83 protein-coding genes (2 of these 83 running past the window's edge) are annotated in these 115,343 nt (G+C 40.0%); 37 read left to right on the top strand and 46 right to left on the bottom strand.

Annotation, left to right across the window (positions count from 1 at the left end; translation table 11 throughout):
* Together pyrD and pepN are read right to left on the bottom strand one after the other, a co-directional pair.
* A protein-coding gene (pyrD, locus tag PR800_RS00945) for a quinone-dependent dihydroorotate dehydrogenase (RefSeq protein ID WP_102138501.1) crosses the window boundary here: on the bottom strand, positions 1–934 show its 5' portion. Its footprint begins 77 nt before the window's first position; 934 of the gene's 1,011 nt are visible here — the first part of the coding sequence; it begins with the start codon at positions 932–934; its stop codon lies off the left edge, out of view.
* A 325-nt stretch (positions 935–1,259) separates the two neighbouring features.
* Positions 1,260–3,878 carry an aminopeptidase N gene (gene pepN, locus PR800_RS00940; RefSeq protein ID WP_239978481.1) on the bottom strand — a complete coding sequence of 873 codons (2,619 nt, stop codon included), beginning with the start codon at positions 3,876–3,878 and terminating at the stop codon, positions 1,260–1,262.
* Between the two features lie 570 nt (positions 3,879–4,448).
* Here pepN and pncB point away from each other — a divergent pair.
* The 4 genes from pncB to PR800_RS00920 all read left to right on the top strand — a co-directional run bounded on the left by pncB (position 4,449) and on the right by PR800_RS00920 (position 10,938).
* Complete coding sequence (pncB, locus tag PR800_RS00935; protein ID WP_272529971.1) at positions 4,449–5,663, top strand: nicotinate phosphoribosyltransferase; 1,215 nt, start codon at positions 4,449–4,451, stop codon at positions 5,661–5,663.
* A gap of 488 nt (positions 5,664–6,151) precedes the next feature.
* Complete coding sequence (gene asnS, locus PR800_RS00930) at positions 6,152–7,552, top strand: asparagine--tRNA ligase (protein WP_102138497.1); 1,401 nt, start codon at positions 6,152–6,154, stop codon at positions 7,550–7,552.
* 672 nt (positions 7,553–8,224) lie between these two features.
* Complete coding sequence (locus PR800_RS00925) at positions 8,225–9,340, top strand: porin (protein WP_272529969.1); 1,116 nt, start codon at positions 8,225–8,227, stop codon at positions 9,338–9,340.
* A gap of 407 nt (positions 9,341–9,747) precedes the next feature.
* Positions 9,748–10,938: an amino acid aminotransferase gene (locus tag PR800_RS00920; RefSeq protein WP_102138495.1), complete on the top strand. Its 1,191-nt coding sequence runs from the start codon at positions 9,748–9,750 to the stop codon at positions 10,936–10,938.
* Positions 10,939–11,040: 102 nt separating this feature from the next.
* Here the strand turns inward: PR800_RS00920 and PR800_RS00915 are convergent, their stop codons facing one another.
* The 8 genes from PR800_RS00915 to cmoM all read right to left on the bottom strand — a co-directional run bounded on the left by PR800_RS00915 (position 11,041) and on the right by cmoM (position 29,462).
* Complete coding sequence (locus tag PR800_RS00915) at positions 11,041–18,279, bottom strand: anthrax toxin-like adenylyl cyclase domain-containing protein (protein ID WP_272529967.1); 7,239 nt, start codon at positions 18,277–18,279, stop codon at positions 11,041–11,043.
* 229 nt (positions 18,280–18,508) lie between these two features.
* Positions 18,509–19,156 carry an MBL fold metallo-hydrolase gene (locus PR800_RS00910; RefSeq protein WP_102138493.1) on the bottom strand — a complete coding sequence of 216 codons (648 nt, stop codon included), beginning with the start codon at positions 19,154–19,156 and terminating at the stop codon, positions 18,509–18,511.
* 39 nt (positions 19,157–19,195) lie between these two features.
* Entirely contained in the window at positions 19,196–19,744 is a 549-nt protein-coding gene (locus tag PR800_RS00905; RefSeq protein WP_102138492.1) for a YcbK family protein, read from the bottom strand.
* A 389-nt stretch (positions 19,745–20,133) separates the two neighbouring features.
* The gene (gene ldtD, locus PR800_RS00900; RefSeq protein ID WP_239978483.1) at positions 20,134–21,885 is read right to left on the bottom strand and encodes a L,D-transpeptidase; all 1,752 of its coding nucleotides are present in this window, start codon (positions 21,883–21,885) and stop codon (positions 20,134–20,136) included.
* A 318-nt stretch (positions 21,886–22,203) separates the two neighbouring features.
* The gene (gene mukB, locus PR800_RS00895; RefSeq protein ID WP_239978484.1) at positions 22,204–26,646 is read right to left on the bottom strand and encodes a chromosome partition protein MukB; all 4,443 of its coding nucleotides are present in this window, start codon (positions 26,644–26,646) and stop codon (positions 22,204–22,206) included.
* Complete coding sequence (gene mukE / locus PR800_RS00890) at positions 26,646–27,371, bottom strand: chromosome partition protein MukE (protein WP_102138489.1); 726 nt, start codon at positions 27,369–27,371, stop codon at positions 26,646–26,648. The genes mukB and mukE overlap by 1 nt, the downstream gene beginning before the upstream one ends.
* On the bottom strand, positions 27,352–28,677 hold the full coding sequence (gene mukF, locus PR800_RS00885; RefSeq protein WP_102138488.1) for a chromosome partition protein MukF: 1,326 nt from the start codon (positions 28,675–28,677) through the stop codon (positions 27,352–27,354). The genes mukE and mukF overlap by 20 nt, the downstream gene beginning before the upstream one ends.
* Positions 28,674–29,462, bottom strand: a complete 789-nt coding sequence (gene cmoM, locus PR800_RS00880; protein ID WP_102138487.1) for a tRNA uridine 5-oxyacetic acid(34) methyltransferase CmoM — start codon at positions 29,460–29,462, stop codon at positions 28,674–28,676. The genes mukF and cmoM overlap by 4 nt, the downstream gene beginning before the upstream one ends.
* A 355-nt stretch (positions 29,463–29,817) precedes the next feature.
* Between cmoM and elyC the strand changes: the two genes are divergently transcribed.
* Positions 29,818–30,645, top strand: a complete 828-nt coding sequence (gene elyC, locus PR800_RS00875; protein WP_102138486.1) for an envelope biogenesis factor ElyC — start codon at positions 29,818–29,820, stop codon at positions 30,643–30,645.
* A gap of 87 nt (positions 30,646–30,732) precedes the next feature.
* Here elyC and kdsB read toward each other — a convergent pair whose 3' ends face one another.
* From kdsB to seqA, 13 genes are all read right to left on the bottom strand, one after another.
* A complete protein-coding gene (gene kdsB, locus PR800_RS00870) occupies positions 30,733–31,479 on the bottom strand; it encodes a 3-deoxy-manno-octulosonate cytidylyltransferase (RefSeq protein WP_102138485.1) in 747 nt (248 codons plus the stop codon).
* A 5-nt stretch (positions 31,480–31,484) separates the two neighbouring features.
* Complete coding sequence (locus PR800_RS00865) at positions 31,485–31,664, bottom strand: Trm112 family protein (RefSeq protein ID WP_004256203.1); 180 nt, start codon at positions 31,662–31,664, stop codon at positions 31,485–31,487.
* A 139-nt stretch (positions 31,665–31,803) separates the two neighbouring features.
* On the bottom strand, positions 31,804–32,019 hold the full coding sequence (locus PR800_RS00860; RefSeq protein ID WP_102138484.1) for a cold-shock protein: 216 nt from the start codon (positions 32,017–32,019) through the stop codon (positions 31,804–31,806).
* Positions 32,020–32,419: 400 nt separating this feature from the next.
* A complete protein-coding gene (gene lpxK, locus PR800_RS00855) occupies positions 32,420–33,418 on the bottom strand; it encodes a tetraacyldisaccharide 4'-kinase (RefSeq protein WP_272529964.1) in 999 nt (332 codons plus the stop codon).
* Positions 33,415–35,160 carry a lipid A ABC transporter ATP-binding protein/permease MsbA gene (gene msbA / locus PR800_RS00850; protein ID WP_166268065.1) on the bottom strand — a complete coding sequence of 582 codons (1,746 nt, stop codon included), beginning with the start codon at positions 35,158–35,160 and terminating at the stop codon, positions 33,415–33,417. Before msbA ends, lpxK begins: the two co-directional genes overlap by 4 nt.
* A 36-nt stretch (positions 35,161–35,196) precedes the next feature.
* Positions 35,197–37,599: a DNA internalization-related competence protein ComEC/Rec2 gene (locus PR800_RS00845; protein ID WP_272529963.1), complete on the bottom strand. Its 2,403-nt coding sequence runs from the start codon at positions 37,597–37,599 to the stop codon at positions 35,197–35,199.
* A 389-nt stretch (positions 37,600–37,988) separates the two neighbouring features.
* Positions 37,989–38,276, bottom strand: a complete 288-nt coding sequence (ihfB, locus tag PR800_RS00840) for an integration host factor subunit beta (protein WP_004256221.1) — start codon at positions 38,274–38,276, stop codon at positions 37,989–37,991.
* A gap of 56 nt (positions 38,277–38,332) precedes the next feature.
* Positions 38,333–40,006 (bottom strand): 30S ribosomal protein S1, encoded by a 1,674-nt coding sequence (rpsA, locus tag PR800_RS00835; RefSeq protein WP_004909559.1) that lies wholly within the window; start codon positions 40,004–40,006, stop codon positions 38,333–38,335.
* Positions 40,007–40,179: 173 nt separating this feature from the next.
* A complete protein-coding gene (gene cmk / locus PR800_RS00830) occupies positions 40,180–40,863 on the bottom strand; it encodes a (d)CMP kinase (protein WP_102138480.1) in 684 nt (227 codons plus the stop codon).
* A gap of 188 nt (positions 40,864–41,051) precedes the next feature.
* On the bottom strand, positions 41,052–42,329 hold the full coding sequence (aroA, locus tag PR800_RS00825) for a 3-phosphoshikimate 1-carboxyvinyltransferase (RefSeq protein ID WP_102138479.1): 1,278 nt from the start codon (positions 42,327–42,329) through the stop codon (positions 41,052–41,054).
* 121 nt (positions 42,330–42,450) lie between these two features.
* Entirely contained in the window at positions 42,451–43,542 is a 1,092-nt protein-coding gene (gene serC, locus PR800_RS00820; protein WP_102138478.1) for a 3-phosphoserine/phosphohydroxythreonine transaminase, read from the bottom strand.
* Between the two features lie 288 nt (positions 43,543–43,830).
* On the bottom strand, positions 43,831–45,465 hold the full coding sequence (gene pgm / locus PR800_RS00815) for a phosphoglucomutase (alpha-D-glucose-1,6-bisphosphate-dependent) (protein WP_272529961.1): 1,635 nt from the start codon (positions 45,463–45,465) through the stop codon (positions 43,831–43,833).
* A gap of 56 nt (positions 45,466–45,521) precedes the next feature.
* The gene (gene seqA / locus PR800_RS00810; protein ID WP_102138476.1) at positions 45,522–46,067 is read right to left on the bottom strand and encodes a replication initiation negative regulator SeqA; all 546 of its coding nucleotides are present in this window, start codon (positions 46,065–46,067) and stop codon (positions 45,522–45,524) included.
* 325 nt (positions 46,068–46,392) lie between these two features.
* Here seqA and ybfF point away from each other — a divergent pair, with 325 nt between their 5' ends.
* The 8 genes from ybfF to PR800_RS00770 all read left to right on the top strand — a co-directional run bounded on the left by ybfF (position 46,393) and on the right by PR800_RS00770 (position 55,977).
* Positions 46,393–47,169 (top strand): esterase, encoded by a 777-nt coding sequence (gene ybfF, locus PR800_RS00805; protein WP_102138475.1) that lies wholly within the window; start codon positions 46,393–46,395, stop codon positions 47,167–47,169.
* 242 nt (positions 47,170–47,411) lie between these two features.
* A complete protein-coding gene (locus PR800_RS00800) occupies positions 47,412–49,517 on the top strand; it encodes a peptidase domain-containing ABC transporter (RefSeq protein ID WP_272529960.1) in 2,106 nt (701 codons plus the stop codon).
* On the top strand, positions 49,514–50,842 hold the full coding sequence (locus PR800_RS00795) for an HlyD family type I secretion periplasmic adaptor subunit (RefSeq protein ID WP_231068403.1): 1,329 nt from the start codon (positions 49,514–49,516) through the stop codon (positions 50,840–50,842). Before PR800_RS00800 ends, PR800_RS00795 begins: the two co-directional genes overlap by 4 nt.
* A 3-nt stretch (positions 50,843–50,845) precedes the next feature.
* A complete protein-coding gene (locus PR800_RS00790; protein ID WP_272529959.1) occupies positions 50,846–52,945 on the top strand; it encodes a type I secretion system permease/ATPase in 2,100 nt (699 codons plus the stop codon).
* Between the two features lie 169 nt (positions 52,946–53,114).
* Positions 53,115–53,408, top strand: a complete 294-nt coding sequence (gene ybfE / locus PR800_RS00785; protein ID WP_102138471.1) for a LexA regulated protein — start codon at positions 53,115–53,117, stop codon at positions 53,406–53,408.
* A gap of 154 nt (positions 53,409–53,562) precedes the next feature.
* Positions 53,563–54,090: a flavodoxin FldA gene (gene fldA / locus PR800_RS00780; RefSeq protein ID WP_004256261.1), complete on the top strand. Its 528-nt coding sequence runs from the start codon at positions 53,563–53,565 to the stop codon at positions 54,088–54,090.
* Positions 54,091–54,359: 269 nt separating this feature from the next.
* Positions 54,360–54,809, top strand: coding sequence for a ferric iron uptake transcriptional regulator (fur, locus tag PR800_RS00775; RefSeq protein WP_004256285.1), 450 nt, complete (start codon positions 54,360–54,362; stop codon positions 54,807–54,809).
* 634 nt (positions 54,810–55,443) lie between these two features.
* Positions 55,444–55,977: a bactofilin family protein gene (locus tag PR800_RS00770; protein ID WP_231068406.1), complete on the top strand. Its 534-nt coding sequence runs from the start codon at positions 55,444–55,446 to the stop codon at positions 55,975–55,977.
* Between the two features lie 166 nt (positions 55,978–56,143).
* On the opposite strand, the gene chiP is transcribed toward PR800_RS00770, so the two are convergent.
* Together chiP and ansB are read right to left on the bottom strand one after the other, a co-directional pair.
* The gene (gene chiP / locus PR800_RS00765) at positions 56,144–57,541 is read right to left on the bottom strand and encodes a chitoporin ChiP (protein ID WP_102138469.1); all 1,398 of its coding nucleotides are present in this window, start codon (positions 57,539–57,541) and stop codon (positions 56,144–56,146) included.
* A 535-nt stretch (positions 57,542–58,076) separates the two neighbouring features.
* On the bottom strand, positions 58,077–59,120 hold the full coding sequence (gene ansB / locus PR800_RS00760) for an L-asparaginase 2 (RefSeq protein ID WP_166184639.1): 1,044 nt from the start codon (positions 59,118–59,120) through the stop codon (positions 58,077–58,079).
* A gap of 194 nt (positions 59,121–59,314) precedes the next feature.
* Here ansB and ycaO point away from each other — a divergent pair, with 194 nt between their 5' ends.
* Entirely contained in the window at positions 59,315–61,069 is a 1,755-nt protein-coding gene (ycaO, locus tag PR800_RS00755; RefSeq protein WP_166266527.1) for a 30S ribosomal protein S12 methylthiotransferase accessory factor YcaO, read from the top strand.
* 67 nt (positions 61,070–61,136) lie between these two features.
* On the opposite strand, the gene PR800_RS00750 is transcribed toward ycaO, so the two are convergent.
* From PR800_RS00750 to PR800_RS00740, 3 genes are read right to left on the bottom strand one after another with little or no spacing between them, the layout of a single operon-like run.
* Positions 61,137–62,732: a UxaA family hydrolase gene (locus PR800_RS00750; RefSeq protein WP_210843639.1), complete on the bottom strand. Its 1,596-nt coding sequence runs from the start codon at positions 62,730–62,732 to the stop codon at positions 61,137–61,139.
* A 25-nt stretch (positions 62,733–62,757) separates the two neighbouring features.
* Entirely contained in the window at positions 62,758–64,071 is a 1,314-nt protein-coding gene (locus PR800_RS00745) for an MFS transporter (RefSeq protein WP_272529955.1), read from the bottom strand.
* A 51-nt stretch (positions 64,072–64,122) separates the two neighbouring features.
* On the bottom strand, positions 64,123–65,016 hold the full coding sequence (locus tag PR800_RS00740; protein WP_166184650.1) for a dihydrodipicolinate synthase family protein: 894 nt from the start codon (positions 65,014–65,016) through the stop codon (positions 64,123–64,125).
* Between the two features lie 346 nt (positions 65,017–65,362).
* On the opposite strand from PR800_RS00740, the gene PR800_RS00735 reads away from it, so the two are divergent.
* From PR800_RS00735 to pflA, 4 genes are all read left to right on the top strand, one after another.
* The gene (locus PR800_RS00735) at positions 65,363–66,136 is read left to right on the top strand and encodes an IclR family transcriptional regulator (RefSeq protein WP_102138463.1); all 774 of its coding nucleotides are present in this window, start codon (positions 65,363–65,365) and stop codon (positions 66,134–66,136) included.
* Between the two features lie 462 nt (positions 66,137–66,598).
* Entirely contained in the window at positions 66,599–67,456 is an 858-nt protein-coding gene (gene focA / locus PR800_RS00730; RefSeq protein ID WP_166184656.1) for a formate transporter FocA, read from the top strand.
* A 70-nt stretch (positions 67,457–67,526) separates the two neighbouring features.
* A complete protein-coding gene (gene pflB / locus PR800_RS00725) occupies positions 67,527–69,809 on the top strand; it encodes a formate C-acetyltransferase (RefSeq protein WP_102138461.1) in 2,283 nt (760 codons plus the stop codon).
* A 121-nt stretch (positions 69,810–69,930) separates the two neighbouring features.
* Positions 69,931–70,728, top strand: coding sequence for a pyruvate formate lyase 1-activating protein (pflA, locus tag PR800_RS00720; protein WP_229597552.1), 798 nt, complete (start codon positions 69,931–69,933; stop codon positions 70,726–70,728).
* Between the two features lie 47 nt (positions 70,729–70,775).
* On the opposite strand, the gene PR800_RS00715 is transcribed toward pflA, so the two are convergent.
* Positions 70,776–71,198, bottom strand: coding sequence for a DUF2000 domain-containing protein (locus PR800_RS00715; RefSeq protein ID WP_272529953.1), 423 nt, complete (start codon positions 71,196–71,198; stop codon positions 70,776–70,778).
* 149 nt (positions 71,199–71,347) lie between these two features.
* Here PR800_RS00715 and PR800_RS00710 point away from each other — a divergent pair, with 149 nt between their 5' ends.
* From PR800_RS00710 to PR800_RS00700, 3 genes are all read left to right on the top strand, one after another.
* Positions 71,348–71,815 (top strand): Lrp/AsnC family transcriptional regulator, encoded by a 468-nt coding sequence (locus PR800_RS00710; RefSeq protein WP_166184659.1) that lies wholly within the window; start codon positions 71,348–71,350, stop codon positions 71,813–71,815.
* Positions 71,816–72,160: 345 nt separating this feature from the next.
* Complete coding sequence (locus PR800_RS00705; protein ID WP_102138458.1) at positions 72,161–72,967, top strand: BPSS1780 family membrane protein; 807 nt, start codon at positions 72,161–72,163, stop codon at positions 72,965–72,967.
* A gap of 151 nt (positions 72,968–73,118) precedes the next feature.
* Complete coding sequence (locus PR800_RS00700) at positions 73,119–74,012, top strand: LysR substrate-binding domain-containing protein (protein WP_166184662.1); 894 nt, start codon at positions 73,119–73,121, stop codon at positions 74,010–74,012.
* Here PR800_RS00700 and PR800_RS00695 read toward each other — a convergent pair.
* The 6 genes from PR800_RS00695 to lrp form a co-directional block, all read right to left on the bottom strand.
* Positions 73,998–74,726: a sulfite exporter TauE/SafE family protein gene (locus PR800_RS00695; protein ID WP_102138456.1), complete on the bottom strand. Its 729-nt coding sequence runs from the start codon at positions 74,724–74,726 to the stop codon at positions 73,998–74,000. The two genes, PR800_RS00700 and PR800_RS00695, sit on opposite strands and share 15 nt — an antisense overlap.
* A 184-nt stretch (positions 74,727–74,910) precedes the next feature.
* Positions 74,911–76,203, bottom strand: a complete 1,293-nt coding sequence (gene serS / locus PR800_RS00690) for a serine--tRNA ligase (RefSeq protein WP_004256329.1) — start codon at positions 76,201–76,203, stop codon at positions 74,911–74,913.
* 108 nt (positions 76,204–76,311) lie between these two features.
* Complete coding sequence (locus PR800_RS00685) at positions 76,312–77,655, bottom strand: replication-associated recombination protein A (protein WP_102138455.1); 1,344 nt, start codon at positions 77,653–77,655, stop codon at positions 76,312–76,314.
* 86 nt (positions 77,656–77,741) lie between these two features.
* Positions 77,742–78,362: an outer membrane lipoprotein chaperone LolA gene (gene lolA, locus PR800_RS00680; protein ID WP_102138454.1), complete on the bottom strand. Its 621-nt coding sequence runs from the start codon at positions 78,360–78,362 to the stop codon at positions 77,742–77,744.
* 88 nt (positions 78,363–78,450) lie between these two features.
* On the bottom strand, positions 78,451–82,104 hold the full coding sequence (locus PR800_RS00675; protein WP_272529950.1) for a DNA translocase FtsK 4TM domain-containing protein: 3,654 nt from the start codon (positions 82,102–82,104) through the stop codon (positions 78,451–78,453).
* 424 nt (positions 82,105–82,528) lie between these two features.
* On the bottom strand, positions 82,529–83,023 hold the full coding sequence (gene lrp, locus PR800_RS00670; RefSeq protein WP_004256338.1) for a leucine-responsive transcriptional regulator Lrp: 495 nt from the start codon (positions 83,021–83,023) through the stop codon (positions 82,529–82,531).
* 536 nt (positions 83,024–83,559) lie between these two features.
* Here lrp and trxB point away from each other — a divergent pair.
* From trxB to infA, 6 genes are all read left to right on the top strand, one after another.
* Complete coding sequence (trxB, locus tag PR800_RS00665; protein ID WP_272529949.1) at positions 83,560–84,519, top strand: thioredoxin-disulfide reductase; 960 nt, start codon at positions 83,560–83,562, stop codon at positions 84,517–84,519.
* A gap of 182 nt (positions 84,520–84,701) precedes the next feature.
* The gene (locus tag PR800_RS00660; protein ID WP_272529947.1) at positions 84,702–86,381 is read left to right on the top strand and encodes a DUF7057 domain-containing protein; all 1,680 of its coding nucleotides are present in this window, start codon (positions 84,702–84,704) and stop codon (positions 86,379–86,381) included.
* Between the two features lie 414 nt (positions 86,382–86,795).
* Positions 86,796–88,562: a heme ABC transporter permease/ATP-binding protein CydD gene (cydD, locus tag PR800_RS00655; RefSeq protein ID WP_272529945.1), complete on the top strand. Its 1,767-nt coding sequence runs from the start codon at positions 86,796–86,798 to the stop codon at positions 88,560–88,562.
* A gap of 2 nt (positions 88,563–88,564) precedes the next feature.
* Positions 88,565–90,307: a heme ABC transporter ATP-binding protein/permease CydC gene (gene cydC, locus PR800_RS00650; protein ID WP_210843630.1), complete on the top strand. Its 1,743-nt coding sequence runs from the start codon at positions 88,565–88,567 to the stop codon at positions 90,305–90,307.
* A 7-nt stretch (positions 90,308–90,314) separates the two neighbouring features.
* Positions 90,315–91,016, top strand: coding sequence for a leucyl/phenylalanyl-tRNA--protein transferase (gene aat, locus PR800_RS00645; protein ID WP_195698392.1), 702 nt, complete (start codon positions 90,315–90,317; stop codon positions 91,014–91,016).
* A gap of 140 nt (positions 91,017–91,156) precedes the next feature.
* Positions 91,157–91,375 (top strand): translation initiation factor IF-1, encoded by a 219-nt coding sequence (infA, locus tag PR800_RS00640; protein WP_004244560.1) that lies wholly within the window; start codon positions 91,157–91,159, stop codon positions 91,373–91,375.
* A 60-nt stretch (positions 91,376–91,435) separates the two neighbouring features.
* Here infA and clpA read toward each other — a convergent pair whose 3' ends face one another.
* Complete coding sequence (gene clpA, locus PR800_RS00635) at positions 91,436–93,718, bottom strand: ATP-dependent Clp protease ATP-binding subunit ClpA (protein ID WP_102138448.1); 2,283 nt, start codon at positions 93,716–93,718, stop codon at positions 91,436–91,438.
* A 31-nt stretch (positions 93,719–93,749) separates the two neighbouring features.
* A complete protein-coding gene (clpS, locus tag PR800_RS00630; RefSeq protein WP_102138447.1) occupies positions 93,750–94,070 on the bottom strand; it encodes an ATP-dependent Clp protease adapter ClpS in 321 nt (106 codons plus the stop codon).
* 393 nt (positions 94,071–94,463) lie between these two features.
* Here clpS and cspD point away from each other — a divergent pair, with 393 nt between their 5' ends.
* Positions 94,464–94,706, top strand: a complete 243-nt coding sequence (cspD, locus tag PR800_RS00625; RefSeq protein WP_102138446.1) for a cold shock domain-containing protein CspD — start codon at positions 94,464–94,466, stop codon at positions 94,704–94,706.
* A gap of 82 nt (positions 94,707–94,788) precedes the next feature.
* On the opposite strand, the gene PR800_RS00620 is transcribed toward cspD, so the two are convergent.
* The 5 genes from PR800_RS00620 to PR800_RS00600 form a co-directional block, all read right to left on the bottom strand.
* Positions 94,789–95,727: a DUF1177 domain-containing protein gene (locus tag PR800_RS00620; protein ID WP_210848360.1), complete on the bottom strand. Its 939-nt coding sequence runs from the start codon at positions 95,725–95,727 to the stop codon at positions 94,789–94,791.
* A 236-nt stretch (positions 95,728–95,963) separates the two neighbouring features.
* The gene (locus PR800_RS00615; protein ID WP_272529942.1) at positions 95,964–96,722 is read right to left on the bottom strand and encodes an IclR family transcriptional regulator; all 759 of its coding nucleotides are present in this window, start codon (positions 96,720–96,722) and stop codon (positions 95,964–95,966) included.
* Positions 96,719–97,552, bottom strand: coding sequence for a nitrilase-related carbon-nitrogen hydrolase (locus tag PR800_RS00610; protein ID WP_102138443.1), 834 nt, complete (start codon positions 97,550–97,552; stop codon positions 96,719–96,721). The genes PR800_RS00615 and PR800_RS00610 overlap by 4 nt, the downstream gene beginning before the upstream one ends.
* A 10-nt stretch (positions 97,553–97,562) precedes the next feature.
* Positions 97,563–98,909, bottom strand: coding sequence for a purine-cytosine permease family protein (locus PR800_RS00605; RefSeq protein ID WP_102138442.1), 1,347 nt, complete (start codon positions 98,907–98,909; stop codon positions 97,563–97,565).
* A 434-nt stretch (positions 98,910–99,343) separates the two neighbouring features.
* Positions 99,344–100,039, bottom strand: a complete 696-nt coding sequence (locus PR800_RS00600) for a FadR/GntR family transcriptional regulator (RefSeq protein ID WP_166266506.1) — start codon at positions 100,037–100,039, stop codon at positions 99,344–99,346.
* A gap of 199 nt (positions 100,040–100,238) precedes the next feature.
* Here PR800_RS00600 and PR800_RS00595 point away from each other — a divergent pair, with 199 nt between their 5' ends.
* From PR800_RS00595 to PR800_RS00585, 3 genes are all read left to right on the top strand, one after another.
* A complete protein-coding gene (locus tag PR800_RS00595; RefSeq protein WP_239979190.1) occupies positions 100,239–100,922 on the top strand; it encodes an RraA family protein in 684 nt (227 codons plus the stop codon).
* A gap of 67 nt (positions 100,923–100,989) precedes the next feature.
* Complete coding sequence (locus tag PR800_RS00590; RefSeq protein ID WP_166266502.1) at positions 100,990–102,252, top strand: MFS transporter; 1,263 nt, start codon at positions 100,990–100,992, stop codon at positions 102,250–102,252.
* A 29-nt stretch (positions 102,253–102,281) separates the two neighbouring features.
* Positions 102,282–103,346, top strand: coding sequence for a mannonate dehydratase (locus PR800_RS00585; RefSeq protein WP_195698390.1), 1,065 nt, complete (start codon positions 102,282–102,284; stop codon positions 103,344–103,346).
* A gap of 63 nt (positions 103,347–103,409) precedes the next feature.
* On the opposite strand, the gene macB is transcribed toward PR800_RS00585, so the two are convergent.
* The 3 genes from macB to PR800_RS00570 all read right to left on the bottom strand — a co-directional run bounded on the left by macB (position 103,410) and on the right by PR800_RS00570 (position 108,330).
* On the bottom strand, positions 103,410–105,353 hold the full coding sequence (gene macB, locus PR800_RS00580) for a macrolide ABC transporter ATP-binding protein/permease MacB (protein ID WP_272529941.1): 1,944 nt from the start codon (positions 105,351–105,353) through the stop codon (positions 103,410–103,412).
* Positions 105,354–105,355: 2 nt separating this feature from the next.
* A complete protein-coding gene (gene macA, locus PR800_RS00575) occupies positions 105,356–106,462 on the bottom strand; it encodes a macrolide transporter subunit MacA (protein WP_272529940.1) in 1,107 nt (368 codons plus the stop codon).
* A gap of 203 nt (positions 106,463–106,665) precedes the next feature.
* Positions 106,666–108,330: an ATP-dependent nuclease gene (locus PR800_RS00570; RefSeq protein ID WP_166266494.1), complete on the bottom strand. Its 1,665-nt coding sequence runs from the start codon at positions 108,328–108,330 to the stop codon at positions 106,666–106,668.
* Between the two features lie 405 nt (positions 108,331–108,735).
* Here PR800_RS00570 and PR800_RS00565 point away from each other — a divergent pair, with 405 nt between their 5' ends.
* From PR800_RS00565 to artM, 6 genes are all read left to right on the top strand, one after another.
* On the top strand, positions 108,736–109,635 hold the full coding sequence (locus tag PR800_RS00565) for a lysine exporter LysO family protein (protein ID WP_102138438.1): 900 nt from the start codon (positions 108,736–108,738) through the stop codon (positions 109,633–109,635).
* A 51-nt stretch (positions 109,636–109,686) separates the two neighbouring features.
* Positions 109,687–111,168 (top strand): DUF2867 domain-containing protein, encoded by a 1,482-nt coding sequence (locus tag PR800_RS00560; RefSeq protein ID WP_102138437.1) that lies wholly within the window; start codon positions 109,687–109,689, stop codon positions 111,166–111,168.
* Between the two features lie 98 nt (positions 111,169–111,266).
* Complete coding sequence (gene artP, locus PR800_RS00555; RefSeq protein ID WP_102138436.1) at positions 111,267–111,995, top strand: arginine ABC transporter ATP-binding protein ArtP; 729 nt, start codon at positions 111,267–111,269, stop codon at positions 111,993–111,995.
* 18 nt (positions 111,996–112,013) lie between these two features.
* Positions 112,014–112,757 (top strand): arginine ABC transporter substrate-binding protein, encoded by a 744-nt coding sequence (artJ, locus tag PR800_RS00550; RefSeq protein WP_102138435.1) that lies wholly within the window; start codon positions 112,014–112,016, stop codon positions 112,755–112,757.
* Positions 112,758–112,769: 12 nt separating this feature from the next.
* Positions 112,770–113,510: an arginine ABC transporter permease ArtQ gene (artQ, locus tag PR800_RS00545; RefSeq protein ID WP_102138434.1), complete on the top strand. Its 741-nt coding sequence runs from the start codon at positions 112,770–112,772 to the stop codon at positions 113,508–113,510.
* Positions 113,507–114,175 (top strand): arginine ABC transporter permease ArtM, encoded by a 669-nt coding sequence (gene artM, locus PR800_RS00540; protein ID WP_210843622.1) that lies wholly within the window; start codon positions 113,507–113,509, stop codon positions 114,173–114,175. The genes artQ and artM overlap by 4 nt, the downstream gene beginning before the upstream one ends.
* Positions 114,176–114,246: 71 nt before the next feature.
* On the opposite strand, the gene rlmC is transcribed toward artM, so the two are convergent.
* Positions 114,247–115,343 carry the 3' portion of a 23S rRNA (uracil(747)-C(5))-methyltransferase RlmC gene (gene rlmC, locus PR800_RS00535; RefSeq protein WP_272529938.1) on the bottom strand. It continues 37 nt past the right edge of the window, so only the last 1,097 of its 1,134 coding nucleotides appear in the window; its start codon lies off the right edge, out of view; the stop codon is at positions 114,247–114,249.

Raw genomic sequence — 115,343 nt, 5'->3', positions numbered from 1 at the left:
CACCCGCTTCCATTTTTTCACGTGCCGCGGTAAGCGAATCAATTCCACCGACTCCAATTATTGGCAGTTTTCCATTTAACTCACGTGAAATAAGTTTAATAACTTGCGTACTTTTTAATTGCACAGGACGACCACTTAACCCACCCGCTTCATTACAATGATTAATCCCTTGAACCAAAGAGCGGTCTAACGTGGTATTCGTTGCAATAACGCCATCGATATTATGTCTAACTAGGCTATCTGAAACTTGGATAATTTCCTCTTCAGATAAATCAGGCGCAACTTTGACAGCAACTGGCACATATTTTTGGTGCTGTAATTGTAATTCAAGTTGTTTTGCTTTTATGCTACTTAATAAATCATCCAGTGCTTCGCCATATTGTAATGTTCGCAACCCTGGTGTATTTGGCGAAGAAATATTAATAGCAATATAACCGGCATGTGCATAGACCTTATCCATGCAAATTAAATAGTCATCTTTACCTTGTTCGACAGGCGTATCTTTATTTTTACCAATATTGATACCAATGATCCCACCGTAATTCGATTTTTTAACATTCTCGACAAGGTTATCGACACCTTTATTATTAAACCCCATCCGGTTAATTAAACCTTCAGCTTCTACAAGTCGAAATAACCGCGGTTTGTCATTACCAGACTGAGGACGAGGAGTTACCGTACCAATTTCGATAAACCCAAACCCCATGGCACCGAATGCATCAATACACTCACCATCTTTATCTAAACCCGCTGCGAGCCCTAGTGGGTTTTTGAAGGAAAGTCCCATGCATTGAACGGGCTTAGTGGCAACAGATTGGCGAATAAGGCATTGAAAAGGAGAATGATTTAAACGTTGAAGCTGGCGAAAAGTCAATTCATGAGCTTTTTCAGGGTCGAACTGGAATAGTGCCTTGCGGGCAAGGTGATATAGCATATCCAATAACCTATTTTTACTAGTACGTTTCAATAGAGTAGACATCATGTCGCATGCTAAAACCCCGCCAAATACGATTTGCCGAGCTGCTATTCATACATGCGATTTTTTTCGTCGGATAAAACGCGCTATAGATTACCCTATCTCACTGCCCTTTTACCATGAAAAAATCAATAAAAATTCATTTGCCTAGTTTTTTGGGGGAAACAGCCACTTTATGATCGTTATCTCTCATTTAATATTCCATTCTTGCCATAAACAAATAAGCCGCTAAATTAAATTTTAGCGGCTTATTAAAACCAATAATTGGTTAGCTATATATAAATCAGCTTTCTAACGCTTTGGTAATTTTTTCAAATAGATCGCCAGAAAGGTTATCGAGCGCTTTTAATTGCTCAAGCACTTTGCGCATCTGCGCTTGACGCTTTTCATCATAACGTTTTAAACGGATCAACGGTTCAATCAGTCTTGAAGCCACTTGTGGGTTGCGCGTATTTAGATCAACTAAAATTTCATACAGGAATTGATAACCACTGCTATCTTCCGCATGGAAATTAACAGGATTCCCCGCTGTGAAAGCCCCAACAAGTGAGCGAACACGGTTAGGGTTACTCATGCTAAATGAGCGGTGCCCCAATAATTCACGTACATTAGCAAGGGCTTCTTTCGCAGGGTTCGCCCCTTGTAGGGTAAACCACTTATCCATAACTAACCCGTCATGGTGCCAACGCTCATCAAAGTCTGCCATTAACTGTGCTTTACAAGGTAACAGTGATTCGTTAGCTGCGGTCAATGCGGCCAATGAATCCGTCATGTTATCGGCAGATTGGTATTGTTCCAACACTAATTTGTTCGCCAGCTCGCTATCATCACCCGCGGCTAAGTATTGCAGGCAAATGTTACGCAATGAGCGTTTAGCGATATCTTGGTGATCAACACGATAGCCATCAATATTAATAGAGCGATAAACCGAGAGAAGTTCATCATGCATTTCTACCGCTAAATGATGATGAATAAAGTTTACAACTTCGTGGATCGCAACAGGGTCGATAACCGTAAATAATTCTGCCAGCTCATTTTCGGAAGGTAACGTTAAGATCAATGCGACTAATGCAGGATCAATCGAATCACTTAATAATACACCGCGAAAAGCATCTACCACTGGCTCAGGTAAAACTAATGTTTCACCTTTTTGATAATGAGCTACATTAATTTTTACATAATTATTAATGAGTTGCTGAGCCGCATCCCAACGAGCAAATTCATTACTTGCATGCTGCATCAAGAAAGCTAGTTGCTCATCTGTATAGTTGTAATCTAATTTTACAGGGGCTGAAAACTCACGCAATAAGGATGGAACTGGGCGGCTTGTCACCTCATCAAAAACAAACGTTTGAGTTTCTTGCGTAATGTTTAGCACCGAATTTACCACGCTACCCTCACGTTTTAGCGTGATAATTTCACCTTGTTCATCATAGAGCTCAATATCCAATGGGATATGCAATGGTTGCTTTTCAGCTTGATCTGCCGTAGGTGGCGTCATTTGGCTAACATGTAGCGTATATTGCTGTTTTTCTGGTGCATATTCATCACGAACAGTTAAAACTGGTGTCCCTGATTGGCTATACCAACGACGAAATAATGATAAATCAACATTTGACGCATCTTCCATCGCCTGCACAAAATCGTCACAGGTTGCCGCACTGCCATCATGGCGATGAACATAAAGTTGTATACCTGCTTGGAACATCTCCTCACCCAGCAGAGTGTGGATCATGCGAATGACTTCCGATCCTTTTTCATATACCGTCAAAGTATAAAAGTTGTTCATTTCAATAACTTTGTCTGGGCGAATTGGGTGCGCCATTGGGCTTGCATCCTCAGCAAACTGAGCCGAACGCATTACTTTGACATTGTTGATACGGTTAACAGAGCGAGAGCCTAAATCTGAACTAAATTCTTGGTCGCGAAAAACGGTTAGCCCTTCTTTAAGGCTCAATTGGAACCAATCACGACAAGTAATGCGGTTTCCTGTCCAATTATGGAAATACTCGTGGCCAATTACGGATTCGATATTCAGATAGTCTTTATCCGTCGCTGTCTCGCTTTTAGCTAAAACATATTTAGAGTTAAAGACATTCAACCCTTTATTTTCCATTGCTCCCATGTTGAAAAAATCAACGGCAACAATCATATAGATATCAAGGTCATACTCTAAACCAAAGCGCTCTTCATCCCATTTCATGGCATTTTTCAGGGACTGCATTGCCCAAGGTGCGCGGTCTAAATTACCTTTATCAACAAAGAGCTCTAACGCAACTTCACGACCACTGCGAGTGACAAAGGTGTCTTTTAAAACGTCAAAATCACCTGCAACTAAGGCAAATAAATAACTTGGTTTTGGGAATGGGTCTTCCCACTTCACCCAATGACGCCCATCATTCAGTTCGCCTTCTGCAATACGGTTACCATTTGAAAGTAAATAAGGATAACGTGATTTATCAGCTGTAATTGTGGTGGTATAGCGCGCTAATACATCTGGTCGGTCTTGGTAATAGGTAATATGGCGGAAACCTTCCGCTTCACATTGTGTGCATAACGCCTCACCTGAAACATATAACCCTTCTAGGGCGGTATTTTTCTCAGGGCTAATTTCATTCACAATCCGTAGTGTGAAAGATTCAGGTAATGACTCAATAATCAATTTACCTTCAGATTCTTTATAGTTTTGCCACGCTTTACCATCGACTTCGATGCTGACTAACGATAAATCTTCGCCATTGAGCTCAAGCGTTGATGATTGTGGATTAAGGCGTTTTACCTTACTTACTGCGGTAACAATCGTTTTCACTGGGTCAAGATTAAAATCGAGGTCAATCTCTGTAATTGTGTAATCAGGTGCTTGATAATCCTGACGATATTTCGCTTGTCTTAACTGGGTCATAAGTAACCTTTTAATTCGTTATATTCAATATCGTACTGCTTTATTACTTATACAATACTATAAGCCACAATAATGTGAATGGATTTGAGAAACATTTTCATCAAAAAATGTTATCTATTTTTATGGTTATGTTAATTTTATATGGCTCACCGTACTTAATTTTGTTAAAAACTCGTTTGCTTGTTGGTGCTATAGCACTATTAAATATTCTATGGCGTGTTAGTATCTTTTGGTGATTAATGCTTTTGTCTGTTTCTATGGGACACAATTTATGAGACACAATACGAATGAAGCGTATTTATTTGATTTCATAGTAATACAGAAAATAGTTATACAGAAAAGCAATGCGCGAATTTAGATTGCCGTGCTCCTTGAAAGCAAGAGGTGGAATAACACTTCTATCTTTTGCTAAAGTGGGTATACTTTTGCAACTTTAACGATTTAGCTAACAACTATTGCCGCTTTTATCTCATTGTGACTTTTGAAAATCAAACAGGTTTCAAGGGAAACAAGAGTAAAAATTAACAGCATTAGTGGTAAAGATAAGCTCCGCGAGGATGTCTGCGTGCCATGAATTTAGACGCTACACCAATTATTACATCACTGCTTGATACCGATGCTTACAAGCTTCATATGCAGCAGGCCGTTTTCCACCGTTACTATCAGGTACCGGTTGTCGCTGAATTCCGCTGTCGTAGCAGTGAGATCTTAGGTGCTTACGCCAATGAAATCAGGCAACAAATTCAGTTGATGGCTAAGTTATCACTTTCTGATGATGAACTGAATTTTCTCCGCTGTTTACCTTTCTTCCAAGAAGACTATCTTATGTGGTTAAAGTCATTTCGCTTTAACCCAGAACAAGTTGCTGTCAGTGTCACAGACCAAGGCCAATTAGCGATCCGCATAAGCGGGCCTTGGCGTGAAGTCATCATGTGGGAAGTCTCTCTCCTTGCTTTAGTCAGTGAAATTGTGCAAAAAGACCGGCACCCAGATATCACTGCTGATGATGCCGTTCAACAACTTAGAAAGCTATTGAATGTATTCTACCGACAAGCCGATGAGCACCAACTCGATTTGTCTAAGTTTAAGCTGATGGACTTCGGGACACGCCGCCGTTTTTCCTACGATGTGCAATCCGCCATCGTTTCGATGCTTAAACAAGAATTTCCTCATCTTGTAGGAACAAGCAACTACAAACTTGCTCACGAGTTAGACTTAGCCCCTGTTGGCACACAAGCCCATGAGTGGTTCCAAGCCCACCAGCAAATCAGCCCGGAGTTAGCAAATAGCCAACGCGAGGCATTACAGAGTTGGCTAGATGAATATCCTAATCACTTGGGTGTCGCATTAACTGACTGTATCACCATGGATGCCTTTTTGCGTGATTTTGATGCTAACTTTGCGAACCGCTACCAAGGATTGCGTCATGATTCGGGGGACCCGATCGAATGGGGAGAAAAAGCCATTGCTCACTATCAAAAATTGGGTATTGACCCTATGAGCAAAACGCTGGTGTTCTCAGACAGTTTAGACTTGCAGAAAGCACTTGAATTATATCGTTATTTTCATCAACGAGTTAACCTTGTTTTTGGTATCGGCACGCGTCTAACCTGCAATATACCAAATGTAACCCCGTTGAATATTGTGATTAAGCTAGTGGAGTGCAATGGTAAGCCTGTCGCTAAGCTATCTGATAGCCCAGGAAAAACTATTTGTGAAGATGATGAGTTCGTCAATCAACTCAGAAAAGCGTTTGACCTGCCTAAAATGGAAAAAGCCAGTTAATTAAGTCGCTTTTCCCCAGCTCTGGGTAAGAATTTGCACTTTTCTTGCCCAGAGCTTCAAAACCCTCTTTTTCTTTTATTCACTTACTATTACTATAGCTTTTAAGCTCAATAACCACGCTTCGCTTCAACAGAAATGTTTTATCGCGATTTTTTACTTGTTTCCTAATAAATGGCAAGTAACATAGAGCTTTGGCCCCTGAAAAATGGGATTAGTATTGAAGAAGCCTTATTAATCTGCTTCATCCGCCAATTGCATAATAACCAGATTGTTATGCCTTTGAACTCGGTGTTGAATATTCCTATTACGAAAGTTGGAATACACCCTAAATAATTCGAGTTGTAGGAAGGCGGCTAGCAAACTGAGCCCTAGGAGCATACATAAGTATGTGACTAGGGTCAGTTTGTGAAGCCAACACACCTACAGCTCGAAGTATGACGGGTTGCAGATGCATAAGATTAACCATTATATAGAAGAGAGTGAATTATATGATAGTAGCGCCTGTAGTCGACGTACTGCAAGGCCGAGTGGCGGTAGGCACAGAAGTCACCGTTCAAGGCTGGGTACGTACAAGGAGAGATTCAAATGCTGGTTTTTCTTTCCTCGCCGTTTATGACGGTTCTTGCTTTAATCCGTTACAGGCTATCATTAATAATAATTTACCTAATTATAATGACGAAGTCCTGCACCTCACAACTGGCTGTTCCGTTGAAGTTACGGGTACCGTAAAAGAATCCCCAGGCCAAGGCCAATCATTTGAACTTGAAGCCACTGCTGTAAAAGTCGTTGGTTGGGTTGAAGACCCTGACACCTACCCAATGGCAGCAAAACGCCACAGTGTTGAGTTTTTACGTGAAGCAGCGCACTTGCGCCCGCGCACTAACTTAATTGGTGCTGTTGCACGTGTGCGCCACACTTTAGCGCAAGCAATCCACCGTTTCTTTGATGAACAAGGCTACTTCTGGGTTTCTACGCCAATCATTACCGCTTCCGATACCGAAGGCGCAGGTGAAATGTTCCGTGTCTCCACACTGGACTACAACAACTTGCCACGTAATGACAAAGGCGAAGTAGATTTCAGCGAAGATTTCTTTGGCCGCGAAGCTTTCTTAACCGTTTCAGGCCAACTGAATGGTGAAGCTTACGCAACCGCAATTAGCAAAGTCTATACTTTCGGCCCAACTTTCCGTGCTGAAAACTCAAATACCAGCCGCCACTTGGCTGAGTTCTGGATGGTTGAACCTGAAGTTGCGTTTGCAAACTTAGATGATGTCGCAGGTCTGGCAGAAAAAATGCTGAAATTCGCATTCAAAGCTGCTCTTGAAGAACGCCGCGACGACTTAGAGTTCTTTACTCAGCGTGTTGATAAAGACGTTATCAACCGCTTAGAAAGCTTTGTGAATTCAGACTTTGCACAAGTTGATTACACAGACGCCATTAAAATCCTTGAAACTTGTGGTCAAAAATTCGAAAACCCAGTTTATTGGGGCGTCGATATGTCGTCTGAACATGAGCGCTACTTAGCAGAACAACATTTTAAAGCACCTGTTGTTGTGAAAAACTACCCGAAAGACATCAAAGCTTTCTATATGCGTCTCAATGAAGATGGTAAAACGGTTGCCGCGATGGACGTATTAGCACCGGGTATTGGTGAAATCATCGGTGGCTCACAGCGTGAAGAACGTCTTGATATGCTAGATGCACGCCTTGAAGAAATGGGTATGAATAAAGAAGATTACTGGTGGTACCGTGATCTGCGTCGTTATGGCACCGTTCCTCACTCAGGTTTCGGCCTTGGTTTTGAGCGTTTAGTGGCTTATGTCACTGGTGTGGGTAACGTGCGTGAAGTTATTCCATTCCCGCGTACCCCACGTAATGCGGCATTCTAAGTGCATTCCTTACACTCTAAATAATTCGAGTGGCATGTAGGCGACAAGTGAAGATAGCCGATGAGCATACACAAGTATGTGATTCGGCAAGCTGAACACAGTCAACACCCATGCGGCTTGAAGTATGACGAGTATCGGGCCAATCTTGTATTGGCCCGTTATTTTTTCACTCTAATATATTTTTAACTGCAGACTATTTCAGTCCATTACATAAAATTGCAGCCGCATGATAATTCGATCACAATTTTTACGTTATCACCTTATAATTCACCCCAAAATGGCACCAATCTGCTACCACTAAGAATAATCTGCTTTTTTATGTCACAATTCTCTTTTTGCGAGTGGTAGATAACCGCTTTACATTCGCTAAACTGCTCAAAAAAAACTCAATTTGTCTTTTGAAAAAGTTCCCTAATTTTTGTAATATTTTTTAAACTGGTACGATGAGTGGTTATTTATTGGTCTATTTTTTACATTTTGAAACACCTTGTTACCATTTGTTTCAGAAACTTTGATTTTGTAGCACTTTGAGGGTAGATAATTTTATTTAGCAATGGAACACTGGTCGCCGACATAGACGACACTAATCTCTCACAAATAGTTCCAATTATTTTTTGCGAATTATTTTTGGCAGTGGCAGGTGTCCGAATAACACCAATGAGGGTAATAATAATGATGAAACGCAATATTCTTGCAATGGTTATCCCAGCTCTGTTAGCTGCTGGTGCAGCAAACGCAGCTGAAGTATACAACAAAGACGGCAACAAATTAGACGTTTACGGTAAAGTTGACGTTCGTCACTACTTTGCTGACAACAAAAAAGCGACCGCCACCGATCGTGCAAAAAGTCAAGATGGTGATGATTCACGTGTTCGTTTAGGTCTGAAAGGTGATACTCAAATCACTGATCAACTGACTGGTTTTGGTCGTTTCGAGTGGGAAACTAAGACTAACAAAACTGAAGGCAATAACGACAATAAAAACCGTTTAGCTTACGCTGGTCTGAAATTTGCTGATTTCGGTTCAATCGATTATGGCCGTAACTACGGTGTTATCTATGACACGAACGCATGGACCGACGTTATGCCTTTATGGGGCGGTGACACTATGGCTCAGTCTGACACATTCATGACTAGCCGTAACCGTAACCTGTTAACTTACCGTAACAACAACGCATTTGGTTATGTTGATGGCCTGAGCTTCGCTCTGCAATATCAAGGTAAAAATGGCGACCAGAATAAATCTGGCGGTAAAGAAGCTTGGGAAAACAATGGCGATGGCTATGGTTTATCTTTAGCTTATGACTTAGGTTGGGGCGTAACACTGGGTGGTGGTTATTCAAACTCAGCTCGTACAGCATCACAAAAAGTTTCTGAAGCAGACGGTAAACGTGCACAAGCTTGGAACGTTGGCGGTAAATTCGACGCTAATAACGTATACTTAGCGGCAATGTACGGTCAAACTCTAAACACTACACATTATGGTGTTGATGATGAAATTGCTAACAAAACTGAAAACGTTGAGTTAGTAGCGCAATACTTGTTCGACTTCGGTCTGAAACCATCTTTAGGTTATAACCAATCTAAAGGTAAATCATTACGTAATGGTAATGCTGGTAATCAAGATCTGGTTAAATATATCTCTGTAGGTTCTTACTACTACTTCAACAAAAATATGTCTGCAGTTGTTGATTATAAAATCAACCTGTTAGATAAAAACGACTTTACTAAATCAGCAGGTATCAGCACTGATAACGTAGTTGGTTTAGGTCTGATCTACCAATTCTAATTATCAGTTAACTGATAAGTTAGAAAACGGTAACATGTTTTTGTAAGCAGCGCTTCGGCGCTGCTTTTTTATTTTTTCCCCCTCCCTCAGCTGCCCACCTAAAAACACCTAAATTATCGGTAAGACAGACTGATTCACCACCTTTATAGATATTTATGGTTAGATTACATGCAATTCCTACCTAGCTCACAAGATCTCGCCAATTTTTGGTAAAACGGTTGGCAAAAAGCCTTTATCACGTTAACCTGAGAACTCGACTCGTTCGACTAAACCCGTTTTCAGCTATATCCATCAATTTCAGTTGTATGGGCTGTTTACAAGCAAGGATAGCCAAAAGCATTCTCACTTACGCCTTCATACACTGTAAATTGTCTTGGGTACCACTACAGAGCTTTGGAATCGACAACATGTTTGAAAAAATTACTTCTGCCCCTGCTGACCCAATCTTAGGTCTTGCTGATAGTTTCCGTGCTGATCCCCGCGATAATAAAATCAACTTAGGTATTGGCGTCTATAAAGACGAATCAGGGAAAACCCCTGTGCTTGATACCGTTAAAAAAGCAGAAAAATTCCTGCTGGATAACGAAAACACCAAAAACTATCTTGCGATTAGCGGAATGCCAGAATTTGGCCGTGTAACACAAGAACTGTTATTCGGTGCACAACATGAAATTGTCACCTCAAAACGTGCACGTACAGCGCAAGCACCGGGTGGTACTGGTGCACTGCGTATCGCTGCAGATTTTATTGCTAAACAAACCAACGCAAAGCGTGTTTGGATCAGCAACCCAACTTGGCCTAACCACAAAAATATCTTTGAAGCAGCTGGTTTAGAAGTTTTAACTTACAACTACTATGACGCTGCCAAACATGGTATGGATTTCGACGGTATGCTTAACAGCCTGTCATCTGCTGTGGCTGGTGATGTGATTGTTCTACACGGCTGCTGCCATAACCCAACGGGTATTGACCCAACGGCTGAGCAATGGACAAAACTAGCTGCATTATGTGCAGAAAAAGGTTTATTAGCAGTTTTTGACTTTGCCTACCAAGGTTTCGCAAAAGGCTTAGATGAAGATGCCGAAGGCCTGCGCATTTTCACCAAAAATAACCCTGAAATGATTGTTGCAAGCTCGTTCTCTAAAAACTTCGGTTTATACAATGAACGTGTTGGTGCTTGTACCATCATTGCCAAAGACAGTGATAACGCAGAGCGTGCATTTAGCCAAGCTAAAGCGGTTATTCGCGCCAACTACTCAAACCCACCAGCACACGGAGCGGCAGTGGTGACAACTATCCTTTCTGATGAAGTGTTAAAAGCGGAATGGATCCAAGAATTAACCGCAATGCGTGAGCGTATTAAACGCATGCGCCAACTGTTAGTGAAAACATTGGAAGAAAAAGGCGCTAAACAGGACTTCAGCTTCATTATCAACCAAAATGGGATGTTCTCCTTCAGTGGCTTAACAAAAGAGCAGGTAGAGCGTCTACGTAGCGAATTTGGTATCTATGCTGTTAGCTCTGGCCGTATTAACGTGGCAGGCTTAACCTTAGAGAACATGGTTCCTCTGTGTGATGCTATCGTTAAAGTGCTATAATCATTCAAATTTGTTGATACTTAACCTTTTGAAAAGAATAAAACAGCATCTTTAATATCATGCCAGTCAGTAGCATTACTGACTGGCTATTTTTATCAACAACTATTTAAGGTGGCTAAGGAAGCGCTCAGTTATGTGTACCGCCCCCCAATTCTTTCTATAATTACTGTTATTTATACTAAGGTCGAGATTACTTTCATAATCAATTCGCTCCTCAACAAGCAACTGAATCAAACGGTCGATGGTTTGCTCTATATGTTGTTTTGATAATTGCTGGTAACTATTGAGATGACGCACCTGCATGACACTATTCATTGACCCAATATGGTTGTTATGGGATAGCGTCACCTGCCTGCCGCTCTTTGAGCGATATGTTGTTTCAGCAACCTTATCTGACAATTGTTCATAATTGACTTCATCAGTATCAAAATCAATTAGTACCACCTGATTACGCCCCTCAAAATCAGTGATCTTCACATCTCCTTTACCATGACCACTGACAATATAGAGGTCGTCCCCTTGAGCTGCCCCTAATTGGTCTTTTCCATCTAAAGAGATGAGCACATCTCGATGCATACCTTGAGCCAATAAAATATCATTACCTTGCCCACCATATAGCACATTTTCACCACCAAGGGTTATCAACTTATCGTTACCACTCTCGCCTTTGATAATTCGCCCATGTTGAGTCATATCCATAACGTTATCATTGCCAGCTAACGTATCAATAAGCCAATTATTTCTAGAGTTTTCCTGATGTAATACAATACCATCATCTCTCAATGTTAGGTTTAAAGGTCTAGCTTCACCCTTATTGACTACCACGCCATTTAATGTGCTTGCAAGCTCATCAACCGGTTTCCAAGTCGTGAATTCCCCTGATTGTTTTGCTTTATAGAGTTTTTCAGATAAATAATTAGTGAGAGTCGTCATCCCGTCAGCGGTAGAGGAGTTAAATTTTTCGTCCAGCCTTTCATAGTGATGAATGTTAAAGTTCCCTTCATCATCATGAGATACCTTAATTTTTACCAATTTACCGGCTGCTGAAACATAAAGTTGATATTTTGAATCACCACCTTCAATTTGTTCGCGTTTAAAATTGACCAAGTGAATATGGTTATTTCCAATCTGGTCTTCAATATAAACAACACCAGGCTGATGACCATCAATTAAGTAGTGGTCATCACCTGCACCACCCATTAACGTATCGTTTCCTCGACTGGATAACAGTAAATCATCCCCCGAGCCACCACTAATAAAGTTGTCCCCAGCACCACCATATAATAGGTTATTTCCACCGTTGGCTTTAATATTATCATCACCATCTCCTCCCAGCAGGACATAGCTTTCTGAGCCCTTATTGATAATAGTGTCATCACCATTTTGAGCATCAATGATATGCTTTTCGGAGTGATAGCCCATTGGCAATATAATTTGATCGTCACCCGCACTACTTTCTTTAACTGGGTTTACTGGTGATAGGCTATTTTCCTGTAAATTGGCTTTAAATAAGTTGCTATGCTTATCTTGAACTAAGACAACATCAGAGAGATTATTGCCCACATTAGTAAACTTGATAGTCAATTTTTTTTGCCCAAATTTATCTAAGCTGTATAGCTGTCCATCATCCATATTCAGCGAATAACCATTTACAGTAGGCAATAATAGGCACAAGCTGTCCTTATCCGTATAGCTGTTATTAACTTTAGAAAAATCGAACTCAACCTCACCGTACTCATCTTTATTTTGTACAATTTGATAGGTATCTATTCCATGGCTAACTTCAATATAACTACCTAATTTTATTAGTAGTAATACATTGTTTTGGCTATTTCCACGGTAGGTTAAGTGTTCAGCATGACCTATTGGAATAAACCGCCCCCATTTAGGCGCTTTATAATGGCGAGATTGATCTATCGTTATGGTACCTGTTGACTCATCTATTTTGACAGACTTTTCGTCTTTAGATGCTAATTGATCCCCTTCTTGTATATAGCTTAAATTGAAATACTGGTTAGGATGTTTTTCATCTATTACCGTTGTCATCATCCAACCATCAAGGGTTTGTAACCGATATACATGGTGGGGCGTCTTCGAATTAGCATCTTTCACATTTTCGAGAACAATAATGACTTCACTTTCCACATTTTGAAAAAAGTGGCCATCAATACTATTTTTGGGTTGTTTAACTGTTAAAACCAAGTTGTTGCCGTCTAGCTGAACTTGCTTTATTTCATTAAAAAAATACTCTAAAGAGACTCGACTTTGTTGGCAATTAGCTTCTTTTATAACCACTTTCGCCTGAAAATTATGGCGACTTTGTGTATAAATAGGGTTTAGCTGTTTTCGCGTTTTAACTGCTTTTTCTTTTCCATCAAAATAGCGCTCTGTAAGATACAAGTTGTCAGCATGGTCAAGCCACTCATAACGGCGAATATGGTAACTATCATTTCCCTCACCACCAACAGCAATACCTTGAGTTAAAATGAGTTTATCATCTCCTCCTTTCCCCTCTAATCTGTCGTTTCCTAACCCACCATCTAATATGTTTGCCGTATCATTTCCCTGTAAACAATCATTACTATTCCCTCTTACCATCAGGTTTTCCATGCTTTGTAAATGGGCAACGGGAGTATAGGGATGATTTCCTTGTCGCTGATAGTGCAATATATTTCTGTTGAGATCTGCATACACACGATAGCCATCTGGTAGGCTATCAATAATGACAGTATCCTGTCCTCCTTGGCCATCTAGGTACTTAGTCGGCTTCTTTCCCCCTCGAGAGGTTAACGATGCTAAACAGCTATCTCGAATAAAAAATAGATCGTTTTTATCTCCCCCTGCAAAATACTTCTCACCTGATAGTACTTGAAAAGCATTTTTCTGTGTTTTTTTACCAATTACAACGTCATTACCATTAGCCGTATTCCAGCTAGTCCCTTTACTACTGGCATTTTCAATATATAAGGCTGTTCGTTGAATGTTATTCACTAAATGCTCACTGAAAATACGTTCGTTTTCTCTGAATATCTGTTGCCCTAATACTCCAAATTCGGTTTTTTTCGAATAAAAACTAATTTGTTCTGGATTGGAATTTATTAACTGACCTTGAAAAGGTATTGATAATTCATCATTTAAAATTTGGTGTCGTACTTTAAATTCATCTAATAACAAGTTTTTATAAGTAGAATTTAAAGAATAACGCTCATGAGTAGCTATACTACCGGTATTTTTAAGATCAAAAACCTCTTTCTCTTTTGATTTAATAAAAAAATCATGGTGAATAGACAGCCCTATATCTTCATAAAGATGCCCTAAACTTCTAAACCACGCAGTTGTTCTGACAATTTCATTTTGTAAAATGAACTCAATTTCTTCAGCAGTAAATGAAGGCGCTTCTTTGCGTAAAAACCGCACTGTCGTATTTCCTGCCTCTACATATAAATTCCCCAACTTGCCATAGAAATAGTTATCATTATTATCAACCAGATAATATCGAAGCTCATTTTCATAGGTAGGTTTTTCAATAATACTGAGATGGTGATCAAACCCGGCTTGCGCAATATTATTTTCAAATAAAGCCAGATCCATATTCCAATCTTGCTCTTTGAAAGCATTAATATAATGTTGTGTATTTATTTCTTGCTGAGTACGTATGGTTGGGTCTAAACCTAAAGCACCACGGATCCCCTCCTCTAATTCACGATCCCAGTCAATATCAATAACTCCTTTGATGTTTTCAACCGCACGAACACCGTTATAAACCCAGCCCCCCACCAGCAATATACCTCCAATAACTAACCCAGCGACAGGAATAACAGAAGAACCCACTAAAATACCAATAATGGTAACCCCATTGACCACTGCGCTAGCAATAGAGAAAGATGCGTTTACGATAAGATCTTGGCGTTGTTTCGGGTCTGTGACACTGTCTAATTTAGATAAACTATCGTAGGCTTGGTAAACATCAATTCCCATCCCGACCAAATTGAAAATCACGACTGTTCCCGAGGCAATCCTCGCACGAACCAACGAAGTTGCTCCCTTACTGGAGGCAATATTTAATAGCATCGGTCGCACTATCATATCGCCATAATTAAACAAGGCAGATGCTGCAAGTAAATAAAACTGTTTTTCTAACTCTTTAATTTCCTCATCACTAATATCGGGGTTATCTAATTTATCCAAAATTGCATACGCGCTAATCAAACTTTGAATAGCTCCGGCTGTCCCCATTATTTGCCCTGAACGATTTGTCAAGCGTCGAAGTTGAGAAAGCCTCTTACCTTCTTGACGAACCTTAAATAAAACAGAAGAAGAGATAGCATCTTGCTGAATATCAATGTTATTCGCTAAGTATTCAAACTGTTTTCTTAATACACCCGACTCAGTAAAGTTAGTTTGGCGCTCAATTAATTGGTGGATATCCGCAGATTTTAATTGCTCATGGAACACTTTAATAAAAGAGAGATCTTCTTTCCCACCTTCCATTAATGTGAAATACATCGCTAGCTTATCTGGGGAAAAACGAATTTTATGATGTAGATCAGGGCTATTGATATCACTTAAGGAAATCGTTTTTCCATCAATAGTGGCACCTAATTGTTGTAATTTGGCAAACGCAATTTTTTCACCATTAATAGTGACCCAGCAGTTTTTTGGTAATGTAAATTCAGGTTGTTCAATAATTGATTGTCGTTGGTTACGTAAAGAAGATAATGCGCTTTTAAAATCCGTAGAGTCTAAATCAATAAACTGGAGATCTGCTCTAAACTCACCATCAGAAAATTCGACATTTTCATTAAAATAATGCTTAATTCGCTGTTTGAATTGTTGTTGAGCTTGCCAAGAAGTCTTATTTTTTACACTAAGCTGGAGTCCTTGGGGATCAAACAAGCTAATTTCGTAACCGCCATAACGTTGCACATGAGTTACTGTGTAAGTGACCGATTTACCCTTTAAGAATATTATTACGTTATTGGTATCCTTAACTGTTGAAAATAAATTTCTTATCGGTTGATCCGCTATTGATATTCCATTTTTATTAATCTCAGTATTAATATCTTGGCTGTACTGTGCCATCTTCATCAACAGAGATTTTTCTGAAGATGTCGATACCTTTTTCACTGTGACTCTCTCTATTTGTGCTTTGCGTTCTATAAAATTTCGAGCTGAGTCACTCCCCGCTAAATACAACTCAACCGCGTATACTCCCCCCAAAATTTGGTCCATCACTCGACTTTGAGGGCCTGAACGAATAACCCCATGGTCCACTAATTCAACTTTACTACCATTAATTAATTGTTGGTTAAACTGAGCCAATCGCTGTTCTTGGTTATCTTCATAAATACTAAATGCCTCTGCAAAAGAATATTGTTTTAACGACGCATTTTCTCCAATAAAATTGGTTGGAGATAATTTACTAAACTCCATCAATTTATTATTAAATAGAATAAATTTATGATCATCTGCAACTATCGCTAAAATTTTTCCTTTATCGACCCCACTACCTGCAGGAAATAGCTTCATTAATAACGTCTGTGAACGCTCACTTAAGTGATTTAATATCGATATGTCATCTCTTATCGCGGATAATAATGTCTGAATGTCAACCGCTTGTTGTTGATAACGACTTGATAGTTTAAGTTCAAATAATGACTCTAGTGATAGTATATTATCTTCAAATTCTAGACTTAGAAATTCATTTAATTTTCGGTTAACTAATGGATCTGACACCACGATTTTTAATTTTTTAACATCAATATTTCCATTTTCATCGGAAAAGTACTTCAATAAATGAGCGTGTTCAGTCTTATTGATTTCTTGAAGCGAAATTTCTTTTAGTGCTATTTTTTCTAATGTATTAATAATCGAATGATGTGAATTTTCAACTATTTCCAGTCCATTTGTTTTTTTGTTTTTATTCAAATGGTTATCAAAGAGATCTGCATTCTTGATTTCTGTTCCGTGCTCTTCTGCAAGAGTAGGTTTACGCTTATTGTCATCTAGATGGATATCTTTGAATTCATCATCAATATCTGTAATAAATTTATCATTGGATTTTTTATTACTTTCTTTACTTTCAGCATTATCATTAATGCTTTTTTTTCGGTTAATTAATGCTAACCCTTTTAAATAACTATCTGATATTTTCCTTTTTGGTTCAAATAATTTCCCATTATCACCTTCGCTCCATCTTTTATTTAATGGGGCACGATATCCCTGATTAATTAACAATTGTTGAAAATTAGATAATTGTTCTACATTATCAATAATAATAGAGCCATTAGAATTCATTGGAAAATAAGTCTCAATTGATTCAGTTGTCCCTTTAAGTTTATTTTTTCCTTTCAAATTTTCAGGTAAGAAAAAAGTTATCGGAAAATTTTCACTCATAACGCTGGCTGGGTTAGCATCATCAGCACCGTGATGGACTAATTCAAATCCACTCTTTCGGCCTAGCTGGTGATTCATCTTATCCTTGAGCTGTTTTATTTTCTTATTACTAAAGCCGTTATCCTGTCCCTCATAGCGATCATATTCAGCTTTATTATTAAATAATTTTTTTTCCTTTACTGATAATTCATCATAATTGACACTAGCCTTCCATTTTTCCCAAGATGGCATTTCTCTCACATTGATATAATGCTCTAAATCTGATATTGGAAATATAATGCTAAATAAATCATAATCTGCCGTGATTGGCCTACCCGTTTTAGTATCACCAATAACAAAGAACTCAGTAAACTGTTCGTTTTCCAGATAGTAAACTTTCCAGCTATCTGATGTTTTATCCGCATTTTTTTTCAAGAAAAAAACTTTTTCGATGCCATCAACAATGGATGTAGTACGATAATAACCCTCATCATTGATGAGTTCTAATGGTGAGACAGCACTAAGTTGACATAATTCATTTATTCGCTGAGTGCTAATCTCTAAATGGACACTAATTACCTTACCGGATTGAATTAGCCCTTGAAGCTGGCGATTAAGTTCGTCACTGTTAGCTCGGCCTGATTTTTTAGCAAACTCCTGTTGTACTGGGATAAAACCACTATGAGGCCCCCAATCTGCACTTTTACCTTTGATAGCCAATCCCTTACTACTGTACTCCCCCGACTCAATTAAATTCGTTGATTTAGCATCTATCGGCCGTATACCAATAATAATATTTTCTTCACTCGCTATTTTCGTAAAAATGTGTTGATGACTAACTGGAATGCCCGTTTTGACTTGCGGGGTTGTTTCTGCCAACGGTTTAAGTTGTAAATTGATACTCGAATAGTCTCGTCCTGTTTTGCCATTACCTTGAGTTGCAGCGTTAACATCCTTATCATCCATGCTCTTATTTCCCTGAAGATTGTAATTTCACTAATTATTTCAATTAATTATTTGTTTATTATTAAAACAAACAATTATTTGTTCGATAAGAAAATAGCAAAATTCCAGGCATTCCCAAACTAAGTTGGGAACAATTAGGACATAGTGTTAGTGATTATTTTTTATGAGATGATTAATAGTAAGTTATAAAAACCCCCTGTAATTAAGGGGGTTAAGTCAGATTAGATAATTACCAAACGGGTAACTCATCTTGCAAGAAAGGGTTTGTTTTACGCTCAAAACCTAAATTTGACATGGGGCCATGTCCTGGAATGAACTGAAAATCATCACCTAGAGGTAATACTTTGTTTTTTATAGAGGAAATTAAGTCTTGATGGTTACCGCGTGGAAAATCACTTCGGCCGACGCCCCCTTTAAAAAGGACATCACCCATTGAAATTAATTTATCGGTGTGATTCACAAAAATAATGTGGCCGGGTGTATGACCAGGACAATGCAGTACATCAAATGTAATATTGCCGCAAGTCACTTTGTCCCCTTCTTCTAACCAGTAATCCGGCGTAAAGTCAGGGCATTCACCAATATAAAACATCGCATTTTGTTCCGCGAGGTTTTCAATCCAAAAGGCGTCTTCTTTTTGTGGGCCATAAATAGGCACTGAAAAATGCTTAGAAAGGATAGCTGATGCGCCGATATGATCAGAATGGCCATGCGTTAACAGAATTTTAGTTAACTTCAGCCCAAGGTTTTCAATAGCAGAAATTAATTTTTCAGCTTCTCCGCCGGGGTCAACAACGACTGCATCTAACGTATTTTCATCCCAAATAACGTGGCAATTTTGCATAAATGGTGTTACTGGGATAATAGTATATTTCATCGAGCAATTACTCCGTAATCTGTGTCACCTATGCACAGATTACCACGTTCTTGCAGGTCCTGTATCAATATGTATAAAATTGCTTCGAGGATAATAACCAACGCCACCCGCTTTCATTTTTAGCGCAGCTTTGCGGATATTACTCAGTTGTAGCCCTTCGATATGGAAATCCATCGCTTGCCCACGGGTATGGTAACTTTTCTTTGCCACGCCAGAGCTTTTACTACGCAATTTATTGTTAGTCTCTAAAGAACGATAACCAGAGATCAGTTGGACAGGTTTGTTTGTTCCCATCATCATTTGTAATAAATAGATTTGGTCAAACAGTTTTGGGTCAATAGTTTTTACTTTGTCGCAACGGTAGTCACGGAAAAAATGATTTAAACGCGCTAATTCAGACTTATTATAACGGCGTCCGTCAAAAAACTCGGTTTTTAGCGATTCGCCTGTATTAATGTTTTGAAAACGCAAAATACGTGGTCGAGGGGTCGTCATCGCAGCAAATACATGGCTTGGTAATAAACTAAGGCCAACTGTTGCGGCCCCAATACCTAACCACTTTCTGCGGGATTGATCAATTATATCCATAGGTGATAGCTCAGACTCTAATATTTTCAGTATTAATCAATAAAATTTTGGCAACCTATTGAGTCTAGCAAATCATGCTTATCTTTAATGTATAATTATGTAAAGATATGCATACTTCGCGGAAATTTTATTGCATTTTTCGTCAAAAAGAGAGTTTTATCACTAGAACTGCTCGAAACATGCAATTTAAGACACAAAACATGCTGCCTTTATCAAAGATAAACAAAATAGTAATGATTGAGGAACCATAAAACAACGGAATAAATAAGATAAAAACGGATTCTAGAGGTAAGGTCACAGAATGGAAATGTGTAAAAAACAGCGCTCAAGCAGTTAACTCTTAAAATAATTAAGGGGAGAAAATCCCCCCTTCAAATTAAAACCTACAATTAGTGTAAAATCTTTTTCAATATTGGCAAATATTTATCTGCATTATTAATCGAATTATCATACTGATAAATATCGGCTCGATATTGTGGTTGCTGGTCTTTATCTATCCAAGCAGTTTGATAGTACAGAAAAACTGGGATCCTATCGGGTATATTCACATACCGTGTTGACCCCTCTTTCAACGCACCATCAATGCGTTTTTGTTCCCAACCTGCATCACCTAATAAAATACTGGCTAATTCACTTGCCTTATTCACTCGCACACATCCAGAGCTTATTGCACGCGCATTGCGATTAAATAAACTATGGTTTGGTGTATCGTGTAAATAAATCGCATCTGAACTCGGCATATTAAACTTATAGCGCCCTAATGAGTTAGTCGGGCCCGGTGCCTGTCGAATGCGATATGGAAAATTAGCTGGGGTGATATTATCCCAATCAATAGCATATGGGTTAATTTCATATGAGTCCGCTCCCCAACCTGAATAAACCGTATACCCTTTGCGGCTAAAATAACTTGGATCTTGTTTTCCTCTTGGAGCAATATCTTTACGTGCCATACTGGTCGGCACACTCCAAGGCGGGTTAATGACTACGTTATTTAGCGCACTGCTCATGATCGGTGTTTTGCGATCAGCACGGCCAACAATCACTTTAGAGTCTAAAATCACTTCGTCATTTAAATAGAAATCTAAAGAGTAACCAGGAATATTAACTAAAATCCCTGTCCCACTACTTGCAGGTATAATACGTAAGCGTTGAATATTGAGTGCCATTAAACCTGCTTTCTGCTTAGGCTGCATGTTTAACCAAACACGCGTGCCTTTTCCAACAACACCGTCTGCTTCTAAGCCATATTGCAATTGGAATTTTTTTACCGCATCGACGAGTTCTTGATCATATACTTTCGACACGGAGCTCGCAGGTGCATCAAGTGTTCCTGTCGATTCAGCGGTTTGTTCAGTTGCCAGTTCTGCAACTTGAGCCATTGTTTCAGGAGGTGCGATGTCTTCGGTTACATTTCCACCTTCAAGTAACCCTTCACGTTGCAAGATTTGACGCAAAATAACCACATCATCGCTAGACTGCCCTGGCTTTAATGTTTTCGTCCCCACAATTTCCAGGTTATCTTCCGGGATCGCCAATAATTTCAACATTTCTTTGCGCATTGGCAAATACATTGGGTGACTCGGGGCTTGCGATTTAACCCAGCCACTTAAATTATTAGACTCGACGGCATCTATCCATGGTTTCATTTGAGCGGCCGTTGGAGCAATAATTTTATAAGGCCGATTGGTGTATAACCAATATTGCCCACTCGCTTCTATCGAAGATAAATACTGTAAATAGCCAAGCATGGCATCAGATAAAATAACGTCACGGCCTAGCTCATTTAACTGGTTATTTTCCAGTATCGCTAGCCACTCCCCAAATTGAGGCTGAACTCCAGAAAGGGATAATTCTGCCAGTTGTTGCTGAAATTGGCTAATTGCCGTTTCATCTTGCCACAATAACTGCATTTGCCTATCAGCGTATAATTTTGCTAATTGCGTAGAAAAAATAGGTTTCACATCCGCAGGAAGCGACTGTGTTATTTTGACTAAACTTTCTGTAGGTGTTACCGAAGCTATCGTTTGAACTTCAGAAACACTTTGCTGCGTATTTTCTTCATTTGAGAATGCGGGAAACTGTAACGCCATCAACCCGCATATTACCGAGACTTGCAGAGCTCTCACTCTTCTCTTTGCCATACATCCACCTTAATTTACAACATGGATAATAATATTTTTATTATAATTACAATTTTATTGTATTTAATTTTAGCAGTAATGTTATAGGAATAGGCTAATTTTCCTTTTTTCAGATTATGTACAGCTAAGCTAACGATTAATGAGAAAAAGAATTATTTTCATCATAATGAATTCAAAAGTGTATTAGTGGTTTAAACATAGATGAATTTTATTTTAATTAAAAGTTTTACCTGACGCTTTCTTTGCCACCTAATTAGCATATAAAAAAAACCGATATTTATTCCTAAATACCGGCCTTTGTTTCACTCACAAAAACTATTACTGCAATGTTGGGGCTTGTACAGTCGGGTTTTCTTGCCCAAAGCCTTTTAAGCCAACTACATGCACATGTTCATGATTACCGACCACTTTACGAACTAGCTTATAGGTTGTGCCCTTCTCAGGACTAATATTCTCTGGCGCCGCAATAATTAGCTGCATTTCTAATCTGTCGCACAGTTCAAATAGGGTTGCAATTGATTTAGCATCTAATCGTGCAGCTTCATCTAAGAATAATAAACGGCAAGGAATAATATCTTTCGCACGCAAACGGCGGGACTCTTCTTCCCAGCTTTGTACTACCATCACTAAAATGGACATCCCCGTACCAATCGCTTCACCGGTTGATAACGCACCACTTTCTGCTTTTAACCAACCATCAGAGCCTCGGTTAACCTCAACTTCTAACTCTAAGTAGTTGCGGTAATCGAGTAACTCTTCACCAATAGTTTGCGGCAAGCGTTGCCCAACATCCACTTGAGGGTTGAGGCGTTGGTATAACTTAGCCATTGCTTCGGAGAATGTTAACCGTTGGCTGGTGAATAAGTCTTGATGCATTTCGCTCTCTTCAGAAAGCACACTCAGTAACAATGCATGACTTTCACGAATATTCACATTGAGGCGAACCCCTTTAACCTGACCAAATGCTACAGCTTGCAGCCCTTGGTTTAGCATACGAATGCGATTCTGTTCGCGCTGAATGGTTTTACGAATAATATTCGCCACACTTTTTGAACTGATCGCCAATTTTTGCTCACGCGCTGTTAGCTCTTCCGTTAAACGCGCCAGTTCAATTTCCATTTGCTCGATTGCATCAATCGGGTCATCAGTTCGAATAATATCTTGGCGAATACGTTCACGTAGGTGTTGATATACTGCGATAAAGAATTTTATCTTCCGTTCTGGGTGTTTTGGATCTTCGGATAAACGCAGTACATCGCGTAAATGTTCGTTATCTGCAACCGCTAAACGCAACGCTCCTAAGGCTTTATCCGACATCGAACGTAAGCTATCACCGTCAGTATAAGCCAGCTCACGCCGGTGTAGACGACGCTCAACGCCATTGTCTTTCACCAAGCGCATTACCGCACACCAACCTGCTTTTGCTGTCACGACCTGCTCACGCAGCATATAGTAGTCTTTTTCTAACTTACGAAGGCGCTTCTGTAAATTATCCATTTCAGCTTCACATAATGTCAGCTGTTTTTCTAACTGGTTAATACGACTACGGTTTTCCATAACCCGCTGGTGCAGCTCATCGCGTCGGATACGAGCGCGATCTTGGGCGTCAGGGTCGGCTTTTACGCCAATTTCTTGCATCTCGACTTCGAGCTCTTTCAGCATCTCTTGTTTGGTATCGAAAGAACTGCGTAACGAGGCAAGAACTTGATGGAACTGTGCACTTTGTGCTTGGTGCTGGCGTAATTGTTCACGAGCACGTGTACGCTCGGTTTCTGCCTGCTCTAAACGTTGACGTAGTTTTTCATTCAGGTCCGCGTTTTCATTCACCATTCCAGTTGAATCACTGTAACTAAAGTGAGCACGGCGCTGAACAACCTCTACTAATGCAAAAGCTTGCTGTTTCGCATTTTGCTGGCTGTGTTTTGCTGACTCATAATCTTTGCGTAATTGCTCGTGTTGTTCAGGATCACTGAGTAACACCGTCACAATCGGCTCTAATTTTTCTAACGCATCACCATGTTTATTCAGGAAATGTGCCGCTTCTTCCGCTTCCATTAGCTCTTCGTTTATCTCTTCAACTCTGTCCGCCAATGTTTCATCGAGTAATAACCCCATTTGAGGTAATAAGCGATTAAGAGCCGCAAGGCTTTCTTTACCTTGGGCAAATTGTTGACGCTGTTGCTGAGTTTGCTCTTCAAATTGAGCTAAAGCACGTTCAATTTCCGAACGTTTTTGGTTGAGTGTACGAATTTCAGCTTCTGGATCATCTTCAAAGGCCACTGAAATGTGTTGGCCTATAAACCGGCTGAATGCTTGGTGTGAACGCTGAATTTTCTGTACGTCAAATGACAGATTCGCATAGCGCTCAGCGAGCTCATCACGTTCAGCCGTTAACGACTCTAAATGGCTTTCACGTGCGGCACGACCAAACAAAGGCAACTCAGGATAACGAGAGTAACGCCATTGACGCTCAGACGAACGGACTAATACCGCATTTTCAAACTCTTGCGCATCAAAAACGCTATCGTCGAAAGAAGATGGATCTCCCTCGATAAAATACACATCATCTGGGCAATCTTGTAACGAATCCAGTTGATTGCGAACTGCATCAAGGTCTTGCACCACAATTCCGTGACGCGCAGGACCATATAGCGCGGAGAAATAAGCTGCGTCTTCGATGGTAATATCATCATAAATTTCAGATAACAACACACCATTGAAACGCTCTGCCAACGCTAACATGCGGCTATCTTCCGCACCACTTGGCTGGCTTAGTCGCTCAATTTGCTTTTCGAGATCTTTACGTTGCGCAGCAACTTCATCTCGTTCAACCGTTATTTCCCGCTCTTGTTCGAGGAGTTGCTGCATAAACTCAGTCACAGCAGTACTTGACTCAAACGTTTCATGGGACTGTTCATTAAGCTGTGTTAGCGCTTCTTGAGCCATAATCCATGCAGGGGCTTTAGATGAAAGTTGGCTAATACGCTGGCGGATCTGCTCCAATTCTTGGCGCATTTGCATCCGTTTTTCGCCACTCTCATTCACACCAATACTAAGCTCTTCTTGCTGTGCTTCCAGCTCAGCCATTAATGCATCAAGCTCATCGGGCTCATAACTTTGGCCATGACGCTTACAAAACTCTGCCAATAAGCGTTCAGCATTTTGCTGGCTATTCAGACGTTGTTGCAATTCAGATAGCTGCATACGCAATGGCTGTACGCGATCCGCTAAATGTTGTTGTGAGGACCAATCACGTAGTAATGTACGCGCTTGTTGGTATGCATCACTGCGGCTAACTTCCCCTATCATACTTCTAACTAATTGATAGGCTTGCTCAAATTGGCTATGTGCGGCATCTGCCACACTCATTTTTTGCTCAAGCGCTAATAACGCTTGGGTTGCTTGCTGTTCGCGTGCTTCGAAGGTATCTAACCATTCATCTGCATTATCAATGGATAATTCAGGAAGTTGGCACAATTCACGAGCACGCGTTAAGGCATGCAAGGCTTGCTGGTACTGAATAGCGCGTGTTTGTTGTACATCCAGAGCTTGTTGGTAATCGGCGAGTTGATTTTTTAATTCGTCAACTTCAATTTCAGCAGCTTCAGCTCGCGCTTCATATTCTTCTTGAGTTTCAGTTGCTTCAGCAACGACTTCACTTTGTTCTTCAAGACGATACGTCAGTTCTTCGATATCCGCTTGATAACGGTCAATTTTCTCTTGCTGACGCAGCGCGGCTTGTACTAAATTCAAGTGGTCACTGGCCGCTTGGTAGTCTGCTTCTAATTCTGTAGAAGCGCCATTTTGCTCATTCAACTCACGCGCCATTTCGACGCTTCGAACCTGTTCAACACGCAATTGTTTACGGCTGGCTAATAGCTCATTGCGTGCAGCCAGTGCTGCATCAAGGTGAATACGTCTTTCATTGGAATGGCGCATATAATCCGCAGAAACGTAATCAGTCGCTTGGCTAATCAAATGCTTGAATAAGTCACGGTCTGATTGCGTTACACGAATGGCTTCTAATGTTAAACGGTTTTCACGCAAAGCCGCTTCCATATCTTGGAATGCTTTACGTACCCCACTGTTTTCAGGTAATAAATAATCACGTAATGAGCGAGTAATGGCACTAGAAATACCACCATATAGTGACGCTTCAATCAGGCGATAATATTTGCTTCGGTCACTCGCGGAACGTAAACGTTTAGGTAAAACCCCTAATTCAAACAGAATCGAATGGTAGTCAGTAATTGAGTTAAACTGCTTGAACAAAACGCCTTCCTGTTCCTCAAGGCGCTCTTTTAGTTCATTAAGTGGGATCACTTTTGCTTGGCGGCCATCGATAACCTCTGTCAATATTTCCGTAGGCACCGTCGCCAGTGGAATGCCTTGTACCATAAACGGCTTAATATCAACTTTTTTATCGCGCCCTGCGACTTGTTGTAAACGCACACCCACCATGACACGCTGGTGCTTCGAATTTAACACATCCAAAATTGCGTAACAGACACCTGGGCGTAATTTCCCGTGTAAGCCTTTATCACGAGAACCAGAGGTCGCGCCCGCTTCCGTTGTGTTACGGAAGTGAAGTAAGGTTAAATCAGGGATCATCGCGGTAATAAACGCCGCCATTGTGGTTGATTTACCCGCACCATTACCACCCGATAATGTGGTCACTAATTCATCAAGGTCAAAAGTTCGGGCAAAAAAACCGTTCCAATTCACCAGCGTCAGTGAGCGAAATTTTCCGCGTTCAATCATTATTCTTCATCCTCATCACTTTCTGCCGGTTCTTGATTCTCTTCGCCACCCTCTTCTTCACTGTCTTTCAGCGATAATTCCCCTTCAAGAGAGATAGCTTCACCATCACGGATCATCCGTAACTGTGCATCTTGTGGGTTATCACCACTACGCACATCAGCGCCAAAACGAAATACAGATTCGCTAATAATAAATTTACTCGGATCATTCTGCAGAAAGTGCACCATTCCCAAGCGACGTAAACGGTTGAGTGATGTTCTGAGTTTTTCCTGCAGTTTTTGTTTATCTAAGTCAGAACCTGTCGAACGTTGATTAACAAATTTAAGTAATTTGCTTTCATCCGCTAATGATAGTAATTCTTCAAATAACTCTTGTGAGGTAAAAATACCTTGGTTACTCAAGCGTTCAGGGCTGAGATAGAGATAACAAAGGATTTTCCCAACCATCATATCTAATTCAGACAACACCGAGCGTGGTATGAGAGTTGTTGAGCGTGGGCGTAAATAGAAAAACCCCTCAGGGGCACGAATTAATTCTACGTTATATCGTGCATAAAATTGTTCTAATGCTTCCTGAAAATCCATCAAAAATGCGTGGTTATCAAGGTCATCAACACTAATATGGCGACCTGAACGCAATTGGCTGTCTAGCTCTGGAAAAATCGGGTTAGCTAATGCTTGAGCCAGCTTAACTGGCATAAATTGTTCAATATTTGTCGATGACATGTGCCTGTACCTTGGCTCCGTGATCATTAATAGCTTGCCATTCTGCCGGTAACCCCGCCAAATCAGCCTCTGCGATACCTAATTTAACAGCTTGGTCGATAATAATTCGAGCTACATCAAAATGACGTTTTTGTGGATATTGCAGTAAATAGTCATGCAACACACGGCCAACATCGAGCGGCCGTTGCTCTGCTTTATAAATGGCTAACTCAACTTCCATTAGCTCTGCAAGCTTGTCATTCAATTCACTAAACTCTTCAAATTCAAGCTCTGGTGGTAATTCACCCATCACTTCTTCATCATGCAATGCGAGCTCTTCATCACGCATATCGAATAACCGATCCGCATTGGCGTAAGTGAGTGCCCAAGGGCTATCAAGGTAGTGCTGAACGGATTGACGTAACCGCTGAGAAAATATTCTATTTTTATCCATATCGATAGCTGTACGGATAAACTTATGAACATGACGATCATAACCAATCCATAAATCGATAGATTGTTGACCCCAGCTAACAATACGGTCTAGTTTATTTTGCAGGTCAAAAACCAACCTATCCACTAAATCAGAGAACACCGGCGCATTCATATTGGCTTCTTGAATACGTAATAAATTCGCTTGCAGTTTATCCCCTGCGGCTTCCAATGTGTCTTGCAACTCACGCAATGTACCTGATGTTTCTGATAGTAATTGCTCACAGTTAGCAATAGCTGCCTGCCAGTCTTGATTTAATAATGCCGCAATATCTTCTTTTACTGAATTTTGTTGTTCATCCATAATGCGTTGCGATAAATCAATACTGTCAAAAATTTCAGCAACTGAATATTTTAGTGGAGCAAACACGTAACGATGCCAATAAAATTCATCGCCCCCTTCTTCTGCGGCTTCAGCGGCACGTTGCAGTTCTCCTGCGACAATAGAAAGCTGCATAGAAAGTCTTAATGTTGAGAACTCTCGCTGACGAATATAATAATCGCTGATACCGATCCCCAGAGGGGTTAAGCGGTAAATGGCATTACCTTCAACAATGTCACTGGCAAAACGGTTAAATATCTTCTGGCGAACCATATCATTGATGGCATTATTGGCTCTTACTGCCAAAGATTCTGTGGTTTGTTCAAACCCTTTGCAGACCTCACGAAAGGCATCAACCAGCTCCACTTCACTCATTTCACCATTGACTCTTTCACTATTTAATACCGCCACCGCAAGCAAAAATGCTAAACGTTCAGCAGGAAGTGAAATCGAAAAATCATTTTTTCGTGCCCAAGACACAAGTTCAGGGACGGTCTGGGAAAAATCACTCATAAATCGTCCTTTTGTATTTGTTTGCGTGCCATGACATGAATATAACGACCCATACTAATATAGGGTTCTTCACGGCAATACTGCTGCTCTAATGCCAACAATGCTGGAAAATCTTTTTGCTGTAACTGCCGACTCTGTAAATAGTCATGAAATACCCTAACACCACTTTTACCGATAATTTGCATATTACACTCACTCAACCAAGCATCAACTTGATGAGGAAAAAGCGGTTTTTGCGGTGATAACGAGCGTTTACGACGACGTTGAATATGTGGCGTTGCAAGATGAAAATTTCCCAAAATTGCGTTACGCATCACCAGACCATTTGCATTATAGAACATGACAGAAAATACGCCTTCTGGTCTAATTATATCTACCAGTTGTTCAATTGCATATTTTTGATCGCTAATCCATTCAAGTACCGCATGAAACAGAACAAGGTCAACAGGTTCATCAATGTATTGTGCAACATCTTGCACCGCACAATGTACAAAACGCATGTTATCGCTAATACCTTGTTCCTTGGCAAGCTCACTGCCTCGTTCTAACATCTCTTCAGATAAATCGCAAAGTATCACCTGATGCCCCATTTCGGCGAGTTTGCGTGAAAAGTGCCCTTCACCACCGCCTGCATCAAGTATTTTTAGGGTTTTACCCTCAAATTGGCTGTGCAATAATTGAGTTAAATCTTGCCAAACTACCGCTTCTCGTATTTTTCCTTTTGTCGTTCCGTAGATATTTTTTGCAAATTTATCGACAATATCATCAAAGTTGCGGTCTGCCATGTGCTATCCGGTTACCTATCATCTATTATTTAAAGCGGTTTATGAGCCAATTTGTCGCGAAAAAACGTAAAATGGTTGATTACATCTTGATTATGGAAAAATCAACGCTAACCAGAAATATTCTCACATTACATTGCACTTATCACATACAATGCGAGGCGACTGTTAAAACAGGAATTATAACAGATAATAGCTATATTTTTGCATAGTACTTTATTGTGCCCAGCAAATTTCATTTTGGCGCTATTAAACACCATGTTGTTATTTTTCCTCTAGTTTAGCCGTTTTATTACGTATTTTTTCTGCAGATACCACCGCAATGGTGGCTCGATACCCCATAAGAATAGGCTTAGTTATGTTATTTATCTTAAAAAAATATATTGGTTCTCTATTGATGCCATTACCATTATTGCTCATCGTCGGGTTTATTGGGCTGCTTTTGCTCTGGTTCACACGCTGGCAGCGTTGTGGGAAGACGTTGACTACTCTAAGTTTAGTTTTCATAACCTTGTTGGGATTACAGCCTATTTCAGATACTTTGCTTGCCCCTGCAGAAAAGCAATTTAATAAACGCTATGAACTGATTACTGAAACACCTCCTCAAGATGTACGTTATATTGTTGTGCTAGGAGGTGGCTTTACATATAACCCGGATTGGAGCCCAAGCTCTAATCTATTGAATAATAGCTTACCTAGAGTGACTGAAGGTGTTCGCCTTTATCTTAAACACCCTGGTAGTAAACTTATTTTCACTGGCGGTAAAGCGAGTAGCACCATCAGCAGTGCCGAAGTTGCCGCACAAGTTGCGCAATCCTTGGGTGTCCCAGCACAAGATACTATCCCCCTCACTGAACCCAAAGATACACAAGAGGAAGCTTATGAAGTTGAAAAAATTATTGGGAAATCACCTTTTTTATTAGTAACTTCTGCTAATCACCTGCCTCGAGCGATGACCATGTTTACTCAACGAGGAATGACCCCTTTCCCTGCACCCGCAAATCAGTTGGTTATCACGAGTGAAATTAATCCATGGGAGAAATACATTCCTTCCTCATATTATTTTGGTCATAGTGAACGTGCTTGGTATGAATTTCTTGGTACCATTTGGTGGCATTTAAAACCCAATAATACACAAGCGTTAGAAGAACAGCTTGCCACGCCTGAAGCTATTGCTGCTGAATAACAACAAAAAAGGTGTAACCTATTGAGATTACACCTTTCGTTTAGCTAAATCGTATATTGGCCATTTTGGCTATTAAGAAAATACTGACTACTGAATAAATTGCTTTCTAACGAGTTCAAGATCTTCAGGGGTATCAACACCAGCGCCTGGCGTGGTTTTCGCAACATCCACATGAATTTTTTCTCCGTACCAAAGCACCCTAAGTTGCTCTAGCATTTCGATTTTTTCTAATGGACTCGCTTCCCACTTAATATAACGACGAATAAACCCTGCGCGATAAGCATATATACCAATATGGCGTAAAAAGGTATCACCTATTGTGTCTTGGCTTTTCGCAAAGTTGTCTCTATCCCAAGGAATGGTTGCCCGAGAAAAATACAGTGCATAACCTTCGTGGTCAGTAACAACCTTGACTGCATTTGGATTAAACGCTTCATGAGCATCATTAATGGGCACAGCCAGTGTCCCCATTTCAGCTTTGCTCCCCTGAAGGTTATGAGCCACTTGGCTTATAATCTCAGGTGGAATTAAAGGTTCATCACCTTGCACATTTACGATAATTTCATTGTCAGAAAAAGCGTATGTATCAATAACTTCAGCCAACCTTTCTGTTCCAGACTGATGATTTGGGTCTGTCATACAGGCTTCACCGCCTGCTTCAATCACCGCTTTAGCAACATCAGAGTGATCTGTCGCAACTATCACCCGGCTAGCCCCCGACTTAATAGCTTGCTCCATCACTCGAACAACCATTGGCTTGCCATGGATATCAGCCAAAGGTTTACCGGGTAGACGTGTTGATGCATAACGAGCAGGAATAATAACCGTAAACATGATGATTACTGGCCTTCATCTAATGAAACAGGGCGGGCTTCATTTTCTAGCAATACAGGGATGCCATCACGAATGGGATAGGCTAGATGATCAAACTTACAAATAAGTTCGAGGTTTTCTTTGTTATAACTTAATTTGCCGTGGCATACAGGACAGGCAACGATTTCAAGTAAACGGTGATCCATGTTTTCTCCTGAATGGATTTTAACTCACTTGGAGTCAGGATATCACATGCAGATATCACCGTTAACTTTAATCTTCCTGAATAAGATCTCCTGCGTGAGATGAGAGGATAAAAGCAGGAGAAATTGTTCTGTTTATTATTTAATAAGCAATAACGTCAGCTGCCGTTATGCCATTCGAATTACGAGTAACAGAGAACTCAACGTTTTGACCTTCGAATAATGATTTGATTTTTTTATTAGCAATTGACTTTGTTGTCACAAATACATCATCACCACCATTGAATGGGGAAATAAAACCGTAACCTTCTTTTGCATCAAACCATTTAACTCGACCCATATGTAATTGAAAATTCATATTAAAACTCCTTTTGTTCTGAGAACAATATTTTTTATCTTTGTATCATTACTCTTTCTTGCTTCCCATTTATAAACTGCTGATCTATTAATACATCAAAGAGTAATTAAACTTTACCAATTCATGCGCACAAATCATTGTGCATATTTTATAACGCTCATGTATGTAAATTTCAGACACCGCAAATCTACTGCGAAGTTAACAGTCTATTTTGACATTATGATGACAAAACACGATGACAGCGACTTTACAATATAGATTATGCGAGGATATGAAGACTAACTAAAGAACGGAGCGTAAAATTTAAGCTAGTATAAAATCCAATTATTAATGTATTGCATCTAGATACATAATAAGTGGATCTATATCACATTGGCGATATTATTATCACAGAGGAACGTTATAGACAAGTTTTTTTGTTATTTGTGATAAGTTTTTTTATTCCGCTTAAGATTTTTTCAGCGTCAGGAGCTTGTAAGTGCGCTTGGACTGGAAGGAACCACCAATTGGGTTGTGCAAAAGCACGGCACTTTACAGCATCTTTTTCGGTCATCAATAAGTTTTGCTCATTTTTAACTAACCGTGAAAGCTGTTTTAATTCATATGACTGGTGATCAGCAAAAGCATGGGTACTAATGACCTCGGCCCCTTTATTTTCTAATGAGGCAAAAAAACGAGGAGGATGACCAATACCTGCCATTGCGATAACTGCAGGCAATTGTGTAACCGCTCGTTTTTCACCACTAACAAGGTTACAAGCAACATCGCCTTCAAGGGCCATTAAAGCTTCATTTTTTTGAGCTTCACCACCGTTAACAATGACAGCGTTAACACTCTTCAAACGCCCAGCTCTTTCGCGCATAGGCCCTGCGGGTAACCACCACCCATTACCAAAACGACGTTGACCATCAATTACGACTATTTCGTAGTCACGTTGCAATGCATAGTGTTGCAACCCATCATCAGTAATAATTACATCTAGTGGAAACTTTTCTAGTAAGGCTTTAACTGCATCACTGCGCTTGGGTGCAACGGCTACAGGGGATTTAGTACGATGAAAAATTAATACAGGTTCATCCCCTGCAACTTCAGTTGTGGTCGTTTCATCGAGTATCAACGGGTACTTTTCAGCTTTACCGCCATACCCTCGAGAAACAACCCCCACGCGGTAGCCTTCTTTGGTGAGTGATTCCACCAACCAGATAACAACAGGGGTTTTACCATTCCCCCCCGCTGTCAGGTTTCCCACCACTACCACTGGAATTGGCGCTTTCCATGAACGTTTCAGCCCGATTTTATAAGCTATATCCCTAATTACCGTTACCAATCCATAAAGGAAAGACAACGGCAGTAATAAAAGATACAGCCATGATTTACCAGACCAAATACGTTCTATCATTGTTTAAACTGAATACTATGTAACTGTGAATATGCGCCATCTTGAGCTAATAGCGATTTATGGTCACCACGCTCAATGATCCGGCCATCTTGTACAACTAATATTTCATCCGCATTTTCTATCGTCGATAACCGATGAGCAATGACCAAGGATGTTCTATTTTTCTGTAACTCATCAAGAGCCGCTTGAATAGCACGCTCAGACTCTGTATCTAGTGCAGATGTTGCCTCATCAAGAATAAGAATTGGGGCGTCGCGTAGCAGCGCTCGAGCAATCGCTATTCTTTGACGTTGTCCGCCAGAAAGCATCACACCATTTTCGCCAATAACTGTATCTAGGCCTTTCTCAAGTTTAACAATGAAATCCATTGCATAGGCCATTTCTGCTGCTTTCTCTATTTGTTCGCGGCTGTAGCTACCGTCTGTTGCATAAGCAATATTATTCGCTATCGTATCGTTAAATAGATAAACATGTTGAGAAACTAACGCGACTTGGCTACGTAATGAGGATAATGTGTATTCACGGATATCATGACCATCAATTTGAATAGAGCCTTCATCAATGTCATAAAAACGTGTAATCAAATTTGCAATAGTGGACTTACCTGAGCCTGATCGCCCAACTAGAGCAACTGATTTCCCTGCAGGCAAAATAAACGATACATCATCTAACGCAGGATGTTCTTTGGTTGCATAGGTAAAGGTGACATGTTCAAATTTAATATCCCCTTTAACCTCTTTAAGTACTTTAGTTCCGTTATCTTTTTCTTGTTCCGAATCTAAGATTGCAAATAACGTTTGGCAAGCCGCCATACCACGTTGGAATTGTGAGTTAACGTTAGTTAATGATTTTAATGGACGCATCAAGGCAAACATTGATGAGAAAACAACTGCAATTGTTCCTGATGTTAATTCATCGCGAATTTCGGGAAAGCTCGCAGCATAAAGAACAAATGCTAATGCAAATGATGCAATTAACTGAACAATAGGGTCTGAGATTGCTGAAGCGGTTACCATTTTCATATTTTGACGGCGCATGTTGTTACTGACTTTATTAAAACGTTCAGTTTCAACTTTCTGGCCACCAAAAATTAAAACCTCTTTGTGCCCTTTTAGCATTTGTTCTGCACTTGCCGTCACATGCCCCATACCCGTTTGCATGTTTTTACTAATCTTACGAAAACGCTTAGAAACGATACGAATAGTGACTGATACAACAGGGGCGATCACGATTAAAATAAGAGAAAGCTGCCAGCTATAATAGAACATCATCGCAAATAACCCGATGATATAAGCACTTTCACGAATAATTGTAATTAATGCCCCAGAAGAAGAAGATGCAACTTGTTCTGAATCATAAGTAATTCTAGATAACAGTGTTCCTGTTGATTGTTGGTCAAAAAAACTAACGGGCATTCCCATCATATGGCCAAACAGTTTACGTCGCATGTTCATCACGACTTTACCTGCAACCCATGAAACACAATAGGTTGAAACAAAGCTAGACCCACCACGAACAACCATTAACCCTAACACCGCAAGCGGAAGCCATTTTAAAACGTCATTATCTGCTTTATCAAAGCCTTCATCCAATAAAGGTTTTAATAAAGAAATCATAAATGCGTCACCCGCTGCGTTTATGATAAGTGCTATTGCTGCAACGATTAAACCCGCTTTAAAAGGCGCAATTATCGGCCACAAGCGACGAAAAGTTTGTTTTGTCGAAAGGTCTTTATCATTCATACTTTTAATTACCAGACTTAATGTAAGCGCACTATTCTACTCGGGAAATAGCGGTAAGCCAAACCACAGATGATACCAGCGGGGCTGAATTTCATAGCGGTAACGTGAAGCTTGGACATTTCCCCTTTTAAACCATATAGTTAACTGACCATCTTCTGCTGTATTTAACCACTTAATATTACTATTTTTATATCTAAAATAGACTTTTGGCGACGGAATTTTCCATGCACTGTACCTTGCAGATGAGACGACTACCATTGAAGGTTGAACATTTCTTAACAATAAATCAGTTGATGAAGTGCTGCTTCCATGATGAGGGGCGAAAAGAAGATTCGAACGTAACCGGTTCTTGTACATTGCGACAAGTGATTTTTCCCCTTGTTTTTCGATATCTCCTGTTAATAAAATTTTATGAAACCCATCCGTCAATTGAATGACACAAGAATCATCATTATGCGATATTGGTGCTAACTTTTCAGGCCATAATACTTCAAAAGTTAATATTCCCCACTGCCATTTTTGACCTTTAAAACAGGGAAGGTGCTTCATCTTTCTTATATTATTAATATTATTACTTTTTTTCTTGTATGCCAAAGTATCCTGTGGCCCAAAACTACTTCTTACACTTAACCATGGGTATTGTTGAATTAAATAATTCACTCCCCCTGTATGGTCTAAATGATTATGGCTTAAAATTAAGCCAATAGGGGTTATATCATGATATTTAAGAAAAGGAACAATTTGACGCTGTGCATTACTCCCTTCTTTCCAAGTATTTCCAGTATCATAGAGAAATGCCAAGTCATTTTGCTCTATCACAACAGCTAAACCGTGCCCGATATCTAATACCGTCATTTTCCAGCCTTCTTTGAGTTGTTTACCACTTCCCCTTTCTAGAAAGATTGAGATAACCACACACCCAATAAGCCCAAAGTAACGTTTGTACCACTTAAATAAGATGACAATGATGCTTAGCCAACATATTAAGAATAAATAATAAGGTACATTAATGAACTCTGACCAAAAAGTACTGAAATAAGGTAATGGCTTTAACCCTAAATCTATCACCCTATCTATCGCATATAGAAAAGAGCGCTGAACTACCTCTATTGGCACTAAAAATACGATCAAAATAGCAGGGACAACACACCAAGAAATTAACGGAACAAACCAAATATTGGCCACTAACCCCATTATGTTAATACCATTAAATATAATAAGTTGCATTGGAATTAGTAAGATGAGCAAGCCTATTTGCAAATGTGCTAACCCTATAATTTTACCTTTTATCCCTCTAGCTAAATGGTAGGCTAATGGAAATATTGATAACCAATAGAGGATGGCTAGTACAGCGAAGCTAGATAACCAAAAACTATCTGACAAAATAGCCAATGGGTCAAATAGTAATATTCCCGCTATGCTCCAAAGCGCCCATTGCCAAGCAAAATGCCTTGCAGGCTTATTTCTAATATATACCCATAATAGTAAGGCAAACAGTGCCCGTGTTGCAGGGATAGCAAACCCCGAGATCCATGCATAAAAAATAGCTAGCACCATACCTATTACTACTGGAAGTATTTCACTAATATATTTTATTGGTAAAAAATATTGAATTCCTCGAGCAATAAGAAAACCAAACAAGTAGGCTAAACCAATATGTAAACCCGAGATAGCCATTAAATGTGTCAAACCTGTTTTCTGCAGTAAATAGGTTTGATCTGTAGGCAGTAAATTTCTATCGCCAAACATTAACCCATAAATAATTCCTTTATTAGATAATGAGCTAATTAGCTCCATATAGTTATAAATAATTTTTTGCCTTACAGAACACGCCATTTCTAATGGTTCTATTTTTTGGCTTTTCACCCCCCCTATAACCCTATTAGCTAAATAATAACGTTGTAGATTAAACCCGCCTTCATTTAGTGAACTATGCAATGGCTTTATTTTGCCATTGATCCGCCAAGACTGCCCTGCGCAAACAGTTTCCTTTGTTTTCCATGTAGCATATAACGGAGGAAAAACAATACGATTGTTAATTTTATCAATACGTACTTTAATTTTTTGCTCTTTGCTACTCAAAGGAATACCAACAATAACCACATCAATATCGTTATTTTTTTTAGATAGATAATTAATATGATTAATGATGTTAATTCCATGCCAATTAGCCCATAGAAAAAACATAATAATTAGTGCTAAAAACTTACATAATTTACCAAATATAAAGAATATTATTAATACCGATACAAACAAAGAAACAAATAATAATTCACTCAGCATTAAAATTTTAGGTATAAATAAAAGTGGTAATGTACCTAAAATCAAAGCAATAGAAGCCATTGTCATCGAAACAGACAATTTCCCATTAAAGATTAAATTACATTTTTTGATTGAATTATTTAGCCATCTTATTATGTAGATGATATTTTTTATCAACTTTTGTATCCCTACATAGCGTTTATTTGCTTTAGTTTATTTATTCCTATGAATTTTTTAAGTCTCTTTGTTTTATTTTTCGTAGCGCTTCCCAATATGTTTTTTACTGATAAAAATATACATATTAGTTTGCGAGGAGCTTCGCAAAACACGTATATATCTCTAAAGCTGCTTTTGGATTTATTTTATTATTTTTATAGGCTTTAAAAGTATAGAAGCGGTGTTGGTGTTGGTGTTGGTGTTGGTGTTGGTGTTGGTGTTGGTGTTGGTGTTGGTGTTGGTGTTGGTGTTGGTGTTGGTGTTGGTGTTGGTGTTAGCTAGATATAAAAAACAGTGCCGTATAAAATACAAGCACTGTTTTGATGTAATAATTAAGATCTACAGCCTGATTATTGGCCGTAAATATTTACACGATCACGTAATTCTTTACCTGGTTTAAAATGAGGAACATATTTACCTTCTAGTTCCACTTTATCACCAGTTTTTGGGTTACGGCCAACGCGTGGAGCACGGTAGTGAAGAGAAAAACTGCCGAAACCACGGACTTCAATACGCTCACCGTTAGCTAACGTATCCGCCATATGCTCAAGAATTTCCTTTACAGCTTCCTCAACGGTTTTTGCTGAAAGATGAGACTGCTGGCTAGCCAGTCTTTCAATTAATTCAGACTTGGTCATAGTACCTCCCTAAACTACCGTTACAAAGGGGCAACGCTACTGTTGCCCCCACTTAATTATTCGCCTTTAGCTGCTTTGAAAGCTTCAGCCATAGCATTGTTGCCGAATGCTGTATCTTCTTGTTTGTTCACAGCTGCGACAGCGTCTTTCTCATCAGCTTCGTCTTTAGCGCGAACAGACAGGTTGATTACACGGTTTTTACGATCAACACCAGTGTATTTAGCTTCAACATCATCACCAACGTTCAGAACCAGTGTTGCATCTTCAACACGGTCACGTGAAGCTTCTGATGCACGCAGGTAACCTTCAACGCCCAGTGTCAGCTCAACAGTTGCACCTTTAGCATCAACTGCGATTACTTTACCAGTTACGATTGCGCCTTTCTTAGTTGCTGCTAAGTAGTTATTGAATGGATCTTCAGCTAACTGTTTAACACCTAAAGAAATACGCTCACGCTCTGCGTCGACTTGCAGAACAACAGCTGCGATTTCATCACCTTTTTTGTATTCACGAACTGCTTCTTCGCCTGCAACGTTCCAGGAGATGTCAGACAGGTGAACCAGGCCATCGATGCCGCCGTCCAGACCGATGAAGATACCGAAGTCAGTGATAGACTTGATTTTACCTTCAACGCGGTCGCCTTTGTTGTGAGTTTCTGCAAATTGCTGCCATGGGTTAGATTTGCACTGTTTCAGGCCCAGAGAGATACGACGACGTTCTTCATCGATATCCAGAACCATAACTTCAACAACATCACCAACGTTAACAACTTTAGATGGGTGGATGTTTTTGTTAGTCCAATCCATTTCTGAAACGTGAACTAAACCTTCAACGCCTTCTTCGATTTCTACGAAGCAGCCGTAGTCAGTCAGGTTAGTAACGCGACCAGTCAGTTTAGTACCTTCTGGGTAACGTTTAGCGATTGCGACCCAAGGATCTTCGCCCAGTTGTTTCAGACCCAGAGAAACACGAGTGCGCTCACGGTCGAATTTCAGAACTTTAACATTGATTTCATCACCAACGTTGACGATTTCGCTTGGGTGTTTAACACGTTTCCAAGCCATGTCAGTGATATGCAGCAGGCCGTCAACACCGCCCAGATCAACGAATGCACCGTAGTCAGTAAGGTTCTTAACGATACCTTTAACTTCCATGCCTTCTTGCAGATTTTCCAGCAGTTGATCGCGCTCAGCGCTGCTTTCAGATTCAATTACAGCACGACGAGAAACAACAACGTTGTTGCGTTTCTGATCCAGCTTGATTACTTTGAACTCAAGCTCTTTGCCTTCCAAGTGAGTAGTATCACGAACTGGACGTACATCAACCAGTGAACCTGGTAAGAACGCACGAATACCGTTCAGCTCAACAGTGAAACCACCTTTAACTTTACCGTTGATAACACCAGTTACAGTTTCAGCTTCTTCGTAAGCTTTTTCCAGCATCAGCCATGCTTCATGACGTTTAGCTTTCTCACGAGACAGGATAGTTTCACCGAAACCATCTTCTACTGCATCCAGAGCTACATCGATTTCGTCGCCAACTTGGATTTCTAGCTCACCCTGAGCATTTTTGAACTGTTCTACTGGGATAGCAGATTCTGATTTAAGACCTGCGTCAACAAGGACTACGTCTTTATCGATGGCAACAACAGTACCACGGACGATAGAACCAGGACGAGTTTCAATATTCTGCAGGGATTCTTCAAAGAGTTGAGCAAAAGATTCAGTCATATTAATGATCTTCAAGAGTTTTAAATTAACGTCCACTTAGCTTCCCGCCAAATGGGGTTGTTTCACATACCCCACAACATTCCATGTCGCAAGGTTGATGCTATGCTAATAATATAATCACATAGCGGTAACTGCGTATATTATCTAATTATAAGCTAAAATAAAGCCTATTATCACGATAATTGTAGAATTTTTTTTGCATAGGTGTGTGCTTTTTCAATAACTTCCTCAATAGACATACTTGTGGAATCCAGCACTAATGCGTCTTTCGCGGCAATAAGAGGTGCAACAGAGCGATTACGATCACGAAAATCTCGCTCTTCAATTTCGCTTAAAAGACGTTCAAAATTAACATCAAAACCTTTTTCTTGCAACTGCTTCATCCGCCGATGAGCACGTTCTTCAGCTGACGCATCAAGAAAAATTTTTACTGGGGCATCGGGGAAAACCACCGTTCCCATATCACGGCCATCGGCAATAAGTCCAGGTAGCGTTCTAAATGCACGTTGACGTCGAAGTAAGGCTTCACGTACGCGAGGAAAAGTTGCTGTTTGGGATGCTGTATTCCCTACTGTTTCGGTTCTAATTTGATTCGAAACATCTTCCCCTTCCAGAATGACTTTCAGTACATTATCTTCAGGAACAAATTTCACATCTAAATTTGCAGCCAAAGGAACTAACGCATCTTCGGATTGGATATCAACATGGTGATGTAACGCAGCTAACGCTAATACACGATAAATTGCGCCAGAGTCTAAAAGCTGCCATCCAAATTCGTTTGCTAATGCTTGGCAAAGTGTACCTTTACCTGCTCCGCTTGGTCCATCAACGGTGATTACAGGGGCTATCGCCACCATATAAAAATCTCCTTTTCTGCAAATAGCCTAGCTACCCGCAATTAAAATCTGTGAAGGTATTATACCAATTCAGTAGATTTGTGAAATAAGCAGGTTCTGATGATTGCTAAAAAATAAGAGAAAATTGATGTTTGGATCGTAAAAATCAGGTTGATATCAAAGAAAATAATATCAACCCAACCAATAGATTAATGACTTAAACGTGCCAACTGTTCGAAGTAATCAGGAAAAGTTTTTGCAGTGCAGCCGGGATCCAAAATTGTTACTGGCGTATCTGATAATGCAACTAACGAAAAACACATTGCAATACGATGGTCGTTATAAGTTTCAATTTCAGCATGCTGTAATTTTTTCGGTGGAACGACACGAATATAATCATGTCCTTCTTCCACTTCAGCGCCAACTTTTCGTAACTCTGTCGCCATCGCATATAACCGGTCGGTCTCTTTTACTCGCCAGTTATAAATATTACGAATAACCGTTTCGCCTTCAGCAAACAGAGCAACCGTTCCAATAGTCATTGCAGCATCAGGGATCGCATTCATGTCCATATCAATACCTGTCAACGTTCCGCGTTCACACTCAACGTAGTCATCACCCCAACGAATAGTCGCGCCCATTTTTTCTAATACGTTGGCAAATTTAGTATCCCCTTGCAAACTATTACGCCCAATTCCTGTTACACGCACTACGCCTCCCTTAATGGCAGCCGCAGCGAGGAAATAAGACGCTGATGAAGCATCACCTTCTACTAAATATTCACCTGGTGATTGGTATTGTTGCTGCCCTTTGATAACGAAATGTTCATATTGATGATTTTCGACATTAACACCAAATGTTTTCATTAATGCTAACGTGATATCAATATAAGGTTTAGAGACTAACTCGCCAATAATTGTAATTGTTGTATCTTGCTCTGCACGCGGAGCCGCCATTAACAATGCAGTTAAAAACTGGCTGGAAACAGACCCATCGACTGAAATTTGACCACCGATAAAACCACCTTTCAATCGTAGTGGCGGGTAGTTTTCCTGCTCTAAATATTCAATTTCTGCGCCACCTTCCCTTAATGCATCGACCAAATGCCCAATTGGGCGCTCTTTCATGCGAGGCTCACCCGTTAAAATAATATTATTGTGACTTAGTGATAATGCAGCAGCCAGTGGGCGCATTGCCGTTCCGGCATTGCCTAAAAATATCTCTAGAGCATTTGGATGAGATAAGTTTCCGCCTAAACCTTCCACACGACAACATGTTTTATCTTCCGATAGTTGGTAGCTAACGCCTAACTGGGTTAATGCATTCAGCATATGGCGAATATCATCACTGTCCAATAAGTTAGTGAGTGTGGTCGTTCCTTTAGCCATCGCTGCTAATAATAGTGCGCGGTTTGAGACACTTTTTGACCCTGGCAAATTAATTGTGCCGTTAATTGAAGAGATAGGTTGTAATGTCAGGGATTGCATAAAAAGCAGTTTCTCCAGTGAAGTTTTGCAAGTAAATAAAATCTGGCTCTATTTTCTTTTAAGTCAAATGTAAAGAGCACAAATAACCGACTGAACATCCTATTTCAGTCGGCAAATCTCATTATTGAGCGTTATGACGTTCGAAATCAGCCATAAAATCAACCAAAGCCTGTACACCCGCTAATGGCATCGCATTATAGATTGACGCACGCATACCACCAGCCACTTTATGGCCTTTTAGAGAAAGTAAGCCTTGCTCTTTGGCTCCATCAATAAATTTCGCATCAAGAGCCGGGTTTTGCATTTGGAACGGTACATTCATCCAAGAACGGTTTTCAACCGCAACACGGTTAATGTAGAACTGGCTATCATCAATTGCATTGTAGAGTAATTGTGATTTTTCATAATTACGCTTAGCCATTTCTTGCAAACCACCTTGTTCTTTTAACCATTTGAAGACCATCCCCGCAAGATACCAAGCAAAGGTCGGTGGGGTATTAAACATTGAATCGTGTTTTGCTAATACCGTGTAATCAAATACAGATGGAGTCTGAGGCGAAGCTTTACCGAGCAGGTCTTCTCGGATAATAACGATAGTTAATCCAGCTGGCCCAATATTTTTTTGAGCTCCCGCATAAATGACACCATAACGACTTACATCGATCGGTTTAGATAAGATAGAAGAGGAATAGTCAGCAACAATAATTTTATCTTCAGGGAAGTCAGGTTCTTCATGAATAGCTAAGCCACCAATGGTTTCATTTGGGCAATAGTGGACATAAGCGGCATCATCACTTAATGGCCATTCTTTCATGGGTTTTAAACTCACAACACCGTCTTTTTCTTCAGTAATTTGAATTACATTAGGTGTGCAGTATTTTTCAGCTTCTTTTGCTGCTGACTCTGACCAATAGCCACTCACAATATAGTCAGCGGTCGTTTTATCACCTAATAAATTCATCGGTAATGTAGCAAAATGGGCTCGAGCCCCACCGTGACAAAATAAAACTTTATAGTTATCAGGAATGTTTAATAGATCACGTAAATTTTGTTCTGCTTCTGTTGCCACTTCGATAAAGTCTTTTCCGCGATGGCTAACTTCCATGACAGAAACGCCTAATCCCTTCCAATTACAAAACTCTTGTTCAGCACGACGCATGACTTCAACAGGTAGCATAGCTGGGCCTGCACTGAAATTATAAACCTGACTCATTGACCTCACCCTATCCATCTTCAATTATGGTTAATAAAATTCACTCAGATACTTAAAGTTGTACCACTCCAAGCCTTTAGCTGCAACGGTTATTGTCAGCAAGCCCAAAAATGAAAGGGGGGTTATTTTTTGATAATGGGAAAAAGAATTTTGTTAATCTTGTCACACTCTCGACAAGCACAATTTTATGGAGAAATTAACAATAAATAAGCGATAATATCCCGAATTACATCATTGCGCTGTATTTCGGGATATTCATTGAAATGTCTTTTATAAAAAATTAAAAAATTAGCGAATAACTTTGCTTACGATCTCAATCGCTTCTTTTTCTATTTGGCGTAAATGCTCTTCTCCGCGGAAGCTTTCACAATAAATTTTATACGCTTCTTCCGTGCCTGATGGTCTTGCTGCGAACCAGCCATAATCAGTCATGATTTTTAAACCGCCAATTGGTGCATTATTACCAGGGGCAGCAGTTAAACGCTGTGTAATTTTATCTCCAGCCAATGTATCTGCTGCAACCATTTCCGGTGATAATTTACTTAGCTTCGCTTTTTCCTCGTGAGTCGCTTTCGCTTGAATACGGTTGTAAATCGGTGCGCCAAATTTCTTAGCGAGGTTATTATAACGTTGCTGCGGGTTTTCACCCGTAACCGCCGTAATTTCTGCAGCGAGTAAGCAAAGAATGATACCGTCTTTGTCTGTTGACCAAGGTGTGCCATCGAATTTCAAAAATGATGCCCCAGCACTTTCCTCACCGCCAAAACCTAGCTGGCCGCTGAATAACCCATCAACAAACCATTTGAACCCTACTGGTACTTCAACTAATTCACGCCCTATATCGTTAACAACACGGTCAATCATCGCACTTGAGACAAGGGTTTTCCCTACCGCAACATTTTTTCCCCACTGAGGGCGGTGTTGGAATAGGTAGTCGATTGCCACAGCAAGATAGTGATTTGGGTTCATTAAACCATCGGGGGTGACAATGCCATGACGGTCATAGTCAGGGTCATTAGCGAAAGCTAAATCAAATTTTTCTTTCATCCCAAGCAAACCCGCCATTGCCCAACTTGATGAGCAGTCCATACGGATGACACCATCATGGTCTAAAGGCATAAAACGGAATGTTTGGTCTAATTGGTCATTTACGATTTCAATATCTAATTGATAATATTCAGCAATTTTTTTCCAGTACTCAATACCAGAGCCGCCTAGAGGGTCAACGCCAATTTTTAAACCAGACTTAGCAATTGCTTGCATATCAACAACTTCACCTAATGCAGAGACATAAGGCATAACCAAATCTTTCTGAATGACGTACTCACTCGCCATCGCACTATCAAAGTTGGTTCTTTTAATTCCTTCAAGGTTATTGGCTAGCAATTGGTTAGCATTTTTCTCAATGACAGACGTTAAATCGGTATCTGCCGGCCCACCATTCGCAGGATTATATTTAATACCGCCATCTTCAGGTGGATTATGTGATGGTGTAATAACAATACCATCCGCAACATCTTGATGTGATTGGTTATAACTTAAAATGGCATGAGAGACAGCAGGCGTTGGGGTAAATCCATTATTTTCCTGAACAATAACATGAACTTGATTTGCCGCTAAGACTTCAACCACAGTGATAAATGCCGCTTCTGATAACGCATGGGTGTCTTTCCCCACAAAACAAGGGCCTGTTACGCCTTGCTTTTTGCGTAAATCAGCTATCGCTTGTGCAATAGCTAATATGTGGCTTTCATTAAAGTTTTTACGCAATGAGCTACCACGATGCCCTGATGTTCCAAACCTAACAGCTTGAGATGCATTTCCAGGTTGTGGTTGCTGCGTATAATATTGAGCGGTTAATTGAGCGACATTGATCAAGTCACTTTGAAACGGAAGCTGCCCTGCACGTTCATGTATTGTCACTTGTTTTCTCCCAAAGCACTGATGCTTTGTTATCAACATCAGTGGCCTTTCAGTTTTTAAATAGTATTACAAACTTTTTCAATCACATTGGTTGGAAATTGCATTTCCTGCATAATCGCATCAACCATACTACGTTTACGATTCGTGTTCGTATTTGTGATCACCCAATACGGTGTCCCAGGAATATGGCGAGGCTTAGATTGTTTACCGGCTGCAAGTAATGTTTGCTCATCGCCAGCAAAATAAATACGAGTTCGACCATGCATTAACTCTGTTGCACTCGCAAAACGATTCGCATCTAAACTATATAAAGTAGATAAAATCAACATAAAGCGGTCAATCGCTTTATTTTTTTCTGCATAAGCGTCAGATAACAGGAGCTCTCTAATGACCCTAACAGGATTTAATGCAACAGCAGGTATACTCGTCGCAGGTTCAGCCTTAATAACAGCATGTTCCTGACTCATTTCTTTTGCTTGTACTGGCTGCCCGGATTTGAAATTTAACATACGGCGCAAAATATCCGATGCACTTTCACCGATATGCTGTGTATGGCTCGCAATATAGCGGTAAAGCTCTTCATCAACGTCTATCGTTTTCATTTTTTCCCAGTACTTATTTAACTAAAATTTGCGGTGTGATTATAAGACAGATTTAAAAAAAACAAAACAATTAAAATTTCAATAACTTAAAGTAAACATTATTCTAAGTTCGAAGATAATTCAGTAGGTTATCATGCCATTACTTTCAGTATTTCACCTCCGTGGCCAAATTCAATTTTCTCAAATTTACTGGCGATGATCCTCTTAGTTATCGCCCCATTAACTTGCCTCAACCAAGATTGCAGTTTATTTGACCATTTGGATTTTACTCAGAGCCGTGACATGATAAGACCACATGTACCGCTGACGAATTGATCAAACAAATATGACTGTATTACTTAACCATACTATTCATAAACCTGAAAATCCAATCTCAAATAGCCCAGTAGTACTCATCCATGGGCTATTTGGTGACCTCAACAACTTAGGTGTTTTAGGGCGTAATTTACAACAATATTTCGATACGATTCAAATTGATGTTCGTAATCATGGTGACTCATTTCGTGATGAGCAAATGAGTTACCAGCAAATGGCTCAAGATGTTATTACATTAGTAAAATCTTTAGGTTACGAAAATGCTATTTTAATTGGCCACTCAATGGGGGGGAAAATTGCCATGGCAGCAACCGCAATAGCCCCTAATTTTATTGATAGCATCGTTGCGATTGATATGGCGCCCGTCGCTTACCAAGTCCGTCGTCATGATAAAATATTTGCAGCTCTTGATGCGGCCATAGCAAAAAATGCGAAAACTCGCCAAGAAGCTACCGTGATTATGCATGATTACATTAATGAGGATGGCGTAATCCAATTTCTGCTTAAGTCGTTTAAACAAGGTGAGTGGAAATTTAATTTACCCGCTCTCAAAGCTAATTATGAAAGTATTATTGGTTGGGAAACAGTACCTGCTTGGGACAAACCCGTGTTGTTAATCCCCGGAGGAAACTCCCCCTATGTGCAAGCTGAATATAAAGAACAAATCGCACAACAATTTCCGCAAGCCAAAGCGTGGGTTGTCGCTGATACAGGGCACTGGGTTCATGCAGAAAAACCAGACCATGTTTTAAGAGCTATCCATCGTTTTTTATCTATCCCCGAATAATTAATTACATTTAAATATAGATATTGAAAAGACATATAACTTTTCAATATCTTTAAATATATTTGTAGTTAAATATAATTTCTTTATTAACTACATAATAAGACTAACTTCAATACACAGCGAATTACAAACCCTGTATTATCCAAATTCCACCCTATTTTATTGTTATCTACTGTATATTTTATTAATACACAGTTTAATTTTAAAATTAAAATAACTTAAGGAATTTATTAATATAGAAAATGGATAGTCTCAAATCAGAATCGACATTATACTTTATTAGTGTTATTGCTAAGTTGTCAGGGGGAATAAACCCTAAAGAACTAGAACAAGCACTCAATAAACCTATTGGTTACAATGAAAAACTTGACATTATTAAATCAAAGTACTCCATTCGCTGTAGGAATAAACATCAGAAAAATAAAAATCTAACTAAAATAGTTTGCCCTGCTATTTTATATAATGTCAAAGGAGAAGCCTTTCTATTAGCTAACCGCAACCAAGAGCAAGTGCTCGTTCAGCAATTTGGAAATACCCCTCCCGAAATATGGAGCATTGAAGAACTGAATCAACAATGGAGTGGCCATTGGTTACAGGTAAGCCTTAAACAGGGGCAATTTGACATCACTTGGTTCCAAGTTGAATTTATGAAATATAAATCCATTATTTTGTGGGTTTTATTCTTTTCATTTATATTGCAAATCCTCGCATTAGTATCCCCTATAGTTATGCAAGTTATTATGGATAAGGTGCTCGTTCACAATAGCTTAGTCACCTTGGATGTTTTAATTTTTGGGTTAATGATAGCAGCACTAATAGAAGTGACGTTGAAAGGGTTACGTGAGTACATTTATCATCATACAGTTAATCGTATTGATATGACACTTGGCTTAAAACTGGTTAATCATTTACTTAGACTACCTATTCCCTTTTTTAAAAGTAGGCAAATAGGTGCGATTGTTACCCGAGTGAAAGAGCTCGAAACTATTCGTGAATTTTTAACCAGTAGCTTTTTCACTCTATGTGTAGATGTATTATTTTTATTTGTATTTATTTTTGTGATGAATTTAATCTCCACAACACTCACAATAATATTTCTGTGTTCTATTCCATTTTATCTTTTATTAGCTTGGTGGTTAACGCCTAAAATTGAATCGGCAGCACAACAACAGTTTACCAACATCGCCATCAATACCTCTTTTTTGACTGAAAGTATTAATGGAATCGAAACCGCGAAAAGCTTATCCGTAGAACCAAATTTTACTCGTCGCTGGGACGGTCAAACCTCTGATATGAGCCAAACTAACTTTGTATCAGGGCAAATAAGCTCGCGTTCTGAACATTTGGTGATGGCTATTGAAAAAATCACCAGTGCGATTGTTTTGTGGGTTGGCGCCTCTGAAGTTTTAGCATTGCAAATGACGATTGGCCAGCTTATTGCCTTTCACATGATGGTTAGTCACGCTAATCAGCCTCTCATCAAACTCACTAAACTATGGGGGGACTACATTCGAACCCGTGTCGCTATCGAAAAACTATCCCAAATTATCAACTTACCTATCGAACAATCTCAGCAAGAAAATAAATTGCCCCTTCAAGGGCATTTAAATTTAAAAAATATTTCGTTCCGTTACCAACCAAACATGCCGTTTGTTCTAAAAAACTTTAATTTAAATATTAAAGCGGGAGAAACCATTGGCATTGTCGGTACGTCCGGGTCAGGTAAAAGTACCCTTGCTAAATTGTTACTACGGCTCTATACCCCAGAGAGTGGCGCCATTTTTGTGGATAACACGCCCATATCCGCGATTAACTTACACTCCCTTCGTCAACAAATTGGCATTGTGCTGCAAGAGAATTTTTTATTCAGCCAATCCGTTTTTCACAATATTGCTCAAACCTCACCGGATGCTTCCATGGACGAAGTCGTTCATGCGGCCAAAATGGCGGGAGCACACGATTTTATTTTGAAATTACCCAAAGGTTACGACACCGTTCTTGCCGAGGGAGGAACATCCCTTTCTGGCGGTCAACGCCAACGCATTGCTATTGCTCGAACACTACTCTCTAACCCTAAAGTGATTATTTTTGATGAGGCAACTAGCGCGTTAGATGACGAGTCCCAAGCCGTTATTCAAGAAAATATGCATATTATTGCAAAAGGAAGAACCATCATCACAATTGCTCATCGCTTATCAACCATTCGCCATCACCAGCGGATCATTGTGATGCAAAATGGGGAAATCATTGAGCAAGGTAGCCACCAGCAACTTATTGAACAAGGTGATTTTTATAAACACTTGTGGACTCTACAACAGTCTCTGAAATCAGACATGGACGTAAAATGAAACATCGATTAGATAAAAACCGTTATAACAGCTTTTTGCCTTCACACTTGGCAATATTAAAGACACCACCGTCTTATTTGGCTCTATATGTCGCTATTTCTATTGGTATAGGCGTTTTTCTTGCCGTGACTTGGTCATTTTTTGGCAAATTGGATATTCAAGCAACGACTCAGGGGAAACTGATTGTTTCGGGACGAACACAGTTAATTCAAGCGTTTGAATTAAGCCGTTTAGAACATATTCATGTTACTGATGGGCAAGTAGTAAAACAAGGGGATCCTTTAATTACTGTCAATGTGCTCGGCGTTGACCAAGATATCCTAAGTTTAAATTATCAACATAACTTCCATGTATCTGAAATACTAATTTATCAATCATTGATTTCACAACAGCCCCTTGAACAATTACCTTTATTTAGTCAATTAACTGAAACAGAACAGAACAATACGCGGGCTAGCTTTCAAACACAAAAAATAGAATTTGATTCATTAATTAATGAACTTAACAATGAAATTCAATTAAATATTGTTAATCAACAAGCTAGAAAAGATGAATTACTAACCATCAACTCCCTCATTGTGAACATCAAAAAGCGCCTTGATGCACACCATTCGTTAACAGAAAAGCAGTTAATCAGCCAGAAAGAGTTTTTAGAACAAGAGCGGGAACTATTAATCGCTAAAAAAGAAAAAGTCACCAAATTATCTGAGTTATCAATTCTAAAAAGCCAGCATCACGCCTTAAATGAAAAGATGGGCAGAATGAAAGCACAAAAAAACCAAGAGTGGGATGAAAAATACAAACAAGCCGACTTTAAGCGAGTTTCTCTTGAACAAGAATTATTAAAAAATAAAGAGAGGAATCAATTAGAGATTATACGAGCTCCCGTTGATGGCACTATTCAGCAGCTTGCTACACATACTTTAGGGGCTGTGCTACAACCGGCACAGCAGTTAATGGCGGTAGTTCCTAATAATCATGTTCAATTAGCTGAAATTAAAATCTTGAACAAAGATATTGGGTTCATCTATGAAGGGTTGAGAGCAGAAGTGAAAATAGATGCTTTCCCTTACACTCGTTATGGCACGGTTGAAGGTGAAGTGATTTCCATATCTCGTGACAGTACTCTCGATGAAAACCTTGGATTAGTATTCTTAGGACAAATCGGTCTTAATCAAAAAGAACTACTCGTCGATGGTGAGTCCATTGAACTGACTCCCGGTTTATCCATTGTAGCTGAAATAAAAACGGATAAACGTCGCATTATTGATTACTTGCTCAGCCCTATCAATGAATACACCTCAAACGCGATGAGAGAGAAATAATCGATGGAACAATTAAATAATCATGGCTTGGATGCTTTAGTTTGGGTGGCTAAATATTACCAAAACAATGTTTCATCTGATCAACTCAGGCATGCAATTGGTATGCAAACTTTATCCCCTACTGAGTGGGAAATTAGAGAATGCGCACATACATTAGGGTATGAAACCGAGCTTATTACCGCGCAATATACACAATTAAGCACGCTGCCTTTACCTGCTTTAATCTATGTAGCGGGTTTTTGGCAAGTTATTAGCCAAGAAAATGAACTGGTACTCATAAACCCCGCCAATGACGAACAGGAACCCATTCATAACTCTACTGTACTTCCAGAAACTGAATTTGACGTATTACTCATTAAAGAACAATTAGAGCCCGAGCAAAAAAAAGCCTTTGGCTTTAGTTGGTTTATTCCCTCTATTTTGCGCCAACACGTTAAATTACGAAATATTTTTATTCTCTCTGCCATTATTCAGCTTTTTGCCTTAATTAGCCCTTTATTATTTCAAAATTTAATCGACAAAGTGTTAGTTGGACGCAGTCTCTCAAATTTGCATGTCATTGCATTGGCAATTTTTGCCATTGCTGTTGCAGAGCCGATATATGGCTTTATTCGTAATAAAATTTTTAGTCATAGTAGCAGCCAGATCAGCGCTGAATTATCAGGCAAAATTTATCGCCATTTAATGGCCTTACCTCTAAATTATTTTAAGCTAAGACCAACCGGTAAAATTATCGCAAGGATCCGTGAATTAGCCCATATAAGGCAATTCTTAACGGGTTCAACTCTGATGCTATTTATAGACTTTATCTTTGTCATTCTTTTTGTCGCGGTTTTATTTTCCTACAGTAGTTTGATGACTTGGATTTTATTAGGCTCTATGGGGGTATTCTTTGTTTTATGGATGGTCCTAGGCCCAATTATTCGCCAGCAAACTGAAAAATCCTATCAAGCCGATGAAAATGGTCTCACATTTCTTACTGAAAGTATTACTGGGATTGAAACCATAAAAACGACAGCAACAGAAAAGTACTTTAACCAACGCTGGAAAAAAATATTTAGTAAACAGCTAACTCAAAGCTTTAAAGTTTCAATGCGCAGTGAGGTGGCCTCTCAATTAATGACATTCGTGAGCAAAATAACTACCGCAATCCTTTTGTGGGTTGGTGTCAAAGAGGTGCTAAATGGTGGGATTTCGCCTGGCGAATTAGTGGCATTTAATATGCTAAGTGCGCATGTTACACAGCCTGTGTTGCGGTTTGCCCAAGTTTGGCAAGATTTCCAACACACCATCATTTCATTACGTCGAGTGGGAGATATTCTTGATGAGCCCGTAGAAAATGAACGTAAGGGGATTGCAAATACGTCAAATATTCACGGAAAAATCGAGTTTCAAAATATTCGCTTTCGTTATCAACCTGATACGCCCGAAGTTCTCAATAATTTGTCATTAACGGTTAATGCAGGTGAATTTATTGGCATTACCGGCCCTTCAGGTTCCGGGAAAAGTACCCTAACAAAGTTATTACAACGACTTTATGTCCCACAGCACGGGCAAGTTATTGTTGATGGTATGGATCTCGCGGTTGCAGATACCGTTTCATTACGCCGAAAAATGAGCGTCGTATTACAAGAAAGTACCTTATTCGTCGGCTCTATCGCTGATAACATTCGATTAAGTCATCCACAAGCGACTGATGAACAAGTTATTCACGCAGCAAAATTAGCTGGCGCTTATGACTTTATAATGTCATTACCTGATAATTTTAGTTACCCCTTATCAGAAAAAGGCTTAAACCTTTCAGGCGGTCAACGCCAACGAATCGCACTTGCGCGTGCTTTGCTCACCGAACCCGATATTTTAATTCTCGATGAAGCTACTTCCGCACTCGATTATGAATCAGAAGCCGCCATAATGGAAAATATGCCATTAATTACTCAAGGAAGAACCGTTATTAGTATTGCACATCGGTTAAATACGATTATGCACGCAGATAGGATATGTGTAATTTGCCAAGGAGAAGTACACGAAATGAATTCACATGAAAACTTACTCAAATCAAATGGCTTATACGCCAATTTATGGTACCAACAAACACAATAACGCGTATAAAAAAGCATCACGGCTATAACAAGTGGTGCTTTTTTACTAAAAGTGCTCACTTTACAACCAATTAAACCAAATCATCATAGATGAAGCTATAGCACAAGGGAATTAGCTAGGGTATCATGGCGCGCTGAATTACTGGCACACCCTTTTAGCAGTTATAAACATGGCAAAAGAACAAACAGATCGAACTACGCTAGATTTGTTCGCTGAGGAACGAAGGCCTGGGCGACCTAAAACAAGCCCGCTATCACGGGATGAACAATTAAGGATCAACAAACGCAACCAACTGAAACGAGATAAAGTGAAGGGATTGCGCAGGGTTGAATTGAAGCTGAACGAAGAAGCTGTCGCGGTATTGAATCAGTTAGCTGAAGATAAAAATATAAGCCGTAGTGAATTGATCGAAGAAATTTTAATGTCACAACTTGAGCATGTCGATACATCAATACTCAAATAACGTTATCTTGATAAATCACACAAATTTGACAGACTTAGCAACATTTTTTCGCCAGAATAAGGCGTAATATTCTATCTATTTTCGTTCTAAATGGGCTCTAGAAAGCAAATTATCGCCTCTAGCTCTCTTAGAAAAACAAGAGGTTAATCACTTTATGGCAGTCATAGGCATTTTCTTCGGAAGTGACACAGGTAACACAGAAAATATTGCCAAAATGATCCAAGAAAGATTAGGCAAAGATGTAGCAGAAGTTCACGATATCGCAAAATGTAGCAAAGAAGATATTGAAGCTTTTGACATTCTACTTCTCGGTATTCCAACTTGGTATTATGGTGAAGCCCAATGTGATTGGGATGATTTCTTCCCTACTCTCGAAGAAATTGATTTCGAAGGTAAACTTGTCGCCTTATTTGGTTGTGGAGACCAAGAAGACTACGCTGAATATTTCTGTGATGCTATGGGTACGATCCGCGATATTATCGAACCTCGTGGTGCTGTTATTGTTGGCCATTGGCCAACAGAAGGTTATCACTTTGAAGTATCCAAAGGCATGGCAGATGACAACCACTTTATTGGTTTAGCTATTGATGAAGATCGTCAACCTGAGCTAACAGATGAACGTGTTGATGCATGGGTAAAACAAATCTCTGAAGAAATGTCTTTAGCTGAAATTTTAGGCTAATAGTTCATATAAAGAACCCTTACCCATAGATTGCACCACTGTTTTGCACAAAATGAATCACCTAAACCAGTGGTGTGAACTAAAATAACCGATAAGGTATCCTAATAGGATAGGTTCTCAAGAGATTATCAAAATAATGAGACAATGCATGGTTTCTATTTTTATTTTCCATGCCTATAATTGTAAATCAGTTTAGAAGACAACTGTATTGATGTTAAAAATGTCTCATTATTGTTAAATTTATGATTTAAGATACAGGACAAACCCGCATGACAGACAACAATAAAGCATTGAAAAATGCTGGACTCAAAGTCACTCTTCCAAGATTAAAAATTTTGGAAGTACTTCAAGAGCCTGAGTGCCACCACGTCAGTGCGGAAGATCTCTATAAAAAGCTGATCGATATGGGTGAAGAGATCGGGTTAGCAACCGTATACCGCGTGTTAAACCAATTTGATGATGCTGGTATCGTAACCCGTCACAACTTCGAGGGGGGTAAATCTGTATTCGAGTTAACTCAGCAACATCACCATGACCATTTAATCTGTTTAGATTGTGGAAAAGTGATTGAGTTTACTGACGAATCCATTGAAACTCGCCAAAAAAATATCGCTGCTCGCCATGGCATTAAGCTATCTAACCATAGTTTATATCTATATGGTCATTGCGCAGACGGTGATTGCCGTGATAATGCTGACGCACACGAAGCAAAAGAGTAATAGTATTCAACCATCGTTGATAAAGCGTAATGGTTAAAAATACCAAAACCCTGATAATAAACTTTATCAGGGTTTTTTATTTTAAGTATCGATATTTTTTCAATCGATTAGTGATAATTTCTGGTGAATAACTTAAATTTAACTATTTATCACTAAAATTTTTAGTTAGTAAAAATTTCCCCTAGAAACTATAATAGTTGCAATTCAAATCAAAACCTTTATATTATTTCACCGATGAATATATTCTATTATCTAGAATTACACTTACATATCAAAGTAGTATATAAATAATATTATAGATGATTTCTAGTGTTTCATACTATATAAAATTATTTTATTACCTTACTATAATTTTAACTCTAGATTAGAGAGTTAATGATTCAAATGTAGCCATAACGTTAACGTACAATTTAAATGTGTAATTACATTTATTGACTAAACTTATTGAGTACTTTAGTAATTTGTAAGAGATTAACTGATGAAAAAAACATATCTTTTTCTCAATACAAGTTTTTTCTTCTGGTTTCTTACTTTAATAGGGTGGTTTTTTAGTTATTTAACTATCGCCTTATTTTCGTTTGCATTATCAATACTGTTCTTGATCGTATACTTCAATCAAAAAAAGGTAAGTAAAATGTTCACCAAAAGACAAAACAAGCCCGCACCTACAGCAACGCCCCCTTCGATAAGTAGTGAGCCTGAAGTGACCATAAAGATAGAAGAACAAGTCACACTATCAACTCCAACTATTAGTGAAGAAAAATCGAATACGATTATCTCTAGGGACGTTATTTTTGAAGGAAATATTACCTCTAATGAGCAAGTGCATATCTACGGAAAAGTCATTGGGAATATAACCGGAAAAGATAATATGGTTAAAGTTATGTTAAACGGCCAAGTGACAGGAAATATCACCTGCAAAGAACTGGTGGTAAATGGGCGAATTGAAGGTGAATGCCACTCTGATACTATTTGTATTGAAAATAATGGAGAAATCCACGGCACGATCCATTACAGCAGTTTATCAATTAAAAAAGGTGGGATTTTATCTGGTCAAGCACAAGTTAAAAACCCAGCTCATCATTCAGAAAAAGTTACCGTATTAAAAGATAAACTAAAACAAGACACTTTCATACTCAATGAAAGTGTAAATAATACATCTTTATAATCATAATAAAAATAAGGTGAAAATACTCACCTTATTTTTAAGCTTTAATATAGGCATTTATCCTTACGCTAATATCTTATTCATTATTAAAAATATAAGGTAATACCCTTTAATGACTGCCATGGTTTCCCCTATAGCAGTCATTGTGACTAAAATGTTTTATACTTTAAAATACAGTAAATGGCATCATCACCATAAATTTAATATCTTTTTCATCTTGGAAGATATTTCCGTAACCACCGCCATAGCTCGGAATATCTGTATGGTTATCATATTTGGTAAAATGCAGTTTAAACAACGTATCTTTCGCTCTACCTGACTGTACGGTATATAAAATATCAAAGTTCCATGCACTTTCTTTCAAACGTACATCTTGAGCATATTGGCTATTCGTACTTGGTTTTGCATCCCATCCATAAATATATGAGGTTCCGACCTTCCATCCGGCTAAATCCCAATTTTTTAAATCATACATGACACCTGCCATTACTGCTTTTTCATTATTAGCATTCCAGTCTGAACGGCCATCCCACCAAATATCCATACGGCCATTTGATGTTGCCCAGCCAGGGGTCATACGCTGTAGGAAATAACCTTGATTGCCTTTAGCTTTTACATAGGTTCCCTCAACTTTAAAATCAAATTCATCGTAGGTGTAACCTAATGTCATCGCTTGCAACCAAGCTAAACCGTCATAAACATCGTTAACTCCGCCGTCTGAAACCTTGTCTTTTGCTCCATAAAATTGATAAGACATACGTAAGTCACGGCCTACAACAGGAGTAGCATAGGAAACCTTGGCAAAATATTGATCCATATAACTTTTAGCTTGCCCATATGCACCTTCAAGGACTAGATTGTTTTTAAAGTCATATTTAAAGCCAATTGAGTGTAAATAGCTGATCCCAGTTTTACCATCCGCTTCACGAAAGTCATACATACTACGGTACCAAGGCGCTTTATAGCGGTCGGTCCACATATAAGACATGCTGAGTTCACCATTTTGCTCAAAATCAAACACCCCACCCAGCTCTAATCCGCGGTATGTTCCAGGCATATAACTCCAATGGGATGCTAAAAGCGTTTGCCCCGTTGGCTGAATATAGCCGCCTCTCCCCCAGAAAGGGCCATATTTCAATTTTGCAGCAGCCTTATAAAAAGTCACACCACTGCGATCCCCTGTCCATTTTTCATCCCAACGTGATTTCGCATCACTAAAGCCGATTTCATTTGGCGCAGCAGGCCCACTATTTGATAGCTCAATAGCTGTAAAACCGGCTAAATCAAGCCCAATGATGTCCTGGAAGTAGCCGGATGAGAAATCTAGGCTGGCATTAAACGTTGAGTGTTTAAGATTATCCGCATATTTTTTATATTTATCGCTATTTGGGTCTAAATCCTTACGTGAACGATCTCGTTGCCAGTAGTAAAGGCCACCAGTAAGTTTTGAATCTTCAAGAAATTGCTCCGCATGCATAATTGGCTGGTAACCAATAGGAAGCATCGCTATTGCAATTTTTAAGACGAGCAATTTCCTGCCAGTATTGACATTTTTATTAACCATTCTTGTATTCCTCTAATATTTTTTAATTTTATTTTTCGGCCGAAATACGATTTAACTTTCCATTTAAATCTAAATATTCACAATGAGTTATGCCTCTTGCGATGTATTTAGCCTATTTTTTGCAACGCGAATTATCAACACAGATACAGGCTTTGTTGCCAAAATATGATCAACGGCACATTAATTTTAATTAACTACCATTATCACCGGTGATGACCTTACTAAAAATAAAATTTAATATATTGATAAATATGAAAAATAATGAAGAGAAACACATTCGCTGGGGCTTAAGATAAAATCTGTAAATTAACCCTTTGGACCTTAATTTTTGCTATTTGATAAGAATTCTCTAATTTCTATCACCACATTGACCTAATTGTCTTAAAAAAAATCAGATATTGAGTGAAATGCTTAGGATAAATGTTGTTATGCTGAAAAATAACATACATAAATATGAAATTTCTTAGCAACAATAAAACTAACGGGGTACAGGCTACTGCACCCCGCTGTATTGAATTAACACTTGTTTTGATAATTAATATTTTTCAAATAATGCCTGAATTTGCTGGGGATCTTTAGTCTGGGTTAAGGCTAATTGCAGCAATACACGCGCTTTTTGCGGGTTCAACCTTTCTGAAGCTACAAAACCATATAAATTGTCATCTACTTCAGCATTTCTTGTTGTATAACCTGTTGGTACACGGCTTGAACGAACGACAACCACGTCTTCTTTCGCTGCTTTTGCTAAAGCGTCAAATACCACTTTATACATATTACCGTTACCCACACCTGCGCTTACAATTCCTTCAACCCCTTCTTCTCTCAAGGCTTTCACAGGAGCTGCTGATGCATTCGCATAATTATAAACGATACCTACCGCAGGGAGCTTTTCGAGTTTGCTTACATCAAATGCCGCTTTGTCACCACGTGGTTGTGGTGCTTGGAAATAGGTGACTTTACCATCATGAATAAAACCTTCTGCCCCACTATTAACGGCATCAAATGCCTGTACTTCAGTGGTGCTCATTTTCATCACATTACGGCCTTGCACGACTTTATCGTTCATTGCCATCAAAACACCACGCTCTCCAGCAGACTTATCCGTCGCTAAAACTACTGCATTATACAGGTTCAAAGGACCATCAGCGCCCAAAGCTGTTGAAGGACGCATTGCACCAACCAAGACAATTGGCTTTTTACATTGCGTGGTTAAATCAAGGAAAAATGCCGTTTCTTCTAAAGTATCAGTACCATGAGTGATTACAAAACCATCTGTTTTATCGCAATCTTGGTTAATTTTTTTCGCCAGTGTCAGCCAGACTTGGTCATTCATATCTTGTGAACCAATATTCACCAACTGCTCACCACTTAAATTGGCAATTTTTTGGGTTTCTGGCACGGCATTAATTAAAGCATCAATCCCGACTTTACCCGCTTGATAACTGGAAGATGTGGCTGAATCACCGCCACCTGCTATCGTTCCCCCTGTCGCCAATACCGTAATATTCGGTTGAGCGATAGCAGATACGGCAAACAGTGAAACCAATGTCGCTAAAAGCGCTTTATTTCTGTTTTTCATCCTATTTTCCTTTCATTAATAAACTTCAGTTATTATGTGGAATTATGCTGAATTTTATGTGACCTATACAATTATTTTAGGATAAATAATGAATTTTAAGATGATTTATCTGTGAATAAATAAAAAGCGTGAGGCTTACGACAAAAATCCGTATCATAGGCCGTTTGAAACACTCTATTCACAAGTGACTGACAATGAGCCAAACTTTTATTCCCGGCAAAGATGCCGCTCTTGAAGATTCCATCGATGCATTTCAAACCAAATTAAAGAAATTAGGGTTTGATATTGAAGAAGCCTCTTGGTTAAACCCTGTTCCCAACGTTTGGTCTGTACATATTCGCGATAAAGCGTGCCCGCTTTGCTTCACTAATGGTAAAGGGGCGAGCAAAAAAGCCGCATTAGCCTCAGCGCTTGGTGAGTATTTTGAGCGTTTATCAACGAATTACTTCTTTGCGGACTTTTACCTCGGTAAATCTATCGCTGAAGGGGATTTTGTTCATTATCCTAATGAAAAATGGTTCCCATTAACCGAAGATGACAGTTTACCTGAAGGGTTATTAGACAATCGTTTGATTAAGTTTTATGACCCCGACAACGCCTTAGCCGCTAGCCAATTAATTGACTTACAGTCCGGCAATGAAGAACGTGGTATCTGCGCTCTGCCATTTACCCGCCAATCAGACAACCAAACCGTGTACATTCCAATGAATATCGTTGGCAACCTATATGTTTCTAACGGAATGTCTGCGGGAAATACCGCCAACGAAGCCCGTGTACAAGGCCTTTCCGAAGTCTTTGAACGCTTTGTAAAAAATAAAATCATTGCTGAAAGTATTAGCTTACCGGCTATCCCTGCTGACGTCATGGCACGCTACCCTGCAGTAGTTGAAGCCGTTGAAACCTTAGAAAAAGAAGGTTTTCCAATTTTCTGTTATGACGCATCACTGGGCGGCCAATACCCTGTAATTTGTGTGGTATTATTTAACCCACAGAACGGGACTTGTTTTGCCTCATTTGGTGCTCATCCTGACTTTGGTGTTGCTCTTGAGCGTACCGTCACCGAATTGCTGCAAGGCCGTGGCTTAAAAGACCTCGATGTGTTTAATGCGCCGACCTTTGATGACGAGGAAGTGGCTGAACACACAAACCTTGAAACACACTTTATTGATTCAAGCGGTTTAATTAGCTGGGATTTGTTTAAAGATGATGCCGATTATGCCTTTGCAGATTGGAGCTTTAAAGGCACAACTCAAGAAGAATTTGCAACACTTATCAGTATTTTCAATACATTAGATGCTGAAGTCTATATTGCAGATTATAACCATTTGGGTGTCTACGCTTGCCGTATTTTAGTCCCGGGTATGTCTGATATTTACCCAGTAGAAGATTTACATATCGCAAATAACGCGATGGGCGCTTATTTACGCGACACCATTATCAACCTGCCAGATAGCCAATGGGAAAAGCAAGATTATCTTGCCCTTATCGAGCAACTAGATGATGACGGTTTAGATGATTTTACCCGTGTTCGTGAATTACTCGGTTTGGCTGTAGGTAAAGACAATGGGTGGAGTAACCTGCGCATTGGCGAGCTAAAATCCATGTTAGCACTGGCGGGTGGTGATCTTGAACAAGCACTGGCTTGGGTTGAATGGACACAAGACTTCAATAGTTCGGTATTTACTGCTGAGCGGGCAAATTATTATCGTTGCTTGCAAACCCTGTTGTTGTTATCCCAAGAAGAAGAGCGTGACCCTGCGCAATACTACAACGCATTTGTACGTATGTATGGGCAAGAAGCAGTAGATGCGGCATCCGCTGCTATCGCTGGGGAAGCATGCTTTTATGGTTTGTGGTCGATTGACGAAGAACTGAAAGCACTTCCTGCGCACCAAGCCTTGCTGGCAGCTTATGAAAAGCTGCAAAAAGCAAAGCGTGACAATGCATAATGTGAATTGATTCGTTGACGGGGAGATCACCCCGTCAACATTTTTACATTTTATTGATTTATATTAATTATAAATCCAATGAACGTTTCCATAATAAGAAATCAAACTGCTCTAGCCGATCCGCTTGGACCTGATAGTCACCACTTGCCGTTTCAATCACCCGTTCAAATAACCCTTTACTTATTGTCGGTAATGGAACCCCATCAATAATTGGCCCACAATCATAATCAATCATGTCTGACAAACGTGTTGCAATTGCGCTATTAGTCGATATTTTTAAAACTGGCACAATCGGGTTCCCTGTGGGAGTTCCGAGACCTGTTGAAAAAATAACCACATTGCAGCCTGCAGCAACAAGGCCAGTGACCGCATCAACATCATTACCCGGAGTGCAAACTAATGATAACCCGCTGTCTGGCATTGGCTCCGCATAGTCGCATACCGCACTAATTGGTGAGGTTCCACCTTTTTTAGCCGCTCCCGTCGATTTAATCGCGTCGGTTATTAATCCGTCCGCAACATTGCCGGGACTCGGGTTATCAGCAATCGTAGTATTAAAGAAATTCGCTGTTTTTTCATAACATTCCATCAAGTCTAAGAATTTTTTCTTATCCTCAAAAGAGATGCATCGTTTCACCATATCCCCTTCTGCCCCACACAATTCAGGGAATTCAGCTAACCCAGATGCGCCCCCCAACGTGACGAGCCAATCAGAGACTAGCCCCATCGCTGGATTACCCGAAATCCCAGAAAAACCGTCAGAAGCACCACATTTCACACCGAGTTTTAAATGGGACAACGGAACATCCATACGTGATTGCGGTATGACAGCCTTCATGCATTCATAAGTTTGCTTCAAAGCGGTTTGCATCATTTCTTCTTCGCTATTCCATTCTTGCTGGCGGAAGTAAAGTGCAGGTTTAGCAAAATTGGGGTTACGAGCGGTGAGTGACTCTTTAAACATTTTGCGCTGTGCTTTTTCACAGCCCAAACTGAAGACGGTAATACCGATGACATTAGGGTGATCCGCATAGGCAGCAAGCACATCACACATGGTCTTACTATCAGAGGTCGCGCCACCGCAACCACTCGTGACCGTAATGCAACGCACGCCTTCTATATGTGGGAATAATTTAGGTTTTGCGACGCCCCCTTGCTCACCCACAGTTAAATCTAATGCAAAGTTTTTCAAACTATTATTGGTATAACCTAATGCTTCATTTAAGGCATCAGTAAGTTTTGTTACATTGCGGTTTTCACAAAATACTAATGGAAAGATCAACCAGTAATTTGCGGTTCCCACTCGCCCATCCTCACGGACATAGCCTTTAAACGTGCGCCCTTGATATGCAGACACATCAGGGGCTTTCCACTCATATGGTACGTCTTGTTCTAAAGAAACTGGGGCTGCGTAATGGCGAATATTATCAACGGTGATAACTTCTCCTTTTGCGATTGGCTTTGTGGCTTTTCCTACTGCGGTGCCATACATCGAAACAATGCCATCAATAGGTATCGCTTCCATCGCAAACTTATGTTTTGCTTTAACATCTGTCACTAGGGTCACGTCTTCATTTCCCCAGCGATAAGCCTCTCCTGCTTGCAGGTCTTTTAAGGCAACAATTAGGTTGTCGCTCTCATCGATTCTTAATATTTTTTGCATATCTCACCTTCCAGAAAGCATGCCATTAATGGGATGACAAAGCCTTTATGTTATTGTTGTGGGCGTTTTTTTTAAGTAATGCGATTAAGATGGCACAACCGACGGTGATCACCGCTAACGTCACGATACCTGCGGTATTGCTATTCATCATTTTATCGACTTCAACACAAATTATTGGTGCGAGGAATGAACAAAATGCCCCCATAGTGGTACAGAAACCAATTCCTGCCGCTAATGCAGGGCCGCTTAATAACTGAGGTGGAAACGTCCAAAACACTGGTTGAACGGATAAAAAGCCAACCGCGCTTAAACATAACGCCGCAATAGCAAAAACAGGACTAGCAAATGCTGACAATGCCAAGCCTAATGCGGCAGCTAACATACACAAAACTGAGATTTCGATGCGACGGGTTGGATGGCGGTCGGCAAAACGAGGAATGTAATACACCCCAAATGCAGAACAAGCCCAAGGTATTGCAGCAACTAATGATTGTTTAAAGCCTAAACTTTCTCCCATTAAGGATGCAACTTGGGAAGGCAGAAAGAACATCAAACCATATACTGAGATTTGGATCGTGCCGTAAATCAGTGCAAGGTGCCAAACTTTGATATTTTTCAGTGCGGATGATACCGATGTGGTTTCCGTTTTTGCATTTTCTTTTGCTAATTGTTCTATTAGAGCCTTTTTCTCTTCTTCAGTTAAAAAACGCGCTTTTTCAGGGCTGTCATCCAAATAAAAGAAAGCAAAAATACCAATCACAACAGCAGGAAGGCCTTCAATAACAAACATCCAGAACCAACCCGGCCGACCTAACCAGCCATGCAATTCCAGTAATGCGCCTGATAATGGTGAGCCCAGCGTCAACGCCAAAGGTACGCCTAAAACGAAGATCCCAATTACAGAGCCGCGTACATTGTTGGGGAAATAAATGGAAGCTAATAATAGAATACCTGGATAAAACCCGGCTTCGCCCAACCCCAATAAGAAGCGTAAAATAATAAATTGCGTCTCATTGGTGACAAAACCTGTCATTGCAGACAGAACGCCCCAGATTACCGTGGTAATACTCAGCCATTTTTGTGCGCCAATTTTGTTTAAAATTAAGTTAGCGGGGATACCAAACAGCGCATATGCCGCAAAGAAAATACCTGCACCAAAAGCAAACGCAGAATCAGACAAACCAATGTCGACTTGCATTGCATCTTTAGCAAAACCCACATTGACCCGGTCAATGAATGCAACAAAATATAAAATAAACATCAGAGGTACTAAACGTTTCCACGATTTAGCTATCGCAGAATTTAAAACAGGATTGTTATAAGCTTTGATTGTCGCCATGATATTTTTCCCTGTTGATAAGATGTTCTATTGTGTTTGATTCAGGAAAAGTCAGAGTGGTGAATCAGCAAGGGTTAATAACTGCTGAAGTTGCTCAACCTGTTTATTGTTCAACCCAATAAATGGAGCTGTACAATAGTCTGAATTAATCACACCTTTTAGTTGCAACGCTTTTTTAAAGGTTGGGATAAATGGCGCATTGACACCATATATAGCCATCAATTGGTCTACTCGTTGTTGGTGTTTCGCTATTAACGCTAAATCACCTTGGGTAAACGCCTGCATCCATGATGCGAAAAATTGCGGAACAATATTTGAAAGCCCACCAATACAACCATTTCCTCCCGATAGCACCACATGAGCAAAGTTATTATCGTAACCTGCGTATACCTCAAAATGAGGCAAACGTGATTTCACCGTTTCAATTACTTGGGCAGTATGAGTCGTATCAGGAATGGTATCTTTCAACCCGATGATATTGGGGTATTTATCCGCTAAACGTAGGCAAACATCTGGAGAGACAGAATAACCTGTTCGTTCAGGAAAGTTATAAATGAAAATGTTAGCAGATGTTTTTGCTGCTATCGTACTGTAAAAACGAAAAACACCTTCATCATCCAACGGAAAATAATATGGACTGATAATCATCACTCCATCAATTCCTTTTTCGTATGCGTAGTTAGCTAATTCAATCGACTCTTGCACATCAAGGCGGCTTGCCCCTGCATAAACACGCATTTCCTCCTTTGGATAACGGCCACATAGGTCGATTAATGTTTTTGAGCTCTGCATATTGAGCGCAAAAAATTCCCCCGTGCTGCCCATAGTGACAAAACCAGAGACCTTGCCTTTCAATGAGTCATAAACACGTATGTTTTGTTCTGTATCCACTCGACCTTTGTCATCAAAAATGGTCACTACTGGCGTGATATAACGACTTTCCATACCGATAATCTCCTTGCTGATTATTGTTCATATATACAAACTGCATTCATAAATAAAAACAAACAACAAGAAATCATGAATTACTGATTGAGTCAAATTCATTCAATCCATATATAGTCCAAATATAACAATTTGATTAAAAAGGAATTTAAAGTGAGAAAATAGCCATTAAACTGACTGGGAGTTGTTTTTTTTATTACTAAATTTTGAGCAAGCTCACGCCTTTTGGATGACTTTACCCATCATTAAGAATGACCAATTTGAGACTAAAGGTATTTCTGAGATGATTTACATAGTGGTATTTTAAACCTAGAATAGCGACAAAATTAATCAGGGAGGTAGTTTAATGTCTACGGGGCACATGCCGACAATTCGGGTATTAGAAATACTGCAAGTTTTATCGGCTGAAAATACTGGGCTTTCTTTGACACAACTTTCTGATAAAACACAAATCTTAAAGGGGACGATTTATCCTATCTTAAAAACGTTGGTTGAACATCGATATATTAATTATGATGACAATAGCCAACTATATTATTTAGGTATCGCCTGCTCGCTCCTTTCCCGCTCATTTTTCGAAAAATCCTATTGGCTCAAAATGGTTCATCGGGAAATGGTACATATCGTAGATGAATGCAATGAAGTGTGCCAAATGGGGATTTTAGATGGTGCTGATGTGCTATACATTGATAAAGTTCAATCAGCGCAAAAAGTTCAATTAATCTCTAATATTGGTACTCGCTTACCTGCTATATATTCTGCACTGGGTAAGGCCATGATTTTCAATTACAGTGACCAGCAAATTTCCCAGCTTTACCCTTCGGGTTTTACCCCTTTAACTCAATACAGTGTGCAAACTCTAGCGGAACTACGCCAGCAACTTGATGACGTCAGAAAAAACAGCTATGCAATTGATAATAAAGAAATAAATGAAGAGACAACCTGTTATGCTGTCGCGTTACGTCAGCGGGATAAAATCATAGCAGCAATTAGCGTGTCTATCCCCACTTTCCGTATCAATGAGCAAAAAATCGATCAAGTCATCAAAATACTATTAACGAGCCGTGAACGCATCGAGCAAGAACTGAATACACTGGAAAATATTGAGTTTTATACCTAGCCATAACGATAAAAACGGATTACTTCATTAAGACATATCACTTTAATTCATAGATTAATTTATATGAATCTTTTATTATTTGCATAATTGTTAGATAAATATTGCAAAAAGACAGTTTAGCTAAGAAAGATATATCGGGATCCCCCCTAATTAAATAGGGTATTATGCAAACATAAGTTAAATTTTATGCCAAAGGGATCATATTCATGTTAAATAGTTAACATTTACGCGTATATTTTTACTTATTCTGATGCTTAAAATTGACTTTATAAAAATTTTTAATAAATTTTAAAAAATATTTTTATCATTGATTTCATTAGGTTACGCTTGACTTTAACATTGCATTAACCATTTTTACCTCTCTCTCTAGCGAGTTCATGATCCAAATCAAATTTCCCATTTATCCCCTTTGTTACTATTATTGCGTGCTATAATTAATCAACTTTGTAAGAGAGTGTTGGTATGAAAGCTGACAACCCTTTTAATTTATTGCCACCAGCTGTAATGGCGCAAGTCGCGGATGATGCCTCTGTTTATAAGGCAAATAAACATCCTGCAATTACTTACTTGTCAGCATTCACTGCCGGTATTTTTATCTCTATTGCGTTTGTATTCTATATCACAGCAACAACTGGGGCAGCTGAAGCGCCTTATGGTTTCACTAAACTTATTGGCGGGATTTGTTTCTCCTTAGGTCTGATGTTAGTGGTTGTATGTGGCGCAGACCTTTTCACCTCCACCGTACTCACTATCGTCTCAAAAGCCACAGGTAGAATTACTTGGGGGCAAATGTTCCGCAACTGGTTTAATGTCTATATTGGTAACTTAATTGGTGCGTTATTCTTTGTTGCACTAATTTGGTTTGCAGGGCAATACACCGCAGCCAATGGCCAATGGGGGTTAAATGTATTACAAACCACCAGCCATAAATTACACCATACCTTTATTGAAGCTGTTGCATTAGGAATTTTAGCAAATTTAATGGTTTGCCTTGCGGTTTGGATGAGTTACTCCGGCCGTAGTTTAACTGATAAACTGGTCGTTTTAGTTTTACCTGTCGCGATGTTTGTGGCGAGCGGTTTTGAGCATAGTATCGCAAACATGTTCATGATCCCGTTAGGCATTATGATTAAAGAGTTCGCTCCTGCTGAATATTGGTCTCAAATAAATATGTCTCCAGACCAATTTTCACATCTAACGGTTGGTAATTTTATTACAGATAACTTAATTCCAGTCACTATCGGGAATATTATTGGCGGCGCGATTTTAGTCGGCCTCATTTATTGGTTTATGCATTTACGTAGTGGCCAAAAACACTAATAGCCACTGACACACACGAAAAGATTTATTAAGATCCCTAAAAGATCCATTGTTAAAAGGTAAAAGTATCATGTCCGAGTTAAATGAAAAATTCGCTTTAGCATGGCAAGGTTTTAACCAAGGTAACTGGCAGGACAACGTCGATGTACGTGACTTCATCCAGAAAAACTACACTCCATATGAAGGTGATGAATCTTTCTTAGCAGGCTCTACTCCAGCAACTGACAAGTTGTGGGATAAAGTCATGGAAGGGATCAAAATCGAAAACCGCACTCATGCGCCAGTTGATTTTGACACAGATGTCGCATCAACCATCACTTCCCATGATGCTGGTTATATTACTAAAGAATTAGAAACAATCGTTGGTTTACAAACTGATGCACCTCTGAAACGTGGTCTTATCCCGTTCGGTGGTATCAAAATGGTTGAAGGCTCATGTAAAGCATACGACCGTACTTTAGATCCAGAAATCAAAAAAATCTTCACTGAATACCGTAAAACTCACAACCAAGGTGTTTTCGACGTTTACACGCCAGACATCTTAAAATGCCGTAAATCAGGTATCTTAACGGGTCTGCCTGATGCATATGGTCGTGGTCGTATCATCGGTGACTACCGTCGTGTTGCACTGTACGGTATTGATTTCCTGATGAAAGACAAATTTAACCAATTCACCTCTTTGCAAGAAAGATTAGAAAAAGGTGAAGACTTACAAATGACTATCCAACTGCGCGAAGAAATTGCTGAACAGCACCGTGCATTGGGTCAAATGAAAGAAATGGCTGCAAAATACGGTTACGATATTTCTGCACCAGCAACAAACGCACAAGAAGCAGTACAGTGGACTTACTTCGGTTACTTAGCCGCTGTTAAATCACAAAACGGTGCTGCAATGTCATTTGGTCGTGTATCTACCTTCTTAGACGTGTATATCCAACGTGACTTAGAAGCAGGTAAAATCACCGAACAACAAGCGCAAGAACTGATTGACCACTTAGTCATGAAACTGCGTATGGTACGTTTCTTACGTACGCCTGAATACGATGAGCTGTTCTCTGGTGACCCAATCTGGGCAACTGAATCATTAGCGGGTATGGGCCTTGATGGTCGTACTCTGGTAACGAAAAGCACATTCCGTTTCCTGAACACACTGTATACCATGGGCCCATCTCCTGAGCCAAACATGACTATCCTGTGGTCAGAAAAACTGCCAATGAATTTCAAAAAATTCGCGGCGAAAGTGTCTATCGATACCTCATCAGTTCAGTATGAAAACGATGACTTGATGCGTCCAGATTTCGATAACGATGACTACGCAATCGCATGCTGTGTTAGCCCAATGATTGTTGGTAAACAAATGCAGTTCTTCGGTGCTCGCGCAAACTTAGCGAAAACCATGCTGTATACCATCAATGGTGGTGTTGATGAAAAACTGAAAATGCAAGTAGGTCCTAAACATGCGCCAATCATGGATGAAGTCTTAGATTTCGATACTGTGATGAACCAAATGGACCACTTCATGGACTGGTTAGCAACTCAGTACGTCACTGCACTGAACTGCATCCACTTTATGCATGACAAATATAGCTATGAAGCTTCACTGATGGCACTACATGACCGTGATGTTTACCGCACCATGGCTTGTGGTATCGCGGGTCTATCTGTTGCTGCTGACTCACTGTCTGCAATCAAATATGCGAAAGTTAAACCAATTCGTGATGAAGACGGTATCGCTATCGACTTCGAAATCGAAGGTGAATATCCACAATTTGGTAACAACGACTCTCGTGTAGATGATATCGCGTGTGACTTAGTTGAACGTTTCATGAAGAAAATTCAGAAACTGCCTACTTACCGTAACGCGGTACCAACTCAGTCAATCCTGACCATCACATCTAACGTTGTGTATGGTAAGAAAACAGGTAATACACCAGATGGTCGTCGTGCAGGTGCGCCATTCGGACCAGGTGCAAACCCAATGCACGGTCGTGACCAAAAAGGTGCGGTAGCTTCACTGACTTCTGTTGCTAAACTGCCATTTGCTTACGCGAAAGATGGTATTTCTTATACTTTCTCTATCGTACCAAATGCATTAGGTAAAGATGACGACGTTCGTAAAACTAACTTAGCGGGTCTGATGGATGGTTACTTCCACCACGAAGCGTCTATTGAAGGCGGCCAGCACCTAAACGTTAACGTTATGAACCGTGAAATGCTGTTAGATGCAATGGAAAACCCAGAGAAGTACCCACAACTGACTATCCGTGTATCTGGTTATGCTGTACGTTTTAACTCACTGACTAAAGAACAACAGCAAGACGTTATTACTCGTACTTTCACCAGTACAATGTAATAATTAGCTCATTAAAATAAAGTAAATTAAAGACCCCGCTTTACGGGGTCTTTTTATCTATACCAGCAACGATATTTTTCTCTAAATTTTGCGGTATGAAAGATATTTTGGAGTGCCTGCTATGTCTATCGATGATACTAAAACCAAAACAATAGCGACGACTAATGTGACAGAAACCCCAACCACACTCGGCCGTATTCATTCATTTGAATCATGCGGAACCGTCGATGGCCCTGGGATCCGTTTTATTGTATTTTTTCAAGGCTGCTTAATGCGCTGCCTGTATTGCCATAACCGCGATACTTGGGATACCCACGGTGGCAACATTGTTACCGTTGAAGAATTAATGAAAGAAGCCGTAACCTATCGCCACTTTATGAATGCGACTGGCGGAGGTGTTACCGCCTCAGGCGGAGAAGCTATCTTACAAGCTGAATTTGTACGTGACTGGTTCCGTGCCTGTAAAAAAGAGAATATTCATACTTGCCTTGATACCAATGGATTCGTGCGCCGCTACGACCCAGTGATTGATGAACTGATGGATGTCACTGACTTGGTGATGTTAGATTTAAAACAAATCGATGACGATATTCATCAAAAATTAGTAGGTGTTTCTAACCATCGTACTTTGGAATTTGCTCGTTACCTTGCCAAACGCAACCAGAAAACTTGGGTACGCTATGTTGTCGTGCCAGGTTGGAGCGATGACGACCATTCAGTACATTTACTGGGCGAATTTACCAAAGATATGAGCAATATCGAAAAAATCGAATTACTGCCCTACCACGAACTTGGTAAACACAAATGGGAAACCATGGGTGAAGAATACAAACTAGATGGCGTTAGACCACCATCAAAAGAAGTGATGGAACGAGTTAAAAGTATTCTAGAAAGTTATGGTCACAAAGTGATGTACTAACCAATTTGAGGCTCTTTATAGAGCCTCTACTTTATCTGCTATTATTCCTATCTAAACAAAGGTAAATGGCCAATTAGCTGAGTAACTGCCTTTTTATTCCCCACAAAGCCGATCCCTGCCAATTGAATATCTTTATATTGCTGCTCAGATAGTTTTTGCTGATATTCATCATAAGTCCGGCAAGATTGAGCGAGCAAACTAAAAGGAATAACGTATATTTCATTTACCTTTAATGCAGCCACTTCAATCTCTTTAATATACTGCTCTGGTGATTTTAAAATCGGTAATGGCACATAAATCACCCCAGGGTAATTAATATTATCTGTGCTATTCAAATCTTCCCCTACTATATTGTTAACTTTATTTCCTAAACTCACACCAATCACACTAGCGGCATTCATTGCCAACCCGTTAGATAAATCCTGATTAACGACGATAGCACAACGATGCTCAGCTGGATTAAATATCATTCCTGTCCCCTACTATTTTATGTGTATTCAATTTCCCAATAATTATGACATTTAAAGAAAGAAATAGGCTTTCTAACTCAGTCATTACACGCTAAGATTTAGGTAAATTTATCCCATTAAAAGCACTTTCAAGGTAGAGCTTTCCATTTATGGCAATAGACAAGACAGAAATAAAAATACTGAAGTTACTACAGGATGACGCTCGAATAACTAACCAAGTACTTGCCGAAAAAGTAGGCATGTCGGCCTCTCCCTGTTGGCGAAGGGTTAAAAAATTAGAAGAAGAAAATGTTATTCAAGGGTATCGCGCCATTCTCAATCGTAGAAAGATTGGCTTAGGCGTCATGGTTTTTGTTCGCGTCATTATTGATAGTGATAGCGAGGCTGAAGCACAAAAATTTGAACAAGAAGTGACTGAGCTAGAAAATGTCGTCGCTTGCTACAGTATTGGTGGTGATTCTGACTTTTTACTTCAGGTTGTATCCCATGATTTAGACTCCTATGCCGACTTTGCTATGACTGTTATTCGCCGGCTACCAGGTATCAAAGAAATGCAAAGTATGTTTGTACTTAAAGAAATTAAGCCGTTAGATGCTTACCCAATATCACTTATTTAGCTTTTAAATTAAATAAAATCTTACTTAATTATTATGAATCGTGATTATTTAATTGACGATTCAACCTTGTTGATAGAACCCAAAATAGCTTTTTTCACTAAATATACTAAATATTCGTATTCTATTCAGTGCATTAAGGCATAGATAACTATCTTATTTCGATAGAAAATATTTTATACAAGAAAATTCTAATCAAAAATACCTTACCAGAATAGTCTGCTTTATAATAAGCTAACTTATCTGCATACTACTGCCGATAAGTTACAAGAATGAGTATAAGCTCAAAAAACTTATAAATAATAATTAATCGCTAATTCACTACGACTAACAGGTTCCTTTTTTATTATGAATAATGAAAACTTCAGTGCAGATAACAACCCTGCACCTACAATTAATGCGCAAACGCAAGCTGATACATTTGTTTTTCACGCAGAACCGCGTGCAGTAGATGCAGGCGAAGGTGTTAACTGGATCAGCCAATCATGGTCTCTCGTTAAAGAAAAACTGGGAATGTGGATCTTGATTAACATTGTTCTGTTTGCTGTGATCTTTATCATTTCAATGATCCCATTCTTAAATTTATTAATTACATTTATTACACCTATTTTTATCGGTGGTATTATTGCTATCAGTGAAAATCAACGTAAAACAGGTCAAGCAGAAATCGGCTTACTATTTGCAGGCTTCCAAAATAAATTTGGTACGTTGTTTGCTGTAGGCGCAATCAACTTTGCTGCTAACTTAGTTGGTATGATCATCGCATTTATTATCGGTGGTTCTGCAATGTTCGGTTTACTGATGGAAAGCAACCAATATGGTGCGCCATCAGATGCCGCTATCCTTGCCTCTTCAGGTACATTCTTCTTTGCAATCATCATCATGGCCGTTGCAGCATTAGTGGGTACAGCCTTAACTTGGTTTGCTCCTGCATTAGTGATGAACCATGATTTCACGGTTGGCGCTGCAATTTCTGCAAGCTTACAAGCCGTTAAGAAAAACATCCTGCCAGGTATTCTGTTCTTTATCGTTATCTCTATCTTAATGATAATTTCAGTTATTCCATTAGGTTTAGGTTTATTAGTTTCTATGCCAATTATGTATGTTTGCTATTACAGCAGCTACCGTAGCCTGTTTTTCTCGCAAGTAAAATAAACCAAAATATGATGATTTGACGACTTTGTTAAATCATTAGTTCTAAAAAAAGGAAAGCATTTGCTTTCCTTTTTGCTATCCCGAAAAAATTCACATATATTCCTTTAAATGATAATTTCCCTCTTCTTTTCATAAATTGGAGTTGTTTTCCATGTATTTCGATATCACTGATTTAAAACTGTGTGTTAATGTCGCCAATGCAGGAAGTATCACCCAAGGAGCGAAACTAACTTATATTACACTGCAATCTGCAAGTGAACGAATACGTGGGTTAGAAAACGAATTAAACATCGTTATATTTATTCGTTCAGTGAAAGGTGTTTCATTATCGAATGCAGGCCATGTATTTATTGAGCATGCGAAAACAGTTTTGCAGCAAATTGAATTAATGCAAGATGAACTGCGACAATATAGTCAACACCTGCGCGGGCATATTAATATTCTTTGTAATACTTCTGCCCAAATGGAATTTTTACCCGCCCGTATTAGCGCATATTTACGACAACACCCCATTATGTCTGTATCCGTGAAGGAAATGCCAAGTGCTAACATCGTCACTGCCATCAAAAATAAAATTGCAGATATTGGTATTATCGCAGATTCTACTGACCTCACTGGTCTGGATATTCAACCATTCAGCTCAGATGAATTAGTCGTTTTTGCCCATAAAGATAGCTTTTGGGCGAGCCAAAAGAGTGTTCCATTTTCTGATATTATTGATGCTGAATTTGTGGGGTTGATAGAAGATAACCCATTACAAAAACATATTGATAATAATGCCAAACAACAAGGCAAACGGCTCAACTACCGGGTACGCATGCCAACTCTAGATGCTGTAATGCAAGGGGTTAATGATGGCATTGGCATTGCTATTATTCCCAAACAAGCGGCGCAGCGTAGTCAACTTTCTACTACTAAAATAGTGCAATTGACCGAAGATTGGGCATGTCGAAAATTAGTTATCTGCGCACGAGATTTCAGCCAATTACCTGATTATACCAACGAGTTTATTCATTTTTTAATTAACTGGTCATCTGAAAGCTAAGTTTGCCGCCATGTAAATCCCTAATCCTGTTAACCCAATAAAAAAGCAACGACGAAATACCTTTTCACTAATGATCTGGCGAAAATATTGGCCAAGATACATTCCACCAATAGCAGGAATTAAGGCAAAGGCAGATAAACTCCAATTAATATCATACTGTTGCTGGTCAATGGATAATCTAATGGCTAATGCAACTGTTGATGCGGTAAATGCTAACCCTAGAGCCTGAATAAGCTCATCTTTATTTAATTTTAATGTTTGTAAATATGGAACAGCTGGAATAACAAATACTCCGGTAGCAGCCGTAATCACACCTGTGATATACCCCACTGTAGGGGAAAGCCATGTTTCATATTTCTCGGAAGATGGCATTTTTTTAGCCACTAAACCCCATATCCCATAAATAATAAGTACGATACCCAGTGCAGGGAGTGTCCAGCGAGATGCCGAGGTTAAAGAAGGTAAAAAACTGAATAATGTGCCAAGCATGACCCCAATAATAAAACCACTGAGCCGTTTGATTAGCGCCATAAATTGTGGACCAATTAATAATTGCCATATATTCGTGATTAACGAAGGAATAATTAACAAGCTAGCAGCGGCAACAGGCTCCATTGACGTACTGAGTAACCCCATTGCGATTGTTGGTAACCCTAGTCCAATCACTCCTTTTACAATACCTGCTAATAAGAAAACACCAATAATTACACCCATCAATATCACTCCGATAAATTTACTTTACCGTAGATTAATGTCCTACATTAAATGTCGCTATTTGGAAAATATTGAGGTGGGATCAGGCTTAGCCTGAGGATGTTTTTACCAAAACACTTTAAATTACACAAAAAAAAACGCGACTACCATCAGTCGCGTTTTATGTTTGAAGGAGTAACGGAAATTAACCGATGAACTCTAACCCTTTCATATATGGGCGCAATACTTCTGGAACTTCAATACGGCCATCTGCTAATTGGTAGTTTTCTAAAATCGCCACCAATGTACGACCAACCGCTAAACCAGAACCATTCAGAGTATGAACAAGTTGTGTTTTCTTATCACTCTTACCGCGGAAACGAGCTTGCATACGACGCGCTTGGAAGTCCCACATGTTGGAACAAGATGAAATTTCACGATACGTATTTTGCGCTGGTAACCACACTTCTAAGTCATAGGTTTTACGTGAACCAAAACCAATATCACCAGTGCATAAAATCACTTTACGATAAGGCAAGTTCAGTAATTGTAATACTTTTTCGGCATGGCCAGTCAGCTCTTCCAATGCATCCATGGATTTTTCTGGATGAACGATTTGCACTAACTCAACTTTGTCGAACTGATGCATACGGATCAAACCGCGTGTGTCACGGCCATAAGACCCTGCTTCAGAACGGAAACAAGGAGTATGTGCAGTCATTTTCAGAGGAAGTGAGTCTTCATCTAAAATTTCATCGCGAACTAAGTTAGTCACCGGGACTTCTGCGGTTGGGATCAACGCATAAGTACTGCTGTCCGCTTCCTCTTCCAATGGTTTAGTATGGAACAAATCTTCACCAAACTTTGGTAATTGGCCAGTTCCGTACAGTGTGTCATGGTTGACTAAATACGGAACATACAACTCTTGGTAACCATGTTGTTCAGTATGCAAATCAAGCATGAATTGTGCCAATGCACGGTGCATACGAGCAATTTGCCCTTTCATAACAACAAAACGAGCGCCAGTCAGTTTTACCGCAGCTGGGAAGTCTAAGCCACCGGATAACTCGCCAAGACTGACATGGTCTTTAACTTCGAAATCATACTGACGAGGCTCGCCCCAACGTGCAACCTCAACATTGTCAGAATCATCTTTACCATCAGGCACTTGGTCATCTGGGATATTCGGGATACTTAAGGCAATATCACGGATTTCTTGTTGCAGCTTATCTAACTCTGCTTTTGCAGAATCCAATTTTTCGCCTAATTGGTTAACTTCCAGACGTAATGGTTCGATATCTTCACCACGTGCCTTCGCCGCACCAATAGTTTTCGATCGCGAGTTACGGTCTGCTTGCAGGGTTTCAGTTTCAACTTGTAAAACTTTGCGGCGTTCTTCTAATTCACGCAGCTTTTCCACATCAAGGGTAAAACCCCTGCGAGCCAGTTTTTCAGCAACCGCGTCTAGCTCCGTACGCAGTAAATTGGGATCGAGCATGCTTATCCTGTGATTATTGTTAGTAATTAATGACACTTTTTGAGGTGCATTCCAGCACAACAAATAAAGTAAAGTATTTCGCTATATAACCTTACCGCATTGCCCAGTTTAGCGATAGCGTTTTGTGGTGCTAATTTGATCCTGTTGGGCTAACCAGTCTAGTTTTTCAGCAAACTTGCTTTCTTGACCCCGTTTCGTAGGGTAGTAATAACGCGTTGTTTGCATAGGTTCAGGAAAATAGTTTTCCCCCGCAGCATATGCGTTCGGTTCATCATGCGCATAACGATATTCTTTCCCTGCACCCATTTCTTTTAATAGTTTAGTTGGGGCATTTCGAAGATGTTCTGGCACATCGTAATCCGGCTGCATTTGCGCATCTTTAATCGCTGCCTTATAGGCGGTATAAACCGCATTACTTTTCGGCGCACATGCTAAATAAACAATGGCTTGGGCAATCGCACGCTCACCTTCGGCTGGCCCCACACGCGTGAAGCAATCCCAAGCTGAAATGGCGACTTGCATCGCTCGAGGATCCGCATTACCCACATCTTCTGATGCAATTGCAAGTAGCCGGCGAGCAACATACAGTGGGTCACCACCCGCGGTGATGATCCTTGCAAACCAGTACAGTGCGGCATCTGGTGCTGAGCCTCTAATCGACTTATGCAAAGCAGAAATTAAGTCGTAATAACGGTCGCCTTTGTTATCAAACCTTGCTGTTCGTTCACCACTGACTTCTTTTAATAAATCAGCGGATAAAATACGCTGCCCTTGGCTATCCGCTTCGGCCATATCCGCCATCATTTCCAGCAGATTTAATGAACGCCTAGCATCCCCATTAACCAACTGAGCAACCATTTTGCGCGTGCTATCAGGCAGAACAACATTTTGCCCTCCAAGGCCACGAGAGGTGTCAGCCAGTGCTTGCAACAATACCTGTTCAATATCATTTTCTTCAAGGGATTTAAGCAAATACACCCTAGCACGCGATAACAATGCAGAATTTAATTCAAATGATGGATTTTCTGTTGTCGCACCAATAAATGTAATCGTGCCATCTTCTATGTGTGGTAAAAATGCATCTTGCTGGCTTTTATTAAAACGATGAACCTCATCGACAAATAAAATGGTTCTTCGCCCTGCACTGCGATTTTGCCGAGCTTTTTCAATGGATTCTCGAATTTCTTTAATACCAGAGGTGACTGCTGAAATACGTTCAATATCGGCTTGTGCATAATTACCAATAATTTCAGCAAGCGTTGTTTTACCTGTTCCTGGCGGCCCCCATAAAATCATGGAGTGCAGATGACCCGCTTTAATCGCACGTGGCAACGGTTTCCCCTCTGCCAGTAAATGCTTTTGCCCAATATATTGCTCAAGGGTTTCAGGCCGCATTCTTGCTGCTAAAGGTTGAAATTCATTCTGCGAAAAATCAAGAGACAGGTTACCCACGATATCCTCTTTTTTACTTCTTAAAATATCTTATATATTAACCAGCAAATATGAATACTGCTGGTTAATATTTTCTCTAATCAATCTTATTTGGTATTTGAGCGCTGGTCATCTAAAGTGACGCCTTTTGGTACTGTAAATTTGAATTTACTTGCATCAACGCGACCATTTTTCTGCTCTTTTAATTGATAAGCGCTAGTTTGGCCATCTTGCTCAACCGCTGAAAACTGCTCAATCGTCCCTTCGGGAGAAACCGTAATGGAAAAACGTTTTAAAGTTCCACTAGTTTGTTTTGGTTTTAAATCAAACGTATTTCCCTGCTGAATGATTGAGTACTGTTTCCAATCTTTCGGGTCGTTACGCGTAATCAGTAAAAATGGCGTATCCTGCGTGGCATCCGCTAAATTAGTCACGGTCACTTGCTCGACAAACGGGTTATAAAACCACAAATTTTTTCCATCAGACACAAGTACACTTTCATCCGGTGATGTCATGTTCCAATTAAATAAATTTGGACGCTCAAGCCATAAGTCCCCAACACCTTCTTGAACCAAATCCCCTTCAGGACTCGTCACCTTCTGCGAGAAGCTAGCTTGGAAGCTATTGACCTTATTCAAACGTTCTTGAAGGTCTTGGCTTGCGTCTGCCAATACTTGGCCAATATGTAAACTTAGGGCTAACGCACCCAATAACATCATTTTTTTCATCGATGAAAGACCTTAAAATTATTACCATAAGAGGTGTTACGTCTTTATACACCCCTTAAATTAAACCAGCAATTAGCACACTAAATTATTAATGTCCCATTGACGGAGGAGCCAGAACTTCACGGTTACCATTGTGCCCTTGCTCACTGACAATACCTTGGATTTCCATTTGCTCGACAATCCTTGCAGCTCGGTTATAACCAATCCTAAATTGGCGTTGAACCCCAGAAATGGAAACGCGTTGTTTCTCAACAACAAACTCAACTGCTTGGTCAAACAGTGGGTCGAGCTCTTCACCACCGCTATCATAACCACCACCTTCGCTATCATCACTACAGGTTGTGATGCTATCAATATATTGTGGTTTACCGCGAGCTTTCCAGTCATTCACAACAGCATGAACCTCTTGGTCACGAACAAAGGCACCGTGTACCCGCACAGGAATTGAAGAGTTTGGTGGTAAATACAGCATATCCCCCATACCTAATAACGACTCAGCTCCACCTTGGTCAAGGATCGTGCGTGAGTCAATCTTACTGGATACCGTAAATGCAATCCGCGTTGGAATATTTGCTTTGATTAGTCCAGTAATGATATCAACCGATGGCCGCTGAGTTGCCAATACCAAATGAATACCTGCTGCACGCGCTTTTTGAGCCAACCGTGCAATTAACTCTTCCACTTTTTTACCTGCCGTCATCATTAAGTCAGCAAATTCATCAACCATGACGACAATGTAAGGCTCTTTTTTCAGCGTTGGATGTTCGACATCCATGCTATCACCGGGTTTCCAATGTGGATCAGGGATTGGCCGCCCCATTTCTTCTGCCGCTTTGATGCGCTCGTTATACCCCGCGAGGTTACGTACCCCTAACGCAGACATCAGTTTATAACGGCGTTCCATTTCATTCACACACCAACGCAAAGCATTCGCTGCATCTTTCATGTCAGTAACCACTTCCGTCAATAGGTGCGGGATACCTTCATAAATGGATAACTCGAGCATTTTCGGGTCAATCATGATAAAGCGGACATCTTCTGGTTTCGCTTTATACAAGATGCTGAGGATCATTGCATTCACCCCAACCGACTTACCAGAGCCGGTTGTCCCCGCAACGAGTAAGTGCGGCATTTTCGCTAAATCAGCAACAACGGGGTCGCCTTCAATATCTTTACCTAGCACGATTGTCAGTGGTGACGGATTTTTACGGAAGTCATCGCAATCTAAAACTTCACTTAAATAAACGGTTTGCCGTTTCTCATTAGGGAGTTCAAGGCCCACATAAGGTTTACCCGGTATCACTTCTACAACGCGTACAGCTACGGTTGATAATGAACGAGCAAGGTCACGTGACAATGTTGATATCCGTGCTGCTTTTACTCCCGGTGCTAGGTCAAGTTCAAACCGAGTAATAACAGGACCTGGAGAGAACCCAACCACTTCAGCTTTAACACGATAATCATTTAGCCTTGCTTCAATCAACCTTGCTGTTTGTTCTAGTTTGAACATATCCACTGGCTCTTCTTGCGCTGGCGGACTTGCCAGCAAATCAAGAGACGGCATTGGGGTTGTTGGCTTTGGTAATGGTTGGTCATTACGCACTAAGAACGGGTGGAATAAGCTATCCTGCTGTGGCTGCTGTGGCTGCTGTGGCTGCTGTGGCTGCTGTGGCTGCTGTGGCTGCTGTGGCTGCTGTGGCTGCTGTGGCTGCTGTGGCTGCTGTGGCTGCTGTGGCTGCTGTGGCTGTGCAAAAGTTTGAGTTATTGACGGTGAATTGCCAAGCCCTTCTGCAATATTATTTTGTGGAACTGCAGGTGGAACGGAAGTCGCGCTAAATGATGGCATAAATAATGGGTCAGCAGGCTCATTGTCAACCAAATCATCAACAGGGGTAAAACTATCCAGTACAGAAAACTCTTTTCTTAAATCAATCTTAGGCTCAAAGTCCTCTTGTTCTTGAGAAGAATACGCTTGCGTAAACTGCGGCTGATAGCTGTTATCCAGTGTTGGTGGGACTTCCTCAGGCTCTGGAATTGTATGTGTATTATTAGATTGTTGTGAAGCCGACGCCCAGCGGTGTTCAATCTCTGGCTGCGTAAATGCGCTGGCTTTATTTTCTGCCATTGGCTCATTTTGCAATTGCTCTTCATTAGAATGCACGCTATTTAACGGTGCTTCATAATCAGTTTCATCAACATCACCATAACGTTCGCGTTGCTGTTCTAAAAACTGCGCTCGTAGTAATTCGTCTTGTTGCGCTTCATCATCAGTTGCAGGTTCGTCAGACTCACTTGCAGACCACTGCTGATACACCTGCTCACGTTTAGAGGCCTCTTCTTCACGCCGTTGTAGTTCTGCATCACGTAACGACGGAATGCGAATGCCATATAATTCACGACGCGTCGGTAAACGAACAGGATTAGGTCGTGGAAGCTCTGGCTCCATATTTTGTTTAACTTGAGCATGACGCTCCAGTGCCGCGACTGAAATACCTGCAGCCGCTAATGCAGCCGGGTTAGAAACCCTTTCAGTGACAGATGACGGAATAATGTTTTGCGTTATATTTGAAGGATCAAGTGATGACACTGATGTCGCCTGTGGTTCAAACGCCGCTTGATTAACAGATGTTGCCTGATTATTCGAGTACCCTGGAGAAGCGATATTATCGTGTTTTTGAGGCTCTGTTTGTTGATTATGATGAACACCAAACATCGGTTCTTCTGGTGCAACATACGCAGACGATTGAACTAACGGCTCATTAGCTGTTTCTGATATTGCATCAAAACCAGCACCGAGCTTAGGTTGGTAATCTTCTGGTACTTCAAAATGATATGTGCTCGGTTCATCCACTGTCGAGAAAGCGGGTTCTGGATCTTGTTCTAATTCATTTTGATTGACCGAAGGGATTGGATTTTCTGGCACTGTAATCGCTTCGCTCGTCGTTTTTACCGTTGTTGGGTCGACTTCTGTGACTAATTCAGCCACTGTGGGTGCAGAAAATAAAACATCATCAACATCAATGTGTTCTAAGTCATCATTGGCTCGGTGCTCTGCTTCTTGCGCACGCTGTAAAGCCCCTTCAGTTTCTTCAACATCGTAATCATAATCATCTAAATCGTCTCCCCTTGCTCGATTTGTTAGCAACGTAATCGGGAGAAGGACGGCTGCACCAATTTTTTCTGCAATGGTAAGCCATGACCACCCAGTAAACAGCGTAAAGCTTATCGCCCATAAAAACAGTAATGCTAAAGTGGCACCTAATGAATTGAACCACGGCATAATTGCACTACTAAATACACTGCCAATCACACCACCAGAGGCGAAGTTAGGTAAGTCGTCAAAATTGAGAGCTGCGAGGCCACAAGAGGATAAAATAAGCGCTAGCCCACCAATTAATCTTAATGATAAAGAGAAAAAGTCAATATATCGGCGTTGACTTTCATATTGGAAAATCGCCCAACACCCTAAAAGCAATAATGGAGGGATTGCAAATGCAAGAATACCAAAAGCAGAGAAAAGGATATCTGCACTCCATGAACCAACGCTCCCCCCTAAATTTTTCACAGGGGCATTCCAAGTCGTTTGTGACCAGCTTGGATCTGAAGGGCTGAAGCTCAATAAAGCCACCATTAAGAAGAGTGCGCTCAAGCATATTGCGAGCAAAATAACCTCTAATAGCCGTCTTCCGCTACTTAGTTTTTTAAATTTGATATGTTTATCTTCTGTATATTCTTGGCTCATTATTGTTTCTTTGCTAACTGATGTTCTTGACTAACCTAGGTTTATTCTATCATTAAACGCCTGACTCTGCCTGCTTTACAACGACTAAGGGAAATCAGGGCCTCACCAAAGCACTAAGATGCAGTATTCCATCTAATGTATGATGATTCAATTTCTATTTCTCGTCAAAAATCCTAAATATTTATAGCTTTAGAATCAATAAATTGGAAATAAAACTTATCAGTTGCTAAGTAATTTACGTAAAACACAATAGAAAGGCTCAGATAGTAGCCTGTTGAAGCAGTTAAACGACAAAGCATGATGTTTTGATAAAACAACAGATGGGGTAAGAAAAACGGAACAACGCTGAGTAAACTCAGCGTTGAAACTGCAGTGCGGCAACAAAGCTGAAATGCTGTGCTGAATCGAGGTTAAAAAGCAATAATTAGCGAGTTTTGATCACTAAGCGATTGCTTTGTTTAACTTCTTCCATAACTACATAGGTACGAGTGTCGTTCACGCCTGGTAAACGTAACAGAGTTTCACCTAACAGTTTACGATATGCGGACATATCTGGCACACGCGTTTTCAACAGGTAGTCAAAGTCACCAGAAACTAGGTGACATTCCTGAATTTCTTCCAGTTTTTGAACTGCAGTATTGAATTGCTCAAACACATCTGCAGCGCCACGGTTGAGTGTAATCTCAACAAACACGAGCAAAGATGCATCTAAGTAGTGTGGATTTAATAACGCCGTATAGCCAGAGATAAATCCTTGTCTCTCAAGACGACGTACACGCTCTAAACAAGGTGTTGGAGATAAACCAACTCGTTTAGATAGCTCTACGTTAGAAATTCGCCCGTCTTTTTGTAGTTCGTTTAATATATTCCTGTCGATACGGTCAAGGTCTTTGCCAGGACGCTTTTTATTGTCAATCATCTCTTTATCTCTCTTTCTCTAATTGTTATTTTCTACATCTAAAAATAAGCACCTTAGTCACCACCTCTATTTATTTAGGAATTCGTGTTCAGGAGCAAATTTTATTCATAATGCTGAAGTTCGTGTGAATGTAATTATCACCCACAATTTTTACTTGTATTTTAAATTTGTAAGTAGTGTAAAGTTAATTTTCCAGTAAGAACAAAAATGCGCCATTTCCATTGATCTGCTAGATAATTAACTCTTACACTGATGTTTTCGCAAATGCGCAGCCGATTGTCAAAGCAAATGAATAAAAATCAGTACAAGATTTCGCTTTTTTTTCCAGTAAAACGTTTCGCAGCCTTAATTCAAGATAATTCCTAAAAATTGTGATGCGTGACACAAGCAACTTTTTGTCACATTTTCTTACATTTTGTCGGTATTACCTATTGATGAAATAAGCTAAATGAAACTAACTTACACTTAAACCACTTTTGTTAGCCTCTTATTTCTCCTACAATCTCGTAAATGCTTTTTAGATTAAAGAGGAATTCATGAGCACAACAACACATCGCAAGTTAATCATTCTTGGTTCTGGCCCTGCGGGCTATACTGCGGCTGTCTATGCTGCACGTGCAAACTTAAACCCAGCATTGATTACTGGGGTGGAAAAAGGCGGTCAATTGACCACCACAACTGAAGTTGAAAACTGGCCTGGTGACCCAGAAGGTTTAACCGGTCCAGGGCTTATGGAACGCATGCATGAGCACGCGTCAAAATTTGACACCGAAATCATATCTGACCATATCCAAAAAGTGGACTTAAAACAACGTCCTTTCCGTTTAATTGGCGATGAAAATGAATATACCTGTGATGCACTGATTATTGCGACAGGGGCTTCCGCTCGTTATATCGGCCTACCTTCAGAAGAAGCGTTCAAAGGCCGTGGCGTTTCAGCTTGTGCAACCTGTGACGGTTTCTTCTATCGTAACCAAAAAGTCGCTGTCGTTGGTGGTGGAAACACTGCAGTAGAAGAAGCACTGTACCTTTCTAACATTGCTTCAGAAGTCCATTTAATTCATCGCCGTGATAGTTTCCGCGCAGAAAAAATCCTGATTAATCGTTTAATGGATAAAGTTGATAACGGTAATATTATTCTGCATACCGACCGTACATTAAATGAAGTATTAGGTGATGATATGGGCGTAACGGGTGTGCGCTTAGAGTGTACTAAAACACATGTAACAGAAGATATTCCTGTTATGGGGGCATTTATTGCCATCGGCCACAGCCCAAATACCGGTATTTTTGAAGGCCAATTAGATTTAGACAACGGTTATATTAAAGTGCAATCTGGCACTCAAGGCAATGCAACTCAAACGTCTGTTGAAGGTGTGTTCGCTGCAGGTGATGTCATGGACCATATATACCGCCAAGCAATTACCTCTGCGGGTACAGGTTGTATGGCAGCCTTAGATGCAGAACGCTACCTTGATGGTTTAGCATCTAAATAATCAATAAGTTATTGTGATTTAGATAGGCTTCAATTTTTCCTCAATTGAAGCCTTTTTTATGACCTATGCTAAGCATCTTAACTATTAGTTTTACATATATTTTTAAGACCAAGTTTATATTGTACTTTTTTAATACTGCCTATACTGTTTTTACATAACATTAATTAATATAAGGTGTAGGTATGGGGCAACAATCAGAACGTGATGTCATTCGCGGTTATTCTTATTTTATTATTGTCATACTTGCCGTAATTCAAGGCATCGTCATCACAGCCACGACTGATTACTCTACCCGTCTAGAAAGCCAACTTAGCGCCACCACTCTGTATCTACCTATTTTGCTCGCCATTTTTGTTCCTTCAGCAATAAGTTACCTAATTACCAATGCAAAATCCGCTATTTTCTATCTCAACATTGCTGTCATTATTGGGTTAATTTTCTGGCTCAATTACTGGCATTCCCAAGACTTTCAAAATCCGACAGATGCAGACCCATTCTTCGCCTTTATCACCCTAACTGTTCTACTCTTTTTTATGCTTCCTTGGATGCAATCGTGGCAAACCACAAGAACATGGAAAATCGACTACGGTTGCTTGATGGGGCTATATATTAAAAATACCTTTTTAGGTGTTCTAGCTTCTGCAATAGGTGGGTTACTCACTTTAATCGTAAAAATAGCCAGTTTTCTATTTGGTATTGTTAACCTAACTTTTTTGAGTGAAGCTCTTGATAACGACGTTATCTATTGGGTGAGCTTTGCACTTGGCTTCAATGTAAGTTTAGCTTTTTTACGCGCAACATTGAATGTACAACTCAGTAATTTTGTTAGCTTTATTGCTCGTTTTTTCTTACCTCTTTTAAATATTGTTGCCGTTATTTTCTTGGGTGGTTTCGTTGTTTCTCATTTTTCAGGTTTAACCTCTGCGGGTTTAGGCTCCGCAGTGATGCTATGGTTTTTAATTTTAAACCTCATTTTTATTAATTTTGTGTATGGCGATGGCACAACTCGATATCAATTCCGTGCAGGCCTAAATGGTTTTGTTTTAATTAGCATTATTCTACTCAATGCATTCTCAGTGCTTTCTCTTTATGGCATTTTGGTGCGAGTAAACCAGTATAGTTGGAGTATTGAACGCCTGTATGCCTTTACTATTGCCTTATTCCTATTTGCACTGGTTTTTGCTTATAGCATTGCCATTATCTATAAAAAATCAGCTTGGATGTCCTATCTGGGGTCTATCAATAAAGCAGGAATTTTATCTCTGATTGCCATTATATTAGTTATTAACAGCCCAATAGCTGATTTTAAACGCATCACACTGAACAGTATTCTTGCAGGTATTGAAAATGGCAAAATTAAAGTCAATAGCTCCCTTGCTTATGACTTAAAACAATTAGGTGAAAAAGGACTACAGGCTTTTGAACAACTCAATAAGAACCCTGAATATCAAAAGCTATTCCAAACTAGCCCTTATGAAGAAGAACAGCGAAAACCGCTAAAGTCAGTTTTAATTCAAGCTCAAAATAGCCCTACAATACCCGATAGTTGGTTCGACCTCGGGGAAAACCTTAGCAGTGCATGGTATTGTACTTCACAATACGACCCATACCCATGTGTTGGCTTTATGGCCGATATTAACCAAAACAATCAAGATGATGTGGTTATGTGCTATTCCTACCCAAGTGGCTCTAATATTGATTGCCATATATGGCAACAAACGGAACAAAGCTGGGAGTTAATGGATACGCAAACTCACTCATTTGATACCATAAAAGAAAAAGATCAGGCTTGGGATAATTTATTGAAAGGAAACTTTAAATTGAAACCTAAAGAATGGTTAATGATAGACTCCTCTTCTTAATTCTAATTAAAAATGCAGGCGGCTTAACATTTCTTTGTTAAGCCGCCTTTTCATTACGTAAAAATACAGTAACATCCCAATATTATTACATCTCAAGCTCTACTGAAATATTAAATTTACCTTTACAAAACAATTTGATAACAAAACACAAATCACTTTAAATTACCCACTTTTATTATGCAACATATGGTGGTGAAGCTGTTATGATGTAGCCTAATACTCGAATTTATGGGTAAGATCAAAAACGCAGATTTTCTTATAATCACCCATTGCGTGACCCGATCAAAAAGTTATCGTTCTCATGCGGTTTAAAACAGCCCAGCTGCAATATAACGCATGGTAAAAGCAACGTTAGGTTGGTATTTCCTAACTATACTCAATGACATTAAAACTACACCTGCTAACTAAATCATTATGGATAAATCAAGACAGACTGAATTGGTACGTTGGTTAAAACAACACAGTGCCCCTGCCAAGCGCTGGTTGCGGATCTCTATGTTACTAGGCATTTTGAGCGGATTACTGATTATTGCTCAGGCCTGGTTCTTAGCTGTTATCTTACAAGCATTGATTATGGATAACGTTCCTCGAGAACAGCTATTAACCCCTTTTATGCTTTTGATCTGCGTTTTCGTCTTACGCGCAATTGTCACTTATATACGAGAACGTGTTGGCTTTCGTTGTGGCCAAGTGGTGCGCCAAGAAATACGCACCATGGTACTCGATAAACTTCAAGAACTTGGCCCTGTATGGGTTAAAGGTAAGCCTGCGGGGAGTTGGGCTACGATTATTCTTGAACAAATTGAAGACATGCAAGATTACTATTCACGCTATCTTCCACAAATGTATTTAGCAGGGATCATCCCCATTATGATCCTGATTGCTATCTTCCCATTTAACTGGGTAGCCGCCCTCATTTTATTTGTCACTGCCCCGCTGATCCCGATTTTTATGGCATTAGTTGGCTTAGGTGCGGCAGACGCTAACCGTCGTAATTTTATTGCATTAGGCCGTTTAAGTGGCAGTTTTCTTGATAGGTTACGAGGCCTAGATACCTTAAGGCTATTTTTTCGTGAAAAAGCAGAAATTAAGCAAATTCGCGAGTCAACAGAGGATTTTCGTTCCAGAACGATGGAAGTACTCAGAATGGCATTTCTGTCTTCAGGCGTACTTGAGTTTTTTGCGTCGATTTCGATTGCTGTTGTTGCCGTCTATTTTGGATTTTCCTACCTTGGTGAAATGAACTTTGGTAGCTATGGTTTACCTGTCACACTGTTTGCTGGTTTCCTTGCTTTGATACTTTCTCCAGAGTTTTTCCAACCGTTACGTGACCTTGGCACATACTACCACGCTAAAGCACAAGCTGTTGGTGCCGCTGAAACACTCGAAACGCTATTAAACAGTGAGGGGGAACAAAAAGCTCAACAAGGCACCCAAACACTGAGCAATGAAGCTATCTATATTCAGGCTAAACAATTAGAAATTTTATCCCATGATGGCGTGCGCCTTGCAGGGCCATTAGATTTCAATATTGAGCCACAACAACGTATTGCTATTGTCGGTCAAAGTGGTGCAGGGAAAAGCTCATTACTGAATTTATTGTTAGGCTTTCTACCTTATCGCGGCTCCATCACCATAAATGGCGTTGAACTTCGTGAATTATGCCCTGACAAATGGCGTGAGTTACTGGGTTGGGTTGGGCAAAACCCCCACCTTCCAGAGCAAACATTGATTGAAAATATCTGTTTAGGCAAGCCAAATGCTACAGAAGCAGAAATTAAACAGGCTATTGATAATGCCTATGTTTCCGAATTCTTAGCTCATTTACCTGACGGCCTAAATACCAAACTCGGTGACTATGCTGCCCGTCTTTCGGTCGGCCAAGCTCAGCGAGTTGCCGTTGCTCGGACCCTGTTGAAACCATCTCGTATGCTACTTTTAGATGAGCCCGCTGCAAGCCTAGACTCCCACAGTGAGCAACGTGTCATGCAGACACTTAACCAGCTATCAAGCCAGCAAACGACCCTCTTAGTCACCCATTTACTGGAAGAAACCCTGGATTACGACCAAATTTGGGTAATGGCTAATGGGCAAATCATTCAGCAAGGTAATTACACACAATTGAGTCAGTCAGAAGGCGCTTTTGCCCAGTTACTTGCCCATCGCAGTGAGGAGCTTTGATAATGAAAATTTTATTACCTTTCTTAGCCCTTTACCGCCGCCATTGGTTTTTAATTACGTTAGGCATCATATTAGCAATTGTGACCTTGCTGGCGAGTATTGGTTTACTTACCCTTTCCGGTTGGTTTTTAGCTGGAACCGCAATTGCGGGGTTTCCGGGTCTTTATTATTTTAATTATATGTTACCGGCTGCAGGTGTCCGTGGTGCTGCAATTTTTCGTACCGCAGGCCGTTATGGAGAACGCTTAGTTAGCCACGATGCGACCTTTAAGGTACTTGCTCATTTACGAGTTTTTGCTTTTAGTAAAGTATTGCCCCTTTCGCCGGGGGGGATCAGCCGTTTTCGCCAAGGGGAGTTACTCAATCGTCTGGTCGCTGACGTAGAGACCCTAGATCACCTCTATTTGCGTGTATTATCGCCGATCATTACAGCCTTTTTTGTTACCTTTGTCCTTATTTTTGGTTTAAGTTATCTCGACCCTCGTCTTGCTTGGACACTGGGTGGCATCATGTTGTTCTTGTTATTTACGATGCCATTTATATTTTATCGTGCAGGAAAGCCCATTGGCCGTGAGCTAACCGAATTACGTGGAAGTTATCGCACTATTTTAACCTCAGCACTGCAAGGGCAAGCTGAGTTAACATTATTTGGTGCCACTGAACGTTTTCGCCAAAACTTGCTTAATATCGAAAATAAGTGGCAAGTGCGTCAACAACAGCAAGCGGCCCTCACTGGGTTATCTCAAGCCATTATTTTATTTGCCTCTGGTGTTACAGCAACACTACTTCTTTGGATGGCTGCCGACCATGTAGGGGGCGACACAAAACCGGGAGCACTGATTGCTTTATTTGTGTTCTGTGCGCTAGCGGCTTTTGAAGCATTAGGCCCTGTTGCTGTTGCCTTCCAACATATGGGTCAAGTGATTGCATCTGCTACTCGCGTTTCCCAATTAATGACCGCGAAACCAGAGGTCACTTTCCCAAGTGAAAGCCCTTCAATCACAACATTAGAAAATCTGACTGTCGATAATATTTCATTTACCTATCCAGAACAGCCATTTGCTGTTCTTCACAATGTGTCTTTAACGTTGAATAAAGGCCAACACCTTGCTTTATTAGGCAAAACAGGTTGTGGTAAATCCACTCTTCTGCAGTTATTAACCCGGGCTTGGGATGTTGATAGCGGAACCATTTACTTAAATGGCACGCCTATTAACGAATTTAGCGAAAAATCGTTACGCAATATAATGTCTGTTGTGCCACAACGGGTTCATGTCTTTAGTGATACATTGCGCAATAATCTATTGCTCGCCAATGAACAAGCCTCTGATATCGAATTAAACGAAGTATTACAGCAAGTTGGATTAGGTAATTTATTAGAAAACGAATTAAAGCTTAATGCGTGGATGGGTGAAGGCGGTAGACAACTTTCTGGCGGGGAACAACGCCGCTTAGGCATTGCCCGTGCGTTGTTACATAACACACCATTAATTCTTATGGATGAGCCAACGGAAGGGCTTGATGCGCATACTGAACAGCAGATTTTAGCGCTGCTCAAGGAAAAATGTGCTGATAAGACATTAATTGTCATTACTCACCGTATGCAAGGCTTAGAGGAAATGGATAACATTTGTGTGATGGATAATGGTAAAATCATCGAACAAGGTACCCATCAAGCGCTGTTGAGTATGCAAGGCCAATATTATCAGTTCCGCCAGCGCCACTGGGCACAGCAACCGCTCTGAGGCGTATATGTACCAATTAGATGATGACTCCTATTTGTTTCCTCCCGTGTCTGAAGCGATGCGGGAACCCAATGGCTTATTAGCGATTGGTGGAGATCTTTCATCAAAAAGGCTGCAAGCTGCCTATTATGATGGTATCTTTCCTTGGTTTAATCCTGGAGAGATGCCTTTATGGTGGTCTCCAGACCCTAGAGCCGTACTCATGGTTGGTGAATTACATATTAGCCGGTCAATGAAAAAAGTATTAAAAAAGCAGACTTATCGCATTACTATTAACCATGCTTTCGAGCAAGTTATTGCAGCTTGCTCTATACGCCAAGAGGGCACTTGGATTTTACCCGAAGTGCAAGCAGGTTATTTGGCATTACACCAAGCGGGGATGGCGCATTCCATTGAAGCTTGGTATGGCGGTAAACTCGTTGGAGGCCTGTATGGCGTGAACATGGGGCACCTATTTTGTGGGGAATCCATGTTTAGCAGAATGAATGATGCATCCAAATTTGCTTTTATTACATTCTATTTTCATTTTTTGCGCTATAATGGGCAGCTTTTTGATTGTCAGGTACTTAACCACCATACTGCCTCAATGGGCGCAAAAGAGATATCCCGTAGGGATTTTTTACATATTCTTTACCGGTGGCGTGACAAAGCGATTGACCCCGCCTGCTGGTTACCGCAATCGATTGAAATACCGCCAATTTTCGAGTAACGAATTTTGGTTTTATAGTAAATTTATACCCTCATGTAAAAATAAAGATCGCGTTAAAATGCGACATTTCTTTACTTAGTGTGGGTTTTTGGGCATTATCTTGCCCGTTAAAAATCAGGTTATTAAACTTAGAGGATTAGATGGCCAAAGAAGACAATATTGAAATGCAGGGCACTGTGTTAGATACCCTGCCAAACACAATGTTCCGTGTTGAACTGGAAAACGGTCACGTGGTGACTGCTCATATTTCTGGAAAAATGCGTAAAAACTATATCCGCATCCTGACAGGCGACAAGGTAACTGTAGAGTTAACACCTTATGACCTGAGCAAAGGCCGAATCATTTTCCGTAGCCGTTGATATTCTCTTCAGGCAAGGCCTGACAACCACAGGTGCATTAATACACCTGTGGTCTATTCGTCAGAATACCGCATCCTCCGGAGAGGCCTTGTGCACGCTACTGAAGCTGTATGTCAGTGTGTTACTTTTTTCATCAAGCCCGATACTTACAGAGCCACCATTCGTTAATGAACCAAATAGCAGCTCGTTTGCTAATGGTTTTTTCAGGTTGTCCTGAATGGTGCGAGCCATAGGTCGGGCACCCATCGCTTTATCATAGCCTTTTTCACATAACCAACGGCGAGCCGCAGCGCTGACTTCAATTGAGACGCCCTTCTCATCAAGTTGAACTTGTAATTCCACTATAAATTTATCAACGACCTGCGTAATAATTTCTGGAGTTAATGAGTTAAACCAAATGATACCATCAAGGCGGTTGCGAAACTCTGGTGAGAATGCCTTTTTGATCTCAGACATCGCATCAGTGCTATTATCTTGCTCTGCAAAACCAATAGAACGACGCTGAGTTTCTTGTACCCCTGCGTTGGTTGTCATTACCACTACAACATTACGGAAATCAGCCTTACGACCGTTGTTATCCGTTAGAGTACCATGGTCCATGACCTGTAAGAGGATATTAAACACATCAGGATGGGCTTTTTCGATTTCATCTAGCAATACCACTGAGTGCGGATGTTTAATAACTGCATCCGTCAGTAAGCCACCTTGATCAAAGCCAACATAGCCAGGAGGAGCACCAATTAAACGGCTAACAGTATGGCGTTCCATATACTCAGACATATCAAAACGTAATAGTTTAATATCCAGTGCTTTAGCTAACTGGACCGTGACTTCCGTTTTACCCACCCCCGTCGGCCCAGCAAATAAGAAAGAGCCCACTGGTTTATTTTCTAACCCTAAACCTGCGCGATTCATTTTGATTGCTTCAGACAACGAATTTATCGCTTTATCTTGTCCAAAAACTAACATTTTCAAACGTGAATCAAGTGTCTTGAGTTTGTCTTTATCACTGGAGGAAACGGTTTTTTCAGGGATGCGGGCAATGCGTGCCACGACAGTTTCAATTTCAGGTACACCAATGGTTTTTTTACGTTTACTTGGTGCAACCAGTCGCGTTCGCGCCCCTGCTTCATCAATCACGTCGATGGCTTTATCTGGCAAATGCCTATCAGTGATATATTTAATCGATAAATCCACCGCGGCTTGAATTGCTTTTGCGGTATAACGAACATCATGATGCGCTTCATATTTAGGTTTTAACCCATTTATGATGCGAATTGTTTCTTCTGGAGTTGGCTCTACAATATCAATTTTCTGGAAGCGACGCGCCAAAGCTCTGTCTTTCTCAAAAATACTGCCAAATTCTTGGTATGTTGTAGAACCAATAACACGAATTCGGCCACTTGATAGCAACGGCTTAATTAAGTTAGCCGCGTCAACTTGCCCACCAGATGCGGCTCCTGCACCGATAATCGTGTGTATTTCATCAATAAATAAAATACTTTTTGGATCTTTTTCCAACATTTTCAGTAATGCTTTGAAGCGTTTCTCAAAGTCACCACGGTATTTGGTTCCTGCCAGTAATGAACCAATATCTAATGAATAAATTGTGCAGCCTTTCATGACGTCAGGTACATCATCTTGCTCAATACGCCACGCTAGCCCTTCAGCAATAGCGGTTTTACCGACACCAGACTCGCCAACTAATAATGGGTTATTTTTACGACGGCGACACAATACTTGAATAGTACGCTCTAATTCGGCCTGACGCCCTACCAGTGGGTCGATATTCCCTTTCTTGGCCTGTTGGTTCAGGTTGCTCGTAAAGTTGTCCATATGGTCTTCTGAGACCGGCTGCTCTTCATTTTGCACGCTATTAGAAGAGATATCTTGTTCTGATGACGACTCTTCGCCTTTTATCGTGCCATGAGAAATATAATTAACCACATCTAAGCGGCTAACATCATGCTTACGTAATAAGTACGCAGCTTGGGACTCTTGCTCACTAAAAATCGCCACTAATACATTTGCACCACTGACTTCGTTGCGCCCAGATGATTGCACATGAAAAACAGCACGCTGTAATACACGCTGAAAACTCAACGTAGGCTGGGTGTCTCTGCTATCATTTTCGGGTAACAAAGGTGTAGTTTGCGCGATGAAGTGTTCAAGTTCTTGACGTAATGCAACAAGATCAACCTTACAAGCATCTAAAGCTTCGCGAGCAGAGATATTACTCAGTAACGCTAGCAATAGGTGCTCTACAGTCATAAACTCATGGCGACTGTCTTTCGCTTTCGTAAAAGCTACGTTTAAACTAAGCTCCAGTTCTTGATTGAGCATAAGCACCTCCCAAAATTGATATTAAGCCAAATTAGACTTTCTCTATAGTGCAAAGCAAAGGGTACTCATGTTCACGAGCAAAAGTATTGACTTGTGCCGCCTTAGTTTCAGCAACCTCTGCAGTAAAAATTCCACAAACTCCCTTTCCTTGAATATGGACATCTAACATTATCTGTGTAGCGCGTTCTTCATCAAAAGAAAAGTATTTTTGTAACACTTCGACAACAAAATCCATCGGAGTATAATCGTCATTATTTAATAGCACCTTATACATCGATGGTGGCTGTAAGGTTTGATCTATTTCATCTTTAAAAATGACGTCAGTTTTAAATGTGCCCAGAAAATCACTCATTACTTGCTTGCTCAGTGTTTAACTTCAATTTAAGCATAGTCTTTATTATCAACGATTTCTATCAATCATATTGATAACGTCATAAAACTATACCATTTAGTCACTATGATATTTTTTGTTTATATTGCATTAAATGACAGTGTAGCATGGGAATCATCTTTGCTTCTATGGTTAGCAATCTGTGAACCATATCAAATATTACAAAAAATGAGCGCGATTGATTAGCGAATTCTGAACACTTTCCACTAATTCCTGAGCCTCACCTCTTGACCTTAGAAGGCAATTTATTACAGTATATTTTGTAAACAAATAACACGGTATTTATACTTATTTTGTGTGTGTTTTTTATACATAGCTCTAAACGCAAATATTGGTAAATTTGAAGGATGAAATATGGAGACAGGTATCGTTAAGTGGTTCAATAACGCAAAAGGCTTTGGCTTTATTTGCCCAGCTGATGGCGGAGAAGATATTTTTGCACATTATTCCTGTATCCAAATGGACGGTTACAGGACACTAAAAGCGGGCCAAAAAGTTCAGTTCAGTTTAACCATTGGGCCAAAAGGCAACCACGCTGAGCTTATCATCCCTATTGAAGCTGAAGACAATTCCGCTAATAACAGCGAATCGAGCTAAGCTTTTACTCAATAGAGCACAGTTAATTATTTCAATTACATTGATGAGGCTAATAATTAACTGTGGCTATTCTCTGAAATGACTAAGTACGATTACCCGCTGTTTGCAGATGACACATATCACCATACAGTGCAGTTAATAATGCATATTGTTCAACATCATAAAATGCACACTGATCCGCGGTAAACTCTTTCGCAACTTCTATCATAAATTTTACTGTAGCCGCAATATCAACCTCATGGCTAGCTCCTGTAGAGCAACCTGGCACCACAGTCTCTGAGCAAATAGCGACACCAACCACTGGTGCAGATGTTGATACCGCAGGTTGCAATATACTGTTGATATGATGTAGGCCATTGCCATATGGCGTAATGTCTTGAATTGATAGTGGGAATGTCACCGCTTTTTGGCCACTACTCCACTCCATCAAACGAATTAAATCCTCTGATACGGGTAAAATACAACCATTTTTTACTGTAGGAGACAGTGCATACCCTTTATGATTGAGTAAGCGATTTCCCTTTGTGGTATCTACGGACAAAATAGCATCCGCTTCTGGGATCGCCTCATGTTGATTCATCGTGGCATCTTCAAGGGGGGAGTCCATGAAATCAACAGGTGTATGTGGACGTGTTGGTGCATTTGGGCAAATATGGGTTGTGATCACGACATCGCCAAGTAATCGGTCGCCCTTCTCATGCATTTGTGCCAGTTTAAGCGCTGCTGCAAGTGCGGCAATTGCGCCATCTGCATCAGACACAACACCGATTCGAGAAGGCCTAGCACCTATTCCACCTAAACGCCCGATGATCCCCAGTGTTGGCGCATCTTTATGCTGTGATTTACCTTGTGTTCCAGGAATAAGAATGCGAACAAAATCGCTTTGTCCTTTGTGATCCTTAACCGTTTTAGACATAACTTCAATGTGTGAGAAATCTTGGAACAATGCAACAATGTCTTCACCTTTAACACTAGCGCAATCGATTAGCTCATATACGCAAAGAGTTTGTTTTAGACTCATTGTACTTCCTTTAATTTTTTTTATGGGAGTGAAGAGCTACTTTGAGGTTAACTCGCCTAAAATAACGAGTTAACCTCATTTCGCTCTAGATGAAACCTCACGTAATTGAGGTCTCATTTTTCCTGATGAAGGCGTATTCACGCACTTAAAATACTAACAATATAAATATTTATAATTTACTACTTACTGCTACTACCTACTTCTTACTACTGTTTACTTTTATGAACAAAATAAACTCATGACTTATTTATGCTTTTTTGTAACCAATACGGGTCACCCACCATACAACCAAGATAAGCAGCTTTATGGCAAAGACTCATGGATAACTGTGCCATAACCTCATCATTCATTTGTGTTGCAGGTAAACTTAAGCACAGGGCATATAACGTATTTTGCGCTGGGTCGAAAACTGTACTTGATATTGACGCGACGCCAGCAACAGATTCATCCATCGAAAATTCCCAGCCACGCTCAGCCACTATGTCCAAACGCTCAACTAATTTAGCCTGCTCTTGCTCTTCTTTTAGTTCGCGGCCGATGATTCTTGACCGCTCATTTAGCGGTAACCTTGCTAATAACGCACGTCCCGTTGAAGTCCCCAGTATGGGCAACCGCGTACCCGGCTGAGTGATCACTTGTAACATGCTATTGCCAAAGCGCGCATGAACGACACGAACCATATCATCATCAAGTGCTGATACATAACTGGTAAACCCGCTATCTTTCGCAAGTTCATCAAGTGCTTCAAGCATCATATCGATTAATGGATTCATCCCTCTAGCCCGATGCGCTAATTCCATAATCAACAAACCCGGTCGATATATAGGTGCATTGTTTTTCTTTTCAAGCAATCCGAGTTCAGCCATTTGCTTTAAAAGACGGGAGGCTGAACTTTTAGGCATACCTAACTCATTAACTAACGTTGTCACAGTCAGTTCGTTCCCTGAACGCAGGAACAGTTGGTAAACATCAACAACGCTAGATAAAATACTCATGACCCTGAACCTTGGGTTAATACACTATAACTTTGTGGCTTTCTGTCTCTTAGATAAGGCACATTTAAGCGTGTATGGGCTTGGTTTAAAAAATCAACCTCACCAATTAATAGCTCCTCACCTTCACAGCCCGCTTCACAAAGTACTTGGCCGCGAGGACCTAAAACCTTGCTACCACCAAATAAATGCAGATCTTCTTCATGGCCCCAACGGTTCACCGCAAGTAAGTGAGTTCCATTTTCTAATGCTCGACAGGCGCTGTTAATATCCCAGACATCTCGGTCTTGAACGCACCAAGCTGAAGGCGCTAATAATAATTCCGCGCCTTGTAATGTTAAAATTCGTGCGACTTCAGGAAACCCCATGTCATAACAAATCATGACACCGATTTTACCAATGGGGGTTTCAAACACCGGAAAACTATCACCTCGTCCAAACCACTGTTTCTCTATACCAAAGGCATGAACTTTACGAAAAACGCCACTAATACCATCACACCCCGGGTTCCAAACACCGACAGAGTTATAGATATCACCTAAATATTCACCGCGTTCAACAAAACCGCTAACAATAGTGATATTTAAACGAGTAGCAAGTTCGCTAAATAGCGTATAAGTTTCACTTCCGATGGAATCGCTTAAATCCCACAGCTTGGTAGTCAATAAGTCACCACGGTAACCCGTTGTCGCCAGTTCAGGGAAACAAATCAATTTTGCTCCTGAATCCGCGGCTTGTTGGCACAATTGTGCCATACGTTGTAAGTTATTAGTTTTATTGCCAAGTTCTGAATCAAACTGAGCCAGAGCAACTTTAACTTTTGTACCTGACATGGTTTAATCCTTAATCTAAATGAGACACTTTGCGAAAGTGTACCGTTTCAACACCTTTCGCTTTCGCCTGCCAGCGCATTCCGATCCAATAAGCAACAGCACCAGTAATTAAAGAGTTAAGCGCAGGAATGCCATAGTCAGCGTGCAGCGGACCTAATTCTGATGTCCCCCACCCAACCAGTACTGCGATCACCCATACCACAAGTGTTACTGGGTTATATGCTTCACAGCTCGGTGGCAATATGCCTTGTTCTCGAGTGATATCTAACTCTTTGCGGTCACGCTTCAACAAATAATAGTCAACAACCATGATCCCTGCGACAGGCGGAATGGCTATTCCTAAGTAAATTAAGAAACCAATAAAGTTATCTAAGATCCCTAACATTGAAGCGATAGTCCCAAAAATACCAATCACCCACGTTAAATAACGGCGGTCAAAATGCTTATTAAATATGGCATTTAACAGTGTTGAAAAACCTAACGATGATGAATACAGATTGATATCATTCATTTTTATTGTTGAGAAGATAACAATCGATGCACCTAATAGGCCTGTCAGCGCCATCATTAAATCAAATACTTGGCTTGTACGTAATGACAGCGCCATCAGTACCGCTATCATATTGACCAGTAGCTCACCGAAAAATGTGCCGATGAGCGTCATCCAAAACACATCTTTAGGCCCTTTCATAAAGCGGCTGATATCAGGTGTTGTTACTGCTGCAATAATAAAACCACCAGCAACCATTGTGATGGCCGCAGGCATAGTCATTAATGGCCCGGCGGGTTCAGTGTCATTGATAAGCGTACCAATATCTTGACCTGATAATAAATTATATGTCGCCCAGCCTAACGCAAATAAAAATAGCGGCGTTGAGATATTGGCAGTAATAGATAAAAATCGATACCCATATACTGTTATAACCGTCACCGCAATACCTGTAATAAGTGACCAAGTCCCTGGTGTTAGCACATTAGTCGCTTTATACATACCATCCGCAAAGAAACCATTTTGGACGCCAAACCAGCCCATTAAGGAGATGGCAATCGCGCCACCAATAAGAGCTGAGCCTAACTTACCAAAACCCGCCCACCGAGACAGTAGGCTAATCGACATTCCTTCACGGCATGCAGCTGCTCCAAGCCCCCAGCTGACAACCTGTAAAATTACAGAGCCAAGCATTGTTGCCCAAAACGCCTGCCAAAAAGTTAACCCATAACCAAGAGCCGCACCTAACATCACTTGAGAAACACAAGCTAGCGCACCAATTCGTAGAATTAACACTTCATAGAACGGCCTACGAGCACTTTGGGGTACTCGAGCCAAAGAATAATCTTCACCTGCTTTATTCGCCATATCGCACCTGCTGTGTGGTTGTCTTTGCTTAGTTTTTTACTGGCTTTATTATAAGTTCCATTATATGGAACCGGGTTTCATTTATTCTACAGGGCAAATCATATCTATGATCGATACCAATTCGCAAGCAGAATTTATCTTTTCAGACAGTTTTTTATTATGAAATATTTTAAGAAACGAGGGAATATATAGATTAAAAAAAATATTATTAGAAAATTAAGGAGTTAAAAATAACGCATTTAATTAGCAGAATTTAATTGAGGAACTCAGTTCCAAAAAATGGGACTGAATTTAACCTAAATTTATTACGATACATGCATATACATTTATCGTTGTTCGCAAAACTGATTAACACAAAAAATAGAGCGAAGGAATTTAGTTTATCCTTCGCCACTCAAACATCTCACTGAGAAAAATTATTATGGGTGGCTGTTCTAAAAACTGTCCATGGTTAATTTAAAGTGAGTATCCATTTTTAACCCAGTCTCCACAAAATCTTGCTTTTCAATTGATTCTAAAATATCAAAATGAATATCAATAATTTTTTTATGTTCATCTTGATTGTTTTGGTTCAATAAACCGGCTGAAATAGAGCCTCCTAATGCGCCTCTTAATGCTTTTAACATCAATGCATACAGAGGATTTTGCGACATTTCAGCTAATGTTAAGTGAAAATCAATATCGCTCTCGATGAATAAATCCCAGTCATTAGAAATTAGAAGGGATTTCTGCATTTTATCTGCAATTTGTCTTAACTTGATATAATCATTTTTATTTCCATGCATAGCTGCCAATACTGCAGAATCAACTTCAATCGCACGTCGAAGGCCTAAAATTTGCTGGTAATTAACTTGTTGAGTCACAATAGCATGATTAAAAATAGTTTCTAATGGATTTGAGTTAAGCCTTTGTATTTTCGGTTTTTTACCGCTACTGATATCTAAAATACCTAATATAGAAAGACTCTGAAAAGCCTCGCGAACCACGCCCCTGCTAACCCCTAAACGTTCAATAATCTCTTTTTCACTCGGTATTTCATCACCTGGATTTAGATTTGATTGAGAAATTAAAGATAGAACATAGCTTCTAACTTGTTCTGAAAGTGTTTGTTTTTCAATTAAAGGATGCAATCTAACCCCCAAAATTAGCAATATCCATTTGATTTAAAATCAAAAAAATAATCTTCCTGTGATTGAAGCAATAATAAAACTAGAGTCATATCACAATTCCTATATTAACCCTCTTTTAATATTAAGGCTAGACTGTTAACCTGTATGACAGGTTGACAGCCCAACAGGAAGATTAGGATCGTGAATATAGGAATATAAGATGAATAAAGATAATGATTTGTTTAATAAGATTAAGAAAGAATTACCCGTAGCTCTTTTAGGCGATATCCTAGATGAAATTGGATTACACCATCAGTTTTTGCCTCCTATCCTCAAACCGTTGACTGAGGATATGAAGATTGTAGGTCGAGCAATGCCTGTACTAGAAGCGGACTATATGTTGCCACCTGATGTTACATCTAATGGACCATTAGGAAATCAAGATTTCGGAATTATGTTTGAAGCATTAGATAATTTAAAAGAAGGTGAAGTTTATATCGCTTCAGGTTCCTCGCATAACTACGCCCTGTGGGGTGGATTAATGACGACAAGAGCTAAAAAACTTAACGCTGCGGGCGCTATTATTTACGGCTATTCGAGAGATAAAAGAGAAATACTAGAACTTGATTTCCCTGTATTTTCATTAGGTAGCTATGCACAGGATCAAAAAATAAGAGGGAAAGTATTAGACTATCGAGTTCCAATCAAAATTAATAATATTTTAATTGAACCAGGTGATTTAATTGTTGCTGATGAAGAAGGCGTATTAATTATTCCTAAAAGTGTAGAGTCTTACGTTATTGAGAATGCATTTGAAAAACAAAAAATGGAGAATAAAGTACAAAAAGAAATAGCAAATGGAATGGGTGCTGTAGAAGCATATAATAAATTTGGTGTCATGTGATAAACATAAAAATAGATATGTCTTATTAAATTAAATAATAAACATATCATTATATCAAAGGTGATTTATGTTTAAAAAAATAAGATGGAATTTAGTTTTATTCATTTCTCTTGGAGGGATGATAAACTATATGGATCGCTCTGCATTTGCTATCGCAGCCCCTGTATTTTCTAAAGATTTAAACTTAACACCAAGTGAAATGGGCATACTTTTCAGTAGTTTTTCTATTGGGTATGCTTTATTTAATTTCATTGGTGGATATGCATCAGATAAATATGGTCCTAAAAAAGTTTTTGCCGTAAGTATGGCTCTTTGGTCTATCTTTTGCGGCATGATCGGGGTAACAATTGGTTTTATTTCTATGCTTATTATCCGTACTTTATTTGGTGCAGCTGAAGGCCCCTTTGCAGCAACACTCAATAAAATGGTTAATAACTGGTTCCCTAAAAAAGAAGTTGCCACTGCTATAGGTGTAGCAACTGCAGGTAACCCGATAGGCGGCGCTATTGCAGGCCCTATAATGGGAATATTAATAATTACAACTGGTTGGCGAGTTGCATTCTTTATACTGGCTGCAATAGGTTTTATATGGCTACTTGGATGGTTAAAAATTGCTAAAGACAAGCCAGAACAACATAAGAAAATATCTAAAGAGGAATTAGAATATATTTTATCTGACGATAATAATGTAGAATCAAAAAATACAAGTACGATTTCGAAACCATTATCTTTTTATATAAAGAGCCCGACTATATTAGCAACAACGCTTGCATTCTTTAGTCTAAATTACATTTTGTTTTTCTTTCTATCATGGTTTCCAAGTTACTTATCTAACGTTCAAAATCTCAGTATAAAAGACATGAGTATAGTGAGTATTATACCTTGGCTATTAGGTGCTATTGGAATGGCTTTAGGTGGGATACTTTGTGACTTTGTTTTAAAGAAAACAAATAGACCATTATTCTCTAGAAAAATTGTATTGGTTAGTTGTCTAGGAATATCTGCAATCCTTGTCTTTCTTGTCGGTAATGTAACTAGTGTTGAAAGTGCTGTAGCACTCATGGCATTCGGAATATTCTTCTTATATTTATCTGCTACAACCTATTGGGCAATCCTACAAGATACCGTTGCAAAAAATAATATTGGTGCAGTTGGTGGATTTGTGCACGCAATGGCAAATATCGCCGGTATTTTAGGTCCAATAATTACAGGTTATATCATTGAATGGTCTGGAATGTATAGCATCGCATTTTTTGTGGCAGGAGGAATAGGTATTGTTGGCGCAATCAGTGTCGCATTATATGTAAAACCACTAAATCTCACTAACTAAGAAACTTTCAAATTAAAAGGTTAATAATTATGAAACTAGGATTTGGTTTATATCGACATATGCTTAATGATGAACATTATGCTTTTGCAAAACAATGTGGAGCAACTCATATCGTTGTTCATATGGTCGACTACTTTAACAGTAATGAACGATTTTCACGCAGTGACCAGCCAATCGGTGATAATGATGGCTGGGGAACAGCTATTGGAGACGTCTGGACTGTAGATGAGTTAGTAAAAATCCGTGATCAGATGCAAAAGTTTGGCTTAACATTTTATGCAATTGAAAATTTTGACCCTTGCCATTGGGATGATATTTTGTTCGACGGCCCTAAAAAATTAGAACAGCTTGAAGTCGTCAAAAACATTATTAGAAATGTAGGGAAAGCAGGTATTCCTGTCTTTGGATATAATTTCAGTTTGGCAGGAGTCGCAGGACGAGTTATCGAAAATAAAGCACGAGGAGGAGCTCAAACTGTTGGTTTATCTGGCATCAACGAAGACATTCTAGAGCCAATGCCAGATAATATGGCATGGAATATGAAAATCAATAACCATAGTGATGGTTATCGCCCTGAAACAACAACAGAGCAACTCTGGGAAAGGTTAACTTGGTTCTTAAACCATATTATCCCTGTCGCTGAAGAAGCAGGCGTTCGCCTAGCTGCTCATCCAGATGATCCTCCACTAGAGTTTGTCAGAGGCCAGCCAAGGCTCGTCAATCAACCCCACTTATATCAAAAATTATTAGATATAAAACCAAGCAAATCAAATGCGCTAGAGTTTTGTCTTGGAACCATCGCTGAAATGTCTGAGGGTAACGTTTACGAAGCCGTGCAACACTATGCAAGTCAAGATGCGATGGCATACGTCCATTTTAGGAACGTCAAAGGTAAAGTGCCACACTATCATGAAACCTTCATTGATGAAGGCGATATTGATATGTTGAAGGTATTAACAATATTAAAAGAAAATAATTATACCGGTGTATTAATCCCTGACCATACGCCACAAATGTCATGTGGTGCCCCATGGCACGCAGGTATGGCCTATGCGATGGGATATATGCAAGCATTACTTAAAGTACTGAAATAATATATAAATAATACTCCATGCACTATTTTGATAAATGTGCATGGAGTACTTTATATGTACAATTTATTCCCTCGCCAACGCATCAATTGGGTTCAAGCGAGCCGCATTTCGAGCAGGTAAAAAACCAAAAATAATACCAATGGCCGTTGAACAAACAAAGGCACTGACTAACGCCACAGGATCAAAAGAAAATGTCCAACCCGGTAACGCCATTTGAGCCAATAAGCTAATCCCATACGATAGTCCAATCCCCATTAGCCCTCCCATCAAACATACCAGCACGGCTTCGATGAGAAATTGCTGCATCACATCGCTAGTTCTAGCACCTACTGCCATTCGAATACCAATTTCTCGCGTTCTTTCAGTAACGGAAACTAACATAATATTCATCACACCAATTCCTCCGACCACTAATGAAATAACGGCCACTAGTGTGAGAAATAACTGCATTGTTTGGGTTGTTTTCTCTGCCGTTTTAATAAAGGTATCGAGGTTATAGGTGAAAATATCTTGTTTACCGTGGCGTAATGTCAGTAAACGGATCAGTTGCTGCTCCGCAGTTTTAGCGTCATAACCGTCTTTAACCCGTACAGTAATACTGTCGTAATAGGGCCGATTAAGCACTTTACTATTTACCGTGGTATCTGGTAACCAAATGGATAATGACTTATTAGAGCCAAAAGCAGATTTTTTCTCTTCAAGCACACCGATAACCGTTGCAGGCATATTACCAATGAGCAAGGTTTCGCCAATAACATGTTCTTGTTTAGGGAAAAACCGGCGCTTGGTATTGGCATCAATCACCACCACTTGGGCTCGCCTGTCCGCCATATCTTGAGTAAACCCCATTCCTTCTGAAAACTTCGAGGCATAAACATTAAAATACTCACGCCCAACACCTAAAAGTTGAGCTGATGCATCTAAATTGCCTTTTCTTAACCGAGTTGAGCTATTCAATTCCCCAGAGACAGCGTGGACATAAGGCTGCTTAGCAATCGCGTCAATGTCCGAAGCTTTCAATGACTGCCTATTTTCCGCATCGTCACTACCGAAATCTTTCCCTGGATAGATAGAAATGGTATTGGTTCCGATCGATTTAATATCATTAAGGACCATACCTTGCGCCGCATCACCGATCACCATTATTGATACCACCGACGCAATACCAATGATAATCCCAAGCATCGTCAGTAATGTGCGCATTTTATTGACAACCATGGCACGCCAAGCCATTAACAAAGCTTCGCTAAACCGACCATACATTTGGTTTAATGTAAGTTTTCTTGCCGGAGCTTTTGGTAATGAATTTGTTCGTGTCGTGGCTTTGCTACCCGAGTCATTCAAGATCTCGCCATCTTTAATTTCTACGATACGTTCCGCTTGCTGAGCTATTTCAGGGTCATGCGTGACAATAATTACGGTATGTCCTTGGGCACAAAGGTCTTTTAAAATATTCATGACCTCTTCTCCCGAATGGCTATCCAGTGCTCCTGTTGGCTCATCCGCTAGAATTATCTGCCCACCATTCATTAGAGCCCGGGCAATACTCACGCGCTGTTGTTGCCCACCAGACAACTGGCTTGGGCGGTAATCAACCCGCTCTCCGAGCCCTAAACGCTGCAATAGTTGAGCAGCTCGCTCGCGACGTTGGTTTTTACCGGCCCCTGCATATACCGCAGGCACCTCAACATTTTGTTCCGCACTTAAATGGTTTAATAAATGGTAACGTTGAAAAATAAAACCAAAATGTTCACGGCGCAGTTCTGCCAATTGGTCGTTATCTAACGTTGCGACGCTTTGGCCATCAATACAATAATTCCCTTCTGTTGGTTTATCTAAGCACCCAATAATATTCATGAGTGTAGATTTCCCTGACCCCGAAGCGCCAATAATCGCCACCATCTCACCTGCATTAATTTGCAGTGAAACGTTTTTTAAGACCGTAACTTGGTTTTCACCTTCCCCATAGCGGCGAGTGATCCCTTGAAGATCAATTAACGCAGACATAGTTAGTATTCCGTCTCGCTGTGCCCAATGACCACTTTGTCACCTTCATTTAGGCCCTTGATAATTTCCACATACACATCGTTTCGGCCACCAATTTCAACTTGTTTTTTCTCGACTTTATTGCCTTGAAGGATATCCACTTCATAGGTTTGTGGTGAGATCTCATTGCCTAATGCAGATAGCGGTAGTAACAGCACATTTTTACGTGACTCTAATTCAATAGTGACCTGAGCCGTCATTTGTAATTTCAATAAATGTTGCGGGTTGGGTACCTCAAAACGCGCATAATAAAAAATGGCATCATTGATTTTTTCAGGTGTCGGTAAAATATCTTTTAATTGCCCCGCAAATTTTTTATCTGGAGCCCCTAAAACAGTAAAAGAGGCATCTTGACCCGGTTGTAAATAAATCACATCGGCTTCAGAAACTTCGGCTTTGACTAGCATCGTGTCCAAATCCGCAAGCGTTAAAATCGTTGGTGCTTCCTGAGCCGCAATAACCGTCTGCCCCTGTAATGTTTTAATAAAGGTGACGATGCCATCCATTGGAGCCGTAATTTGCGTATATTTTAGATTTGTTTTTGCCGAATCAAGGGTGGCTTGGTTACGCTTAATTTGAGCTTGATAAGTGGCGACTTGCGCTTTTTTTACTTCCACATCTGTTCTAGCTTTATCAAGTTCTTGTTGAGAAACTGCTTGCTGTTTCGCTAGGCTTAAATGACGTTGATAAGTCACTTGAGCAAGGCGAAGCTCCGCTTGAGCTAATGATAAATTGGCTTCGAGTTCACGTGTTGTTGCTTCTGACTCAATAACATCATTTTGGGCTTTTTTGGGGTCAATAACCGCTAATAAGTCGCCTTTTTTAACATAATCGCCCTCTTTAACATACAGTGTTTGTAACTGCCCACTCACCTGAGCCCCAACATCGACTTTACGTACAGCATCGAGTTTTCCCGTTGCCAGTACTTGTTTATCTAAATCGCCTCGTATGACATCTACGGTTTGGAAAACCGCTTCTTTTTCACGATTTAAAAGAAACCCTGCGGTGACTAGGGCAAAAATAATGATTACCAAGTAAACCGGCCACTTTTTTTTAGGCTTTGCCTTCATGTTTTCTTGCTTCCTATGAACAAAAAGAGGGCGTTGCCCTCTAAAATTGCTGACAACTTGTTAAAGGAGGTGGATCCCCAATTTATTGCCAGCTAAAAAACAATTATCAAATTATATATCACTTAAGTTATCAATTGATTCAACATGAGATAGCCATTCTTCAATACTCAATCAACAACGAGTAAAATTTATCAATATCTCTATTAGTTTGCTTTACCTCTTGCCAACCATGCCACACGAGAAAACATAATTTTCAATTGCAGCGGGATACTATCTGGCCCTAATTCTGCGGCTCTATTAACAGTGGCTAGCGCTAAATCCGGTTTCGATGTACGAGAAATTGCCTTGATAATCACCCGCCTAGTTGAAACCTTTGCATTATCTGGAATATCAGCAATTTCATGATAAAGGCTTCTAAACCCTTCACGATATAGGAAATGTTCCATATCTGGTGCTGGCAGCATCGTTAGCCTATCCCTATTTGAGGAATCAATTTTGTTAGCATAATGCGTCGCAGTTGCCGCATATTTACGCCCAGCCTCATCACCATCGGTTAAAACATGCCATTCAATTCCCATCTTATTGGCAAACTTCAGCAAAGGCTTCAAGCCACTTTGCGCAAATGCAATAACTTTTATTCCTTCACTTTCAAAGTAATAGTTACACTGACGTGAGAACTCATTCATCAACCAAATTTCCGTTTCCCCTTCAACTAATAACCAACAACGAGCAAATAAGGCTGATGGGCGATTAAAGCGAATATGGAAAGAAATTTTACGTAACTCTTCAGCACTTAAATCATTTTCATTCAAACGATAAGCTGAAACTTTATTGGTATTGCGAACCAGACGACACAAGTCTTCCAGAGGTGCTAATGAAAGCAGCTCTCCTGAGTTCGTTGTGGTAATCCGCTGCAGAGAAAATAAACTAAATAAGCCCCATGCGATGGAGAGCATAATCGGATGCAAACGCGTTTCTGGATCTTCAACAATAATCAATGGCCGAGCATGCTTATCTAAGTGAATATTACCTTTTGATTGTAATAACGAAGAAAACATTCCTAGAATAATTAATCGAATATTGCGTTGGTTTGGTTTAGCAATTAAGCGACTAATATTATCAAGCGCTTTCCAGCCGCGCTTACGTGGCTCTATTTTAACAATTGAATTATCTGAACGAATAATATGGGAACTTTGCCCTGAAAAGTAATGGCTAAGCAATTGTTGCATCGCATCAATTCCATCACCAAGGTCTTCATCACTTAAGCGTTCAGGGTTGTTGACCAATGCACTGGTTAGTTCCTTAATACGGGCATTAAATAAGTCACGTACCTCTTTTTGCCCTGAAACAATCGTTTCCGGGTTAAGCGAGTGTAAGAATCGAGCATCTCGTAGGCGAATAACCGGATATAACCGAATAATTTCTTTGATATATTTACCTACATTATCCAAAGAAAGCTTATTGCCGCCTGCGTTTAAAAAGTTTTTATCGACGGCGATTGTGCCATCATCTTTAAGCTCTGCACTAACACGATAGAAAATATGTTTAAGCCCATCTCCGTTATCGACCCAAACAGAGCTAAGATTATGAAAACGATATGATTGATGACGCCCTTTTCGACGCTCACCAAATTTTAGAACGATCTGTAATGAGCGGTAACGCGATTCATCATTCCCTGCTGGGTGGTGAAAATCATGAAGACTGAATTGGTAATTTGTATGTTCAGGGGAAAGAAGAAGATCAAGTGCGTCAAGTAAACTCGATTTCCCCCAGGAATTCTCACCGACTAAAACCGTACTATTATTTAGTTCTAAAGAAAGCCGGTTAATCCCTCTAAATCCGTATATTTCCACACGTTCCAGGTACATATTACTCTCTCCTTGAAGTATTTATATTCCCCCTTCAATTTCATCAGTTACCATTACGTACTGAATGATTATGCCAAGTGAAAATATAAAAGAATAATAACCAAAGCTTACCGATTAACCACATTCATTACTATCACAATATATGCTAAATAAAAATTATTCATAACAAAATAGAGAACTATATTGAGCATCCAATGGCAGTGTTATAAAATAGGAAAACTTTCATTTTTAGTGTTTTTGACCTATTTTTCATTGAGACGCCAATAAAAAAATTTTATCACAAAAAATTCTTTTCTTACTCGGCGCTATATCAGGTTTATGCTTCGATAACCTAAATAAAAAAGATAAGCATAACTCTTTGTTTATAGTTACCTAGTCTATGGGTTAACCTTTAAGGATCCGGCCATGTATTCAGGACTTTTGATTATACTGCTACCATTAACACTTGGTTACCTTATTACTATTAGAAATAAACAAATTCTCCATCGAGTACACCAATCACTTAACTCGATGGTATATGTTATTTTATTTCTAATGGGAATAACTCTCGCACTGCTTGAAAACTTAAGTATTCACTTAATTTCTATTTTAATTTATGCCATTACCTTTTTTGGCTGTATATTTTCATTAAATGTTATCTCTTTGTTATTACTTGATAAATTGGACCCTTGGAAAATCCCACAACACAAACAAGAAAAGCCGCCATCTAGGATCAAAATGGTTTTAGAGTCTCTGCAACTTTGTGGGGTGTTACTGTTGGGTTTTGTCGTCGGGTTAACGGGTTTTAATTTCTTACACTATGCCGATAAAGGCAGTCAGGTTGCATTAATGCTGCTGTTGCTACTTGTTGGCATTCAATTACGCAATAGTGGAATGAGTATTAAACAGATCTTAATCAATCGACGTGGAACAACCATTGCATTTGTCATGGGGGTCAGTGCGCTCGCGGGCGGTGCGTTAGCCGCGTTATTACTCGGTCTCCCAGTTAAAATGGGGTTAGCAGTCGCCTCAGGCTTTGGCTGGTACTCATTAACAGGAATTGTCATCACCGATGCTTATGGCCCAGTCATGGGGAGCGCCGCTTTTTTCAATGACTTAGCAAGGGAACTTGCTGCAATCATGCTCATTCCAATTATTATTAATCGTTACCGTTCAACCGCTCTTGGCATTTGTGGTTCAACGTCAATGGATTTTACACTGCCTGTTTTACAACGCAGCGGTGGGGTTTCAATTGTCCCTGCGGCCATTGTTCATGGCTTCGTACTTAGTCTTATTACGCCAATTCTCATGGCCTTCTTTACATAGGTAAAATTTCAGTCACAATAGCCGTTAATTTGCGTGAAACAGGAAATTAACATGACAGATAAACAACGTGTTTTAGTGTTGGGCGCTAGTGGTTATATTGGTCAAAATCTGATCCCTAAACTTATTGAGCAAGGATATGACGTAACAGCAGGCGCACGCCGTGTTGATTGGATGTTATCCCAAGGCTGGCAAGATACCCAATGCATTTATGTGGATCTCCATGACCCTGAAACATTAAAAGATGTCATGCAAGACATTGATATTGTTTATTTCCTCGTTCATAGCATGGCCGACCAAGCCAATTTGGTCGAGCGTGAACGCACCGCCGCTCGTAACGTGCAACAAGTCCTTGAAGGTTCAAGCGTTAAACATGTTATTTATCTTAGTGCATTACAACATGGGCATACCTATTCACCACATCTAATTGCACGACGTTTAACTGGCGATATTTTACGTGAAAGCCAAATCCCAGTTACCGAAATTCGTTCATCTATTATCGTTGGCTCTGGTTCTGCCGCATTCGAAATTATGCGCGATATGGTCTACAACTTAGCCATTTTAACCCCGCCACGTTGGGTTCGTTCTAAATCATCCCCCATCGCCCTGTCGAATATTTTATATTATTTAACGCAATTGGCGAAAATACCAACAACCGAGAACCGAATTTTCGATGCGGGTGGCCCTGAGTTTATTAGCTATCAAGAGCTATTTAAGCGCTTTATTAAGGTCAGTGGTAAACGTCGTTTACTTATTCCTATCCCGATCCCGATTAGTATGATCTCGGTGCATTTCATCAGCTTGATCACCTCCGTCCCCCCATCAATTGCTAAGGAGCTAATCCAAGGCTTGCAGCACGACCTTCCGGCAGATGATAAAGCGTTACGAGAGCTGATCCCACAAACCTTAGTCTCTTTTGATGATGCCGTTAGAACGACTTTAGCAGAAGAAGCCGATGCCGTTGATAACGCAGATTGGGGGTATGACCCAGAAGTCAGAAAACGCTGGCGCCCCGGTTATGGCTATTACCCAAAACAAGCGGGAGCAACCCTTGGAACAACAGCCAGTTCAGAATCGCTCTGGTATACGGTGCAACAAATCGGTGGAAAAAACGGCTATTTCTATGCCAATGGTCTGTGGAAAACCCGTGCCATCATGGATGACATGATGCTGAATAAAGTGAAGTACGGCCGCCCCGACCGTGAAGAGCTCCAACTCGGTGATGAAATTGATGGCTGGCGCGTGATTAATCTTGAACCAAATAAACAACTTAGCTTGTTATTTGGTATGAAAGCCCCAGGGCTTGGCCGCTTAACTTTTACTATTCATGATAGCGGGAACCGCCGTTCAATCGATGTTCGGGCATGGTGGCATCCAGCTGGCTTTTGCGGCCTACTCTATTGGTTTGCCATGATGCCTGCCCATTTATTTATTTTTAAAGGCATGGCAAAACGCATCAGTGAACTGGCTTTTGAACGAGATAAACAACTCGCTAAAGAACAGCAAGCAGAGCAACTGACCGTTAAATCAGACTAATTTTAGCGTAAAAACCAAATTTTTATGCAGAAATTATTGCATAAATATGCTCATAGGATTAATATCGCAGGTAGTGAAAAAAGATATTATTGGTACACATGAGCATTCAATTAAAAAACATCAACTGTTTCTATGGTTCCCATCAGGCACTCTTTGATATCAATCTAGAGTGTTCTGCTGGTGAGACTATGGTATTACTCGGGCCAAGCGGAGCAGGTAAAAGCTCGTTGTTACGTGTCCTCAATTTATTAGAAATGCCACGTTCAGGCCACTTAAACATTGTGGGTCAGCAATTTGACTTTTCTTCCGCTCCAGATGCGAAAGCGATCCGTGAGCTGCGTCAAAATGTGGGGATGGTATTTCAACAATATAATCTATGGCCTCATTTGAGTGTCATGGACAACTTAATTGAAGCACCTTGTCGCGTGTTAAAATTGTCAAAACAAGAAGCGCAAGCAAAAGCCTCTAAACTATTAGAACGCTTACGGTTGTCGCAATTTGCTAACCGCTACCCATTACACTTATCAGGTGGGCAGCAACAGCGTGTTGCGATTGCAAGAGCGCTAATGATGGAACCAAAAGTTTTATTATTTGATGAACCAACCGCTGCACTTGACCCAGAAATCACCGCTCAAGTTGTTGATATCATACGTGAACTATCTGCAACTGGGATTACACAAGTCATCGTTACTCACGAAGTGGAAATTGCGCGAAAAACCGCTAGCCGTGTCGTGTATATGGAAAACGGCCATATAGTAGAACAAGGGGATGCAAGCCATTTCACTGCACCTCAAACAGAAGCATTTGCAAATTATCTGTCACACTAATAGATATAGGATTAAGCAATGAAAAAAATTATATTAGCTGCACTGCTGGGCGCTGTAACCCTATCTGCAACTGCTGCGGAAAAAGAAACTATTCGTTTTGCAACAGAAGCGACTTACGCACCTTTTGAAATGTTCGATAAGAATAACCAAATCGTTGGCTTTGACGTTGATTTAGCCAATGCAATGTGTGAAAAAATGAATGCAACCTGTACATTTACTCACCAATCTTTTGACAGCTTAATTCCTAGCTTAAAATTCCGTCGCTTTGAAGCATTAATGGCAGGTATCGATATTACCCCTGAGCGCCAACAGCAAGTAGATTTCACTGAGACTTACTACCCTAACTCAGCGGAATTTATTGCCGTTAAAGAAAAAATCAGCTCAATAGACCAATTAAAAGATAAAAAAATTGGCGTACAAAACGGAACCACTCACCAAAAATACATCATGGAACAACATAAAGGGATGACAACCGTTCCTTATGATAACTACCAATCTGCTATTTTAGACTTACAAAATGGCCGTATCGATGCCGTTTTCGGTGATACCGCAGTCGCTGACGAGTGGTTAAAAGGGAAAGGTAATGAAAACTTAGGTGCAGTTGGCGAGAAAGTCACTGATCCACAATACTTCGGTATTGGTTTAGGTATTGCCGTTCGTAAGGGAAATAAAGAGCTGCTGGATAAAATGAATAAAGCCTTAGCAGAAGTTAAAGCAGACGGCACTTATGATGCTATCCACAAAAAATGGTTTCAACAGTAATCGATATAATTAATGAGCAACTTTCTATTTTTAACAAGTGCCGCCGGTATCACCGTCGGCCTTGCTGTTTCTGCGCTGATTTTGGGTTTGGTTCTGGCCATGCTGTTTACTGCATGGGAGTCTGTCCGCTTTAAACCAATTGCCTTTTTAGGGACCTGCTGGGTCACTTTGATCCGCGGTTTACCTGAATTGTTAGTGGTTTTATTTGTCTACTTCGGTACATTGCAATTCATCAATCTACTCGGTGATGGTTTTGAACTGAACCTCGGTTTTTGGCAAACCACCATCCAAATCGACCCAAGTATTTTCTTTGCTAATAGCGGCGAATTTGACTATACCCCATTTGTTTGTGGCGTTATTGCGCTAGCCTTATTATATGCATCCTATGCATCTCAAACGCTTAGGGGCGCATTGAAAGCCGTCCCTTATGGTCAGTGGGAAGCAGGTTTTGCATTAGGTTTAACAAAGCGCACGATCTTCTTTCGGTTTATCATGCCACAGATGTGGCGCCATGCCCTTCCAGGACTAGGTAACCAATGGCTGGTATTATTGAAAGACACCGCATTAGTTTCACTCATCAGCGTCAATGATTTGATGTTACAAACTAAAACCATCGTTAACCGTACTCAGGAACCGTTTACTTGGTATGCCATTGTCGGTTTGATTTACCTTGCAATTACGTTAGTCAGCCAGCTAGTCCTAAAGCGTATTGAGCTACGTACCACCCGCTTTGAGCGAGGTGAATCGAAATGATAGATTTAATATTAAAAATATTACCGGGACTTCCAACCAGTTTGTCTCTGACGTTTAGCGCACTCATTGTGGCTTTTCTGTTAGCCATATTATTCACCTTAATTTTGTCGCTAAAAACGCCAGTGATCTCTCAAGCAGTGAAGGTCTACATTACACTGTTTACTGGTACGCCGTTATTGGTACAATTTTTCTTAATTTATAACGGCCCAAGCCAATTTAAATCTTTGCAAGATTATCCTATGCTGTGGGAGGTTATTTCCACACCCTGGGTCTGTGCAATGGTAGCCTTAGCTTTAAATAGTGCAGCTTATTCCACTTTATTATTCCACGGCGCAGTTAAAGCCATTCCATCAGGTCAATGGCAGTCTTGCCAAGCCCTTGGGATGAGTAAAATGCAAACCATGCGAATTATTTTGCCTTATGCCTTCAAACGCTCGTTATCGTCCTATTCCAACGAAGTGGTATTAATTTTCAAAAGTACCTCACTGGCCAGTACCATTACCATGCTAGATGTCATGGGATACAGCCAGCTTATCTTTGGTCAAACATGGGATGTCATGGCATTTGTTGCTGCGGGGATTATTTATTTAGTGGTCAATGCAATTTTAACAGTGCTAATGCGTTTAATTGAACGCAAAGCGTTGGAATTTGAGCACAGAGGCTAACTTTATCTCAACTTAGATGGCTTAAAAAATAGAAAGCTTGGTATTAATACCAAGCTTTTTTATACAATTGACTAATTAGTTACCCGTTGTAATAAGGTCAATACCTCATAATGAGACGTATGAGGGAACAAATCAAACAACTGCACCTTACATACGTGATACCCCGTTAACAACTGTAAATCTTGCGCCATGGTTTGCGCGTTACAGCTAGAATACAGGATATATTCAGGCTGCATATGAGTAAGGTAATCGCATAATTCTTTACCAATCCCTCGACGTGGTGGATTGACTAAAATAAGCTGCGGGATATCTTGATTCGCTGTAGCAAAACGCGTTGAATCGAGGGCTTTAAACTCAACATGCTTTAATCCAAGTTCATTCGCTGATTGCTGTGCGCTCGCAATCGCTGGCGCACTGATTTCTATCCCTGTTAAGTGAGTGTCTTTTTCAGCACAATGCAGCCCAAAGCCGCCCACGCCACAAAACAGATCCCACAAGCTATCGATATCTAACGCTTTAACCCATTCCCTCGCGGTTTGGTATAATTTTGCAGCCACTATAGGATTCGTTTGGAAAAAACCTTGTGGCCGAATAAATAAAGGGACTTGATTAAACTCTTCACGAAGTGTGCGCTGCTCCGTTAAGAAAATCTCATCCTCACCTTCAAGTATTGCCATATGCACTGGCTGAATATTGGCAGTAATCACCTCAAGCTGTGGCAACTGTGCTTGTAGCCACGGGAGCGCATTTCTTAATTGCTCAATTTTTTTCTCTGAGCGCAAAACAAACCGTAGCATGAATTTTCCAGAGTGATGACTTTGGGTTAATAATAGGTATTTTAATTCACCGCGTTTGCGCTCAATGTTATAAGGCGTCAGGCCAGCCCTAGCGATAAAAGGAATTAAAGATGCGAATACGTCAGAAAACTCAGCTGGGTATAAAGGACAGTCAGTCAGGTCAACGCCCTGTCCATCATGGCCGATAATACCTAAAACAGGTTTTTCAACACTACCACTAACCACCATTTTGGCCTTATTGCGAAAAGCCATCAGTGGCCCTGTGGCTGGAGGCTGAAATAGAGAGATATCAATAGCTGGCAAAAGAGCCTGTAGTTGGCTCTGTTTTTCAATAACTTGCTGTTCAGGCGTTAATGTCAACCATTGGCATG

Origin of the sequence: Providencia sp. PROV205, from assembly GCF_028479505.1 — a bacterium.
In the GTDB taxonomy this organism is placed as follows: Bacteria; Pseudomonadota; Gammaproteobacteria; order Enterobacterales; family Enterobacteriaceae; genus Providencia; species Providencia huaxiensis.
This window is presented reverse-complemented; position numbering and strand designations above follow the sequence as displayed.

Excerpts from the sequence above, each read along its gene's own strand:
- PR800_RS00585 (WP_195698390.1), top strand. The coding sequence starts at position 102,282 with ATGAAACTAGGATTTGGTTTATATCGACATATGCTTAATGATGAACAT.
- aroA (WP_102138479.1), bottom strand. The coding sequence starts at position 42,329 with ATGCAATCCCTGACATTACAACCTATCTCTTCAATTAACGGCACAATT.
- PR800_RS00595 (WP_239979190.1), top strand. The coding sequence starts at position 100,239 with ATGAATAAAGATAATGATTTGTTTAATAAGATTAAGAAAGAATTACCC.
- clpA (WP_102138448.1), bottom strand. The coding sequence starts at position 93,718 with ATGCTCAATCAAGAACTGGAGCTTAGTTTAAACGTAGCTTTTACGAAA.
- infA (WP_004244560.1), top strand. The coding sequence starts at position 91,157 with ATGGCCAAAGAAGACAATATTGAAATGCAGGGCACTGTGTTAGATACC.
- PR800_RS00770 (WP_231068406.1), top strand. The coding sequence starts at position 55,444 with ATGTTCACCAAAAGACAAAACAAGCCCGCACCTACAGCAACGCCCCCT.
- PR800_RS00920 (WP_102138495.1), top strand. The coding sequence starts at position 9,748 with ATGTTTGAAAAAATTACTTCTGCCCCTGCTGACCCAATCTTAGGTCTT.
- PR800_RS00795 (WP_231068403.1), top strand. The coding sequence starts at position 49,514 with ATGAAACATCGATTAGATAAAAACCGTTATAACAGCTTTTTGCCTTCA.
- PR800_RS00570 (WP_166266494.1), bottom strand. The coding sequence starts at position 108,330 with ATGTACCTGGAACGTGTGGAAATATACGGATTTAGAGGGATTAACCGG.
- PR800_RS00605 (WP_102138442.1), bottom strand. The coding sequence starts at position 98,909 with ATGGCGAATAAAGCAGGTGAAGATTATTCTTTGGCTCGAGTACCCCAA.
- PR800_RS00715 (WP_272529953.1), bottom strand. The coding sequence starts at position 71,198 with ATGATATTTAATCCAGCTGAGCATCGTTGTGCTATCGTCGTTAATCAG.
- PR800_RS00905 (WP_102138492.1), bottom strand. The coding sequence starts at position 19,744 with ATGGATATAATTGATCAATCCCGCAGAAAGTGGTTAGGTATTGGGGCC.
- lolA (WP_102138454.1), bottom strand. The coding sequence starts at position 78,362 with ATGAAAAAAATGATGTTATTGGGTGCGTTAGCCCTAAGTTTACATATT.
- PR800_RS00705 (WP_102138458.1), top strand. The coding sequence starts at position 72,161 with ATGAATAATGAAAACTTCAGTGCAGATAACAACCCTGCACCTACAATT.
- PR800_RS00915 (WP_272529967.1), bottom strand. The coding sequence starts at position 18,279 with ATGGATGATAAGGATGTTAACGCTGCAACTCAAGGTAATGGCAAAACA.
- focA (WP_166184656.1), top strand. The coding sequence starts at position 66,599 with ATGAAAGCTGACAACCCTTTTAATTTATTGCCACCAGCTGTAATGGCG.
- PR800_RS00790 (WP_272529959.1), top strand. The coding sequence starts at position 50,846 with ATGGAACAATTAAATAATCATGGCTTGGATGCTTTAGTTTGGGTGGCT.
- ycaO (WP_166266527.1), top strand. The coding sequence starts at position 59,315 with ATGAGCCAAACTTTTATTCCCGGCAAAGATGCCGCTCTTGAAGATTCC.
- lrp (WP_004256338.1), bottom strand. The coding sequence starts at position 83,023 with ATGATTGACAATAAAAAGCGTCCTGGCAAAGACCTTGACCGTATCGAC.
- PR800_RS00865 (WP_004256203.1), bottom strand. The coding sequence starts at position 31,664 with ATGGATCACCGTTTACTTGAAATCGTTGCCTGTCCTGTATGCCACGGC.
- cspD (WP_102138446.1), top strand. The coding sequence starts at position 94,464 with ATGGAGACAGGTATCGTTAAGTGGTTCAATAACGCAAAAGGCTTTGGC.
- PR800_RS00660 (WP_272529947.1), top strand. The coding sequence starts at position 84,702 with ATGGGGCAACAATCAGAACGTGATGTCATTCGCGGTTATTCTTATTTT.
- artM (WP_210843622.1), top strand. The coding sequence starts at position 113,507 with ATGATAGATTTAATATTAAAAATATTACCGGGACTTCCAACCAGTTTG.
- PR800_RS00695 (WP_102138456.1), bottom strand. The coding sequence starts at position 74,726 with ATGGGTGTAATTATTGGTGTTTTCTTATTAGCAGGTATTGTAAAAGGA.
- aat (WP_195698392.1), top strand. The coding sequence starts at position 90,315 with ATGTACCAATTAGATGATGACTCCTATTTGTTTCCTCCCGTGTCTGAA.
- cmoM (WP_102138487.1), bottom strand. The coding sequence starts at position 29,462 with ATGGCAGACCGCAACTTTGATGATATTGTCGATAAATTTGCAAAAAAT.
- mukB (WP_239978484.1), bottom strand. The coding sequence starts at position 26,646 with ATGATTGAACGCGGAAAATTTCGCTCACTGACGCTGGTGAATTGGAAC.
- PR800_RS00735 (WP_102138463.1), top strand. The coding sequence starts at position 65,363 with ATGTCTACGGGGCACATGCCGACAATTCGGGTATTAGAAATACTGCAA.
- macB (WP_272529941.1), bottom strand. The coding sequence starts at position 105,353 with ATGTCTGCGTTAATTGATCTTCAAGGGATCACTCGCCGCTATGGGGAA.
- PR800_RS00700 (WP_166184662.1), top strand. The coding sequence starts at position 73,119 with ATGTATTTCGATATCACTGATTTAAAACTGTGTGTTAATGTCGCCAAT.
- ldtD (WP_239978483.1), bottom strand. The coding sequence starts at position 21,885 with ATGGCAAAGAGAAGAGTGAGAGCTCTGCAAGTCTCGGTAATATGCGGG.
- PR800_RS00710 (WP_166184659.1), top strand. The coding sequence starts at position 71,348 with ATGGCAATAGACAAGACAGAAATAAAAATACTGAAGTTACTACAGGAT.
- clpS (WP_102138447.1), bottom strand. The coding sequence starts at position 94,070 with ATGAGTGATTTTCTGGGCACATTTAAAACTGACGTCATTTTTAAAGAT.
- macA (WP_272529940.1), bottom strand. The coding sequence starts at position 106,462 with ATGAAGGCAAAGCCTAAAAAAAAGTGGCCGGTTTACTTGGTAATCATT.
- PR800_RS00925 (WP_272529969.1), top strand. The coding sequence starts at position 8,225 with ATGATGAAACGCAATATTCTTGCAATGGTTATCCCAGCTCTGTTAGCT.
- pncB (WP_272529971.1), top strand. The coding sequence starts at position 4,449 with ATGAATTTAGACGCTACACCAATTATTACATCACTGCTTGATACCGAT.
- lpxK (WP_272529964.1), bottom strand. The coding sequence starts at position 33,418 with ATGATAGAACGTATTTGGTCTGGTAAATCATGGCTGTATCTTTTATTA.
- elyC (WP_102138486.1), top strand. The coding sequence starts at position 29,818 with ATGTTATTTATCTTAAAAAAATATATTGGTTCTCTATTGATGCCATTA.
- ybfE (WP_102138471.1), top strand. The coding sequence starts at position 53,115 with ATGGCAAAAGAACAAACAGATCGAACTACGCTAGATTTGTTCGCTGAG.
- fur (WP_004256285.1), top strand. The coding sequence starts at position 54,360 with ATGACAGACAACAATAAAGCATTGAAAAATGCTGGACTCAAAGTCACT.
- seqA (WP_102138476.1), bottom strand. The coding sequence starts at position 46,067 with ATGAAAACGATAGACGTTGATGAAGAGCTTTACCGCTATATTGCGAGC.
- artQ (WP_102138434.1), top strand. The coding sequence starts at position 112,770 with ATGAGCAACTTTCTATTTTTAACAAGTGCCGCCGGTATCACCGTCGGC.
- pepN (WP_239978481.1), bottom strand. The coding sequence starts at position 3,878 with ATGACCCAGTTAAGACAAGCGAAATATCGTCAGGATTATCAAGCACCT.
- trxB (WP_272529949.1), top strand. The coding sequence starts at position 83,560 with ATGAGCACAACAACACATCGCAAGTTAATCATTCTTGGTTCTGGCCCT.
- pflB (WP_102138461.1), top strand. The coding sequence starts at position 67,527 with ATGTCCGAGTTAAATGAAAAATTCGCTTTAGCATGGCAAGGTTTTAAC.
- kdsB (WP_102138485.1), bottom strand. The coding sequence starts at position 31,479 with ATGTTTACGGTTATTATTCCTGCTCGTTATGCATCAACACGTCTACCC.
- PR800_RS00560 (WP_102138437.1), top strand. The coding sequence starts at position 109,687 with ATGACAGATAAACAACGTGTTTTAGTGTTGGGCGCTAGTGGTTATATT.
- chiP (WP_102138469.1), bottom strand. The coding sequence starts at position 57,541 with ATGGTTAATAAAAATGTCAATACTGGCAGGAAATTGCTCGTCTTAAAA.
- ybfF (WP_102138475.1), top strand. The coding sequence starts at position 46,393 with ATGACTGTATTACTTAACCATACTATTCATAAACCTGAAAATCCAATC.
- PR800_RS00745 (WP_272529955.1), bottom strand. The coding sequence starts at position 64,071 with ATGGCGACAATCAAAGCTTATAACAATCCTGTTTTAAATTCTGCGATA.
- cmk (WP_102138480.1), bottom strand. The coding sequence starts at position 40,863 with ATGGTGGCGATAGCCCCTGTAATCACCGTTGATGGACCAAGCGGAGCA.
- mukF (WP_102138488.1), bottom strand. The coding sequence starts at position 28,677 with ATGAGTGATTTTTCCCAGACCGTCCCTGAACTTGTGTCTTGGGCACGA.
- ihfB (WP_004256221.1), bottom strand. The coding sequence starts at position 38,276 with ATGACCAAGTCTGAATTAATTGAAAGACTGGCTAGCCAGCAGTCTCAT.
- PR800_RS00740 (WP_166184650.1), bottom strand. The coding sequence starts at position 65,016 with ATGGAAAGTCGTTATATCACGCCAGTAGTGACCATTTTTGATGACAAA.
- PR800_RS00750 (WP_210843639.1), bottom strand. The coding sequence starts at position 62,732 with ATGCAAAAAATATTAAGAATCGATGAGAGCGACAACCTAATTGTTGCC.
- serS (WP_004256329.1), bottom strand. The coding sequence starts at position 76,203 with ATGCTCGATCCCAATTTACTGCGTACGGAGCTAGACGCGGTTGCTGAA.
- PR800_RS00615 (WP_272529942.1), bottom strand. The coding sequence starts at position 96,722 with ATGAGTATTTTATCTAGCGTTGTTGATGTTTACCAACTGTTCCTGCGT.
- PR800_RS00860 (WP_102138484.1), bottom strand. The coding sequence starts at position 32,019 with ATGAATTTTCAATTACATATGGGTCGAGTTAAATGGTTTGATGCAAAA.
- pflA (WP_229597552.1), top strand. The coding sequence starts at position 69,931 with ATGTCTATCGATGATACTAAAACCAAAACAATAGCGACGACTAATGTG.
- PR800_RS00675 (WP_272529950.1), bottom strand. The coding sequence starts at position 82,104 with ATGAGCCAAGAATATACAGAAGATAAACATATCAAATTTAAAAAACTA.
- cydC (WP_210843630.1), top strand. The coding sequence starts at position 88,565 with ATGAAAATTTTATTACCTTTCTTAGCCCTTTACCGCCGCCATTGGTTT.
- artJ (WP_102138435.1), top strand. The coding sequence starts at position 112,014 with ATGAAAAAAATTATATTAGCTGCACTGCTGGGCGCTGTAACCCTATCT.
- PR800_RS00620 (WP_210848360.1), bottom strand. The coding sequence starts at position 95,727 with ATGAGTCTAAAACAAACTCTTTGCGTATATGAGCTAATCGATTGCGCT.
- ansB (WP_166184639.1), bottom strand. The coding sequence starts at position 59,120 with ATGAAAAACAGAAATAAAGCGCTTTTAGCGACATTGGTTTCACTGTTT.
- rpsA (WP_004909559.1), bottom strand. The coding sequence starts at position 40,006 with ATGACTGAATCTTTTGCTCAACTCTTTGAAGAATCCCTGCAGAATATT.
- PR800_RS00590 (WP_166266502.1), top strand. The coding sequence starts at position 100,990 with ATGTTTAAAAAAATAAGATGGAATTTAGTTTTATTCATTTCTCTTGGA.
- msbA (WP_166268065.1), bottom strand. The coding sequence starts at position 35,160 with ATGAATGATAAAGACCTTTCGACAAAACAAACTTTTCGTCGCTTGTGG.
- asnS (WP_102138497.1), top strand. The coding sequence starts at position 6,152 with ATGATAGTAGCGCCTGTAGTCGACGTACTGCAAGGCCGAGTGGCGGTA.
- PR800_RS00800 (WP_272529960.1), top strand. The coding sequence starts at position 47,412 with ATGGATAGTCTCAAATCAGAATCGACATTATACTTTATTAGTGTTATT.
- serC (WP_102138478.1), bottom strand. The coding sequence starts at position 43,542 with ATGAGTCAGGTTTATAATTTCAGTGCAGGCCCAGCTATGCTACCTGTT.
- PR800_RS00610 (WP_102138443.1), bottom strand. The coding sequence starts at position 97,552 with ATGTCAGGTACAAAAGTTAAAGTTGCTCTGGCTCAGTTTGATTCAGAA.
- PR800_RS00910 (WP_102138493.1), bottom strand. The coding sequence starts at position 19,156 with ATGAAATATACTATTATCCCAGTAACACCATTTATGCAAAATTGCCAC.
- fldA (WP_004256261.1), top strand. The coding sequence starts at position 53,563 with ATGGCAGTCATAGGCATTTTCTTCGGAAGTGACACAGGTAACACAGAA.
- artP (WP_102138436.1), top strand. The coding sequence starts at position 111,267 with ATGAGCATTCAATTAAAAAACATCAACTGTTTCTATGGTTCCCATCAG.
- mukE (WP_102138489.1), bottom strand. The coding sequence starts at position 27,371 with ATGTCATCGACAAATATTGAACAATTTATGCCAGTTAAGCTGGCTCAA.
- PR800_RS00565 (WP_102138438.1), top strand. The coding sequence starts at position 108,736 with ATGTATTCAGGACTTTTGATTATACTGCTACCATTAACACTTGGTTAC.
- cydD (WP_272529945.1), top strand. The coding sequence starts at position 86,796 with ATGGATAAATCAAGACAGACTGAATTGGTACGTTGGTTAAAACAACAC.